This is a genomic window from Paenibacillus stellifer (genome assembly GCF_000758685.1).
GTDB classification, from domain to species: domain Bacteria; phylum Bacillota; class Bacilli; order Paenibacillales; family Paenibacillaceae; genus Paenibacillus_AQ; species Paenibacillus_AQ stellifer.
In genome coordinates this window covers 5180343-5295685 of record NZ_CP009286.1, presented here as the reverse complement: position 1 = coordinate 5295685, position 115343 = coordinate 5180343, and the positions used below count along the sequence as shown (strand labels likewise).

The 115343-nt window shown below is 51.5% G+C and carries 94 protein-coding genes and 3 pseudogenes (1 of these 97 only partly in view); 87 read left to right on the top strand and 10 right to left on the bottom strand.

What is annotated here, in order from left to right:
- The 24 genes from atpA to PSTEL_RS24155 form a co-directional block, all read left to right on the top strand.
- Positions 1–531, top strand: partial view of a F0F1 ATP synthase subunit alpha gene (gene atpA, locus PSTEL_RS24270; protein ID WP_038699348.1) — the final stretch only. The gene continues 981 nt to the left of window position 1, outside the view; only the last 531 of its 1512 coding nucleotides appear in the window; the start codon falls outside the window, past its left edge; its stop codon occupies positions 529–531.
- Positions 532–773: 242 nt separating this feature from the next.
- Positions 774–1655 (top strand): ATP synthase F1 subunit gamma, encoded by an 882-nt coding sequence (gene atpG, locus PSTEL_RS24265; RefSeq protein ID WP_038699346.1) that lies wholly within the window; start codon positions 774–776, stop codon positions 1653–1655.
- 127 nt (positions 1656–1782) lie between these two features.
- Positions 1783–3183, top strand: a complete 1401-nt coding sequence (gene atpD / locus PSTEL_RS24260) for a F0F1 ATP synthase subunit beta (protein ID WP_038699344.1) — start codon at positions 1783–1785, stop codon at positions 3181–3183.
- A 26-nt stretch (positions 3184–3209) separates the two neighbouring features.
- Positions 3210–3626, top strand: coding sequence for a F0F1 ATP synthase subunit epsilon (locus tag PSTEL_RS24255; protein WP_038699342.1), 417 nt, complete (start codon positions 3210–3212; stop codon positions 3624–3626).
- A gap of 275 nt (positions 3627–3901) precedes the next feature.
- Positions 3902–4159, top strand: a complete 258-nt coding sequence (locus PSTEL_RS24250; protein ID WP_038699340.1) for a DUF1146 family protein — start codon at positions 3902–3904, stop codon at positions 4157–4159.
- A 332-nt stretch (positions 4160–4491) separates the two neighbouring features.
- The gene (gene murA / locus PSTEL_RS24245) at positions 4492–5865 is read left to right on the top strand and encodes a UDP-N-acetylglucosamine 1-carboxyvinyltransferase (RefSeq protein ID WP_038699338.1); all 1374 of its coding nucleotides are present in this window, start codon (positions 4492–4494) and stop codon (positions 5863–5865) included.
- Between the two features lie 295 nt (positions 5866–6160).
- Positions 6161–7354, top strand: coding sequence for a stage II sporulation protein D (gene spoIID / locus PSTEL_RS24240; protein ID WP_038699337.1), 1194 nt, complete (start codon positions 6161–6163; stop codon positions 7352–7354).
- A gap of 60 nt (positions 7355–7414) precedes the next feature.
- Positions 7415–8158, top strand: a complete 744-nt coding sequence (locus tag PSTEL_RS24235) for a M23 family metallopeptidase (RefSeq protein ID WP_038699336.1) — start codon at positions 7415–7417, stop codon at positions 8156–8158.
- A 208-nt stretch (positions 8159–8366) separates the two neighbouring features.
- A complete protein-coding gene (spoIIID, locus tag PSTEL_RS24230) occupies positions 8367–8654 on the top strand; it encodes a sporulation transcriptional regulator SpoIIID (protein WP_038699334.1) in 288 nt (95 codons plus the stop codon).
- Positions 8655–8783: 129 nt separating this feature from the next.
- Complete coding sequence (gene mreB, locus PSTEL_RS24225; protein WP_038699332.1) at positions 8784–9782, top strand: rod shape-determining protein; 999 nt, start codon at positions 8784–8786, stop codon at positions 9780–9782.
- Between the two features lie 70 nt (positions 9783–9852).
- Positions 9853–10734 (top strand): flagellar hook-basal body protein, encoded by an 882-nt coding sequence (locus PSTEL_RS24220; protein ID WP_038699331.1) that lies wholly within the window; start codon positions 9853–9855, stop codon positions 10732–10734.
- Between the two features lie 15 nt (positions 10735–10749).
- Positions 10750–11574 (top strand): flagellar hook-basal body protein, encoded by an 825-nt coding sequence (locus tag PSTEL_RS24215; protein ID WP_038699330.1) that lies wholly within the window; start codon positions 10750–10752, stop codon positions 11572–11574.
- Positions 11575–11619: 45 nt separating this feature from the next.
- Positions 11620–11838, top strand: a complete 219-nt coding sequence (locus tag PSTEL_RS24210) for a DNA-directed RNA polymerase subunit beta (protein ID WP_425415250.1) — start codon at positions 11620–11622, stop codon at positions 11836–11838.
- A 285-nt stretch (positions 11839–12123) separates the two neighbouring features.
- On the top strand, positions 12124–12546 hold the full coding sequence (gene fabZ / locus PSTEL_RS24205) for a 3-hydroxyacyl-ACP dehydratase FabZ (protein ID WP_038699328.1): 423 nt from the start codon (positions 12124–12126) through the stop codon (positions 12544–12546).
- Between the two features lie 141 nt (positions 12547–12687).
- Positions 12688–14412, top strand: a complete 1725-nt coding sequence (locus tag PSTEL_RS24200; protein WP_038699326.1) for a phospho-sugar mutase — start codon at positions 12688–12690, stop codon at positions 14410–14412.
- 179 nt (positions 14413–14591) lie between these two features.
- On the top strand, positions 14592–16658 hold the full coding sequence (locus PSTEL_RS24195; RefSeq protein WP_038699324.1) for a DUF5693 family protein: 2067 nt from the start codon (positions 14592–14594) through the stop codon (positions 16656–16658).
- Positions 16634–17782, top strand: a complete 1149-nt coding sequence (gene csaB / locus PSTEL_RS24190; RefSeq protein ID WP_038699322.1) for a polysaccharide pyruvyl transferase CsaB — start codon at positions 16634–16636, stop codon at positions 17780–17782. The genes PSTEL_RS24195 and csaB overlap by 25 nt, the downstream gene beginning before the upstream one ends.
- A gap of 63 nt (positions 17783–17845) precedes the next feature.
- The gene (locus PSTEL_RS24185) at positions 17846–18538 is read left to right on the top strand and encodes a WecB/TagA/CpsF family glycosyltransferase (protein WP_084065483.1); all 693 of its coding nucleotides are present in this window, start codon (positions 17846–17848) and stop codon (positions 18536–18538) included.
- A 122-nt stretch (positions 18539–18660) separates the two neighbouring features.
- On the top strand, positions 18661–19788 hold the full coding sequence (locus PSTEL_RS24180; protein WP_038699318.1) for a glycosyltransferase family 4 protein: 1128 nt from the start codon (positions 18661–18663) through the stop codon (positions 19786–19788).
- 193 nt (positions 19789–19981) lie between these two features.
- Positions 19982–23605, top strand: a complete 3624-nt coding sequence (locus PSTEL_RS24175; protein WP_038699316.1) for an S-layer homology domain-containing protein — start codon at positions 19982–19984, stop codon at positions 23603–23605.
- 170 nt (positions 23606–23775) lie between these two features.
- Entirely contained in the window at positions 23776–24117 is a 342-nt protein-coding gene (locus PSTEL_RS24170) for a hypothetical protein (protein WP_038699314.1), read from the top strand.
- A gap of 599 nt (positions 24118–24716) precedes the next feature.
- Positions 24717–27464, top strand: coding sequence for an S-layer homology domain-containing protein (locus PSTEL_RS26540; protein WP_052098936.1), 2748 nt, complete (start codon positions 24717–24719; stop codon positions 27462–27464).
- A gap of 75 nt (positions 27465–27539) precedes the next feature.
- A complete protein-coding gene (locus PSTEL_RS24160; RefSeq protein WP_038699312.1) occupies positions 27540–28073 on the top strand; it encodes a hypothetical protein in 534 nt (177 codons plus the stop codon).
- 160 nt (positions 28074–28233) lie between these two features.
- Complete coding sequence (locus PSTEL_RS24155; RefSeq protein WP_038699310.1) at positions 28234–28503, top strand: alpha/beta-type small acid-soluble spore protein; 270 nt, start codon at positions 28234–28236, stop codon at positions 28501–28503.
- A 120-nt stretch (positions 28504–28623) separates the two neighbouring features.
- Here PSTEL_RS24155 and PSTEL_RS24150 read toward each other — a convergent pair whose 3' ends face one another.
- Entirely contained in the window at positions 28624–29817 is a 1194-nt protein-coding gene (locus PSTEL_RS24150) for a transposase (protein WP_038694187.1), read from the bottom strand.
- Positions 29818–30334: 517 nt separating this feature from the next.
- Between PSTEL_RS24150 and metK the strand changes: the two genes are divergently transcribed.
- The 43 genes from metK to argH all read left to right on the top strand — a co-directional run bounded on the left by metK (position 30335) and on the right by argH (position 77024).
- Positions 30335–31537, top strand: a complete 1203-nt coding sequence (gene metK, locus PSTEL_RS24145; protein ID WP_038699308.1) for a methionine adenosyltransferase — start codon at positions 30335–30337, stop codon at positions 31535–31537.
- 217 nt (positions 31538–31754) lie between these two features.
- Positions 31755–34487 carry a stalk domain-containing protein gene (locus PSTEL_RS24140; RefSeq protein ID WP_038699306.1) on the top strand — a complete coding sequence of 911 codons (2733 nt, stop codon included), beginning with the start codon at positions 31755–31757 and terminating at the stop codon, positions 34485–34487.
- 57 nt (positions 34488–34544) lie between these two features.
- On the top strand, positions 34545–35705 hold the full coding sequence (locus tag PSTEL_RS24135) for a sensor histidine kinase (RefSeq protein WP_038701604.1): 1161 nt from the start codon (positions 34545–34547) through the stop codon (positions 35703–35705).
- Between the two features lie 4 nt (positions 35706–35709).
- Positions 35710–36432, top strand: a complete 723-nt coding sequence (locus tag PSTEL_RS24130) for a response regulator (RefSeq protein WP_038699304.1) — start codon at positions 35710–35712, stop codon at positions 36430–36432.
- Positions 36433–36510: 78 nt separating this feature from the next.
- Positions 36511–36942, top strand: coding sequence for a glycosyltransferase family 2 protein (locus PSTEL_RS26535; protein ID WP_052098933.1), 432 nt, complete (start codon positions 36511–36513; stop codon positions 36940–36942).
- Positions 36943–37051: 109 nt separating this feature from the next.
- Positions 37052–39013, top strand: a complete 1962-nt coding sequence (locus PSTEL_RS24120; RefSeq protein WP_038699302.1) for a DNA/RNA helicase — start codon at positions 37052–37054, stop codon at positions 39011–39013.
- A gap of 255 nt (positions 39014–39268) precedes the next feature.
- On the top strand, positions 39269–39808 hold the full coding sequence (locus PSTEL_RS24115; protein WP_169744627.1) for a ComF family protein: 540 nt from the start codon (positions 39269–39271) through the stop codon (positions 39806–39808).
- A 158-nt stretch (positions 39809–39966) separates the two neighbouring features.
- Positions 39967–40374: a TIGR03826 family flagellar region protein gene (locus PSTEL_RS24110; RefSeq protein ID WP_038699298.1), complete on the top strand. Its 408-nt coding sequence runs from the start codon at positions 39967–39969 to the stop codon at positions 40372–40374.
- A gap of 123 nt (positions 40375–40497) precedes the next feature.
- Positions 40498–40779: a flagellar biosynthesis anti-sigma factor FlgM gene (flgM, locus tag PSTEL_RS24105; RefSeq protein ID WP_038699296.1), complete on the top strand. Its 282-nt coding sequence runs from the start codon at positions 40498–40500 to the stop codon at positions 40777–40779.
- A gap of 13 nt (positions 40780–40792) precedes the next feature.
- A complete protein-coding gene (locus tag PSTEL_RS24100; protein WP_038699294.1) occupies positions 40793–41293 on the top strand; it encodes a flagellar protein FlgN in 501 nt (166 codons plus the stop codon).
- A 41-nt stretch (positions 41294–41334) separates the two neighbouring features.
- Positions 41335–42909 carry a flagellar hook-associated protein FlgK gene (gene flgK, locus PSTEL_RS24095; RefSeq protein WP_038699292.1) on the top strand — a complete coding sequence of 525 codons (1575 nt, stop codon included), beginning with the start codon at positions 41335–41337 and terminating at the stop codon, positions 42907–42909.
- Positions 42910–42928: 19 nt separating this feature from the next.
- Positions 42929–43816 carry a flagellar hook-associated protein FlgL gene (gene flgL / locus PSTEL_RS24090; RefSeq protein ID WP_038699290.1) on the top strand — a complete coding sequence of 296 codons (888 nt, stop codon included), beginning with the start codon at positions 42929–42931 and terminating at the stop codon, positions 43814–43816.
- Positions 43817–43861: 45 nt separating this feature from the next.
- A complete protein-coding gene (locus tag PSTEL_RS24085) occupies positions 43862–44257 on the top strand; it encodes a DUF6470 family protein (protein WP_038699288.1) in 396 nt (131 codons plus the stop codon).
- Positions 44254–44700 (top strand): flagellar assembly protein FliW, encoded by a 447-nt coding sequence (gene fliW, locus PSTEL_RS24080; RefSeq protein WP_038699286.1) that lies wholly within the window; start codon positions 44254–44256, stop codon positions 44698–44700. Before PSTEL_RS24085 ends, fliW begins: the two co-directional genes overlap by 4 nt.
- Positions 44681–44923 (top strand): carbon storage regulator CsrA, encoded by a 243-nt coding sequence (gene csrA, locus PSTEL_RS24075; protein ID WP_038699284.1) that lies wholly within the window; start codon positions 44681–44683, stop codon positions 44921–44923. The genes fliW and csrA overlap by 20 nt, the downstream gene beginning before the upstream one ends.
- A gap of 27 nt (positions 44924–44950) precedes the next feature.
- On the top strand, positions 44951–45319 hold the full coding sequence (locus tag PSTEL_RS26530) for a flagellar protein FlaG (RefSeq protein ID WP_052098929.1): 369 nt from the start codon (positions 44951–44953) through the stop codon (positions 45317–45319).
- Positions 45320–45348: 29 nt separating this feature from the next.
- Positions 45349–46782 carry a flagellar filament capping protein FliD gene (gene fliD, locus PSTEL_RS24065; protein WP_038699282.1) on the top strand — a complete coding sequence of 478 codons (1434 nt, stop codon included), beginning with the start codon at positions 45349–45351 and terminating at the stop codon, positions 46780–46782.
- A gap of 21 nt (positions 46783–46803) precedes the next feature.
- Positions 46804–47193, top strand: coding sequence for a flagellar export chaperone FliS (fliS, locus tag PSTEL_RS24060; RefSeq protein ID WP_052098926.1), 390 nt, complete (start codon positions 46804–46806; stop codon positions 47191–47193).
- Entirely contained in the window at positions 47186–47587 is a 402-nt protein-coding gene (locus tag PSTEL_RS24055; protein ID WP_169744626.1) for a hypothetical protein, read from the top strand. The genes fliS and PSTEL_RS24055 overlap by 8 nt, the downstream gene beginning before the upstream one ends.
- Before the next feature lie 114 nt (positions 47588–47701).
- Positions 47702–48520, top strand: a complete 819-nt coding sequence (locus PSTEL_RS24050) for a flagellin N-terminal helical domain-containing protein (RefSeq protein WP_038699276.1) — start codon at positions 47702–47704, stop codon at positions 48518–48520.
- A 275-nt stretch (positions 48521–48795) separates the two neighbouring features.
- On the top strand, positions 48796–49374 hold the full coding sequence (locus PSTEL_RS24045) for a DUF8042 domain-containing protein (protein WP_038699274.1): 579 nt from the start codon (positions 48796–48798) through the stop codon (positions 49372–49374).
- A gap of 9 nt (positions 49375–49383) precedes the next feature.
- A complete protein-coding gene (locus PSTEL_RS24040) occupies positions 49384–51285 on the top strand; it encodes a motility associated factor glycosyltransferase family protein (RefSeq protein WP_038699272.1) in 1902 nt (633 codons plus the stop codon).
- Complete coding sequence (locus tag PSTEL_RS24035; protein ID WP_038699270.1) at positions 51269–52282, top strand: UDP-N-acetylglucosamine 4,6-dehydratase family protein; 1014 nt, start codon at positions 51269–51271, stop codon at positions 52280–52282. The genes PSTEL_RS24040 and PSTEL_RS24035 overlap by 17 nt, the downstream gene beginning before the upstream one ends.
- 29 nt (positions 52283–52311) lie before the next feature.
- On the top strand, positions 52312–54303 hold the full coding sequence (locus PSTEL_RS24030) for a glycosyltransferase family protein (protein ID WP_038699268.1): 1992 nt from the start codon (positions 52312–52314) through the stop codon (positions 54301–54303).
- Positions 54304–54418: 115 nt separating this feature from the next.
- Positions 54419–55147, top strand: coding sequence for a cytidylyltransferase domain-containing protein (locus PSTEL_RS24025; protein ID WP_038699266.1), 729 nt, complete (start codon positions 54419–54421; stop codon positions 55145–55147).
- Between the two features lie 69 nt (positions 55148–55216).
- Positions 55217–55636, top strand: coding sequence for a GNAT family N-acetyltransferase (locus PSTEL_RS24020; RefSeq protein WP_169744625.1), 420 nt, complete (start codon positions 55217–55219; stop codon positions 55634–55636).
- Positions 55637–55691: 55 nt separating this feature from the next.
- Positions 55692–56753, top strand: coding sequence for a UDP-2,4-diacetamido-2,4,6-trideoxy-beta-L-altropyranose hydrolase (gene pseG, locus PSTEL_RS24015; RefSeq protein ID WP_052098924.1), 1062 nt, complete (start codon positions 55692–55694; stop codon positions 56751–56753).
- Positions 56754–56756: 3 nt separating this feature from the next.
- Positions 56757–57803, top strand: a complete 1047-nt coding sequence (gene pseI / locus PSTEL_RS24010) for a pseudaminic acid synthase (RefSeq protein WP_038699262.1) — start codon at positions 56757–56759, stop codon at positions 57801–57803.
- Between the two features lie 10 nt (positions 57804–57813).
- A complete protein-coding gene (locus PSTEL_RS24005) occupies positions 57814–58761 on the top strand; it encodes a dTDP-glucose 4,6-dehydratase (protein ID WP_038701598.1) in 948 nt (315 codons plus the stop codon).
- Positions 58762–58791: 30 nt separating this feature from the next.
- Positions 58792–59979: a UDP-4-amino-4,6-dideoxy-N-acetyl-beta-L-altrosamine transaminase gene (gene pseC / locus PSTEL_RS24000; protein WP_038699260.1), complete on the top strand. Its 1188-nt coding sequence runs from the start codon at positions 58792–58794 to the stop codon at positions 59977–59979.
- Between the two features lie 261 nt (positions 59980–60240).
- A complete protein-coding gene (locus PSTEL_RS23995) occupies positions 60241–60438 on the top strand; it encodes a cold shock domain-containing protein (RefSeq protein ID WP_038699258.1) in 198 nt (65 codons plus the stop codon).
- A 317-nt stretch (positions 60439–60755) separates the two neighbouring features.
- Complete coding sequence (gene hpf / locus PSTEL_RS23990; protein WP_038699256.1) at positions 60756–61307, top strand: ribosome hibernation-promoting factor, HPF/YfiA family; 552 nt, start codon at positions 60756–60758, stop codon at positions 61305–61307.
- A 520-nt stretch (positions 61308–61827) separates the two neighbouring features.
- Entirely contained in the window at positions 61828–62952 is a 1125-nt protein-coding gene (locus PSTEL_RS23985) for an RNA-guided endonuclease InsQ/TnpB family protein (protein WP_038699254.1), read from the top strand.
- 159 nt (positions 62953–63111) lie between these two features.
- Positions 63112–65619 (top strand): preprotein translocase subunit SecA, encoded by a 2508-nt coding sequence (gene secA / locus PSTEL_RS23980; protein ID WP_038699252.1) that lies wholly within the window; start codon positions 63112–63114, stop codon positions 65617–65619.
- 99 nt (positions 65620–65718) lie between these two features.
- Positions 65719–66832 (top strand): peptide chain release factor 2 gene (gene prfB / locus PSTEL_RS23975; RefSeq protein ID WP_156995952.1). Its coding sequence is split into 2 segments (ribosomal slippage): positions 65719–65790 and positions 65792–66832, totalling 1113 coding nucleotides; the frame shifts between segments, so codons are not numbered across the junction.
- Positions 66833–66835: 3 nt separating this feature from the next.
- Positions 66836–67720, top strand: a complete 885-nt coding sequence (locus tag PSTEL_RS23970; protein ID WP_038699250.1) for a YitT family protein — start codon at positions 66836–66838, stop codon at positions 67718–67720.
- Positions 67721–68074: 354 nt separating this feature from the next.
- On the top strand, positions 68075–69130 hold the full coding sequence (argC, locus tag PSTEL_RS23965) for an N-acetyl-gamma-glutamyl-phosphate reductase (RefSeq protein ID WP_038699248.1): 1056 nt from the start codon (positions 68075–68077) through the stop codon (positions 69128–69130).
- A 20-nt stretch (positions 69131–69150) separates the two neighbouring features.
- Positions 69151–70377 (top strand): bifunctional glutamate N-acetyltransferase/amino-acid acetyltransferase ArgJ, encoded by a 1227-nt coding sequence (gene argJ / locus PSTEL_RS23960; protein ID WP_038699246.1) that lies wholly within the window; start codon positions 69151–69153, stop codon positions 70375–70377.
- 70 nt (positions 70378–70447) lie between these two features.
- Positions 70448–71287 (top strand): acetylglutamate kinase, encoded by an 840-nt coding sequence (gene argB, locus PSTEL_RS23955; protein ID WP_156995951.1) that lies wholly within the window; start codon positions 70448–70450, stop codon positions 71285–71287.
- Positions 71288–71621: 334 nt separating this feature from the next.
- The gene (locus tag PSTEL_RS23950; protein WP_038699242.1) at positions 71622–72923 is read left to right on the top strand and encodes an aspartate aminotransferase family protein; all 1302 of its coding nucleotides are present in this window, start codon (positions 71622–71624) and stop codon (positions 72921–72923) included.
- 115 nt (positions 72924–73038) lie between these two features.
- The gene (gene argF / locus PSTEL_RS23945; protein ID WP_038699240.1) at positions 73039–73977 is read left to right on the top strand and encodes an ornithine carbamoyltransferase; all 939 of its coding nucleotides are present in this window, start codon (positions 73039–73041) and stop codon (positions 73975–73977) included.
- A gap of 129 nt (positions 73978–74106) precedes the next feature.
- A complete protein-coding gene (locus PSTEL_RS23940; protein ID WP_038699238.1) occupies positions 74107–75342 on the top strand; it encodes an argininosuccinate synthase in 1236 nt (411 codons plus the stop codon).
- 266 nt (positions 75343–75608) lie between these two features.
- A complete protein-coding gene (argH, locus tag PSTEL_RS23935) occupies positions 75609–77024 on the top strand; it encodes an argininosuccinate lyase (protein WP_038699236.1) in 1416 nt (471 codons plus the stop codon).
- Positions 77025–77236: 212 nt separating this feature from the next.
- Here the strand turns inward: argH and PSTEL_RS23930 are convergent, their stop codons facing one another.
- Positions 77237–78022 carry an alpha/beta hydrolase gene (locus PSTEL_RS23930; RefSeq protein ID WP_038699234.1) on the bottom strand — a complete coding sequence of 262 codons (786 nt, stop codon included), beginning with the start codon at positions 78020–78022 and terminating at the stop codon, positions 77237–77239.
- Positions 78023–78184: 162 nt separating this feature from the next.
- Between PSTEL_RS23930 and PSTEL_RS23925 the strand changes: the two genes are divergently transcribed.
- The 3 genes from PSTEL_RS23925 to PSTEL_RS23915 are packed head-to-tail and all read left to right on the top strand — an operon-like array spanning position 78185 to position 81119.
- Entirely contained in the window at positions 78185–78730 is a 546-nt protein-coding gene (locus PSTEL_RS23925; protein ID WP_038699232.1) for a prepilin-type N-terminal cleavage/methylation domain-containing protein, read from the top strand.
- Positions 78714–79238, top strand: coding sequence for a PulJ/GspJ family protein (locus PSTEL_RS26525; protein WP_052098922.1), 525 nt, complete (start codon positions 78714–78716; stop codon positions 79236–79238). Before PSTEL_RS23925 ends, PSTEL_RS26525 begins: the two co-directional genes overlap by 17 nt.
- Before the next feature lie 12 nt (positions 79239–79250).
- Complete coding sequence (locus tag PSTEL_RS23915; RefSeq protein WP_038699230.1) at positions 79251–81119, top strand: hypothetical protein; 1869 nt, start codon at positions 79251–79253, stop codon at positions 81117–81119.
- Positions 81120–81394: 275 nt separating this feature from the next.
- Here PSTEL_RS23915 and PSTEL_RS23910 read toward each other — a convergent pair whose 3' ends face one another.
- On the bottom strand, positions 81395–86110 hold the full coding sequence (locus tag PSTEL_RS23910; RefSeq protein ID WP_038699228.1) for a choice-of-anchor A family protein: 4716 nt from the start codon (positions 86108–86110) through the stop codon (positions 81395–81397).
- Between the two features lie 373 nt (positions 86111–86483).
- On the opposite strand from PSTEL_RS23910, the gene PSTEL_RS23905 reads away from it, so the two are divergent.
- From PSTEL_RS23905 to pilO, 8 genes are all read left to right on the top strand, one after another.
- Positions 86484–88148, top strand: a complete 1665-nt coding sequence (locus PSTEL_RS23905; RefSeq protein WP_038699226.1) for a GspE/PulE family protein — start codon at positions 86484–86486, stop codon at positions 88146–88148.
- Between the two features lie 16 nt (positions 88149–88164).
- Positions 88165–89226 (top strand): type IV pilus twitching motility protein PilT, encoded by a 1062-nt coding sequence (locus tag PSTEL_RS23900; protein WP_425415249.1) that lies wholly within the window; start codon positions 88165–88167, stop codon positions 89224–89226.
- Entirely contained in the window at positions 89213–90421 is a 1209-nt protein-coding gene (locus PSTEL_RS23895) for a type II secretion system F family protein (RefSeq protein ID WP_038699224.1), read from the top strand. Before PSTEL_RS23900 ends, PSTEL_RS23895 begins: the two co-directional genes overlap by 14 nt.
- A gap of 226 nt (positions 90422–90647) precedes the next feature.
- Positions 90648–91943 (top strand): IS110 family RNA-guided transposase, encoded by a 1296-nt coding sequence (locus PSTEL_RS23890; protein WP_038692930.1) that lies wholly within the window; start codon positions 90648–90650, stop codon positions 91941–91943.
- A 399-nt stretch (positions 91944–92342) separates the two neighbouring features.
- Entirely contained in the window at positions 92343–92813 is a 471-nt protein-coding gene (locus PSTEL_RS23885; RefSeq protein ID WP_038699222.1) for a prepilin-type N-terminal cleavage/methylation domain-containing protein, read from the top strand.
- Positions 92814–93063: 250 nt separating this feature from the next.
- Positions 93064–93813, top strand: a complete 750-nt coding sequence (locus tag PSTEL_RS23880) for a prepilin peptidase (RefSeq protein WP_038699220.1) — start codon at positions 93064–93066, stop codon at positions 93811–93813.
- Between the two features lie 16 nt (positions 93814–93829).
- Positions 93830–95479, top strand: a complete 1650-nt coding sequence (gene pilM, locus PSTEL_RS26520) for a pilus assembly protein PilM (RefSeq protein ID WP_052098921.1) — start codon at positions 93830–93832, stop codon at positions 95477–95479.
- Entirely contained in the window at positions 95463–96119 is a 657-nt protein-coding gene (gene pilO / locus PSTEL_RS23870; RefSeq protein WP_038699218.1) for a type IV pilus inner membrane component PilO, read from the top strand. Before pilM ends, pilO begins: the two co-directional genes overlap by 17 nt.
- 165 nt (positions 96120–96284) lie before the next feature.
- Here pilO and PSTEL_RS23865 read toward each other — a convergent pair whose 3' ends face one another.
- The 3 genes from PSTEL_RS23865 to PSTEL_RS23855 form a co-directional block, all read right to left on the bottom strand.
- Positions 96285–97163: a carbohydrate ABC transporter permease gene (locus PSTEL_RS23865; protein ID WP_038699216.1), complete on the bottom strand. Its 879-nt coding sequence runs from the start codon at positions 97161–97163 to the stop codon at positions 96285–96287.
- A gap of 91 nt (positions 97164–97254) precedes the next feature.
- Positions 97255–98139 (bottom strand): carbohydrate ABC transporter permease, encoded by an 885-nt coding sequence (locus tag PSTEL_RS23860; protein WP_218917569.1) that lies wholly within the window; start codon positions 98137–98139, stop codon positions 97255–97257.
- A gap of 86 nt (positions 98140–98225) precedes the next feature.
- Positions 98226–99530 (bottom strand): ABC transporter substrate-binding protein, encoded by a 1305-nt coding sequence (locus tag PSTEL_RS23855; protein ID WP_038699214.1) that lies wholly within the window; start codon positions 99528–99530, stop codon positions 98226–98228.
- 536 nt (positions 99531–100066) lie between these two features.
- Here PSTEL_RS23855 and PSTEL_RS23850 point away from each other — a divergent pair.
- On the top strand, positions 100067–101950 hold the full coding sequence (locus tag PSTEL_RS23850) for an S-layer homology domain-containing protein (RefSeq protein ID WP_038699212.1): 1884 nt from the start codon (positions 100067–100069) through the stop codon (positions 101948–101950).
- 45 nt (positions 101951–101995) lie between these two features.
- Positions 101996–104539 carry a hypothetical protein gene (locus PSTEL_RS23845; RefSeq protein ID WP_052098920.1) on the top strand — a complete coding sequence of 848 codons (2544 nt, stop codon included), beginning with the start codon at positions 101996–101998 and terminating at the stop codon, positions 104537–104539.
- 129 nt (positions 104540–104668) lie between these two features.
- On the opposite strand, the gene PSTEL_RS23840 is transcribed toward PSTEL_RS23845, so the two are convergent.
- The gene (locus PSTEL_RS23840; RefSeq protein ID WP_038699210.1) at positions 104669–105382 is read right to left on the bottom strand and encodes a GntR family transcriptional regulator; all 714 of its coding nucleotides are present in this window, start codon (positions 105380–105382) and stop codon (positions 104669–104671) included.
- Positions 105383–105690: 308 nt separating this feature from the next.
- Here PSTEL_RS23840 and PSTEL_RS23835 point away from each other — a divergent pair, with 308 nt between their 5' ends.
- From PSTEL_RS23835 to PSTEL_RS27280, 3 genes and pseudogenes are all read left to right on the top strand, one after another.
- The gene (locus PSTEL_RS23835) at positions 105691–106671 is read left to right on the top strand and encodes an N-acetylglucosamine kinase (protein ID WP_038699208.1); all 981 of its coding nucleotides are present in this window, start codon (positions 105691–105693) and stop codon (positions 106669–106671) included.
- Positions 106668–108005 carry a 6-phospho-beta-glucosidase gene (locus tag PSTEL_RS23830; RefSeq protein WP_038699206.1) on the top strand — a complete coding sequence of 446 codons (1338 nt, stop codon included), beginning with the start codon at positions 106668–106670 and terminating at the stop codon, positions 108003–108005. Before PSTEL_RS23835 ends, PSTEL_RS23830 begins: the two co-directional genes overlap by 4 nt.
- 402 nt (positions 108006–108407) lie before the next feature.
- A pseudogene (locus PSTEL_RS27280) lies at positions 108408–108515 on the top strand (helix-turn-helix domain-containing protein); the annotation flags it as partial.
- A 125-nt stretch (positions 108516–108640) separates the two neighbouring features.
- Here PSTEL_RS27280 and PSTEL_RS23825 read toward each other — a convergent pair.
- A complete protein-coding gene (locus PSTEL_RS23825) occupies positions 108641–109834 on the bottom strand; it encodes a transposase (protein ID WP_038694187.1) in 1194 nt (397 codons plus the stop codon).
- A 132-nt stretch (positions 109835–109966) separates the two neighbouring features.
- On the opposite strand from PSTEL_RS23825, the pseudogene tnpB reads away from it, so the two are divergent.
- Both tnpB and PSTEL_RS27780 read left to right on the top strand, forming a co-directional pair.
- Positions 109967–110941 (top strand): annotated as a pseudogene (tnpB, locus tag PSTEL_RS27275) (IS200/IS605 family element RNA-guided endonuclease TnpB); the annotation flags it as partial.
- 246 nt (positions 110942–111187) lie between these two features.
- Positions 111188–111376: pseudogene (locus tag PSTEL_RS27780) on the top strand (DL-endopeptidase inhibitor IseA family protein); the annotation flags it as partial.
- Positions 111377–111397: 21 nt separating this feature from the next.
- Here the strand turns inward: PSTEL_RS27780 and PSTEL_RS23815 are convergent.
- Both PSTEL_RS23815 and PSTEL_RS23810 read right to left on the bottom strand, forming a co-directional pair.
- Positions 111398–111817, bottom strand: a complete 420-nt coding sequence (locus PSTEL_RS23815; protein ID WP_038699202.1) for a CBS domain-containing protein — start codon at positions 111815–111817, stop codon at positions 111398–111400.
- A 160-nt stretch (positions 111818–111977) separates the two neighbouring features.
- Positions 111978–113411, bottom strand: a complete 1434-nt coding sequence (locus tag PSTEL_RS23810) for a VanW family protein (protein ID WP_038699200.1) — start codon at positions 113409–113411, stop codon at positions 111978–111980.
- Positions 113412–113716: 305 nt separating this feature from the next.
- On the opposite strand from PSTEL_RS23810, the gene ftsE reads away from it, so the two are divergent.
- Together ftsE and ftsX are read left to right on the top strand one after the other, a co-directional pair.
- On the top strand, positions 113717–114403 hold the full coding sequence (gene ftsE / locus PSTEL_RS23805; protein ID WP_038699198.1) for a cell division ATP-binding protein FtsE: 687 nt from the start codon (positions 113717–113719) through the stop codon (positions 114401–114403).
- Complete coding sequence (ftsX, locus tag PSTEL_RS23800) at positions 114393–115307, top strand: permease-like cell division protein FtsX (protein ID WP_038699196.1); 915 nt, start codon at positions 114393–114395, stop codon at positions 115305–115307. Before ftsE ends, ftsX begins: the two co-directional genes overlap by 11 nt.
- Positions 115308–115343: the final 36 nt, after the last annotated feature.

Genomic DNA, 115343 nt, shown 5'->3' with positions numbered 1-115343 from the left:
GCATACATCCCGACCAATGTAATTTCCATCACGGACGGCCAGATCTTCCTGGAATCCGATCTCTTCTACTCCGGTCAGCGTCCGGCTATCAACGTCGGTATCTCCGTATCCCGCGTAGGCGGCTCCGCGCAGATCAAGGCCATGAAGAAGGTTGCCGGTTCGCTCCGTCTGGACCTTGCCCAGTACCGCGAGCTGCAGGCTTTTGCCCAGTTCGGTTCCGATCTGGATAAATCCACCCAAGCCCGTCTGAACCGCGGCGCGCGGATGATGGAAATCCTGAAGCAGGGTGTCAACCAGCCTCTGTCCGTCGAACATCAGGTTATCAGCTTGTACACGGCAGTTAAGGGTTTCCTGGATGATATTCCGGTTAAGGACGTTAAACGCTTCGAAAGAGAATTCCTCTCCTACATGGACAGCAATGTGCCGCAAGTGGCCGCTTCCATTACGGAAACGAAGGACCTGACTGCTGATAACGAGAATGCCCTCAAGGCCGCGATCGAACAGTTCAAAAAGAGCTTCGCCACCAGCTGATTCAAGTCTGGTGCGAATGACATAAAAGCTGGAAGCCGGGCCGACTGACCGTCTGTCCGGTGGTGTGGCGAGGCCGACCGTTTCGGCCTCAGCCCAAAAGCTACAAACATATGCTTACGAAGTCAGCTTTGGCCCGCCAAAGTACAGATTATGCTTACGATGCCATTTGGCTTCGCCAAAGGCACAGATTACGCTTACGAAGTCAGCTTTGGCTTCGCCAAAGCTTATAGGTGGTGAAAATCATGGCAAGAAGCATGCGTGATATCAAGCGTCAAATCAAAAGCGTCCAGAATACGAGACAAATCACCAAAGCGATGGAAATGGTCGCCGCCTCCAAGCTGAGAAAAGCGCAGGAGAAAGCGGAAGCAGCCCGCCCCTATTCGCAGAAGCTGAAAGAAGTCGTGTCGAATATCGCGGCTGGAACGAACGGTGTCAAGCATCCGATGCTGGTGAGCCGTCCTGTTAAAAAGACCGGCTATATTGTAGTCACTTCGGACCGCGGTCTCGCAGGGGGTTACAACGCCAACATTTTGCGGAAAGTGACGACTCTGATCCAGGAACGCCATAAATCGGCTGATGAGTACGGGATTTTCGTCATCGGACGCAAGGGCCGCGACCATCTCAAACGCCGGAACTATCCGATCGTCGAGGAAGTCACCGAGCTTTCCGATACGCCTTCCTTCGCCGACATCAAGTCGATCGCCTATTCGGCGGTTGGCCAATTCGAGCAGGGGCAATTCGACGAAATCTACATCTGCTATAATGTGTTCGTAAATCCGATCAGCCAAGTTCCGACAGTGGAACGTCTGCTTCCTATGGACAGCGTAGGCGAGGCGGCGAAAGACAGCCAGACGCACGAGCTGAAGGCAGGCTATGAATATGAGCCTTCGCCTGAAGGCGTGCTGGAAGTGCTGCTTCCGAAATATGCAGAGACGCTGATCTACAGCGCAATTCTGGACGGCAAGGCGAGTGAGCTTGGCGCGAAGATGACCGCGATGGGCAGCGCGACCAAGAATGCATCGAAGATGATCGGCAATCTGACGTTGACCTACAACCGTGCCCGCCAAGCAGCGATTACCCAGGAAATAACCGAAATCGTTGCCGGTGCGAACGCGCAGTCTTAAGACAGACCGGCAAGGCGTTGCCGCTTAAGGGTTATGACTTTTTCCACAGACGGAAGCCCTCCTCTTTCAGAGGAAGACGAAACCGTTTCTTTTATTGAGGTAACAGTTTTCAAGGAGGGAAACATAGATGAACGTAGGACGCGTAGTAAGCATTATGGGTCCGGTTGTCGACATTGAGTTTCAGCGCGGACAGCTGCCTGAAATTTTCAATGCAGTCAAAATCGGAGCCAGCGCAGAGCATGGACGCGATAAAGAGCTGACCCTGGAAGTGTCCAATCATCTGGGCGATAATCTGGTTCGCTGTATCGCCATGTCCTCCACGGACGGACTGGTCCGCGGTGTGGATGCGATAGATCAAGGAGCTCCGATTTCCGTTCCCGTTGGCGATATTACACTCGGCCGGGTATTTAACGTACTGGGCGATGCGATTGATAACGGTGAACCAATCGTTGAAGCGCAGAAGAATCCAATCCACCGCACAGCTCCGACCTTTGACGAGCTGTCGACGCAAGCTGAAATCCTGGAGACCGGCATCAAGGTTATCGACCTGCTCGCACCTTACGCCAAGGGCGGTAAGATCGGCCTGTTCGGCGGTGCCGGCGTAGGCAAGACCGTAACGATCCAGGAATTGATCAACAATATCGCCCAGGAACATGGCGGTATTTCCGTATTCGCGGGTGTTGGCGAACGTACCCGTGAAGGGAATGACCTTTACGGTGAAATGACCGAATCCGGCGTTATCAAGAAGACGGCGATGGTGTTCGGACAGATGAACGAACCGCCAGGTGCGCGTCTGCGCGTAGCGCTGACGGGTCTGACCATGGCGGAATACTTCCGCGATGTGGAAGGCCGCGATACGCTGCTCTTCATCGACAACATCTTCCGCTTCACGCAAGCGGGCTCCGAAGTATCCGCTCTGCTCGGCCGCATGCCGTCCGCGGTAGGTTACCAGCCTACGCTGGCAACGGAAATGGGTCAGCTGCAAGAACGGATCACTTCCACCAAGAAAGGCTCGGTAACTTCGATCCAGGCGATTTACGTGCCGGCGGATGACTATACCGACCCGGCTCCGGCGACGGCGTTCGCTCACTTGGATGCGACGACCAACCTGGAACGTAAAATCTCTGAAAAAGGCATTTTCCCGGCCGTTGACCCGCTGGCATCCAGCTCGCGTATTCTGGCGCCGGAAATTGTCGGAGAAGAGCACTACAATGTAGCTCAGGGCGTGAAGCAGCTGCTTCAGCGCTACACCGAGCTTCAGGATATTATCGCCATCCTCGGTATGGATGAGCTGAGCGAGGAAGATAAGCTGATCGTGGCCCGTGCCCGCAAAGTGGAACGCTTCCTGTCGCAGCCTTTCCACGTTGCCGAACAGTTTACTGGCTTCAAGGGCGCTTACGTGCCGATCAAGGAAACAGTTCGCAGCTTCAAAGAAATTCTAGAAGGCAAGCACGACGATCTTCCGGAAGCCGCGTTCCTGTTCGTAGGTACAATCGAGCAAGCGGTGGAGAAGGCCAAAACGCTGTAACCTGAAGGGTTGAGGAGGATTTCGAAGTGAACACTTTTATGTTGGAAATTGTCACGCCGGATCACCTCGTATACGCCAAGCAGGTATACAGCTTGACCGTACGGGGAGCAGAAGGCGATCTGGGCATTCTGCCCGGGCATGTTCCGCTTGTGACTCCGCTTCAGGTAGCGCCGATGACCATCAAATCGGATGCCGGCGTGACCACGGTCGCCGTTCACGGCGGGTTCATTGAAGTGCATAAGGATAAAGTGACCGTACTGGCGGAAAGCGCCGAGCTTCCCAGCGATATCGATCTCGAGCGCGCCGAGGCTGCCAAGGAGCGCGCCCAGCGCCGCCTGCAGGTTCGAGGCAAGCAGGACGAAATTGATCACCGCCGGGCTGAACTTGCGCTGCAGCGCGCGGTTACACGGATTAAGGTGTCCACCAGTAAAGGACAGCAATAAATGTAAAGAGCAGATCGGACTATGTCCGGCCTGCTCTTTTTTTTACATGTCAAATGTGTTCGTTATAAGAAATTTCTCGTTCGCAATATGACCTCAACAAATGTCAAAGCTCTAACAAACGGTGTCATTTTGTAACTTCCTGGAGGACAGCGGATATGATAGCGTTTTATTGGAGATTTTAACGAAAAAAATTGTAAAAGGACTGGATTCTTTTCCACTACGCAAGTATGATATAAGAGTCGATTTCCAAGGGCGATACCGTCTGGGGGGTTAGGATGGATAATCTCGTAAATGCAGATTTAACCGGCTCGATCGGAATCAGCGGTCTGCTGTCACTGGCCGTTTCGCTGATATGTGTTGCGATATCATGGTGGGCTCTGCAGAACTTTAAGCTGGAGTTATTCATAAGATATCCCAAGAGTCCGCAAGGACGGCTGCTGCATCTGCTGCTAGCTATTGTGCTGGGGCATTTTGTAGCGGGCTTTCTGCTGGATTATCTGGGATACAGCGCCCAAATCCGCCATATGTTTTGACGGAAGACGGTTCGGTTATTAATGTCGTAGACCGAATTCGCCAAGAACTGCCGCATAATAACATTTTTTTTAGACAAAACTTAAATTAACAGAAGTCCCAAGGATCAACACCTGAAGGTGTCCTTTATGGCATCGCACATGTGTCGCGCATCGCGTATATTGTGAAACAGAAGGATTTTTCAGGTCAAATCCGGGATCAGACAGCGGAAATCGATGCGAGAAAGCCGAATTGATTATTACCTTAACTTTTTACCTTCAAAAATTAAACAAGCAAGGATATGAAGAATGACATGCAGGTCAGTGAAAATAATGGACGCGGAGGGAACCCAAAAATGAGCAAATTTATCGTCCGCGGTGGCAACCGATTGACCGGGAGCGTTAAAGTAAGCGGCGCTAAAAATTCCGTACTACCGATCATAGCCGCCTCTCTGTTGGCAGAAGAAGGAGAAAGCGTCATTGTCGACGCACCTCCGCTGGATGATGTAATGACGATCAGCAAAGTACTGGAATCTCTGGGGGCGGGAGTTACATATCATGACGATATTATCCAGGTAGATGCCCGAACGATCTCTACCTGCGAGGCGCCATACGAGTGGGTGCGCAAGATGCGTGCTTCTTTTCTTGTCATGGGACCTCTTCTGTCCCGTATGGGCCGTACGAGAATTTCTCTGCCCGGCGGCTGCGCGATCGGTACGCGTCCAATCGACCAGCATTTGAAGGGCTTTGAAGCGCTCGGAGCCGAGATAAATTTGGGTCAGGGCTACATTGAAGCCAAGAGCAACGGGCGTCTGCGCGGAGCGAAGATCTACCTGGACGTCGCCAGCGTGGGCGCAACGGAGAATATTATGATGGCCGCTTCTCTGGCAGAAGGCGTAACGACAATCGAGAATGCCGCCAAAGAGCCTGAGATCGTGGATCTGGCCAATTACCTGAATAGCATGGGAGCTGTTGTACGCGGTGCCGGAACGGGAGTGATCCGGATTGAAGGCGTAGAGCGTCTGCATGGAGTTAAGCATCATGTGATTCCGGACCGGATCGAAGCCGGGACCTATATGGCGGCAGCCGCCATTACAGGCGGCGATGTGTTCGTTGAGGGCGCAATCGCCGATCATCTCGGACCTGTCATTGCCAAAATGGAGGAAATGGGCGTCACCATTATCCCGAGCGATAACGGCATCCGCGTCATCAGCGACAAGCCGCTGAAGGCTGTAGATGTGAAGACTCTGCCATACCCGGGCTTTCCGACAGATATGCAGTCGCAGATGATGGCGCTTCTGCTCCGCTCGGAGGGAACGAGCGTCGTTACGGAGACGGTCTTTGAGAACCGTTTCATGCATGTCGAAGAGTTCCAGCATATGAATGCCGAGATCAAAGTCGAGGGCCGCACGGCAATTGTCACCGGAAACGCCCGTCTCGTCGGAGCCAAGGTGTGCGCAACAGATCTGCGCGCCGGTGCCGCCCTGATTCTTGCCGGTCTCGTGGCCGATGGTACGACGGAGGTAAGCGGAACCCATCATATCGACCGGGGTTATGTCCATCTGGCGGAGAAGCTGTCGGGTCTTGGCGCTGACATCTGGCGCGTATCGCTGGAAGACAGCCTTCCGGAAGCCGCAAAGGAAGAGACGGCCAAAGCCGAGCCTTCCCGGGCCGCATCGCTGAAGGAAGAAGCGCCGGGACGTTTCCAGATACAGCCGAGCTGGGTGTAAGCTGGAGCTGATTCAATTCAGGCGTATGAGAGCTCATTCGGCCGATCTTCAATCGGTCTAATATACTAACCGTTAGTAACCGAAATTATTCTATTTACGGAAGTCCGGCTTCGGCCGGGCTTCTTTTTCATGTTCTTAGTTTCTCAAAGAGATTATAGATCCGGCATCTTAAAATCCCCTGAAATACTCCGCTGCCGGGGGCTGGAAACTCCGTCTTTCTTTCAATCTGCCGTTCTAGCAATGTGGCGGGGCTCATATCCTATCTTGAGCACAGAGAACAAGGGAGGCGGAAGAAATGAAAGATTTCCGGTCCTGGTCCCTTCGGGCCGCCCGGAAGCTCCGGCGGCGCAGGCTTCGCCTCGGCCGGCGCCGCCAGGGCACGCGGCGCCGAAGCCGGCTTGCGGCCGCCGCCTGGCTGGCCGCGCCGCTGCTTGCCGGGCTGCTGCTGCCGCTCGCCGTGGTGCATTTGCACCACGGCACGGCGCCCGCAGGGCCCGGCGGCCCGAAGCCCGCCGCCTCGGCCGCGGCGGGACCTTCAGCTGCGCTTGAGGCCGCGCAGCCGATGGTGTCCGTGTATTTGTCCGCCACCGGACAAATCGAGAGACTGCCGCTGGAGGACTACGTCACCGGCGTTGTGGCGGCCGAAATGCCGTCCAGCTTTGAGCTTGAAGCGCTCAAAGCGCAGGCCGTCGCGGCCCGCACCTTCATCGTGCGCCGGCTGCTGGCCGGCGACCATAGCGGCGTTCCCGAAGGAGCCGCCGATGTGATGGATACGGTCGCCCATCAGGCCTACCTGTCATCGGCCGAGCTGGAACGCCGGTTCACGAAGGCTGGCCGGCCGGGCGACCTGGCCAAGCTCCGCCGCGCGACGGTGGAGACGCGCGGCGTCGTGATGACCTATCAGGGTGCGCCGATCACGGCATCCTTCTTCTCTTCCAGCGGAGGGTACACCGAGAACTCCGAGGATTACTGGAAGAATGCCGTTCCGTATTTGCGCAGCGTAGCGAGCCCCTGGGACCGCGAGGTGAACCCGCAGCTTGCGGCGACCGCCACCTTCAGCCCGGCGGAGCTGCGGGAGAAGCTGGGTGTGAACGGTCAACTGCAAGGTGCAAGCGAAGCCGCTATGGTAGAACAGGGCGCGGGGCTGAGACCGGTGCCGCTCGCGGCTGGGCAGGGAGACTCCGGAATGCCCGTTATAATGGTTCTGTCGGTGACCGCAGGACACCGGGTGAAAGAGATTTCGATAGACGGCAAGATCTTCACCGGCCGGGAGATCCGGGAGAAGCTCGGGCTCCGTTCCAGCCAGTTCACCTGGACGATCAAGAACGGGAACATTGCCATTACAACTTACGGCAGCGGCCACGGTGTCGGAATGAGCCAGTGGGGAGCTGACGGCATGGCCAAAGAAGGCGCCACGGCGACCCGGATTCTCAAACACTACTACAGCGGTATTTCGTTCGCGCAAGTCTCAACTCTTTTGAAAAAATAAAGTGAAAGAAACGTATAAAAGCAGATACCCCGGTAACACTGGTTACTGAGGTGATAGCAAATGAATGAACAAAACAAAAATCAACCATCCCATGAAGATTCTCTCAAAACCAATTCGGGAGAAACGAGCCACAAGCCTTCTTCATGGAACAGACTGTTCAGAAAACGCTGGGTATTTCCCGCAGTCTACACGGCAGCAGCGGCAATCATACTAACGTTGGTGTGGGTCTATCAGGATGCCGGCCATAAGCCGCTTTCGACAGACACTGCAGCCGTTGTTACGGATGATGTCAGCGGGGGAGTTCAGAAGGCTGCTCAAGGTGACGCCAAGGATCCGAATGCGCTGGAGGTAACTGCAACAGCCGAAAGTCTGGCATGGCCGGTAGCCGATCCCGCAAGTGTGGAGATTGTGAAGCCGTACTATGACGAGAAGGGCACGGAGCAGAATCACATCGAGGCCATGGTGCAGAGCGGCGATACGTTCACGCCCAATACCGGCATCGACCTGGCCCGCCAGGACAACAAGACGTTTGACGTGAAGGCTGCTGTCAGCGGTGAAGTTACCCGGGTGGAAGATGTTCCGACGCTCGGCACTGTGATCGAAGTCGATCAGGGCAATCTGAAGACGGTCTATCAAAGCCTTGGAGATGCCAAGGTGAAGCAGGGCGACCAGGTGAAGCAGGGCGATACACTTGCAAGCGCTGGCCGCAACGAGGTGGAGAAGGATCTGGGCAACCACGTTCATTTCGAAGTATACCAAGACAGCAAGCTTGTGAATCCATCTGATCTGCTTCCGCAAAAATAACGATGAACCGCCTAGCGGCGGGACCTACGGTCCCTCCGCTTTTTTTATCCATACTTAGGACATCCTTCCCATCCTTTAACAGTGTTCTGGTACGGTTGTCCCGGAAATAAAATGGTGATTCCCCGGCCCGTCCTCCCGGTAAACCGCGAATATATAGGCCCGCCCCTCATATAATGTACCAAACTATCCACAGTTGGGAGGCGGGAGCGTGCATGATTACATCAAGGAACGTACCATAAAGATCGGACGCTGCATCGTGGAAACCAGGCATACGGTCCGGACGATAGCCAAAGAATTCGGCGTTTCCAAGAGCACGGTGCATAAAGATTTGACCGAGCGGCTGCCGGAGATCAATCCTGATCTTGCCGATCAGGTAAAACACATTTTGGAGTATCACAAATCGATTCGCCATCTTCGGGGGGGAGAGGCTACAAAAATCAAATATAAAAAAAACACCGGAAAGAAACGGGAGGTAGCAGTTGCGGCGAAACCCTGACATCATGCGGATTTTAAGGTGATTTTAAGGCAAAATTGCATTGTATTTACCCCCTAAAGTATGGTAGTTTTAAAGTTGGTATCAAACCGTTGATTTGATCTAAAATAATACTTTGGGGGCTCTTTTATTATGCTTAGCAAGGACATCGGAATCGATCTCGGCACTGCCAATGTGCTTATTCATGTTAAAGGAAAGGGAGTCGTTCTCGATGAGCCTTCAGTAGTAACGCTGGAAAGCGATACGAAAAAGGTCCTTGCAGTAGGAGAGCAGGCCAGACGCATGGTCGGCCGTACCCCTGGCAACATCTCAACCATTCGTCCGCTCCGGGACGGCGTTATCGCCGATTTTGAGATCACGGAGACGATGCTGAAGTACTTCATCGACCGCGTCGGGGGACGGAGCTGGTATTCGCGTCCGCGCATTTTGATCTGCGCACCTACGAATATCACCTCTGTTGAGCAGAAGTCCATCCGGGAAGCGGCCGAACGCAGCGGAGCCAAGGAAGTCTTCATGGAAGAGGAGCCGAAAGCCGCCGCAATCGGAGCGGGCATGGATATTTATCAGCCGAGTGGAAATATGGTCGTCGACATCGGCGGCGGAACGACGGATGTTGCTGTGCTCTCCATGGGCGACGTCGTTACCGCCTCCTCCATTAAAATCGCGGGGGACAAGTTTGACGAGGCCATTTTAAAATATATCAAATCGAAATATAAGCTGCTGATCGGCGAGCGCACGGCGGAAGACATCAAGCTGAATATCGGCAATGTCCGTCCCGGCGGAACGCAGGCCGAGATGGATATCCGCGGCCGCGATATGGTAAGCGGTCTGCCCCAGACGCTGACCATCAGTTCGGCCGAGGTGCAGGAGGCGCTGTGGGATCCGGTATCGTCCATCGTGGTTGCCGCGAAGACCGTGTTGGAACGGACGCCACCGGAGCTTTCGGCAGATATTATTGACCGTGGCGTTGTGCTGACCGGGGGCGGAGCACTGCTGACCGGACTGGACGAGCTGCTTGCCGAAGAGCTTCATGTTCCGGTATGGGTGGCGGAAGATCCGATGCACTGTGTGGTGAAGGGCACGGGAATTATGCTCGATCATTTGGATAGAGTTGTTAAGAAAAAGTTCTAAACCGCCGATATAAAGGTAAAGGTTTGAAATCGGAAGTTCGTTTTAGGCCTAAGGAAGGAGACACGCCTTTATGATCAGAGGTTTATACACGGCAGCCGCCGGAATGGTGACAGAGCAGCGCCGTCATGATACGGCTACCCAGAATATCGCCAACATGAACACAACCGGATACAAGCAGGTCGAAAGTTTGAACCATTCGTTTCCGGAGGTGCTTATCTCCGCAATGCAGAACGGAACGACGAAGTCGATCGGCAAGCTGAACACGGGTGTTTTTGCGGAGCAGTCCATGTCGAAGTTTCTTCAGGGCGATCTGGTCAACACGACCAAGACGACGGATTTTGCATTGTCCAGCGATCTTAGTGTCACCGATCCCGCTACCGGACAGAACATCGTATTCGATCAATCAGGCAAATATATAAATGCGCAGGGCCAGGTCACTTACCAGCCTCAGGCATTCTTTACGGTTCAGGATACAGACGGCAATGAGTTGTACACACGCAATGGCTCCTTCACGGTTGATTCCACTGGCAACCTCTTAAGCTCGGCAGGCTACAAGGTACTTGGCGCGAACGGCCAGCCGGTCAATGTCGGCGCTCTCCGTTCAGTGGACGACCTTCGCGTAGATGACGCGGGACGAGTCGTGAATGCAGCGACGGGAACCGATACCGGCATCCGCCTGGGCGTCAGCATCGTAACTAATCCGCAAAATCTGGTGCGTGACGGCAACGGAGTGTTCCACGCAGACGATCCGGCCACGGCGGGCATCCGCTATGCGGCGGCTGGAGACAATGTTCAAGTGCGCCAGGGCTACATTGAGGGCTCGAATGTCGATGTCACGCAGGTTACTGTGGATCTGAATGCGGCCTATCGGGCCTATGAAGCGAATCAGAAGGTGGTTCAATTCTACGACAGCACACTGGACAAGGCCGTCAACAGCGTCGGCAGAGTATAGGGGGAAGATTAACCGATGAATAACTCGACAATCGGCGCAGCCGTAACAATGGCCACCCTTCAGCAGCGTCTGGATTTGATTGCGGACAACATCGCGAATATGAACACGGCGGGGTACAAGAGCAAGGAAGGCTCCTTCGAGGATGTGCTGACCCGTGTGCAGCAGCAGTCCAAGGATTACGATTTGGAAGGCCGCAGCACGCCTCTCGGATATGACCTGGGCTTCGGCGTGCGGATTCCCCAAATTACAACAAGCTGGGAACAGGGCGCGATGCTGGAGACCGGCAAGCCCAGCGATCTGGCGATTCAGGGAGGCGGCCTGTTCGCGGTACAGGTGAATGGAGTTACGACATATACGCGGCAAGGCGATTTTCATTTTACGCCGGACAGTGCCAATCCGGACAAAATGGCCCTAGTGGATAATACCGGAAATCCGGTGCTGGATTCGACAGGGAATCCGTTATCCGTGCAGAAGGATTCCAGCGTGGCGTTTGATGAGAGCGGCAATGTGTGGTTGAAGAAAGGCGAGAACGAACCGGCGACGCTGGCGGGAAAATTGATGCTGGTCGAGCCGAAGAACGAAAATATGCTGCAGGCGGTAGACGGAGGCCGGTTCGTCCTGGCGGGCGGAGTTACGGCTGGACAAGCCTTCGTTCAGCGTCAGGCCGGGGAGGCCGGCGGACCCGCGATCCGGACCGGCTGGCTTGAACAGTCCAATGTCGATCTGAACAAGGAAATAACTGATATGATGCAGGTTCAGCGTGCTTATCAGCTTGCCGCCCGGGCCCTTAGTTCAAGTGATGCGATGCTCGGACTGGCCAATAGTATGAGCAAGCTATAATAAGAGCAAGTAGGTGAGGCAATGAGCCGCCAGGGAGACGAGCGGTTGAAAGAAGAAGGACAATTGACTGAGGATAAGATGCCGGCCAGACGCAAACGGTCAAAATGGACTATAATTCAATGGTTTGTGATCCCTCTGCTGCTTCTGCTGGCTCTAGGCGGCGGCATGGCCGCCGGTTATGTGATTCTCGGCAAAAAAGAACTCAGCGATGTGTTCCAATGGAGCACATGGAAGCATGTATACGATTTGGTGTTTGCGCCTTGACATACGTTTTGAGCCTAAATAAGCATATGGAACTCCCTTGTACAAGGGAGTTTTCTTTTTTATACTGGAATATGTATAATGATGGGGAGCTTGGGATGGCAAAAGGGCCCTCACTGCTTAATAAGCAGGAAGACCCCTTATCTTAACCTCCACTTCTGCAGCAGGTGAAGGATAACTATAATTCTTGCCCGGAGCTTTACTATTTATGCGTTCCGGCGAAGAATTAGGTGCTGCGCATGTTGAAGGCAGTAAGCCTTCGCATAGGTCCGGAAGGAGAATCGTATCATGCTGGATGTCAATCAGATTCAGGAAATTATCCCACATCGTCCCCCGTTTCTGCTGGTGGACAAGATCATTGAAATCGAGATGGGCGTGCGTGCTGTCGGCATTAAAAATGTCACCGTTAACGAGCCTTTCTTCGCAGGGCATTTTCCGGGATATCCCGTGATGCCTGGCGTTCTGATTACGGAAGCTCTGGCACAGGTGGGAGCGGTGGCGATTCTGGGTGTTGAAGCCAACCGGGGGAAGATCGGATTCCTGGCAGGGCTCGACGGTTTCCGGTTTCGCGGACAGGTCAGACCCGGAGACACACTCCGGCTTGAGGTTGAGATTACCCGCCTTAAGGGCAGCATCGGCAAAGGAAAAGCAGTTGCCAAAGTGGAAGACAAGGTTGTGGCCGAAGGCGAAATCATGTTTGCCTTATCCTGAACATTCATTGCCGCGGGATGAACCCTTACAAATGAGTGATTTAGGCGACGTTTGCAAGATGGCATTTTCATGCTCTGCTGATGTTGTGAAAATGGCATTCGCGTCTTATTTAAATCAATCTTACGAAGGAGAGATTTACCTATGACCCAATTGAGTCCAAAAGCTGCGGAGACGCTGGAACGCTGGCTGCAGGATCCGTCCGTTGATGAGTCGACCAAGCAAGAACTGCGCGCTCTAAGCAATGATCCCAAAGAATTGGAAGAACGCTTTTACCGTGACCTGGAATTCGGTACCGGCGGTCTGCGCGGCGTTATCGGTGCAGGCAGCAACCGGATGAACCGTTATACCATCGCCAGAGCAACGCAGGGCTTCGCCAATTTCATTCTGGAAACACATAAAGGAGAAGGACTTCCTTCCATTGTCATCGCACATGACTCCCGCCGCTTCTCACCGGAGTTCGCGCTTGAGACCGCGCTTGTGCTTGCCGGCAACGGAATCAAGGCTTATCTCTACCCATCGCTCCGTTCGACCCCCCAATTGTCCTTCAGTGTCCGTCATTTGAGCGCATCGGGCGGGGTTGTCATTACGGCGAGCCACAATCCGCCTGAATACAATGGCTACAAAGTCTATAACGGCCATGGCGGCCAGCTCGTTCCGGATGAAGCGGAGAAGGTGATCTCTTACATATTTAACATCGATTCCTTCAATGCCGTTAAGCGCACCACTCGCGAAGAGGCGGAAGCAGCCGGTCTGCTGGAATGGCTGGGCGAGAAAGAAGATGAGGCCTTTACGGATACGGTAGCAGCAGTCAGTGTCGGACGTGCCGATATCGCCGCAGGACTTGGCAGCAACTTCAAAATCGTCTATACGCCGCTGCATGGAACAGGCAATCTGCCGGTTCGGAGCGTGCTGACGAAAGTCGGATTCACCGAAGTTCACGTCGTGCCGGAGCAGGAACAGCCGGATTCGGAATTCTCCACGGTTAAGTCTCCGAACCCGGAAGAGCGGGAAGCTTTTACGCTGGCTATAAAGCTGGGCGAGGAGCTCGGAGCTGATCTGCTGATCGGTACGGACCCTGACGCGGACCGCATGGGCGCTGTTGTACGGGATAATGAAGGCAAATTTGTTGTTCTGTCCGGCAACCAGTCCGGAGCTCTCATGATCCACTACTATCTGAGCCGTCTGCAGGAACAAGGCAAGCTGCCGAGCAACGGTGCGGTCGTCAAGACCATCGTGACCAGTGAAATGGGCGCAGCCGTTGCCTCCCATTATGGCGCTACCATATTCAACACGCTGACAGGCTTCAAATATATCGGCGAGAAGATGACGCAATTCGAAGCTTCGGGCGAATACACATATCTCTTCGGCTATGAGGAAAGCTATGGATACCTCGCCGGCAACTATGCCCGGGACAAGGATGCCGTTCTGGCCTCCATGCTGATCGCCGAGGCGGGCGCTTATTACAAAGCTCAAGGCAAGACACTGTACGAAGTGCTTCAGGAGCTGTATGAACAGTTCGGATACTTCCTGGAGAGCCTGGAATCCCGTACGCTGAAAGGCAAGGACGGGGTTGCCCAGATCCAGGGTATTATGAGCGACTGGCGGCAGAATCCGCCGAAGGAAATCGCCGGCGCTTCCGTCAGCGAGGTGCTCGATTACTCGGTCGGCCTGAATGGGCTTCCGAAAGAAAATGTGCTGAAATATTTGCTGTCTGACGGATCATGGTTCTGCCTGCGTCCTTCGGGAACAGAACCGAAGATCAAGGTTTACTTTGCCGTTCGAGGAGAGTCGCTGGATGACGCCAAGTCGAAGGTAGCCGCTCTCACTCAAGAGGTTATGGGGCGGGTAGACGGCAGTTCTAAGTAAAATTAGGAACCGGATAATGATAAAAAGGGAAACGGCTCCCCGGTCTTGGGATCGGGTGCATAGCCGTTTCTTTTTTCGGGGTCCTCTGGAGGTCGTTCACATGGGTGTGCGGATGGAATGCCGCTCCCGAGGGACTAGCCTTTACAGCGGATTCGTCAAGGAATGAGGAGGAAATGTTGGTGCAACAGAAATGGCAGCGTTGGAATGTAGGCGCTAGAAAGTGGCTCTGGCTCCTGGTTCTGATCGGGTTGCTTGGAGCACATCCGGTAGTGGGCGATCGCCTGCAGACGGAGAAGTCGTCCAAGACCGTTGAGTTCGTATTTGATTACCGGGATTTGGTGGAAGCGGCCAGTTACCGTGCCAATCCGCAGGATTATATCTCCGATCAATTGAACCGGTTGAAAGATGCGGGTATAGGCAGTATGGCTGTGTACGAAAGCACGCTGGATGATTACCGGAGAGCCCGGAGAGTGATGTATTGGGGTGCGCAAGATATTGCGAACTTGACGGATAGCGTCATCCCGGAAAATGAGAATTATACGTACGTTCTGTTCACTAGCCGGGAGAACTACGATCAGCTCTCGCCTACGATCCGGGATACCTTTAACGGGCTGGGAATTACGACAGAGAATTGGAATTTCCGTGGACAGCAGGGCCTGATTATCCGGACACCTCTGGAAGATGCGCTGCTGAAGCCTTTGGCACCGGATGAAGCGACGCTGGACATGCTGAAAGCCAAGGGCTTCAGCATTGTGCCGAGACTGGTTGACTCCCTGCCATATAATGAAGAAAAAATGAACGAACTGATGGACCGTTTCAAAGCGCTCGGCGTTACCCGTGTGTTGTTCGAAGGTGATTCGGTTAAGGGCTTCAACGATGATGAGGACAAGCAGAGTCTGTCTTCATTCGCCAAGCTGCTGAAGGATCACGGAATCGGCGTGGCAACCATCGAGAATTTGAAACAGCAGCAGAAAGGATTCAACAAGCTTGCCTATATGCTGGATTATAACGTCGTCCGTCTGTATTCGCTGAGCGAAAAAGATTCGACGCTGAAGCCGGAGACGATTGTGGACCGGTTTGCGCTGGCAACCAAGGACCGGAATATCCGCATGCTCTATCTTAATACAGCTCCGACCCGAAATACGGCCAAAGCTGAAGTACAGGATTCGATCGATAACCTGATTACCAGCCTCACCGGACCTGACGGAGCGATCAGCAAGATCAAGAGCAACGGCTTTACAATAGGTACGGCTACCGCTTTTGATGTGGCGGATTCCTCTTATCAGCGTTATGCGAAGCTTGTCGCCGTTATCGGCGCCGTAGCGATGATTGCTCTTATGATTTCCTATTTCATTCCTTGGCTGACGCTGCCGGCCTGGATCGTCGGTCTTCTCGGAAGCGCGGGCCTGCTTCTGCTGAAGCCGGTGTTGTTCGAGCAGGCGCTTGCTCTCGCAGTGGCAATAAGCGCTCCGACCGTGGCTGTTGTCATGGCGGTCCGCAAGCTCAACGCATCGGGCCCGCCGCTGGCCAGTGAGTCGCAGGGCGGTACCGAACGAAGAGACCGCACTGTGGCCTTTGCCGCAGCGAGCCCGCAGCGGCGTCTGCTGCAGAGCCTGTTTCTCTATGTGAAGACTGCGGTGATTTCACTCAGTGCGGTGCCGTTTGTGATCGCGCTTCTGAACAACATCACCTACGCTCTTGTGCTCAACCAGTTCCGCGGCGTAAGCCTTCTTCATATTGCGCCAATCGGGCTGGTGGCGATTTATGTCCTGCTCTACCGAGGCGAGTTCACCCTGAACAAGACGGGCAAGCTGCTTCGGACGCCGATTACGCTCGCGATGGTTATTGCGGCCGCCGTGCTTGGCATTGTGGGCCTGTACTACTTGAGTCGGACCGGCAACAGCGGTACGGCGAGCTCCTATGAACTGGCCTTCCGGAACTTCATGGAGAATACCTTCGGCGTGCGTCCGCGAAGCAAGGAATTTTTGCTTGCCCACCCGATGATGGTGCTTGGAGCTTTCCTGGCGCTTAAATACCGGAAGGCTAATTACTTGATGATTGTGGCGGTTATCGGCCAGTTGTCGATGATCGATACCTTTGCCCATATTCATTCGCCTGTTCTGATCTCGCTTGTTCGCGGGTTGCTCGGTCTTGGTCTTGGAGCAATTCTGGGTGTGATTGCGGTATTTGTGTGGCAAATCGCGGAAGGATGTTGGAAACGATGGTCGCCTCTCCAAAAAAGATAGTCTTATCCGGATACTACGGCTTCCGCAACAGCGGGGATGAAGCGGTGCTTCAATCGATCCTGAATGCGCTGGAACGCCAATCCGAAGCGGCTGGAGTTCCGGTTGAACCGATTGTGCTGTCTATCGATCCGGCATGGACTTCATCGACATACGGCGTGCGGGCTGTTCACCGGATGAAGCTGTCCGAAGTGCGGAAGGCGATCGCGGAGAGCGATGGGTTGATCAGCGGCGGCGGGAGCCTGCTGCAGGATGTGACAAGTCCCAAATCCGTTCCTTATTATCTCGGTGTAATCAAGCTCGCCCAATGGATGAAGAAGCCGACGTTCGTGTATGCCCAGGGCGTCGGTCCCGTTCAGCGCAAGCTGTTTCATTCCTTGATTAAATCAGTCTTCCAAAAATGCTCGTACATCTCCGTACGCGATGAGCAGTCCAGAGATTTACTCTTGTCCATGGGAATCAAAAGGCCAGCGATAGAAGTTGTGCCGGATCCGGTTATGGGCCTTTCTGCTCCAAAGACCGGTGTGGAAGAAGCGCCCGGATTCGGGCGTGCGGAAACTTCCGGGAAGTCTGAGCTTCCTGTTATCGGCGTTTCGGTGCGGTTCTGGGAGAAGGACCGGAAGGAGCTGGATGCCATTGCCGAAGGGCTTCGGCAGGTGTGTGCGGCGCTTCCGGTACATGTGCGGTTTCTGCCGTTTCATCTCCCTGCCGATGCCGAAGCTTCCCAGTATTGCATGGACAAGATAGGCGATGTTCAAGGTAGCGGCAGCACTGTCAGCATGTGTGCGGGAACGGAGCATCCTTACGAAATGCTTCGGGAGGTTGAAGCCTGCCAGGCGCTGCTCGGCATGCGGCTGCACAGTCTGATCTATGCAGCAGGGCAGCGCGTACCGCTGCTTGGGGTGTCCTATGATCCGAAGATTGATCATTTTCTCAGCCGCATTGATTCCGTTCCCGCAGGACGTACAGGATCGCTTGACAGCGGCGCGGTCTCGGAGCAGCTGCTTCAGCTTCTGCGGGACGGAGAGTCCTGGCGCCGGCAGAGGGAACCGCTGATCGTCTCCCTCGTTAGGGAGGCTGAGGCTCCTGCCCGGCACATTATAGATGATTTCAGGCATAAAGGGTGATTGAAAGTGAAGGTCTCGGGTAAAGTGCCTACGGTAACGATTTTTGGAATACCGGTATCCAAAATGGATATGAAGGAAACCGTTAACTATTTAATAGAAGTAATTCGTTCCAGAACGCCTCATCAGGTCATTACGGCCAACCCGATCATGGTTATGGCCGCGCTGGACAGCCCAGCTTACATGGACATCATGTCTTCGGCTGAGCTTGTCGTTCCAGACGGAACCGGGGTTGTATGGGCAGCCCAGCGAGGCGGGAATCCTGTTAAGGAACGGGTTCCCGGATATGATCTGCTGCACGAGCTGATGAGAGTGGGGCAAACTTATGGCTGGCGCGTGTATCTGCTGGGATCTACTCCCGAGGTGATTCGGGAAACCGCGAGCCGGTTACAGAAGCAATATCCGGGAATCGTTATTGCGGGCTACCGGGACGGCTTCTTTGGAGCATCAGAGGATGAGAGCGTCATCGGCAGCATCCTGGAGACAAAGCCGGATCTGCTGTTCGTCGCAAGGGGAGCGGATACGCAGGAGCCCTGGATCGCCAAGTATAAATCGCAGCTTGGGATTCCGGTTATGATGGGGGTAGGCGGAAGCTTCGACGTCATCTCCGGGAAGAGCAAAAGGGCTCCCGTTGTCTTCCAGAAGCTGCGTCTGGAATGGTTCTATCGGCTTCTGAAAGAACCTACCCGCTATAAAAGAATGCTTGCGCTGCCGAAATTCGCAGTAAAAGTGGTGCGTGAGAAAGATAGCGTGACCTAATGTCAGTGTTATCAGGAAATTCCCCATACAATCAACAAAAATCGCCTGAATTCGGACTTGGAATTTGTTTTTGGATGAGAGTATAATTCAATGCGGTAGAGAAATGGGGGTTGACTAAACGTATGCTAATTATATACATCGCCGGATTTATCGTCTGCATGGGGCTTGCGCTGTGCTTGACGCCGCTGGTCAAGAGACTTGCTCTTGCCATTGGCGCCACGGATGTGCCGAATGCCCGCAAGGTGCACACGAAGATTATGCCGCGCCTTGGAGGCCTGGGTATTTTTCTGGCGTTTGTGTTAGGACTTCTTGCCATATCGCCGTTTATTTCGTATGAATTTTCCACCCGCGATATGAACTTCATCAAAGCACTGCTCAGCGGCGGCGGTCTCATTGTGCTGCTCGGCGCGCTGGACGACAAGTTTGAACTGTCGGCTAAGGTGAAGCTGCTGGGACAGATCGCCGCAGCATGTATCGTGGTGTTCGGGTTCCATATCACTGTGGACTTCGTCAATATACCTTTTAACAATTCCTACTCCTCGCTGGAGAGCTGGATCGCCATTCCGCTTACGATTTTCTGGATTGTCGGTGTGACGAACGCCGTTAATCTGATCGACGGGTTGGACGGGCTTGCAGCCGGAGTATCCGGTATCGCGATTGCAACAATCGCCACAATGGCCTTTTTGATGGGAAATGTCATGGTTGCGCTAATTTGTCTGCTCCTGCTGGGCAGTATTGTTGGCTTCCTATTCTTTAACTTCCATCCGGCCAAGATTTTCATGGGGGACACGGGTTCTCTGTTCCTCGGCTTCTGCTTGGGCATGCTCGCTTTGCTCGGCTTCAAGCAGATCGCGGTCGTTTCCTTTATCACTCCGCTGCTGATTATCGGCGTGCCGCTGTCGGACACCTTTTTCGCGATCGTGCGCCGCAAGCTGCAGAAGAAGCCGATTTTTGCTCCGGACAAAGGACATCTGCATCATTGTCTTCGCGAGCTGGGCTTCAGCCACCGTCAAACGGTATTGATCATTTACGGAATCGCCGCTTTCTTCGGTGTTCTGGCTGTTATTCAGTCCTCGTCGGCTATGTATGAAGCAAACTGGGTAACCTTTGTCGTGATCTGTGTGATGCTGTTCTTCCTGCAGATCGGCGCGGAGGTCATTGGTTTGGTTGGACAGACGAAGAAGCCTTTGCTGAACTTGCTGTCTCGTGTCTTCATGAAAGTAAGCCCTGAGAAAGGGTCCAAGTCCTGATTTTTAAATTGTGAACTGCTGAGAACAGAATTTATAGTAGACAAGCCCCATTCCTTTTGGAATGGGTTTTTTGTGTTTTGTTAAAAATTTGCTAATTATTGCGGGGGCATCAGCCGATATATAGAAAAGGAAGCAACATAACACCCAATTATCCATTTTAGATCAAATAATAAAGCAGTAGGAGGTTTCACAAGTGAAGAACAGATTCAAGTCGATCGGCAGTTTCATTCTGGCAGCTGTAATCCTGCTGTCGACTCTCTCGGCATCGGGGGCTGTACAGGCTGCAGGGCAATACTTTTCGTTTACCAAATTCAGTACAGACCAGAACTCACCGACATCTGTCAACACAAGCACCGTTGATGTCGAAGGGACCTTTAATGGCGTGTCTGCCGACAGTATCTACTATAAAGTGGATGGTTTAATTAATGGTACCGCGGTAGCCGGTGCGAACGGCACCGATGTCAAGCCAACGATTACGAACGAGAAGTATTTTACATTTACCAACGTCCAACTGACTCAGGGTCTTAACCGGATTACGGTCTATGGTACGACTTCCGATGGAAGCATGGTCAGCAGCGAGGCCTATGTCAATTTCTCCAACGTGCCTGCGATTTATAACATCGCTCTGCCGGATGGTACTTTGCTTAACGAAAGTGCGCCTACATTGGTAAATACACAAGGGCTGACAGTGATGCTGGAAGCGCCGAATGCCACTGAGGTTATGCTCAATTCCTCGAAGATGTATGGCGGCGGCAGCGCAACCTTTGTCATCGCTGATTACAAGTTGAACCCCGGATATAATAAGCTGACATTCGTGGCGACAACAGATGGCGGAACCCGGACATACTCTGTAACCCGCGAGGTCATTTATGCTGCTGCAGGAAGCGGGACTCCGTTCAACACCAAGATTGGCACAACAGCCGTGGATACGGGAACAGTCATCTCTTCGGCTTCGGGCGTGCTTAACGGCTCCATCATCTTCCCGGTACCAGAAACGGCGGTTTCCAACCTGACCGCACTTACTTTCACGATCAAGAACACAGACACCGGTGTAGTAGTTGTTTCGAATGAGGCGGCGACGGTGAGTGCTCCGACTACCACTGGTAATTTTATTAAATTTGGTTATACGGGCACGACGAATTTGAATTTGACTGACAATGGAAATTACACCATTTATTTTAATGGAAGCTATGACAGCAAAAGCATCTCTTCCGTTGACTTTAAATTCCGTAATAGTTCGACGCCATATATTACGGATGTTCAACAAGTGTATAGCCCCTCTGTTTCTGGTACGAGCGTATCTTATACCTCTGCAGGAACATTCAGTGATAATACCAGCTTGTTCCAGCTTCCACTGTGGCTGCTTGTTAAAACAAGCGATGCTACCGCAGGGACCTTAAGCAGTGTAGTGCTGACTACAGTTCCAGACGGCAGTTCGACAGCCAGCCCAGTGCTTGCTTCAACGGCATATACGAGTAATGATGGCGGTTATCGGGTATTCAAGATCACCAGCCTGCCAACCGGCAAACAGACGCTTCATATTACGGTGGGCAGCGGAGCCAATACAGACAGCCGCTACATTCCGATTAACTATGTATCGGCGCCTTACATTGAGATCAGCAATCTGTACAATAATCAGGTATTTACCAGCGCGAGTGATTTCACAGCGGTCCAGGGTAAGCTTATTAATTTCTTGCCGTCGGACATTAATTCGTTGAAAATTTCGATTAATGGTTCCACGACGGTTCTGCCTGTGGATGCAGCGACGAATACATTTAATTTTTCCACGGCCAGTAATGCTCTCTATTCTTTGGTGGAGGGAGCAAATAAAATTACGATCACAGGTACGGCCAATGGAGTCCCTGTAACGTCCAGCGTTAACGTATATTTATTCTCGAGCAACTTGCCTAAGCTGATTGATGTTACTCCGCTCCCTGTCAATCAGACAAGTGATCCTGATCAATTGTTTGTCGAGACGGGCAAGCTTCAATACACAACGAATCAAAAGAACGCGGATATCCAGTTCACGACAGGCAACTCCGACGAGGTTGTTGTTAGTGTTGATGGATCACAGATCCTGAAAGCAGCCTGGACTGGTACGGTCTGGAGCGTGTCATGGACTACGACAACACCAGGTACGTTATTGACCCCTTCAGCTCGGGACGGTGTGTTCACGCTGAAGTCGCAGGCTCTGCCGACTACGGGACTTCGGACCTTCGTTATTTCGGCGCGGCTCTCAACTTCGACAGTCTCACAGGCTCTACAGATTACCCGTGAGGTGCCGCCATACAAACTACTATCGCCTAAGCTTCCGAACGAAAGTGTTATTAAGCAGAACTTCGTGGATGTAAGCATTCAGGCTGAAGGTGCAGACAGCGTCGTTATTGGCAAGACTGCACTGGTGAAGGGTAAAGAGGATATTTTCCGGACCGAGCTTAAGGGCTTGAAGAAGGGCGTTAATACAATCAAATTTACAATCACCAATGGCACACAGAAGACAAATGGTTCATTCAGCATCACCTATTCGGATGAAGTACTGCAGGGAGCTCAGCTTAAGACGACGCTGAATTCCTCTGGCAAGCTGACCGCTTTCCAGAATTCGGTTGTCATTAACTTCCCGAAAGGCACCATGCTGCGGGATGCCTCGCCTACACCGGGAAGCACCAATACCCGCCAAATTAATCTGTTCAATGATCAGTATATTTTGCTCGGCATTGCCGATAAGCAGGACGGCCGTACGGTCAAGCAGTATAATCGCGTGGGTGAAACTGAGGTTAGTGGCGCAACTCTCGTTTATCAGGATGGACAGATCACGGCTGTTGACGCCAACTCGTTGGCAACCACATATCTGACACCTAAGGTGCACTATGGTTATGCATCTAATCTCTACTGGATCGATCCAGGTTATTTTGTATCGAGCGCTTCATTGAACGATTACAACACAGTCGTGTCTTCTCATCCCTACAAAGCAGGCAACGAATTCTATTCCGGGCATAAAGGAAGATGGATGGAGCCTACTCAGCAGGGGACCATTACCTTGAAGTATGATTCGGCGATAGCCAACGCCGCGGCTACCAATCTGTCAGTGTGGAAAAGTGTAGACGGAACCTGGTACAACATGGGCGGCACCGTCAATACGGGCAGTAAGACAATCACCGCCAAATTTGATGGGTTCGGTTATTACACCGTTATGAGCTTGCGGTACAGCTACGATGATATTGTCGCTCACCCTACATTGAAGAATGAACTGGAAACCGTTCTGGCAAAAGGGATTATGAATCCTAAAGACAATAATGAGTTTGGCGTTTACGACAACATGACGCGCGGTGAATTTGCCACGATGCTGGTGAAGATTATGGGCATTCAACTGGACTATGAAGCCGATCAGACAAAAATGACGTTCGCGGATGTTCCGATCAGCAGTAATGTTCTTTGGGATTACCGTTACATCGAAACGGCAGTTCGTAAAGGGTTGATCAAAGGAACCGCACCTCGTGTGTTCTCTCCAAATAATGCACTCACCCGAGAGGATGCAGCGGTTATGATCGCCAGAGCGATGAATCTGAAACTGGGTACGGTCAGCAAAGACTTGGCCACGCTGCAAAAAACGTTTACCGATAGCGGCTCTATTGTATCCCAATATTCGGTTCCGTCTATTTTAGCGGTGTACAAAGCCGGAGTTATTCCAGGAATCGCCAATAAGCTTGTTGCAGGCCAGAAAAAAGCAACCTACCGCTTCGATCCGCAGGCTAAATTTACGCGGGCAGACGGAGCGGGAATGGCTTACCGAATGATGGTTAAAATGAAAAAGCTGTAATTCATGGTTATAACGCTTGGATGCAAGCTGCAACGGAAGCCTCGCTCCTGACCCGGAGTGAGGCTTCCTTGTATGTTTCCAATTACATTTCTTTGAAATCTGCATCGCTTTACGTTACAATGGCATAAGTAGGCGTTAGAATACACTCAAAGCTAGAAGGAGAACGCAAGATGAAACCGATTTTATCCAAAGCTCAGATCGATTATATGAAAGCCAAGAATAAGTTTGAGAATACAGCAAAAGTGATGGAGAAAGAAATCGCCGCCAAACGGGCGCTTCAGGAGATTACCCAGGAGGTTATGGAGGAACTTGTTCAGACTACCGGGTTTCATGATGCGTATAACGAGCTTATACTGGCCGAGAATGCTCTGATCGACTGGTCCCACACCACAATCAAGCATGAGAAGACATACAAGGAGAACAAGGCGGCAATCGATGCTCTCTATAATAATGTGAATTCAAGTCCTGAGAAGCGGCAGGAGCTTATTCAGCTCTCCATGAAAATCCGATAATAGCTGTCTGCAGTGTTGCTGGACAGAATTCATATATACTAACAACAGCTCTATTCCACATTCATACTGCGGAACAAGGGCTTTTTTTTGTGTCTGCTGTTAGAATAGTTCTCCCGCTCAATTGCGTTCAGCTAAAATTCAGAAAGTCCCGCTATTCTGACAGAGGTATATAATAGAGAATTTCTTCGTTTAAGCATGCCGAATACGGTTTATAAACTTAACAAATATTGCATGTAACGCAATCCGGGAAATCATGCTATACTGGTTTCCGGAGTCAGCCATGTTTTGATTATATTACCGAAATTGGACGCAGGGGCCCATGGGTCACCTCTCCAAAAAAAAATTAAAAGAGGCGCAACTTTTAAGAAACTGAAGCGTCTAAGATGTAGGGTCACAACAAAGCACGCTGAATAAATACCCATATTTATCGGTTGGAAAAATTAGCTTTACGTGACTTAAGGCACATTGTATAATACTAAGGTAGAATTAGGAATCTAGTATTGTCATGCCTTGAATGCATTTACCAGTTTCTGTGATACCCGTCACAGACATTATTTATACTTAATTTGCTCAACTCGGGAAAGGGGGTGCATCGGCTAATGAGTGACATGAGCTACCCAACTAAACAAGAACCACAGTTCATGAATGTTCAAGGAGGAGAAAAAAAGGTTATGAAGAAAATTTTGTCCGTAGCACTGTCTACAGCAATGGCATTCTCGATGTTTGCCTCTGTAGCATTCGGTGAAACAGCAGCAACACCGCAAGATAAATTTAACGCTCTGAAAGATAAGGGCATCCTGAACGGATATCCGGACGGCCAGGCTCACCTTGAGAAGGATCTGACTCGCGCTGAGTTCGCTAAGATCGTTACCAAGCTGTTCAACCTGACTGAAGTAACTAACAAGCTGTCCTACAAAGATAAAGGATACAACGCCAAGAACTGGGCTGTTCCTTACATCGAAGCCGTTACTGCAGCTAACCTGATGCAGGGTAAAGATACTGTTAAAGGTATCTTTGACTACAACGGTAAAGTAACAGTTGAAGAAGTAGCAACCGTTCTGGTTCGCGCTCTGAAACTGGAAACTCCTGCAACTACCGACAACAATGCATCTACTTGGGCTAAAGGTTACGCACAAGCAGTAATCGATAAAGGCCTGATCGCAGCAAGCACCAACTTCAAGGGCAATGCTACTCGTTCCCTGGTTGTTGAAACTGCTTATGCAATCGCAACTCAATCGGTTGCTCCGGCTGTAACTTCTGCTGAAGCTAATAGCCCGACTGAAGTTCTTGTAACTTTCGCTAACGGCAAATCGACAACTGTTACACTGACAACCGCTCTGGTTGAAGGCGTAGAAACAACGATTCCTGCCTTTACGTTCGAAGGCTACACTTACAACAACGTTAAAGTAACACTGGCAGCTCCTAAGGTTGTCTCCGTTACAACTCCAAACGCTAAGCAGCTGGTTGTTAAATTCAACCGTGCAATCGATGCCTCTACGTTGATTTCCAACGACAAGGTTAAGGCTGGCGTAATTCAAGCAGTTTACCTCAACGGAGCACCTGCTGTAACCGTTGATGGCGCTTATGTTACCCTGAATGCAGGCGGTAATGAAGCAACGATCACTCTGCCTGGTCTGGAATACCTGAAGGGTCAATACACTGTTGTTGTAACTGACGCAGTTAAGACGACTACAGGAACTAAGTTCCCAGCATTCACTAGCCTGATCACAGTTGCTGATACTACGGCTCCTACTGTAGCTAGCGTTTCTGCCGTAGCTAAGACAACAACTACTTCCGTGACTGTTAAATTCAGCGAGCCGGTTAAATCGGCTGGTATCATCGCTTATGTTAACGGCGTAGCTTCTGCTGCAACGGTAGCATCCGATACTTATGATACTTTCACACTGACGACGGGAACACTGAACAGCGGAGCTACTTATGATGTATCCCTGCTGAACGTGACTGACTTCGCCGGCAACGTAGCTAACCCGAACCCGATCAAGACGACTGTAACGGTAACTTCCGATACGGCTGCTCCGACGATCGTAAGCATCACTCCGGTTAGTGACAAGTATGTTGACGTTAAGTTCAACAAGAAAGTAAACTACGAGTCCTTCGTTGCTAACGTTCGTCTGCTGGATGCATATGGCGACAGTAAGGGAACATTCAGCGTCGTAACGACTTCCAACAAGGATACGATCAGACTGCAAGTTCCTGCAGGCTTCTCGCTTCCGTCTTCCGGAACGTTCACTGGATCCATCGTATTTGGCGCTTCCGTTAAGGATACGCTGGGTAATACTTTGGGAACAGCTCTGACTCAACCGATCACAATCACTAAGGATACAACTGCTCCGACTGTTGCTAGCGCAGTATACACTAGCGGCAAGGGTCTGGTTGTAACGTTCTCTGAAGATGTAACTAGCTTGACTGGCGCTCCTACGCTGATCAGCGAATCTACTGGTCAAATCGTATCCACTAATTACACTGGTGCGGTTGTAGACGGTGCTACCGTTACTTATCCGAACGTTACTGGCCTGAGCGGCAACTACACTCTGCGTCTGCCAGCAGCTCTGGTAACAGACATCTCCCTGTCTGCCAATAAGCTGTCTGCAACAGCTGTGACTGTATCTGTAGCAACTACCTCGACTACTGACTACACAAGACCGGTAGTAACAGGAATCACTTACACCGACAGCACTTCCGCTGACGATGTGGTTGTAACTGTAACTGCAACTGACGAAACTGGTCTGAACGTTGCAACTCTTAAGGATCTGAACAGCTATACTCTGGGTGCAAAAGCACTGCCGAGCGGATCCTATATCTACCTGACTAGCTCCACTGGTACCAGCACTGCTCCGACTGCTGCAACAGTGAAGGTCATTATCCCTAAATCCGCTATCAGCGAAACTAAGGCTTATGACTTCGCAGCTGTAGGTATTGCCGATACAGCTGGCAACGGTGTACTGGCTAAGGTACAGTCCATCACGCTGACTGACCGCGTAGCTCCTACACTGACTTCGGCTGCGGTATCCACTGGTGATTCTACTGTACTGGTTCTCGGATTCTCCGAAACAGTTAAGAATGTAGATGCAGCTGACTTCTCGTTCACGATCAACGGTGTTGCCACTACGGCTACCGGATCTCTGTACACAGTTAAGAATGTTACTGCAGGCGCCGGTAACGACGCAGGCAAGTACTATGTAACATTCGCGAAGGCTGACGGTACTCTTCTGGACCTGAATGCTAACAACATCAACACCCTGAACGTTAAGGTTGTTGATAATGCAACAATCGTTGACAACGCTGGTAACAGCATCACAACTGGCACATCGGTTGATGCCAAGTAAGCTTCCTAACCGAAGCAAGAATAGCCTCTTCGGAGGCTATTCTTTTTTTATATCCACTCTTCAAGGAGGAGCTTCATGAAGCCTTATGTGAAAGTATCAATCGCCGCCGGTCTTCTTGTGACTGCCATTTGGGGAGGTTCCATTATCAGCAATACAGCTCAAGGTGCTGATGTGGGGAATCAGCCAGGTACCGCTGATGATCCTGTAGTCACGAAAAGCTATGTTGATCAGCAGATCCAAAAGGCGCTTCAAGGTGGTGCAGTTGTCTCAACTCCGTCCGCTACCCAAACCCCTACAGCAACGGTTTCACCTGCTGCCCCGACCTCAACTTCGAGTACAACTAGCTCGATTGTTGACGTTAAACCCGGGCAGACCCTGATTGCTTCAGCAGGCGCCGAATTTATTGTGCGGGCAGGTAAGGCTGTAATAGTATCACAGGATGCCAATGGGGTTGCCGACTTGACCGATGGTCTGGATTTGACGGATGGACAAGCTGCCCCGCAGAACCATTTATTATCTTTTCCAAGAGATGGACGCGGAATTACCGTACAATCCGGTCAAACCCTTGGTTTAGTGGTCATGGTCCGCGGAGGTTACACACTGAAGTAATAGTAGTTTTGGCTTCTTTATTGAGGTTTATACAGGATGCCGTACAGTTCTTCGCTTTCAAGGTGCGGCAATCCAGAACGTGCAGATTTTTCAGTGAGTCAAGTTGACTAGGCGAGAGCACAATACTCCTGTAATCATCATTTTGCAGGAGGTATGCGATATGGCACGCGGAAATCGAAAGGTAGTACCGGAAAGTAAAGAAATGCTGAAGCGCATGCAATTTGAAATCGCCTCTGAATTTGGTTTGTACGGAGCTGTTTCCACAGCGGGAGCCGACACGGAATTTGCGTCCGAGCTTGGGGTGACAGGAGCTTCGGGTATCATGCAAACGCCGTATTTAGGACAGCTGACTTCCCGGGAAAATGGCTCTGTTGGGGGAGAAATTACAAAGCGGCTTGTTGCGCAGGCCGAACAGGTCCTTTTTAAATGAGCATTTTGCATAATTCATATTTTGATTTAAAGTCAAAGTTAGGTTACAACGAAATCTCAGTGTTGTGAGAGTGGAGTGAAAAATAGACAGACGGACAGAATTTCAATGAATCGGAAGTTTTTAAGCGGCGTTCTGTACTCGTTGCTTCGCAATGGCAAGCGCAGAGGCAAGTAACACAATCGCATTTAAATATTGGTGAGTTGTCACTTTTTGAATCCCCCAGACGTGAAGCTGGTCTGCAGTTAAATAGGTCTTCATTCGAGAATTGCAGCGTTCTACACTGGTTCGTTTATTGTAAAGTTCCTTCCAGCCTCGGCTTTCCCGATGCGGTAGCGCATAACGCCGGAGATCCGTTTGACTGTTGATTTTAACCACCATTCCATAATTGGAGGACGAACAAGCGGCCATGCCCAAAGGACAATCCACTTGACCTGTCGCATGTGGACAACGGAATTTTAAATGCACCTTTTCCTGTCCCCAATACGTCATGGGAAATCCCATCGAACAACAGGGCGTGCCTTTGCGGGTAATCCCCGCTGGCGGTTCCTTTTCATTCCGTGGATTCAGCGGAATAATGGCTTGCGCCTTGACGTTCCGGGCGGCCTCGTAGTTTTTTATTTGGTCGTAGCCCGCATCCAGCATGAAGAATTTCACTTTAGATTTCGCAGCGACAGTCGTCATGAGTGCAGGCCCTTCGTCTCCGTCGTTCACATGGGCAGAGGTCACCTTGAGCGCCATGGGAAGTTCACTTTTGGCATCGACGGCCAGATGCAACTTATAGCCAAACCACTTGACTTTGTTGCCAAAGGTGTCAAACTTGGCACCCCAGTTGGCATTGCCGGTGAGTTCACTTTTTCGCTTGGGTTCCTTTTTCTCGTAAGCGTGAATAGCGGCGCTGTCGATAGCGACATGAGTTCCGTCGATGATTCCAGCTTCTTGGCACTGAGTCACAAGATCCTCAAACAACTGCTTGGCAAGGCCTTTGCCAGTCAACTCGGCAAAGACTCGACTTAATGTAGAAATCGAAGGAGCGGGGATATCCAGTCGAAGCCCACATTGGTAACGGAAACGGAGGTCAAACTTTAGTCTGCGCGCTAGGCCGGTGAACGTATCGATATTCTCTAAAGGAGCTGCGAGTAGCGCGCGAAGAATGCCTTGACGACAGTGTCCGTCTGCTCCTCGGGGTGAGGGATTTCTCAATTCTCTTGCGTAAGGTCGCAGGTCCAAAGCGCTGAAAAAGATGGGCAATCGCTCTTTCGATTCGATTTTTTGAAGCTCTTCAAAGGAAAATAGACTTTCTTGGAGAATATACATAGTGACTTCACTCCCTTGGGTTTTCTCGTTTGGTCACTTGAAAACTTCTCCAAGTTGGGGTGAAGTCCTTTTTTATGCTCAAAATTGCTTTGTGTAACAAGGGCTTAGATTAATGCAAAATGCTCAAATAAATAAACAAGCAAGCAACTAACAAGTAATTCACAATTGGAACGGCGGACTACCTTCATAAGAGGCGGTTCAGCCGTTTTCTTCTTGTTTGATTGGTTTTCCTTAGATTGACACCCTAAGTCAAATACGATAAGATGACTTTTGAGGAAAACCGACCTTTTCCATAAGGAAAAGGTTGATTTTTTGAAGTGAAATAACATCTTATGTCTTAAGTTCAGACTAATGTTCCCGCTTGATGCTCGTTGTCTAAAGGACGTCCTAGGCGATTACCCTTGGGCGAGGTTGCTTATTGTAAAGTCTTGATTTAATGTAAATAATTATGTGACAATGATCGTAATAGGAGAACTGGAGCATTCAGTTTCTACCTATTATATAGGAGGTTGAATTCATGCCTGTTAAAGGACGTCATTTATTTACTTCTGAATCCGTAACGGAAGGACATCCGGATAAGATCTGTGATCAAATTTCGGATGCGGTATTAGATGCATTTCTTACTAACGATCCTTATGCCCGCGTAGCTTGTGAAGTTTCGGTTGCGACCGGACTTGTTCTCGTTATTGGCGAGATCAGCACGAAATCCGAATATGTGGATATCCCCTCCATTGTTCGCAGCACGGTTAAGGAGATTGGTTATGTACGTGCCAAGTATGGCTTTGACTATAATACCTGCGCCGTACTGACCTCTTTAAATGAACAGTCGGCCGATATTGCACAAGGCGTCAACGCAGCTTTGGAGAATCGCGATCCTTCCCAGGTTGCGGAAGAAACCGCTAATATCGGTGCGGGTGACCAAGGTTTGATGTTCGGTTTTGCTACGAATGAAACGCCTGAGTTAATGCCGCTTCCGATTGCTCTGTCTCACCGTATTGCCCGCCGTCTGTCCGAGGTGCGGAAGAATGGTACATTGGATTATTTGAGACCTGATGGTAAGACGCAGGTTACGATTGAATACCAGGATGATAAGCCGGTTCGCGTGGATACGATCGTCGTCTCGACGCAGCATGCGGAGGAAATTACCCTGGAACAGATTCAGGCTGATATCAAGCAGCATGTCATTCTGCCGGTAGTACCAGAAGAACTGCTGGATTCGGAGACCAAATATTTCATTAATCCGACGGGCCGGTTTGTTATTGGTGGACCGCAGGGTGATGCCGGTCTGACGGGCCGTAAAATTATCGTCGATACATATGGCGGATACGCCCGTCATGGCGGCGGAGCATTTTCCGGTAAGGATCCGACTAAGGTAGACCGTTCCGCAGCCTATGCCGCCCGTTATGTGGCCAAAAACCTGGTTGCTGCCGGACTGGCTGATAAATGCGAAATTCAATTGGCTTATGCCATCGGAGTGGCCAATCCGGTCTCCATCAATGTCGATACATATGGTACCGGCAAAATTGGCGAAGAGAAGCTGGTTGAGCTTGTTCGCCGCAACTTTGATCTTCGTCCTGCCGGAATCATCTCGATGCTGGATCTGCGCAGACCGATTTACAAGCAGACCGCTGCTTACGGCCACTTTGGTCGTACCGATTTGGATCTGCCGTGGGAACGTGTGGATAAAGCGGACATTCTGAGAGAGCAGGCAGGCCTGTAATCGGTAAAATATTCTAACCAAATACCTTTCGTAGAGTAAAGCTCTCTAGCGGGCTGTTCTTTACGAAAGGTTTTTTTATGTCCATTTCCTATAAGACGACCAAAAAAACGTTAATTTTTCGTAACTTTTTCATACTTAAACAGTCTATTAATTGTGAAAGGAAGTTTGGGACAAAGAATCAGAGAGGGAACAATGGAGATGGGAGAGTAAATCTGGAATGAAGAGTAATGGGTCGTGGAATCAATCACAACAGAAATCGACTAAACTCGTTAAACACGCAGTTGCTAAAAAATGGATCGTAGCCTCGCTTGCAGGTGTGATCTGGATTATGCCGGTGATCGGAGAAGGGCTGCCGCTGATAAGCCTTAACACGACTTCGATAGCCGAAGCTGCAACTTCGTTCTCGGCGACGAAAATCAGTGAGGACATTATCACTTCCGGTGCGACCAAGCTGAAGTATAAATACTCCGTGACCCGTTCAGGCAGCAAGGCGACCGGTCTGGCCGATGTCATCCGTGTCGACTTGAACAACCCTTATGTATCGATTGATGTGATGACGGGGAAGAACGGCAAACTGACCACACGCCAGAGCACAGGCGGCATGGCTAAGGAGACTGAGGCGGTCGCAGCCGTGAATGGTGATTATTTTAACACTTCAGGGGAAGGGGCACCAATTGGCGGCGAAGTATCCGGAGGGACGCTTGTGTCAACGCCTTCACAGCTGGATGGTCTGTATGCATTTGCCCTGACGGCGGACCGCAAGCCGATGATCGACGAGTTCTCATTTGAAGGAACCGTAACGGCTGAGGACGGCTCTCAGCTGGCGCTGGCGGGTGTTAACAAGGGGGCGTACAATCCGGAAGGCGGAACCTCCACATATAGCCATGTCAACGCGGCATATATATATACCGATGCCTGGACGGCAGCAGACCGCCCGAAGAATGCTTCTATGGCAACCCCAACTGAAGTGCTGGTGGAGAATGGCGTGATCACGCAGATTTCGCAGGGAGCGGCACTGCCCATGGCAGTTCCGGCAGGGGCGTATATTTTGCGTACACATGGTACTGCAGCGCAATTCGTAGCTTCTCATCTGGCAGTTGGGCAGAAGCTGACAACCGCGTATTCGCTGCGTTCAGAGACAACCGGTCAAGCGATTGATCCGGGGACGCTGCAAATGATGATCGGCGGGCATACGATACTGGTCAGTAACGGCAAGGCGACGTCCTTCTCCCGTTCGGTCAGCAGTATTGGCGGTTATCGGGCAAGAACGGCGCTAGGGTACTCGCAGGATGGACGTTACGTCTATATTATCGCGGTAGAAAAAAATGACGACAGCTCCGGCATGTCCTTGACCGAGCTGCAGTCCTTCATGACAAGTATCGGCGTGTACAAGGGGCTTAACCTGGATGGCGGGGGTTCGACTACCATGGTAGACCGGCCGCTTGCCGAGACCCAGACCGTACTCTCATTCGATACCGAATACGGTACGGAACAGCGCAGCGTAGTCAATGGACTTGGGGTGTATACCAACGCTCCGCAGGGACAGGTAAAGGGGATAAAAATCAGCGGCAGCAGCGTTCTGCTGATTGGGCAAAGTGCTACGTATTCCTTGAAGGGCTATGACACGTACTACAATCCGATCGATTTATCTACGGGGAACACTTCATGGAAATCAAGTAACGGAAGCGTGTCTGTCAGCGGCGGCGTGGCTTCGGCGGTCAAGGCCGGAACGGCAACGCTCACTGCGGCCAGCGGCTCCGCCAGCGCCACAACGAAGGTAACCGTGCTCGGTGGCGATGATCTAAGCAGTCTGCAGCCGGGAACAGCCACAGGTGCGCTAAAAGCGGGAACAACCCTTTCAGTGCCGGTTACAGCGGTCTCAAGAAGCGGTGCTTCGATAAGCGTTCCGGCCTCCTCTCTGAAATGGGAGTTTGTAGGGTTCCAGGGCAGCGTTCAGGATGGGAAGTTAACCATCAATTCGGTCAATCCGGGAGTCACGACAGGCTATGCTATCGCGCGTTATGACGGCTTCACTACGGCCGTGGTTCTGACAACAGCCGCTGCGACGGCCTGGGAGGACTTTGAGAACGTTAGTTATCCGGTAGCCTTTACGACTAACGCACAGGGCGTTCAGGGGACGGCTCAGATCACGGCGGGCACGGGCGATCATGCCGGCTCTAAGGTACTGTCACTCAGCTACGACATGACGGCTGGAAGCGGCAAAATGTATGCATATGCCCAGCTTAACGGAACGACGGGACGCACGGTGCCTGCGGCAGCCACGACTATGTCGGTGGATGTCTTGGGTGATAAGAGCCTGAACTGGCTCCGCGCCGAATTCACGGACGCAGGCGGTTCCACGGTCTACGTGGACCTTGCCAAGACGATCGACTGGACGGGGTGGAAGACAATTAACGTCGATCTCTCGGGTTACGGCATCAAGTTCCCAGCCGTTCTCAAAAGAGTATACGTTGTTAACGTGGAAGAGGGCCAGGATGAGCGCGCCAAGACCGGCACTGTAGCCTTTGATAATATTTCCTTCGTTATGCCTTCCCTTTCCAGCGAGGTAGGCCTGCCGACGGGAACGGCCAGTATGACGATTGGCCAAAAATCACTGACCGTCAACGGTGTGAAGAAAACGATCGATTCGGCGCCTTTGAATCAGAATGGAACGACTTATGTACCGATTAAATATGTGCTCGACGCGTTCGGCGGCAGCGCTACCTGGAATTCCGTTACGAAGAATATTATGGTGCTTCGCGGCTCCAAAGCGCTGGAACTTACGGTGAACAAGAAGGAGTTCATACTGAACGGAAAGCGTCAGAGTGCAGAAGTAGCGCCTATTCTCCTACAAGGAAGGACTTTAGTCCCGCTTCGCCTGGTTTCGGAACAGCTTGGATTAACTGTAAAATGGGAACAGAAAACGAAGACCGTAACGATCGAATCATGATATGTTAATATAAAGTTATTTTCATTAAATGATTCGAGAGAAATGGGGCTATTGTCCGTGGATTTCCAGACCGATGCGATTGACCGTGTGATCAAAAATACGATCGATGTAATGGAAGACAGCAAGTATCAAATTTATGAGATTTTGCAAGCTGCCCGCGAGGAGCTTGCAAATCTCACAAATGAACTGCACCGGGTAAGGCAGGAAACGGATGAGACCTTGCAGAAGGTAGATAAGCTGGAAATTGATTACCGTCGTTCGCGCATCAGGTTGACTGAAGTGAGCCGTGATTTTGTTCGTTATACAGAACAGGATATCCGGATTGCCTATGAAAAGGCGACAGAGCTTCAGCTCGAGCTAATGATCACAAGAGAACGGGAGCTCAACCTGCGAAACCGGCGAGATGAGCTGTATAAGCGGGTGCGCAGCGTAGAAAGCTCGGTGGAACGGGCGGAGACGATCGGTTCCCAGATGAGTGTGGTCCTGAAATATTTGTCCGGCGAGCTTGGCCATGTGACGAGAATTGTTGAATCGGCCAAGAACCGGCAGATGATCGGACTCAAAATCATTCTGGCCCAGGAAGAGGAACGAAAACGGATCGCCAGGGAAATCCATGACGGACCCGCGCAGATGCTGGCCAATCTCGTCCTGCGGACGGAAATTGTTGAAAGAATGCTGGTGAAGCAGGAATTTGGACTGGTGCAGAGCGAAGTAGTAGATTTAAAGGGGCAGGTTCGCTCCAGTCTCGAAGAGATGCGGAAGGTAATATTTGATCTGCGTCCGATGGCTCTGGATGACCTGGGACTAATCCCCACTCTCCGAAAATATGTCCATGATTATGAGGAGAAAACGAAGATCCGTACTTCCTTCGAAACCCGGGGCAAAGAGCATCGTCTGTCGTCCGCAATGGAAGCAGCGGTCTACCGGCTCGTGCAGGAGGCGCTGTCCAATGTAGCCAAACATGCTTTTGCCAGCTATGTGTTAGTGGAAATTACATATCAGGCACAATTGATTAAAATTGTCGTGAAGGATAATGGAATAGGATTTAACGTTCAGAAGATGAAGAATGAGCAGATCAACCGGGAGAGCTTCGGACTGGTTGGCATGCGGGAGCGCGTGGAGCTCCTGGAAGGCAGAATGGAAATCGAATCTGCCGAGAATCAGGGAACATCAATTATCATCCATATTCCAACGAACGTGGACAAGGGGAAGGAGTAATCAAATGGAGAACCAAATTTCCGGCAAAACGCCTATTAAAGTGCTGTTGGCAGATGATCATCAACTGTTCAGGGAAGGTCTCAAACGGATATTGAATATGGAGGACGATATTGAGGTTATCGGCGAATGCGGCGACGGCATCCAGGTGCTGGAATTCTGCAACCAGAACAAGCCGGATATCGTGCTGATGGATATCAATATGCCGATTGAGAACGGCGTGGAGGCTACGGAGAAGCTGCGGGAAATGTTCCCCGAAGTCAAAGTCATCATCCTGTCTATCCACGATGACGAAAGCTATGTATTTGAAACGCTCCGCAAGGGTGCTAACGGCTATCTGCTTAAGGATATGGAAGCGGAGTCGCTGATCAACGCTATCCGTTCCGTCTGTGAGGGGCATGCTTTTATACATCCTAAGGTGACAGGCAAGCTGATCAACCAACTGCGGCGCATGACTTACCTGAACGAAGCTGGAGCAATCGCCGAAACTTCCGTGAAGGAAGCGGGCGTCAAATTTGTAGCGGGCGACAACAATCCGCTGACCCGCCGGGAAGCGGAAGTGCTGCGGCTGATGGCCGAGGGAAAGAGCAACAAGATGATTGGGGAATACCTGTTCATCAGCGAGAAGACGGTTAAGAACCATGTCAGCAGTATTCTGCAAAAAATGGAGGTCGACGACCGCACGCAAGCGGTAATCAACTCCATCAAGTACGGTTGGGTAACCCTGTAACAGGGCGAAGACAACCTGGGAAGCACCTCTCGCGATCCGCCGGCATATCATGGTGGTATCAAAGGGAGGTGCATCTCCATGATAACCCAGTTAATCTGGATTGGAGCCGTATATGCATCCGCGGTTGTAATGGTTCATTCGCTCAAGCTTCTGAAAGAGCGGGGAACGCCCGAGAAAGCGGGGAAATGGATGCACTACATCCTGATCGCCCGCAATCATGAATCCGTTATTGAAGGCGTGATCCGGGCGATGACGCTGCAGTCCTTCCTAACCGGCAAGCGCTTGCGCGTAACCTTTCTTCTGGATGAAGGCTCTAGTGATGGAACTCTGCGGATTGTCTCGGGCTTGCAGAGCAGCGGATGTTCTTTGGATCTGCAGATGCGGAAGGAAGCGGAGAATCCGCTTGAGCTCGCGTCTGCCGGTGAGGCGGCGGCTCGAACTGTAATTGACCTGCGGCATGAAGATCCGGTTCATCCATTCTCGTATTCACGGAGACCGGGAAGCTTATGATCTACTCATGAATTATAATGGAAGCAAAGTACGGTCAAAGTGAAGCACACTTTCCCAGAGCGGGAGAGTGTGCTTTTTTTGATCTAGAAAGGAAATCAGGAGGAAAACGATGAAAGTTGCGGTATATGCGGTACAGCACAATCACAAATGGAGTATAACGGTCTCCCTTGATCTGCGAATAGACCGGTTGTGGTGGACCGGACAAGCTGGCGGGGAGGGAGGGCTTCCTCCAGTTCCGGAGCAATGGGTCCTGCTCTCGGCGGAAATTCCGCTCGGATGGGCGGCGCTGCTTCGGGACAGCTTTTGCGAAGCTCCGGAAATGGCGGGGTGGAGAGAGCCGGAATGGAGGCGTTATGCCGCGAAACGGCTGGAACGGGAGATGAGGGAAGAATGGAAAACGAGGGGGGATCGGAGCAAGAGACAAGATCGGGACAAGAGACTGCTAGGAGTGGGTATCCTTGGCAGTGCCGAGACGGAGCTTGGCAGAAGGGTTCATTCTGATGAGCTTCCTCCAGTAACGAGGCTGCGGGAGCATGCCGATACGCTGGCAGACGCCTTAACCGGCCGTTCCCTCCTGGAAGCCGAAGTGGAGTCGCTGCTGGCCGAGCGCTGCCCTGAAATGCTGGGCCACTGGCGAAGTGCCGCTCAGTTGGCGCATCTGGAGGGCCGCCTCCTGCTCGAGGCGGCGGTGGGCCCGGCGCCGGCTGAGCGCGCCGGAGGCCACCGCATGGCGCGGGGGCCGCTGGCCCGCGCCTGGAACACGCTGCGGCGCCAGCCCGCCGCAGCCGCGCTCCCGCGCTGCCGGCGCTGCGGCAGCGAAGCCACGGGCCGCACGGCTTGCGCCGCGTGCGGCCTTGCCGGCTGCGCCTACTGCGAGGCCTGCCTCGCGCTGGGGCGCAGCCGGTCCTGCGCGCTGCTGCTGCGCAGCGCGCATCTTCCGGCCGTGCCATGCACGGCCGATCCGGGCACCGGCGGGCTGGCGCGCCGGTGGGGGCTGAGCGCGGCGCAGGTCGAGGCTGCCGGAGCCGCGCTCAGGTTCCTGGCGGAGCCGCGGGACGGCTCCGCGGGCAGGCGCCCAGGCGGATTTCTGCTCTGGGCGGTCACGGGAGCGGGAAAGACGGAAATGATGTTCCCGCTCCTTGAAGCCGTGCTCGCCGCCGGAGGACGAACGCTGATTGCCACACCCAGGCGCGATGTCGTGCTGGAGCTGGCTCCCAGGCTGGCCCGCGCCTTTCCGGCGGCAAGCATCAGCGTACTGTACGGCGGCAGCCCGGACCGGTGGACGCCTGGCGCGATTACGCTGGCGACCACCCATCAGCTGCTCCGCTTTCATCGGGGATTCGATCTGGTCATAATTGATGAGATCGATGCCTTTCCCTATCACGGAGACCCTATGCTTGCCTTCACCGCTGAAGAGGCCTGCAAGCCCGGCGGTGCCTTTGTGTATTTGTCGGCTACGCCGCCCGCCGCGCTGCGGAGCGAAATTAGGCGGGGGCGGCTGGCCCATGCCAGAGTGCCGGCAAGATTTCACGGGCATCCGCTTCCCGTGCCCGCAAGGCTTGGCATGCCATCAGTTGCCGATTGCCTGAAACGTGGAAGGCTGCCGGCTGCGCTTGTCAGATCACTACGGGTATCGCTCGAGCGGGAAGCCCAGGTGTTTGTATTCATCACCCGAATTGCGCAGATCGAGGGGCTGCTGCGGCTGCTCCGAAGGTCACTGCCGGGTATCCTTATGGAGGGGACATCGTCGCAGGACCCGGAACGGGCGGGCAAGGTCGCGGCTTTTCGCAGCCGTGGATTTGCGCTGCTTGTGACAACCACGATCCTGGAGCGGGGCGTGACGGTGCCCCGCAGCGATGTGTTCGTACTGGACGCCGATAATCGGCTGTTCGATGAAGCCTCGCTGGTTCAGATGGCCGGCCGCGCAGGTCGCTCTCTAGAGGACCCGCATGGCCGCGTCGTCTTCGCCTCGCCGGTCTGGAACCGGGCTCAGCGAAGCGCCCGGGCCCAGATCCGGACGATGAACACGATCGCCCGCCGCAAGGGTTATCTGCGCAAGGAGGAGATTTGAGTGATGTCATTGGATAATCGCTTGCCAAAGGGATTTGGCTTCTTTCATCGCCTGTTATCGCCTTCCGGAAGAGCCTGTCTGGTCTGCGGCAGAGAACGGCGCCTTTCCGTCCGACTTCCCGGCATATGCAGCGTCTGTGAACAGTCGGTTCCCTGGATTATAAAGCCCCGCTGCCGCAAATGCGGCCGGCCGGTGGGTTGTCCCGACTGCGCCAGGGGCTATGACGCTTCAGCGTTATTGCTAAATAGAAGCGCGGTGGCTTACAGCAGTGAAATGAGGAGCTGGATTGGTGAGTTCAAATACCGCGGCGATGAAAGATATGGCGAGCTACTGGGAGCGATGCTGGACCATGCATATGAGATGCTGAAGTCGGAACTGGAATCCAGAAGGGGCACGAAGTGGAAGGCGGATTTGCTCATACCCGTACCCGTAAGCGAAGCTAGGCTCTTGGAGCGCGGCTTCAACCAGGCGGGCAGATTAGCGGAAGTTTTATCGTTGCGGCGCAAAATCCCTGTAATGGAACTGCTGGGCCGGACCCGTCATACCGGCAAGCAGAGTTTTAAAGGAAGGGCCGAAAGAATCAAGGCGATGAAGGAGGCTTTTATCTTCAATAACAAGAAGGGGGAGGCTTTTGCTCATCAGCTGCGTGAACGGGAAGTGTCCCGTATTGTCATTATCGATGATATTTATACAACGGGCAGTACTATACACTCATGTGCTGAAGTGATCCAGCGAACGGCCGAGGCGTACGACGGCCATATTGAGATCTGCAGCTTAACCTGGGCACGCTCATGAAGAGTTTGCATCACTGTCACATCAGTTGGAAAAGGCCAGCCAAAATATACATAAGAGTGGAGACATAGACATATGGACTATTCCAATCCAATCATGTAATCTAGGAAGATGAGGTATGTTTTGTAAGCACAGATATTAAGAAAGGGGCGGCTGGAATTATGAACCTTGATAATTGTCCTCGGTGCGGCCGGCTATATGTCAAAAATGTTATGGAGTTGTGCCAGCCTTGTATCAAAGAACTTGAACAACAATACGAAGCTTGTGTCAAATACATTCGTGAACATAAAAATACGGATATCCAGGAGCTGTCCGATGCTACGGAAGTATCCATCAAGGAAATTACCCGCTTTATCAAAGAGGGCCGGATTTCCATCGCCAACGCTCCAAATATGATGTACCCTTGTGAGGTGTGCGGCCGGCTGATCCGGGAAAGCCATATGTGCGACGACTGCCGGACCCGGCTGAGAAAAGGATTTACAGAGGCTCCAAAGAAGGAAGAAGCTCCCACTACCCCCAAGAAGAAGGGGACGACTTATTTCACAGTAGAAGACCGTCATCATTCATAAACACGTTCATAATAGACAAAATTAATGGCACAGCTATTAATATTGCCCCGACCCTACCCGATAAACTTATTAAAGAGGTTATCGGTTTTTTTATTATTTGATTGAAAGGTGGAATGGATAACGATGAAAATTAACGATACCAACAGAGTCAACGGTATAAATCCTTATCAGAAGACAGTCGAGACGAACGCCGCTAACAGCGTTAAGAAGTCGCAGAAGAAAGATGAGGTCTCCATTTCTGCAGAAGCCCTTGAGATGCTGCGTGCACAGCAGTCGGGAGATGTTGAAAAGACGAAAAAGATTGAGGAACTGAAAAAACTTGTTTCTTCCGGAACATATAATGTAGATGCCCGGGACCTGGCCGATAAACTGCTTCCTTACTTCAAGAACATCCAACAAGACTAGGGGAGTATAAACGATGTCCCTTCGAAAACTGGTTGAATCGCTGGAATTATTAAATGAACTCAATGAGAAACTGCTCCAGCTAGCCGAACAAAAGAAAGAGGCCCTTATTAAAGGGAACTTTGATGAATTGCTGCGTACGACAACCGGGGAATCCTCTTTGATCAAGAGCATCAGGAACCAGGAAAAGGTTCAGCAGGAGATGGCGCATGAATTCATGAGAGAAAAGGGGATTAAATCCCGTCTAAGCCTTACGATCTCGGAAATATCCCGGCTTGTCTTTGACCCAGAAGAGAAAGCTTCTCTCTTGGATGTGCAGAAGAAGCTTGTCGAGAACTTAGGGAAGCTGAAGCGCCTGAATGAGTTGAACCAGACGCTGGTTGCTCAATCCTTAAGCTTCATTGATTTTTCCCTTAACCTCTATATCGAAGAAGATGATTCGACCTATTCACGGCCGGATCAGATTAATACAGCCCGAACTGCCAAACGCAACGGTGTTTTTGATACCCGCGCTTAATGTTATAGATAGAGCTCGAACAATGAAGGAGTTGCATTCTCATGACATCTACATTCCATGGTCTCGAAACCAGTAAAAGAGCATTGTTGGTGAACACCGTAAGCATGCAGACGATGGGTCATAATATTGCAAATGCCAATACGGAAGGATACACAAGGCAAAGAGTCAATATCTCGGCTGCAAGTCCGATTTGGCAAATGGGCATGACCAAGAGTCAGGCTGCAGGCCAATTGGGGACGGGCGTTGAGTATGACAGCATTACAAGAGTTAGAGACAGCTATCTGGATCTTCAGTATCGCCGGGAGAATCAGGCGCTCGGTTCTTACGACGTATTGAATACGACGATGACCTCAATTCAGAACATCGTCAACGAACCCTCGGATACCGGACTCAGCAGCGTGATGGACGATTTCTGGAATTCATGGGAGACGCTTAACCGCGACCCTTCGCTTCTGAGTGCACGTGTATCCGTTGTGGGAGCGGCGCAGAATCTTTCGGACACCCTCAAGCATATTGGCGAGTCTCTCAATAATGTTACAACTGACACAAATGCCAATATCGGGAAGAAAGTGACCGAAGCCAATGATTTGATCAATAACATTGCCAAACTGAACGACATTATCCGCAGAAATGAGAGCTTGGGCGACAACGCCAACGACTATCGCGACCAAAGAGATTTGCTGATTGACAAGCTGTCCACTATTGTGGATGTTTCGGTAACGGAGAGCGCGGATGGCATGGTCAGCATTACTTCCGCCGGTGTGAATGTTGTTGATGGCCTTAACGTAACGGAACTGACCGCCGCCAATGCCCAGACTGCTACTGGCGGACAGCTCAATGGGTATGTGAAGTCGCTTCAGGAAGTCGATACTATACGCAATCAGCTGAACGGCATGGTCCAAACGCTTGTAACCGGACAGGTCAAGGTTACGCTTGATAATGGATATATGACCTCCAAGGATATGACGGCGCTTAATGACGTAACATTGTCCGACGGCACGACAATCCTGGCGGGAAATACTATTCCGGCGGGTTCCACTGTCACCTCTTCGATGACGGTGATGGTAAACGGCTTCAACGGGCTTCACGAGCTGGGATACTCATTGTCCGATCCGGCGACCGCCGGAACTCCTTTCTTTGTTGCATCGGATGGCGGCGACTTCACCATTGATAACCTCGCGGTGAACCCCGATATCGTCAGCAACACGGACAAGATTGCTTCCTCTTCCAAGTACGAGACGGTAGGCGGAGTCAATAAGACGATCCGGGGCAACAGCGATATCGCAAGCGCGATTGTTGGCCTTCGGGATGCTGTCTTCCAATTCCCTGCCAACTTGACCTCCTTGTCTCAAGGAACGACAGACGATTACTTCCGGGCCCTTACGGGAGATTTGGGACTTCGTGCACAGAATGTTGAGCGGAATTTCAATAATGAGACGAACTTGACCTCGGCTTTGGAGACAAGACGCCAATCCGTGAGCGGGGTGTCCATGGACGAGGAATTATCGGATATGATTCGCTTTCAACAGGCTTACAACGCATCTGCCCGAGTGATGACGGCTGTTGATGAGATGCTCGACAAAATCATTAACGGCATGGGAACTGTAGGCCGCTAAGATTAGGAGGATATGAATAATGCGTGTAACAGGGGCTATGCAGAATATGCAGCTTGTCAACAATCTGCAGAGGATTAACGAAGGCATGACCAAGGCGCAGAATCAATTGGCAACCGGGCAAAAGATCACGAAGCCCAGCGACGACCCGATCGGCGTCGGTTATCAGATGCGGTACGACACGGATCTTGCCCGTAGCGATGAATTTCTGAACAATGCCCAGACCGGGTCGGAGATCCTGAAGACTATGGACGCACTTATGCAGCAGGCATCCGATGTTATGAAGCGTGCGCGTACACTTACGCTGCAAGCGGCGAACGGCACCTATGATGCCGAGCAGCGCAAGGTCATCTCTGCGGAGATCAAACAGCTGAAAGAGCAACTGGTGACGATCGGAAACAGCACCTACAACGGCCGATATTTATTCAACGGACAGAAGACGGATCAAGCCCCATATACCGTAGCAGGTGCGGCGGGAGAATCAACGGATCCCGGTACGTTCAGTCTTTATGTCAGTCCTGCCGTTAAGGTGCCGGTAAGTCTTACCGGTGAGGATATATTCGGCAAGGCGGGAACGGATAATGCGTTTAAGGTTCTGGATGATCTGGCCACTGCTCTGGATTCCAATGATACGACTGCTATCAGTGCCAGCCTTGGAAAGATTGATACTGTCGCTGACGGCTTTTCCCTTGGATGGGCGGAGATCGGAGCACGCATGAACCGTTTCGAATTAATGGAGAACCGTATAACGAGTGAGCAGACCAATTTGAAGGAAATGCGGGCAAATGTAGCAGATGTGGATGTGCCAACGGTAATTACGGATTTGAAGATGAAGGAAGTCGTTCTTCAGTCGGCGTTGTCAACCGGGGCGAGAATAATGCAGACGTCTTTACTAGATTTTTTGAGATAAAAATGACTTGATTTGATTCCTTCCGGATGAAATGGAGGTGGCGGCATGAGGTCGACAGGCATCGATTCTAGTGCTTGGGGAAAATATATTCCGGCTGAACTCACCGTTCGCCTTCGACCGGCAGAGCTCACAACGGACTGGACCAGCGTGTACAACGATCTGGACTTGAAACGGCCGCAGTCGCTCATGAAAGATCTGGAACAGGAGGCCCGAAGCCAGGGCTTGGAGAATATTGCGATCAAGGCTCAGGAAGGTGACCGTATGGCTAATCTGGCCGCCGGCGAAAAAAATGTGTTTGGCGCAATCGCCCATTCCCGATATATGAGGAGCGGCCAGAAGGAGGTCACTGTCGAAGCCTTGCCGAGCCAAGGCGTGTACATTGATTTTCGCATCTATCCACCGGAAATCCATGTGGATCCGAAAGGAGTTCTCCCCAGATGAGACAGATCAACAGCAAGACATACGGCACTCTGGAGCTGGATGACAGTCAGATTTATAAATTCGAGGCGGGCATCCCTGGTGTTTCCAATATTAGCGAGTACGCGTTCCTCCCTATGGAGGGAACCCCCTTTTTTCTTCTGCATGCGCTTGAGGAAGAGGTCAGTTTTTTTCTGCTCCCCGTTCAGGAAGCCGTGGTGGACTACAGCTTTCAGATTACGGATGATATTATTGAACTTCTGGCCTTGAATTCACCTGATGATGTAGGGGTCATGGTGGTTGTCAATATTCAGGAAGAAGGGCTTTACGTCAACCTGCTGGCACCCGTTCTGCTATCTCCTTATTCTCATAAGGGATGCCAGTATATTATCAAAGATCAGAAACTGCCTGTCCGTTATCCGCTGAACCCGGAAGGAGGACGACTTAATGTTGGTGCTGAGACGTAAGATCGGTGAATCCGTGGTAATCGGCAACAATATTCAGGTCCAAATTTTGGGCATCGAAGGTGATCAGATCAAGCTAGGTTTTGTTGCTCCGAAAGACGTTCAGGTGTTGCGACAGGAGCTGTATCAGGAAATAGTTGCTGAGAATATGGCAGCTAAGGAACAAACAGGACAACTACAGCAAGAACAAATCCTTAACCTGCTGAAAAATTATAGATCTACTTAATTTGAATGTAGGTGGGGGATGGTGTAAGTGGAGATAAGCAAGTTTAATTCATTTCAAACGGACAAAATGAGAACAGTCAGTACCGTGGCTCACATCAAGGCGACTTCTTCTACTACAGATCATCAGGAACCTAACCAAAAATCGCAGTTACGGAGCGAGCAGACAAAGGAAGAACAGGCGAAATTCGAAGAACAGATTAAGAAACTGAATGAATCCATTGCCAGCTCTGGCAAAGAGCTTCGTTTCAAATACAATGACGAAGCCGAGCAGCTCTATGTTGAGGTACTGGATCAACAGACGCAGGAGGTGCTGACAAGCCTACCCCCGGAATTTCTAATTGATCTGTCGGTAAAAATGAAAGAACTGGTCGGAATGTTTTTTGATGAAAAAATTTAAATTTCAAGATGTAAGGAGGAGATTTACGAATGTCGACAAGCATAACAGGACTGGCATCCGGATTTGATTCCGCGGCATATATAGAAGCGATTATGAAACAAGAGAAGGTCCCGCTGACCAATCTGCAGACCAAAAAAGACAATACAACAGCTTACAAGAACTTCTTCACAGCGTTAAATACAAAAATGGCCACCCTGAAAGATGCGGCAACTGCCCTTTCGGATTTGAGTACTTTTACCAAAAACTCGGCAACCAGTTCGGATACGACCAAGCTGGCAGTTACAGCCGGAGATAGTGCAGTTGCAGGGACTTACTCGGTGAATGTGACCTCATTAGCAACACAACAGGTTTCAGGGAGCTCCGCTGTAAAAATTGTAGACGATCAGGGAACAAAAATTAAGTTTGATTCAGCACTGACCGGCGCTGAACTTATTATTAGTGATGGAACCAGCATTGATCTTACGGAATTTGACAATCAAGATCTGAACATGGATACGGCTCTTAGTAAAATCGCGGCGAAAATCAATCAAACCTCAAGCGGTGTTACGGCTTCTATAGTTCAAACTTCGAGCACCGAACAAAGGCTTGTCTTGACTTCAAAAAGTACAGGTGAAGCCAGCAGCTTTGCTATTACAGAGACTGGATCATTCTGGGGATTTCCTGCTACCCCTCAGCAGGAGGCTACCGATGCCGTCTTTACTGTTAATGGGATTGAAGTTCATAGCAGTACAAATGAAGTGAATGACGCCATTCCTGGTGTTACGTTAACTCTAACTAATACGGGATCTTCGACAGTAAAGGTAGCTCAGGATACAGATAGCATCATCAGTAAGATCAATACTTTTGTTTCGGCCTACAATGATATCGTGACGACGATTCGGAATAACACCACTAAATCCACAAAAAATGACGATGGTTCTCTTTCACTTACATTGCAAGGTGATCCAATGCTTCGTGATTTGATGAGTCAATTGAATGATTGGATGAATACACCTATTGGAACAACTAAAGGATTAAATCTGCTCTCGGACATTGGGCTTGAAATTGATAAGGGAGTTACCAGTGCCTCTTTAATGACCGGAAAAATCACTTTTGACTCTGACGCCTTTAAGGCCAAAATGCTGGAAGATCCTGCAGGGGTGCAAAAATTGCTGGGAGGAACGATCACAACAACCACCGGAGGGGGGACAACGACCTCAACTGGAATGGGTGGCTTATTCAAGAATAATTTGCAGTCCTGGAATAACAGTGTGGATGGATTGATTACCTCCAAAATCAAAGGCTATGATTCGGAGATCACTTATCTTAGTGAATCCATACAAAACATGAGCGATCGTCTGGATCAACGAGAAGAGTCGTTGAAGAAGCAGTATGCCAATCTCGAAGTCGTGATGTCCAGCTTAAACAATCAGAAAAGCTATGTATCGAGTATTCTGGCCAGCTTCACGAAATCTTCAGACTAACGAAACAGGGGGCTGATCCCTTTGGCATCACCCAATCTTACGGGCTATCAAGCCTATCAGAAGAATAAATATCAAACCGCTTCGCCACACCGCCTAACGTTAATGCTCTATAATGGAGCCATACAGTTCGCCGGTAAAGCTCGGGAAGCGATGCTTGCGAATAACATTTCGGATACGAACCTCTATCTGCAGAAATCACAGGATATCATCTATGAGCTGCTATCTTCCTTAAATATAAAAGAAGGTGGGGAGCTTGCAGCCAATCTTAAGAATTTATATTTCTATATGATCGACCGATTGATAGAGAGCAATATTCAGAAGAAGAGTTCCGGGATCGATGAAGTTGTGAGTATGCTTGAGGAATTAAAATCTGCTTGGGAACAGATCGGAAAGGGTGGTACCCTTGGCTAATCATAATAAGGGGGGTGCACCAGATAGCCATTTGGAGGCAGTTCTCATAGGGATGCTTGAGTGCTCAAAGAGACAATTGGAGCTTGCAACATTGGACAGGGAGAGGGAGGATTTCCTCTCCCTGTTTGACCGTACGGTCCAGGAATGGAATGCATTCACACAACAACTGGAGGAAATCCAGATAGGAGTCGGCATTACTGAATCGGAGAATATAGCATCCCTGTTGAGAGAGATTGCTTCCAGTATAGACTCGACAACATTGAATATAGAAAATTCCAGTGCCCATGTTGGCACCAATCTTAAGCAGACTAGGTCTCAGCGCAAGCTGATGAATGCGTATTATGGGATGGCAAATACGGATCAGGTCCCATTATACTTTGATGAAAAAAAATAGTACAAATTCCTCTCGAAAAAGATAAAAAACACTAAACTAAATCACTAATCCACCGATATATATAGTAGGCCACAAGGACGTGGCAAATCAACCAAATCACGGAGGATGATTACGATGGGTATGTTTATTAACACTAACGTTGGCGCGATTAACGCTAACCGCAATCTCAGCTTCAACAACACACAAATGAGCAAGACGATGGAAAAGCTGTCTTCCGGCTACCGTATCAACCGCGCTGCTGACGACGCTGCCGGCTTGGCAATTTCCGAAAAAATGATTTACCAAATCAACGGCTTGAACCAGGCTCAACGCAACGCTCAAGACGGAATCTCGCTCCTGCAAACGGCTGAAGGTGATCTGACTGAAGTTCACTCCATGCTGCAACGTATGAACACGCTGGCTAACCAAGCGGCTAATGGTACGTACCAAGATACTGACCGTGACAACCTGCAAGCTGAGGTAGATCAACTTGTAAAAGAAATTGACCGCATTACACTTAATTCCAACTTTAACGGTGTGAAGCTGCTGAACGGAACCACTGCAAGCGTGAATTTCCAAATCGGAGTAACATCCGGCGAACAACTTCAAGTAACATTGAGTTCCATGCTGGCTAGTTCTATTGGTATTGATGCTTTGGATATTTCGACTTCCGCAGCAGCAGCAGCAGCATTATCCACAATTAAAACTGCAATCGAGCAAGTTTCGACAACTCGTGCCAACCTTGGTGCATACCAAAACCGTCTGGAGCACACCATTAACAGCTTGGGTGTAACTTCCGAAAACCTGTCGGCGGCTAATTCCCGCATTAAGGACGCTGATATGGCTACTGAGATGACGGCATTCACCAAGAACCAAATTCTGGTTCAAGCAGGCACTGCAATGCTGGCACAAGCCAACTCTGCGCCTCAGGCTGTACTTAAACTCTTGGGATAATTAACGCTTAGAATGAGTTCTACAAGACAAGTCCTAAAAGACGAACAAACGAAGACCCAGTACCAGAAATGGTACTGGGTCTTCGTTTGTCTACCGATTCCCATAACAGTCGATTATACAATGCTCTCTAGTGGAGTTGCTCTATAGGTCTGGAATAGTTAGAACATAGCATCTATGATATAGTCAAACTAAAAAGAGGAATTCTACAATATTCAGTAACATTGCTAATTGGCCGATATATTATTTATAAGAACATGTAAAGGTGAGGATATGATATGAGAGTAATGATCGATCAGCAAGAGACGAGAGAGATTGAATCGAACTATCAATCATTGGATGAGTGGTGGAAGATGGCGACTGCGCAAGTTGCTCAACGGCAGCGCTTGATTTACTGTGTCCAAGTTAATGATAAGACAATATTTGACGGATATGAACAGTTCATGATTGCGAATTTGGATGAGTTAGAAGCAATAAATGTAACAACACTCTCTAAAGCTGAAAGTATACAACAGACTGAAGAAGAATTGGATGAGTACTTGGACCGTTTCCTTCCTGCTTCGATTGATGTAGCGCGGAGTTTTTATGGGGATTTAACTGAGAAACACTGGAGTCAGTTCTCAAGCTTCATACAAGGTTTAGACTGGATTTTCAAAGCCTTAGAATTTGAATCGGAACTGCTGAAGCAAGAGGGGAGAGATTTACCAGAGTACTTGGCGATCGTCAATACACTGGAAGTAATAGTGAGAGAACTTGACAGCAGTCTGCAGGTTCAGAATTTTGTAGCGGTAGGAGACTTGATTCAATACGAAATCATTCCATTGTTGCAGAACTTCCGTTCACGTCATAGGGACTAGGAGAGAATTATGAGCTTTCTAACTAAAAATAAAAGGTTCATTCAAAAAAACTACCCTAGTTTAATCTCACTTATTGAAGATGATGACATAAATGATCCGATGTGTACCATAACGGAAACTAAGAATAATGAAACCAATATGGTTGTGACCGTAGACAGACAGGAATACTTTCTGCATAGCAAGTATAATGCGACAGCGGAAGCCAGAAACTGGATTTCTACACTTCAAAGCGAGGTTACATCATCTGGACATGTTCTGCTGTTCGGAATCGGCTTAGGCTATTTTTTGGAGGCGCTGCTGGAGTTGTCCGAGGTTGTTCAGGTTTATGTTTGTGAACCAAGCATAATCGTTTTTAATCAGATGATTAGAACTCGTGATATAAGCAAGATGTTTTCAGATTCTAGAATTAAACTGGTAGCGGTAGGAGAAAATCCGCTTTTCTTGAAGCAGATAGCCAATCAAATCTCGACTTACTTGGTATCGAACAGATTAGTTACAGCTATACCCCCTATATACAAAAGACTGTTTATGCAAACTTTTGAGGATTTATCAAATGATCTCAAGGATTCGATGATTGACCAAATTGGAAATCTCCAGACTTATACTACATTTCAAAATTTGTGGATAACAAATGTATTAAAGAACATGCGTCACACTATTATATCGTCGTCTGTCAATTTGCTTGAGAATGCATGGGAAGGGAGCAAGGCGATTGTTGTAGGATCCGGCCCTTCTTTGCAAGAGGACATCTCATATCTGAAACAGTTGAAAGATAAGTGCCTGATTATTGCCGCTGGTTCAAGCATACAGGCCTTGCAATATAATGGGATTCAGCCGCATTTAGTGGTCTCTATGGACGGAGGGGAGCCTAACCTTCGCGTCTTTGAGAATATCGATACTAGTCAAGTGCCGTTGTTATTTATCCCGCAAATTAATTCAGATATTTTGGAGATCTACAAAGGTGAAATGGTGTTCGCGCTGTTTACTCGTGACTTAATTAGCAATTATTTGTGGTCAAATCATTCGATTCCGAAATTCTTGAATACGTCTACTGTAACAGGAACCGCAATCCAAGCCGCAAGATATATGGGAGCTACAGAGATAATACTAATGGGGCAGGATTTGTCTTATCCACAAAACCAGTTTTATACCCCAGGGGTTGCGCATATTCCTGTGGAATTACAAAAAAAACAATTAGATGAAGCTGCAAATCTGTTCGTACCCAATGTTGATGGCGGAGAAAACCCGACAACACTAAAAATGCATATAACTCTGAGAGATTTGGAAGTTTTGATAAAACTGGAAATGATAAATGGCTTATCCTTCACTAATGCTTCTAGGAGGGGAGCACATATTGAAGGAACAGAGTACAGGGCTTTGGATGATCTGATTACTGAATTACTTGAATTGCCAAGCAGAGATTTTAACGTTGCAGTGCGGATTGAATCACCTACAAAGGACAACCAAGTGAAATTACTGGAACAGATGAAAACCAAACTGGACTATATTTTAAAGCAAAGCAAAACTGTGGAACAGAAGCTTAAGGTTATGTTGGAGACGGTCGAGATAATGAAGAAGAATAGTTCTGCGCGAAATAGAGCTAAAGTTAATAAAAATCTAAACAAAGTGGATGAATTATGGAAATGGATCACCAATAGAGAGACCTTTACCGTGTTTTTTGCTTTCACACGAGGTCATCATATGAATATTTATAAGAGATATATACCTATGATAGTTGAAACACAAGATCCCTTGAAAAAGGCGGAATTAATATCAGAACACTTGGGTAATTTGTTGGCCAGACTTAAGGAGTTTCTGCCGGAGCTGCAAGAATTGCTGAAGAATACACTGGATCATCTGGACATTTTATCTACAGAGATCAGAGGTGATACGAATGAACGGTTGGTTTAGTGGGAAGAAGGTTTTACTGGTCGGCGGAACGGGCACCATTGGTCAAAGCTTGCTCCGGCATATTTTGGCAGATCATCCGGAAGTGGTCCGCATTTTTAGTAGAGATGAGTATAAGCAATTTCAATTGCAGCAAGAGTATAAGGAATTCACTAACATTCGTTTTCTCATTGGAGATGTTCGTGATTATGCGAGAGTGGAAAGAGCAATGCAGGATATCGACTACGTCTTCCATACAGCAGCCATGAAGCATGTCCCAGCATGCGAATACAATCCTTTTGAAGCGGTTCAAACCAATATTATCGGGACACAGAATGTAATTCAGGCTGCGCTTGCTTGTAATGCTAAAAAGGTCGTTTTTACGAGTACAGATAAAGCAATTTCTCCCACAAATACGTATGGTGCCTCGAAGTTGATGGCTGAAAGGCTCTTCACAGCGGCTCAATATCAAGCTGGTTCGAAGAAAACCATATTTGCAGCGGTCCGTTTTGGCAATGTTATGGGTTCCAGAGGGTCGGTCATTCCTTTATTCAAATGGCAAATTGAGCATAAGCGTAAAATCACAGTAACATGCAAAGAGATGACCAGATTTATGATGACGCTGCAAGAAGCAACGGAATTAACTATGAAAGCCATGGAATTGGCTCAAGGCGGAGAGACATTTGTTTTAAAAATGCCCGTCATTAAACTGAATGATTTGGCCGATGTGGTTATTCAAAGTTCATCTCATGTATTAAATATTAGCCCTGAGGATATTGAAGTTGAGAGTATTGGGCTTCGTCCTGGTGAGAAGATGTATGAAGAGCTTATGACAGAAGAAGAGTCGGTACACGCTTTGGAAACGAAAGAGATGTACATTATTCTCAACCCTTTTTTGGAGCCCAAAGATTACATTAATGCTAAACCGGCAGAAACAAAGGGATATAGCTCGCATGAAGTGCAGCCAATTAATCGGAAGGAGCTTCAAGAGTTATTACATCGGGATCATCTGTTAAGTTAGAGAGATTCTTTCCGGAAAAGAGGGATCGTTTGAAAATCGCTGTAATTAAAGGGAACGGGATTATTGCGCCTCATGTTATGGATGGATTCATTAGCGGATTTCAGCAGTTGAATCATGATGTAACTGTGATTCACGTGAATTCGGGATTTGGACAAAAGCAAACTAGAGAATTGATTGATTTTCAACCAGATTTTTGCGTCTCATACGGATTTGTCGGATGTATAATGGATACCGACGGACAATATTTGCTGAGAAAAATGGGGCTCCCTCTGATCTGCTTGCACTATGATAATATATTTTTTTCCTTATCTGCTCAACTGTCTGCTGAAATAACGGAGCATGAAGCTTTTTATCACCATTTTATTTGGGATAGGTTGATTCTTGGTATTTTTGAAAGCAGCGGTTATAAAAATGCATACCCTATTATGCTAGCGACCGATCCTGAAATATTCAAGCCGATCCCTGAACTCCCTGTTATGGAATCTGCCATCGCTTTTGTCGGGACGATAAAAGATATTGCAAATCGATCCGTCAGTCAGGATCACAGAATTAATGATTTTGTCGAGGACATTATTGCTTCGAAGCTGCGGAATATTGATGTTCCGGTACTGAAGTTATGTCTGGCAGCGTTTGAGGAAGAAAAATATAGTTTCATACGAAATTTATTTACCGTTAAGCCTGAGGTGTTCTGGGCGCAGGTTTATTATCCGATTCATGCCAAAGGCAGTGTAGTAATGCGGAAACATGTTCTGGATTCTATTGGTGGTGTGGATATTCATATTTATGGAGCAAGTCCATGGTCCAAACCAGCTGTTCACTTCCATAATCCAGTACCCTATACTGAACTAACCAGAGTATATCAGAGCTACCCGCTGAATCTGAATGTCTCATCGCTCCAATTGGAAAGTTCCGTGAATAATCGAGTATTTGATGGTTTTGCTTCTCAAGCTTTTGTATTAAGCGATTATAAAGAAGATATGAAATTGATCTTTCCGGACCATTGGGAGTTCGTCAGTTTTAGGAATTTGGAGGAAATGGCTGTCAAGGGAGATTATTATCTCACTCATCCACAGGAGCGCAAGGAAATTGTTCAAGATCTGTATCAAGAAGTCATTCAAAAACACACGTATAAGCACAGAGCGGAGGAGATTATCAATTGCATTTCCTCTGCTATTGAGGAGCATTCAACTAATATGATGCAAGATTCTCAAAATATTGAGAAATATAAGCAGAAAGCGGAAGTTTGCCCGGTTTGTGGAGGGACTGAGTTTGATCCGCTATACTCCATCCTTGGTCATGACAATTTTCTCACAGAGCATTACCGTTGTTTGGATTGCTGTACGGTATTTATGAATCCTATGCCCACAGAAGAATACTTGGATGATTTTTATAATAGAACCTATTACTCCAAGAACCACCGGGAAAAGATGGGGTGGGACTCGAAGCTAGACAATATCAATGTTGCAATACTCAACGCTAATGAAAACAGAATGGATTTAGTTGAGAACTATTTGAGTGCTTCGTTGCGCTATCCTAAGGGTAAATTGCTGGATATTGGCTGCTCTACTGGACATTTTCTAAATGAAGCCAAGCTTCGATATTGGGATGTTAAGGGCATTGAAATTTCGGATCAAGCTGCGCAAGTAGCTAGAACTAAATATGGACTTGATATCACTACAGGTACGATTTCTGCTGGTATGTTTGACGAAGGATATTTCGATGTGGTAACAGCATGGGATGTGATTGAGCATATACCTGATCCCAAGGACTTTATTACAAATGTAAAATATATCCTAAAATCAGGCGGTTTATTAGTCCTTAATACACCCAATATCAGTTCGACTGCAAGCTATTTTGAACAAGAGAAGTGGCGGCATTTGGATCCGCCGTTACATGTAGTACTATATGATCATATTTCAATGGGCGTATTATTGAAAATGTTTGGGTTCGAGATTTTGAAGATCAGTTCAGGTAAAGAGTATTTGGGGCAGATGCAAGTGGTAGCTAAGAAAATGATCTAAAGACTTTCAGTAAAGCAATATTAATTGGCAGATTATTGGAAATTGTAATCGAGTCCAGGTTTGATAGGTATTCCTCCTGTCTTATAAAGGTTTTGAATGCATTGGAGGTGAGGAATTGAAAACAGTAGCCATTATACAAGCACGTATGAGTTCAACTAGACTTCCCGGTAAAGTGATGAAGACACTAGTAGATCGAACAGTACTCGGACATGTGATTACAAGGAGTCTTGCGATTGATTCCGTAGACGAGGTCATAGTTGCAACAACTAATCGTGAAGAAGATAAGTCGATTGAGGATGAGGCTTTGAAATACGGTGTCTACTGTTATAGAGGCAGCCTAGACGATGTGTTGGAGCGCTATTATAGAGCGGCTGTAATATCTCAGGCTGATGTTGTTGTGCGGATTACCTCAGACTGTCCCTTGCTGGATCCTCAGATTTCCGACGCAGTTATTAAGCATTTTTTACAGAATAGCTATGATTATTCCAGTAGTAGCCTGAGTGGTACTTTTCCAAGAGGTATGGATACGGAGGTGTTCAGTTTTAAGGCATTGAAGGCAGCTTTTGAAAGTGCCACATTAGAGTATGAACATGAGCATGTGACCCCGTATCTATATCAGCATCCTGGGGAATTTCGGATTCATCATTATTCCAATGAAATTGACTGTTCGCAGTACCGTTTAACTCTCGATACGCCGGAAGATTGGGAATTAATTTCTCGTGTTTATCACGAGCTGTATCAGGGCCGCATTTTTTATTGGGACGATGTTCAACGTCTGTTCTGGGAGAAGCCGGAGTTGGCGTTGATCAACGCCAACGTTGTGCAAAAGAAACTAGGTGAGTAGAAGCAACAAGTTATTATGAGGATAATGTAAATATGATTATTTGGGGTGAAAACTGTGCAGTTTAGGGCTGTGACTTATGAAGATGCTCGGTTTTTGTTTGAACTTCGAAATCAACCAAGTGTGAGAGATTATTCATTTCATAGTGACCTAATTCAATGGGAAGATCATAAAGGTTGGCTAGAAAAGGCATTGGAAAATAACAACCTTAGGATTTTTATTATACTTAATGATTGTAATGAACTTGTAGGTATGTTTCGTTTGGAGCAAAAGGAACCGTCACTAGTTATTATTAGTATTGCCATAGACGAATTACAGCGTGGGAAGGGGTTTGGATTTATGGCAATTAAGGAATCAATTGTGATTTGTAAGCAGCTCTTTGGTGCCGTCACGTTAAGAGCTTATATCAAGTCGGAGAACGTTATTTCATTCAAAGCCTTTCATAAGGCTGGCTTTCAGAAAAATGAATTATTTATGGACTATCATTGCTAGAGGTAATAATTGATTCAAAGTTTAAAACAAATGACTAGTATGAAGGTAGGGCAATATGAACACTGTTGCAATACGAACCGATGCATCGGCGCTTATTGGAATCGGACATGTGATGCGTTGTCTGACACTTATGCAAAAATTACGTTCTACCACATCTGTACATGTGGTTTTTATCTGTAATTCTGATCTTCCTGAAGCCCTGAATAAGAAGATCCAAGGACTCGGTTTTGAGCTAAAATTGGTCAGTTCCCGAATTGACGGGGTAGTAGATGATCGCTTGGATGCCATGCAGACCGCTGAACTTTTAGTTGGACTTTCTGTGGATTGGTTGGTTGTGGATCATTATGGGCTTGATGCTCGTTGGGAGAGAAGTCTTAAAGCCTATGTACGTAAAATCTTTGTTATTGATGATTTAGCTAACAGGCTTCATGAGTGCAATGCAATCCTGGATCAAAATTTGTACTCTAATATGGATACACGTTATAACCCATTGTTGAATGAGGGATGCCGGCTGTTTTTGGGACCCTCTTTTTTATTGCTGCGGGATGAGTTCTATTCTTATTACAAGAATCACAAACATTCAGGAACCGTTCAACAAATACTAGTTAATTTTGGTGGCAGTGACCCAACAGGGGAGATCGGTAAGCTGCTAGAGGGAATTAAAATTGCAGGTGGCGAAATAAACAAGCTTCATTTCCACATTGTGGCAGGACCGGCTAATGAAAAACGTGAATTGATCCGACAATCTACTATAGATACTACAAATGTTACTTATTACGAACAGGTTAATATGGCCGAAATTCTATCACAAGTTGACCTAGCTGTTGGAGCCGGAGGAATTACGATGTGGGAGCGTTGTTTTATGGGGGTTCCTTCAGCCGTAATTACTGTAGCAGACAATCAAATAGAGCCAACAAAGGAAGCCGAACGGCTCGGACTGATTTGGAATCTGGGAGAAAGCAGTTCAACGGATAGATATACCGTAATAGACTTTTTGCATAGTATTTCGTCAAATTTTGAAGAAGTGTGCACCAAAAGCGATAATGCACTTCTTTATATGCGTCAGCTTCGAGATAACATCAATCATCCTATAGTCGAATTTATGAAGGAGGAATAGTCGTTGGAATTTCAAATTAGCGGTCGCCCGATCGGAAAGCAACATAAACCATTCATTATTGCTGAAATGTCTGGAAACCATAATCAATCTTTAGATCGAGCATTGCAAATCGTAGAGGCAGCAGCGGCATCGGGAGTGGACGCTCTAAAACTTCAAACCTATACGGCTGATACCATGACCTTGGATATTCATGAAGGCGATTTTTATATCGAGGACCCTAACAGTTTGTGGAAGGGCAATTCTCTATATAATCTTTATCAGGAGGCTTATACACCATGGGAATGGCATAAGCCTATTTTTGACCGATGTGCGGAATTGGGAATAATCGCATTCAGCACGCCGTTCGATGAGACAGCTGTAGATTTTTTAGAATCCTTAAATGCACCGGCATATAAAATCGCATCCTTTGAGAACACAGATATTCAGCTTATCCGTAAAGCAGCTGCTACAGGAAAACCGCTTATCATTTCGACCGGTATGGCTTCGATAGCCGAACTGGATGAGACGGTTCGAGAAGCGAGACGAGCTGGTTGTGAACATTTGGTTCTGCTCAAGTGTACAAGCACTTATCCAGCCACGCCTGAAAACACGAATATTCTAACCTTGCCACATTTGGAACAACTGTTTCAATGTCCAGTAGGGATGTCGGACCATACTATGGGGATCGGCGTTTCGGTAGCTAGTGTGGCGCTTGGGGCAACGGTTATCGAGAAGCATTTTACTCTTCGTCGATCTGATGGAGGAGTGGATTCTGCTTTCTCTATGGAGCCGGAAGAAATGAAGGCCCTTGTGTTAGAAACGGAACGGGCGCGGCAGTCGCTTGGACAAATTACCTATGGAGTGACCGAGCGGGAACGTGAATCTCTGAAGCTTCGGAGATCATTGTATATCTCGAAGGATTTGAAGCCAGGGGATATTTTATCCCGTGACAATATTAAAGCAATCCGGCCAGGCATGGGCCTGCCAACTAAATACTTAGATCAATTATTGGGACGAGTTATAACGAAAGAAGTTAAAAAGGGTACACCGTTGACTTGGGAGGTTATATAAAATGAAATCCATGAACATCCTGCTCACTGGCGGAGCCGGTTTTATCGGTCGCTGGGTCGCCAAGCGCCTATTGGACGAGGGCCATCAATTATGGATTTTGGACGATTTGTCGAATGGACGGGAGTCGAATCTTGCCGAATTTCAGGGTAATCCCAATTTTAAAGCTTTTATTAAAGGAACCATTCTGGACGAAGAGTTGTTATCCAACTTGTTCGAAGAGAACCGCTTCTCGATCTGCTATCATCTTGGGGCCTCGATAAATGTACAAGATTCCATTGACGACCCAAGAACGACTTTTAACAATGATACAGTAGGAACATTCTATATATTAGAGCAGTGCAGAAAATACAATACGAAAGTGGTCTTTATGAGCACCTGCATGGTCTATGACCGCTGCACGGACGAATCGGGAATCAGCGAGCTTCACCCGACTAAGCCGGCTTCACCTTATGCAGGAGCTAAAGTTGCCGCAGAGAATATGGTGCTGTCCTATTATCATGCGTATGGACTGCCAACGGTTGTTATCCGACCGTTCAACACGTACGGGCCGTTTCAGAAGACGGGTGGTGAAGGTGGAGTAGTTGCGATTTTTCTGAAGAATGATCTGGACGGGAAAATGCTGAATATTTATGGGGAAGGCACACAGACACGTGATTTGTTGTACGTTGAGGACTGTGCACGCTTCGTGGTTGCGGCTGGATTCAACAGTGCTGTGGACGGCGAGATCGTGAATGCTGGATTGGGAGAAGACATCAGTGTGAACGAACTGGCGCTGCTGATTGTTGGATCCTCGGAGCGGATTAAGCATGTGCCGCATATCCACCCGCAGAGCGAAATTCAAAAACTGCTATGCAACTCCACCAAGGCAGAGGAACTGCTTGGCTGGAAGCCGGAAGTGACACTGCGGCAGGGAATTGAGAAGACCAGGGAATGGATTCGACAGGGTGGACTGAGCTGACAGAAATTGCGGGAGAGGAGAGAGACTGTAATGACGGTAGAGAATGATGAACTTAAACCTATAAGATCGACACTTCTACCCTATGGTCAGCAGTGGTTGGATGAAGCTGATATTAACGCAGTGATTGATGTATTGAAGAGCGATTTTATCACTCAGGGTCCGTCTATCCAGCGATTTGAATCCAAGGTAGCAGAATATGCCGGAGCCAAATTTGGAGTTGCCTTTGCAAACGGAACTGCTGCGCTTCATGGCGCCTGTTTCGCAGCCGGCATTGGTCAAGGCGATGAAGTAATTACGACGCCACTTACTTTTCTGGCTAGCAGCAACTGTGTGTTGTATCAAGGTGGGACGCCAGTATTTGCCGATATCGATCCTCTGACATATAATATTGATCCGGCTCAGATTTTGCCCAAGATTACCAGTCGCACAAAAGCAATCATTCCTGTCGACTTTTCAGGACAGCCGGCAGAAATAGACAAAATTCGATCTATTGCGAAGGATCATCATTTAGTGGTAATCGAGGATGCTGCACACTCGCTGGGTGCTGAGTACAATGGACGTAAAATTGGCGCATGGGCGGATATGACGATGTTTAGCTTTCATCCTGTGAAACATGTCACAACTGGTGAAGGTGGAATGATTGTTACCGATAATGAAGAGTACTATCGCAAATTGCTTCAATTCCGAAGTCATGGAATGACCCGGGAACCTTCAGAGCTTATTAAAAACGACGGCCCATGGTACTATGAGATGCATTCACTAGGCTATAACTATCGAATGACGGATTTGCAGGCAGCTCTTGGCGTTTCGCAGATGGACAAGCTGGATGATTTTGTGGCCCGCCGGAGAGAGATCGCCGCTATATATAATGACGAGTTCAAGGATTTACCGGGTCTTGTCCTTCCACATCAGCATCCTAACGCCAACTCCAGCTGGCATTTATATGTTCTCCGCTGGTTACCGGAGTATTTTACAGCTTCTCGCAAAGTGATTTTCGAGAAATTCAGAGAGATGAATATTGGGGTCAACATTCACTATTACCCGGTTTATTTGCAACCTTATTATCAATCACTAGGTTATGAAGCGGGGATTTGTCCGGAAGCAGAGCATTACTATGAGACATCTATAACATTGCCGCTTTTCCCTAAGATGCGTGAAAAAGATATCGATGATGTGTGTACAACCGTTAAATTAATCTTTGATTACTACCGGAATTAGCTTAGATCAGAAGCATTTATAAAAATAACGAGCCAATGTTTCACCTCCTTCCTTCGCGGGTAATCGTAAGTAACTGCGCTAACACTGATACCTTCACTTTTCAGGGGATACGAAACTGCGGCTGACAAACGAATTGGTAAATTCCATTTTTTTGAAGGTAAACATTTTCTATTCCAATTGACAATGGAGAAGTTACGGTGGTATAGTCAGACTTGTGAGCGAGACTCACGTTCATTTGATAATGAAGGGAATGTTCAAGCAATGGAAGGTAAAGTTAAATGGTTTAACGCAGAAAAAGGCTACGGGTTCATCGAAACTGCAGAAGGCGGCGACGTATTCGTTCACTTCTCCGCGATCCAATCCGAAGGCTTCAAAACGCTGGAAGAAGGACAATCCGTTGAGTTTGACATCGTGGAAGGCGCACGCGGACCACAAGCAGCTAACGTAATCAAATTATAATCATCCGGCTTAGCCGACCTACATATACGGTAGATGGTTAGCAAATTGAGACGACGCTAGCAATAAAGATCCTGGAATTTCCGGGATCTTTTTTTGATGTGATCAGGAAGTGTTCGTCCAAGATTGAGCATTCTGAAAATGAAGAAAAACAACCGCAAAAGAGGGATTTCGCAACATCCTCGGCAAGATTTCGACCGGAGTTTAGCTGATGTCCACATGCTGGATCAATTTGCACATGAAAGCGGATTTACACAATTTTAAACTTTTTACACGGCGCTTACGTTATGGTAAAATGAAGGTGCAAAGGAGGAGTGCCCATGCAATTCAGCATTCGAGGTCAACAAATTGAAGTGACCGACGCTTTGAGAGAGTATGTTGATAAGAAGCTCAGCAGACTTGAGAAGTATTTCGATGCACCCCCTACCCAGGAAGGTTTCGTAACGCTTAGCGTCATACGGGGTCTTCATACGGTGGAAGTCACGATCCCGCTTGCAGGCGTCACGCTTCGTGCGGAAGTTCGCAGCGATGATATGTACGCTTCCATTGACGGTGTAGTGGACAAGCTGGAGCGACAAATCCGCAAGCACAAAACCAAGCTCAACCGCAAATTCCGCCAGGAAGGCAGTCTGAAGACACTCTTTGTGGAAGGTGGTTCGGGCAGCAATGTAGCTGTAGAAGAACAGGATGATGAATTGGAGGTTGTGCGCAACAAGCGATTCACTCTGAAGCCGATGGATGTGGAAGAAGCCATACTTCAGATGAATATGGTGGGACATAATTTCTTTGTGTTCTCCAATATCGATACCTCCGAAGTAAGCGTTGTGTACAAACGGAATGACGGCAAGTACGGCTTGATCGAACAGGATTAAATGGAGTAAGTAAGCTTCTCTAATAAAAAAATGATCCCGAGCCCTTATTCGTGTGAAGCGAATAGGGCTCTTGTGCGTATATATATAGATACGGGGGATTTTTGCTTATATTGCGGCTTCCCTTACAAACTGTTACAATTTATGAAGCAGCGGAATCGACGGTGTTTTGCGGCCCTTTCAACGTTGGGAGGATACGCTTTAGATTCCACCATCTGTGTTGCATGAAAGGGGTTAAGGCAACAAATAAAAAACCATAAAACCTTATATGGGCTTAGTTTTTCATGTACTGCGTTATCATGTCCATACACCCTGTAAGCAAGGTGGGATTTAAGTTAAAGTGGTACAATAGCAGACAATATGCAGCAAAGATTGAATAGCCGTACGAACGCTGTACAATCGGGGGAATAGACAATTTTGGCCTTCTCAAGTCTTTTCGTAGGGGTTTCTAAGTCTTACTCCCAACAACAACTTGACTTATTCTTAAGCTTATGTAAGCTAGATAACAAGGAGTTGATGGAGGATGATTTTAGCGAGAAAAGTCAGACTTCACCCAACTGAGGAGCAGGAAGCACAACTATGGAAGTCGGCGGGAACCGCCAGATGGGCTTACAACTGGACGCTGATCAGGCAGAAGGTGAACTACGAGAATGGCGGGAAGTTTCTATCTGATAACGATCTGCGTAAAGAAATTACCATTCTCAAGAAGTCTGACGGGTTTAACTGGTTATCTGAGGTATCGAATAACGTAGCCAAACAAGCGGTGAAAGATGCCTGCGAAGCATTTAAAAGGTTCTTCAAAGGGCAGAGCAGGTTCCCCAGGTTCAAGACGAGAAAGAGATCAACACCGAGTTTCTATAATGATAATCTGAAACTGAAGGTAAAGGAAGGCAAGTTCGTTCTCATTGAGAAGGTCGGTTGGATGAAGACATCCGAGCAAATTCCAATCGGCGTCAAATACATTAATCCTCATGTCACTTATGACGGGCGGTATTGGTATGTGTCTGTCGGAATTAAGGAGGACATCCGAAAGGAAGAGTTAACGGACCACGTAATCGGGATTGATTTGGGCATTAATTACTTGGCGGTAACGTCAGCGGGACAAGTCTTTCCGAACATCAACAAGACAGTGCGAGTGCGAAAGATCGAGAAGCGCCTTCAAAGGTTGCAGAGAAGGGCTTCTCGCAAATACGAGATGAATAAGGAGGGAAACCGTTTTGTCAAAACAGGCAACACTATAAAAATCGAAAATATGGTACGACACCTGCATAGACGACTTCGGAACATCCGTTTGAATTACCTGCATCAGACAACTACCGCAATCGCGAAGACCAAGCCTTGCGTTATTGTCATGGAGGATTTGAACATTAATGGGATGCTCAGAAATCGTTATTTGGCTAAAGCAATTGCGAACCAGTCCTTTCATGAATTCATCCGGCAAATGAAGTATAAGTGTGAAAAGCACGGGATTCAATTCATGCAGGCCCACCGTTTCTTCCCGTCATCGAAGAGATGCTCTTTCTGTGGAGAGATTAAGTCGGATTTGAAAATATCCGATCGAATCTACTCCTGCGGATGCGGGCGCGAAATCGACCGGGATTTAAATGCGGCGATCAATTTAGCCAACTATGGAACATTAGCAGGATGAAATAACACAAACCTGTTAATATGTAGGGTTCGTTGTACCCGAATTGACGCCTGTGGAGTGTTGTACCAAACGAAAGTAGCCTTTGGCCAAATCGGACACGATGAAGCAGGAACTAAACAAAGCTTATCGATTTTTATAGGTTTTTGGCAACGGTTAACCATGCTAGGACTTGTTAAAAAAATATTCGGCGACACGAATGAACGCGATGTCAAACGTCTGATGAAGACGGTCGAAATTATTAATGGAATGGAACCGGAATTCGAGGCACTCTCCGACGAGGCGCTGAAGGCGAAGACCGAAGAGTTCCGGGCTCGTATCGAGAAAGGCGAGACGATGGAAGAGCTTCTTCCAGAAGCCTTTGCAACGGTGCGTGAAGCCTCCAAGCGTACGCTTGGAATGCGGCACTTTGATGTGCAACTGATTGGCGGGATGGCGCTGCATGAGGGCAAGATCGCGGAGATGAAGACCGGTGAAGGTAAGACGCTGGTTGGAACGCTTCCGGTATACCTGAATGCTCTGCTTGGCAAAGGCGTTCACGTTGTTACAGTCAATGATTATCTGGCCCAGCGCGACAGCGCGCAAATGGGACAAATCTATAATTTCCTGGGCATGACGGTCGGGGTTAACCTGAACGGCATGGACCATGCGGATAAACAGTCAGCTTATGCCTGCGACATTACGTACGGCACGAACAATGAATTTGGCTTCGACTACCTGCGCGATAACATGGTGCTGTATAAAGAGCAGATGGTACAGCGTCCGCTCTATTTCTGCATTATTGACGAAGTTGACTCCATTCTGATCGACGAAGCCCGGACACCGCTTATTATTTCCGGACAAGCCGAGAAGTCGACGGAGCTCTATTACGCTGCTGACCGCTTCGTGAAGAAGCTGCAGGCGGAAGAGCACTACACGGTAGATATCAAGGTGAAATCGGTCGCCCTTACCGAAAAAGGCGTTGCGCTCGCCGAGAAAGCCTTCGGCATCGAGAATCTGTATGACCACAGCCATGTCACGCTGAACCATCATATCGTACAAGCTCTGAAGGCGAATGTTATTATGCGCCGCGACGTTGATTACGTCGTTACGGATGAAGAGGTTGTTATCGTCGATGAGTTCACAGGCCGTCTCATGGCCGGCCGCCGATACAGCGACGGTCTGCATCAGGCGATTGAAGCCAAGGAAGAAATCCAGGTGCAGAACGAGAGCATGACGCTCGCCACCATTACGTTCCAGAACTACTTCCGTATGTACCGCAAGCTGGCTGGCATGACCGGTACGGCGAAGACGGAGGAAGAGGAATTCAAGAAGATTTATGGACTGGAAGTTCTCCAGGTTCCGACGAATAAGCCGAACTGCCGGGCGGACATGCCTGATATCGTCTACAAGAGCGAGAAAGGCAAGTTCAACGCCGTGGTTGAAGAAATCGTGGAGCGCCATAAGAAGAACCAGCCGGTGCTGGTCGGTACGGTCTCCATCGAGAACTCCGAGCTGGTCTCGGAAATGCTGAAGCGCAAAGGCGTGAAGCACCAGGTGCTGAATGCGAAGCATCACGCAGCGGAAGCTGAAATTATTTCCCACGCCGGTCAGCCGGGCACGGTGACCATTGCGACCAACATGGCGGGACGCGGTACCGACATTATCCTCGGTGAAGGCGTAGCCGAGGTTGGCGGCCTGCATATCATCGGCACCGAGCGCCATGAATCGCGCCGGATCGATAACCAGCTGCGCGGACGTGCGGGACGTCAAGGCGACCCGGGTTCCACACAGTTCTATCTGTCGCTGGGCGACGAGCTGATGAAGCGTTTTGGCGCTGACAATGTGCTGAATATGATGGAACGACTTGGCTTTGAAGAAGATCAGCCGATCGAGAGCCGGATGATTACCCGCGCTGTAGAATCGGCGCAGAAGCGGGTCGAAGGCAATAACTTCGACATCCGCAAAGTCGTCCTGCAGTATGACGACGTCATGAACCAGCAGCGCGAAATTATCTACAAGCAGCGCCGCGAAATTCTGGAGTCCGAGAACATCAAGGACGTTGTTGTGGAAATGATCAAGCCAGTAATCGAACGGGTTGTGCAGGCTCACTGCAGCGACGATATCCCCGAGAACTGGGAGATTCAGGAAGTAGCCGATTATGTCAATAGCAAGCTGCTTGACGAAGGCGTATTGACCCGTGACGATCTGTGGGGCAAGGAAGCGGAAGAGATTGTGGAATTTATCTTCGAGAAGGTGCTGGAGAAATACTCCGCCCGCGAAGAACGTCTCGGTTCGGAGCTTGTCCGTGAGTTCGAGAAGGTTATCGTACTGCGCGCCGTTGACAGCAAGTGGATGGACCATATCGATGCCATGGATCAGCTTCGCCAGGGTATCCACCTTCGTGCTTACGGCGGAACGGATCCGCTCCGCGAATATCAGTTCGAAGGCTTCGAGATGTTCAATGCCATGACGGCAAGCATTCAGGAAGAAGTGGCGACCTATATTATGAAGGCTCACATCGAGACCAATCAGCAGCGCCAGTCGGTTGTGGAGGAGAACAAAATCTCCACGAACGGCGAGCCTGCCGAGAAGCGTCCCGTAGCCGTGGGCGCCACAGTCGGCCGGAATGATCCTTGTCCTTGCGGCAGCGGCAAGAAGTTCAAGAACTGCCACGGGCAGAACGCTTAAGTCTTAAGTGACCGGATTGACAAGAACGGCTGGGCCGGGGGGATTCCCGTTAGCGGCTCAGCCGTTTTCTGATAATTATAGGAAAGGGTGCAGTGATCAATGATTGATGCAAGTGTGAAGCAGGATCTGCGCGAAATCGGCAAGAAATTAACCAACCTTAGGGGGTCTCTTTGACTTAGACCTCAAGCAGGAAATGATCGCAAACTTTGAGGAGAAAATGGCGGCTCCCGACTTCTGGGATGACAACGAGAAAGCCCAGAGTGTCATTGCCGAGATGAACGCCGTGAAATCCGGCGTGGATGAATATCAGAAGCTGCAGCAGGAATACGATGATGCCGTGCTGATGGCCGAGCTGGCTGACGAGGAAGGCGACGACGAACTCGCCGCCGAGGTGGGCGGCAGTGTCCGCGCCCTTGTGGGCAAGCTGGAGGAATTCGAGCTGCAGTTGCTGTTGAATCAGCCATACGACAAGTTGAACGCCATTCTGGAGCTGCATCCGGGCGCGGGCGGAACCGAATCCCAGGATTGGGGCCAAATGCTGCTCCGCATGTATACCCGCTGGGCGGAGAAGCGCGGCTTCAAGGTGGAGGTGCTGGATTATCTCCCTGGCGACGAAGCGGGGATCAAGAGTGTGACGCTGCTGATCAAAGGCTTCAATGCCTACGGCTACCTGAAGGCGGAAAAAGGCGTGCATCGTCTGGTCCGTATTTCCCCGTTCGACGCTTCGGGAAGACGTCATACGTCCTTTGTCTCCTGCGATGTTGTGCCGGAGATTAATGAAGATATTGATATCGAGATTCGTACCGAGGATCTGAAGGTGGACACCTACCGCGCGACGGGCGCCGGCGGTCAGCATATCAACACCACGGACTCGGCGGTCCGGATTACTCACATTCCGACTGGCGTCGTCGTGACCTGCCAGAATGAACGCTCGCAGATCAAGAACCGCGAACGCGCGATGACGATGCTCCGCTCCAAGCTCTACGAGCGTAAACTCGAAGAGCAGCAGCGCGAGCTGGACGAGATCCGCGGCGAGCAGTCCGATATCGCCTGGGGCAGTCAGATTCGCTCGTATGTCTTCCATCCGTACAGCATGGTTAAGGATCACCGGACTTCCGTAGAGACCGGTAACGTCGGGGCGGTCATGGACGGCGATCTGGATGCTTTTATCGACGGCTATCTGCGCGGCCAGATCAAGACTGAGGCTGAATAAGGGATGTCTTCAATAAATTCACGAAATAAGCCGCCGCTTATTCCACTGAACGGACCGATCCGCCATCTGGTGGATACGGTCCTGATTGTTGTCGGTTCGCTGATTACGTCACTCGCCTTTAATCTGTTCATGCTGCCCAACCGGATTGCCTCCGGCGGCGTATCAGGATTGTCCGTCTTGGCGCAGGCCTGGTTCGGGGCCGAGCCTGCTTTTACCCAGTGGGCTTTGAACATTCCGCTGTTCTTCCTGGGCGTGTTCATGCTGGGCCGCCAGTATGGACTGCGGTCGCTGCTGGGCAGCTTTGTGCTGCCGCTGTTCATTTACCTGACCAAGGACGGTCCTGTGCCGACCCACAACCCGCTGCTGGCATCCATCTACGGCGGCATCGGAGTGGGCTTGGGTTTGGGCTTGGTTTTTCGGGGCCGGGGCTCGACCGGGGGCCTGTCCATTTTGGCCCAGGTGATTCAGAAGCTGACGGGTTTCAGTTTCTCGCTGTCGGTGGTGCTGCTGGACGGAACGGTAATCACATTGGCTGCCTTCGTACTGGGCATGGAGCAGGCGCTGTACGCACTGATCGGCCTGTTCGTCACAGGGAAGGTCATCGATGCGCTTGAGGTCGGCTTCAGCTATACCAAGGTCGCCTATATCATTTCCGATCATACGGACGCGATCACGGAAGCGATTCTGCATGATCTGGACCGGGGGCTGACGAAGCTGGACGCCAAGGGCGGATACACGGGAGACAGCCGGACCGTGCTGATGGTAGCCGTCGGACAGAATGAAACGACCCGGCTGAAGGCCATCGTCCGGTCGGTGGACCCGGGCGCCTTTGTTATTATCAGTGATGCCCATGAAGTGCTGGGCGAAGGATTTAAACGAGAAGCGTAGCTGATCCGTAGAGGAGAAGCTGCGCTTCTTTTTTCGTAAAAAAGGAGGAAGAATAAGCTGTCGTGCAGGCCTATAAACAAAGTCGTCAGGCATCAGAACCTTATGAAGCAGAATAGCATAGGGTGCGGAGTATCCGTGCATGAACTGATTATGCTTCAAAGGCAAAGCCTGGCTTGGCGAGCAAACTGAGGCCGGAAGACGCCTGAGGGATAATGTTACATAACCTGTTGTATTTATATTAATGAGGACGTATAATAATACATATTTCAATGGACGGCATGCAAAAGCCATCGGCGGATAAGGAACATTATCCGATATAATAGGGAAGAGAAAAACGGCAGGGAGGAACCAGAGATGACGGTGGAAGGCAAGGTGAGAGCGGCGATCGTGGGATCGACCGGCTACGGGGGAGTAGAACTGATCAGGCTGCTTCAGGGGCATCCGAAGGTGGAGATTACATCGGTGATTTCCTCATCATCGGCAGGGGCGCCGATTGAAGAAGGCTTCCCGCATTTGACTGGCGTGTTTACGCGGAATCTGGACGGTGTGGATGCCAGGGAAATGAAGGAGAGGGCCGACGTCGTATTCACGGCAACCCCATCGGGCGTCAGCGCCAAGCTCGTTCCGGAGCTGCTGGAGGCGGGGCTTAAGGTAGTAGATTTGTCGGGGGATTTCCGGCTGAAGGACGGTGCGGAGTATGAGCGCTGGTACAAACATCCGGCTCCGCAGGATGAAGTGCTGCAGCAGGCCGTCTACGGACTGTGCGAGGTATTCGGCGACCGCGCGGCCGGCGTTGATTTCATCTCGAATCCGGGCTGCTACCCAACGGCGACGCTGCTCGGTCTGATCCCGGCGCTTCAAGCAGGATGGATCAAGCCGGAGAGCATCATTGTTGATGCCAAATCCGGTGTATCGGGAGCTGGACGCGGAGTAAATCTCGGTGTGCATTACGCGGAAATTAATGAGAATTTTAAAGCCTATAAGGTTAACAAGCATCAGCATATCCCGGAAATCGAGCAGACGCTGACGGAGATTGCCGGAGAGCCGGTGATCGTCACCTTCACTACGCATCTGGTTCCGATGACGCGGGGCATTATGGCCACTAGTTATGCCAGCTTGAACGATACGTACAGCGAACAGGATTTCATCGAGCTATACCGCAATTATTATAAGGGTAGATCTTTTGTGCGTGTGCGCAGCGCCGGTATTCTGCCGGCAACCAAAGAGGTCAGCGGCTCCAACTACTGCGATATCGGCTTTGCGGTTGATCCCCGAACCGGACGGGTCACCATTTTCTCGGTGATCGACAATCTGGTAAAGGGTGCGGCGGGCCAGGCGATTCAGAATCTAAATCTTATGATGGGATGGGAGGAAACCCTTGGGCTCGGCTACACGCCAGTGTATCCGTAACGCTAAAAGGTAAATCAGACATGAGCGAGAAGCTGTACACCGTCGTCGAAGGCGGAAGCATTACGACACCGGCCGGATTCGTATCCGGAGGTCTGCACTGCGGCTTGAAAAAGACCGACCGCAACGATCTTGCGGCCATTCTATGCGAGGTTCCGGCCACAGCCGCGGCGGTATATACGACGAACCTGTTCCAGGCGGCGCCGCTTAAAGTGACGCGGGAAAGCCTTGGCAACGGTGTCCTGCGTGCCGTTGTCGTGAACAGCGGCAACGCCAACGCCTGCACAGGCGCACAGGGCGAAGCCGATGCCTATGAGATGCGGGCTGCAGCTGCCAGGCATCTGGGCGTAAGCGAGGATGATGTGGCGGTAGCTTCGACCGGAGTCATCGGCGAGCTGCTGAAGATGGACTGCGTGCGCAGCGGCTTGGCTTCCCTTCCGGAGAAGCTGGACGGCGGAGCATCGGGAGCCGAGGAGTTCTGCCAGGCGATTCTGACGACAGACCTCGTGAAGAAAGAGTGCTGCGTCAAGGTTAATGTCGGCGGCAAAGAGGTTCTGATCGCCGGCGCGGCCAAAGGCTCCGGCATGATCCACCCGAACATGGCGACCATGCTCGGCTTCATGACGACGGACGCCGCCGTCGGCCAGGAAGAACTGCTGACGCTGCTGCGCCAGGCGACGGATACAACGTTCAACATGATTACCGTGGACGGCGACACGAGTACGAATGATATGCTGGTGGCGATGGCGAGCGGTCTGGCTGGCAACGAGACGCTGGGCCGGCAGCATCCGGACTGGGAAGCCTTCGCAGCGGCTTTCACGCATGTGTGCCGCCATCTGGCGCAGGCGATCGCCCGCGACGGAGAAGGCGCGAACCATTTGATTGAGGTCGTGGTGAGCGGGGCTGAGGATGTAGCGGCGGCCCGTGCGATTGCCAAGACGGTCGTCGGCTCCAGTCTGGTCAAATCCGCCGTCTTCGGCGCAGATGCGAACTGGGGGCGGATTATCGCCGCCGTCGGCCGTGCTGGCGTTCCGGTGTCGGTGGAACGGGTTGACATCTCGCTGGGCGAGATTGAGGTGTTGTCCCAGTCTAGACCGGTGGCTTTTGACGAGGAAAAGGCTCTTGCTTACCTGCAGGGCGACACCGTTCTGATTACGGTGAACCTGGGAGACGGTGACGGCTCGGCTACAGCCTGGGGCTGCGATCTGACGTACGATTATGTGCGGATCAATGCGGCTTACCGGACTTGAGGCGAAGGATGTCAATTCAGCGGCTGCCCTCGCGTTTGTGGCGGGATGGGCGGCCGAATAAGGAAGGATAATGACACTCATGACGCAGAGCGAGACTTTGGATACAAGTGGCGCAGACAATGGCAACATGTTCGTGATGAAGTGCGGCGGCAGCACGCTGACTGCGCTGCCCGATTCGTTCTTTGACGATCTCAGGCAGCTTCAGGAGGATGGCGTGAGGCCGGTGATCGTCCACGGCGGGGGTCCGGCGATATCGGAGAATCTGAAGAAGCTCGGAATTGAGAGCAGCTTCGTTAACGGCCTGCGGGTCACGACCGAAGAAGTGCTCGACGTTGTGGAGATGACGCTGTCGGGCAGCATCAACAAGGCAATTGTCCGGCGGATTCAGAGCAGCGGCGGCAAGTCAATCGGCCTGTCCGGCGTGGACGGCAACCTGATCGAAGCGGCTCCGGTATCCAACAGCGATGAGGTAGGGCTGGTCGGCAACGTGACCGGTGTCAAGGCCGAGATCATTGCCGGCATTCAGGCGCTAGGTTATATCCCCGTTATCGCGCCGCTTGGAATCGATGGCAACGGACAGCGGTATAACATTAACGCCGACACGGCAGCGGGGGCGGTAGCTTCCTTCATGCAGTCGCCGCAGATGATTGTGGTGACCGACGTCCCCGGCATTCTGACTACGCTGGAGGATGGAAGCAAGCAGGTGCTGCCTTCCGTGACGGTCGAGCAAATCGGGCAGATGATTGAGACGGGCGAGATCTACGGAGGCATGATTCCTAAGGTGAAGGCGGCCATCGACTGCATCCAAGGCAGCGTCTCCGAGGTGGTCATCGTGGACGGCAAAGAGCCGGGTGTGCTGGGCAGAGTGCTGGCCGGAGAGACAATCGGTACTCGAATTATCCGGAAGTAAGGATTTTAGTCGGAAACAGAGAAATTATCCGGGAGCAAGGCTCGAAGGCAAGATTGGGAAGCCTGAGGGCAAGATTGGGAGACTGGGGCGGAGGATGCCAGCTATTTCATCCTAATGAAGTTACGGGAGTCTTGGCAGCATCTATACCGTCTCTTTCATCAAGTGAGTGAAGTATTAAGTGTGTGAAGTATCAAGGGCATGAAGTTGTACAAGAGGCATGATGCTAATAAAGAGCATTGGGTTCATCGGGTAGATCTTTGGAATGCTAGAGTGAGTATCGTCAAAAAATTCGGCGGCCGCCTAAGGGGCGGCGTGCGGGGGAGAGTGAAGGATCATGAGCAAGCTTACGCATATGGATCAGCCTGATTTCGTGCAAAAGCATATTGCAGACACCGGAACACAGGCAGGCGCTACTGGTAAGACGGAGGAAGCGGTCAAGACTGCGGGCTCCGGCAAGCTGGAGCATGTATTTCCATCGTACGGCAGATACGACATCAGTCTGGTCAAAGGCAAGGGCAGCTGGGTGTGGGACGACAAAGGCAATAAATATCTCGATTTCACCTGCGGCCTGGCGGTAACGAGCCTCGGACATGCGCCGGAGAAGGTCGGCGAGAAGCTGAAACAGCAGATCGATACGCTGTGGCATGTATCCAACCTGTTCCACATTCCGGGCCAGGACCGCGTAGCGGAGCTGCTGACGGCCAACACTTGCGCCGACCAGGTATTCTTCTGCAACAGCGGCGCGGAATCGAACGAGGCCGCGATCAAGCTGGCCCGCCGCTATCATCAGAAGGTCAAGGGAACAGGACGTTATGAAGTCATTACGTTCCAGCAGTCCTTTCACGGACGCACGCTGGCTACGCTGACGGCTACGGGACAGCAGAAGGTCAAGGACGGCTTCCTGCCGCTGCCGGAAGGCTTCGTGACGGTTCCGCTGCATGATCTTCCGGCCCTTGAAGCGGCCATCGGCGAGCATACAGCCGCCATCATGCTAGAAATGGTGCTGGCCGAAGGCGGCATTCTGGAAGTGCAGCCGGATTTCCTGAACAGCGTGGTCGAGCTGTGCAAACGCCACGGCCTGTTGCTCATCGTGGACGAGGTGCAGACCGGCATGGGCCGTACCGGCAAGCTGTTCGCGCATCAGCACTACGGTATCGAGCCGGACATCTTCACCGTTGCCAAAGGCATCGCCAGCGGCTTCCCGGCCGGCCTTATGCTGGCCAAGGGCTATCTGCGCGAAGCGTTCCCGCCGGGAAGCCATGCTTCGACGTTCGGCGGTACGCCGCTTGCGACGGCGGCGATGAGCGCCACCATCGAGACGATGCTGGAGGATAACCTGCCGCAGCGCGCGGCCGAATCCGGCGAGTACCTGAAGGCGCAGCTGAAAGAGAAGCTGGCGGATTGCCCGTTCGTCCTCGACATCCGCGGCAAAGGGCTGCTCATCGGCATCGAATGCAAAGAAGCTGTCGGCGACATCGTGCTGGCCGGACAGAAGCGCGGCCTGCTGTTCGTGACGGCGGGAACGCATGTAATCCGCCTGCTTCCGAACCTGTATGTAAGCCGGGAGGAAATCGACCAGGCTGTGGACATCCTGTCCGATCTCATTCATACTTATGCCAAGGAGCATCAGGCTTAAAGACGTCTGCAATGACGGATAACATAACGGCACCCCGCAATTCGCAAACTAGGGGTGACCATGGACTTCCCGGCCTGCCGGGAAGTCCGCGAATGCGACAAGGAGGAACAGATTCATGGTTCAGATTTCGCTCAAAGGGCGGGACCTTCTGGAGCTGGACGACTACACCACGGAAGAAATCCAGTATCTGATCGATCTGGCGATCGAGCTCAAGCGCAAGCAGAAGAGCGGAGAGGTCTACCAGCCGCTGAAAGGCAAGACGATCGGACTTATTTTTGAGAAATCCTCAACCCGCACCCGGGTATCCTTCGAGGTTGGCATGTACCAGCTGGGCGGACACGCCCTGTTCCTCAGCCGGAACGATATTCAGCTGGGACGCGGGGAGACGGTTGCCGATACGGCACAGGTTATGTCGCGGTATCTCGACGGCATCATGATCCGCACCTTCGGCCACGACAAGGTAGAGGATCTGGCGCGCTACGCTTCGGTTCCGGTCATCAATGGACTGAGCGATCTCGCGCATCCGTGCCAGGTGCTGGCGGATCTTCAGACGGTCTATGAACACAAAGGCAAGCTGAAAGGGCTGAAAATGGCCTTTGTCGGCGACGGCAACAATATGGCGCATTCCCTGCTGATCGGCGGAGCGAAGGTGGGCATGCATGTCTCCATCGCAGGACCGGAAGGCTATGAGCCGGACGCCGCTGTTGTCGCCAAGGCGCGGGAAATCGCGCAGGAGACGGGTTCCGAAATCGTCATTACCCGCAGTCCGGAGGAAGCGGTCAAGGATGCCGATGTCATCTACACGGATGTATGGGCGAGCATGGGCTTCGAGGAAGAGCAGAAGGCGCGCGAAGCGGCGTTCAAGGACTATCAGGTGAACGGCGAGCTCGTCGCGCTTGCGAAGAGCGACTTCATCTTCCTGCACTGCCTGCCGGCCCATCGCGGCGAAGAGGTGACGGAAGACGTGATCGACGGACCGAATTCCTTTATTTTTGACGAGGCGGAGAACCGGCTGCATGCGCAGAAAGCGCTGATGGCCGCCCTGATGGGCTAGATAGAGGCTTAAGACGGGCGCACGTTGGCGCTAGTTTGCTCGCTTCACCGCTTCGGGATGACAGGCCGCCGGGCCTTCATCCTTTTCGCATGATCAACCCTTTATATCGGAAAGGAAGTTAGCTATCCCATGGCAAAAGAAAAAATCGTGCTCGCCTATTCCGGCGGCCTGGATACCTCGGTCATTCTGAAATGGCTGAAAGAAACGTATGACGCGGAAATTATCGCTTTTACGGCCGATATCGGCCAGAAGGAAGAGCTTGACGGTCTGGAGGAAAAAGCGCTCGCCACAGGCGCGTCGAAAGTCTACATCGACGACCTGCGCGACGAGTTCGCCAAGGACTTCATCTACCCGATGTTCCAGGCCGGCGCCCTGTATGAAGGACAATACCTGCTCGGCACGAGTATCGCCCGCCCGCTGATCGCGAAGCGGATGGTCGATATCGCCATCGCCGAAGGCGCGACCGCCATTGCGCATGGCGCGACCGGCAAGGGCAACGACCAGGTGCGCTTCGAGCTCGGTGCTGCCGGCCTTGCTCCGAACATCAAGGTTATCGCGCCTTGGCGTCTGGAAGAGTTCCGCAACCGGTTCCCTGGACGCGCGGAAATGATCGCTTATGCAGAAGCGAACGGCATTCCGGTACAGGCTTCGGCGGCGAAGCCGTATTCCATGGACCGCAATCTGCTGCATATCAGCTATGAGAGCGGCGTGCTGGAGGACCCGTGGTTCGACGCCAGCGCTCCGGAGAACAAGGAAATGTTCCTGCTGACGAACGCGCCGGAAGACGCACCGGACGAAGCGGAGTATCTGGAGCTTGAATTCCTGAAAGGTGACTGTGTAGCGCTGAACGGCGAGACGCTGAATCCGCTTCAGGTGATGGAGAAGCTGAACGAGCTGGGCGGCAAGCATGGCATCGGCCGGGTCGACATGGTGGAGAACCGCTTCGTCGGCATGAAGAGCCGCGGCGTATACGAGACGCCGGGGGGCACGATCCTGTTCACCGCTCACCGCAAAATGGAATCCATCACGATGGACCGCGAAGTCATGAACGTACGCGACAGCCTGATTACGCGTTACAGCACGCTGGTCTATAACGGCTTCTGGTTCGCGCCGGAACGCAAAGCGATCCAGGCGCTTGTTACCGAGAGCCAGCAGAACGTAACCGGCACGGTTCGTCTGAAGCTGTACAAGGGCAACATTATCGCTGCGGGCGTCAAGAGCCCGGTCAGCCTGTACAACCCGAACATCGCGACGATGGAAGCCGACCCGACGCAGGCTTACGATCAGGGCGACGCGACCGGATTCATCCGTCTCAACGCGCTGCGCCTGAAAGTATCGGCCGGCGTGGCCGAATCGGCGAAGTAAGCGCTCGGTAGTGGCCTGCGGCGGCTTCGCGGTCCGGGTCCTCCGATGAGGGAAGCATCGGCGGCCGGGACCGGAGCGCGCGGGGTTCATTCACCTCGGCGGCGTGATGGTGCTATAATGGCGTCATGACGACTTCACGTTGGCGGTATGATGAAATGAAACACACCCGGACCGGGGACGGCTTTTGCGCCTCACGAGCCCGGGTTTTTCCATGAAATACAGGGATGGAATGGACAAGCATTTTTTTTACAAGGAGGAAGACAGCGGTGAGCAAGCTTTGGGGCGGACGTTTTACCAAAGGGACGAACAAGCTGGTGGAAGAATACACGGCTTCCATCGGGTTTGACAAGGCGCTGGCGGAAGAAGACGTGCAGGGCAGTCTGGCCCATGTGACGATGCTGGGCAAATGCGGAATTCTGCCGCAGGAAGACGTGGAGACGATCAAGCAGGGGCTTCAGAAGGTGCTGGAGAAGGTGCGTGCCGGAGAAGTGGAGTTCTCCGTCTCGGATGAAGACATCCATATGAATATCGAGAAGCATCTGATCCAGGAAATCGGGCCGGTCGGCGGCAAGCTGCATACGGGTCGCAGCCGCAACGACCAGGTGGCAACGGATATGCATCTCTATCTGCGGAACCGGGTCGTGGAGCTGGTTGATCTGCTGCACAATGTTCAGGAGGCACTGATCGGGCAGGCGAAGGACAATGTGGAGACGATCGTGCCGGGCTATACGCATCTGCAGCGGGCGCAGCCGATTCTGTTCGCGCATCATCTGCTGGCTTATGTATCGATGTTCCGCCGGGATGCGGAGCGGCTGACCGACAGCTACAAGCGCATCAACGTACTGCCGCTGGGCGCCGGGGCGCTGGCGGGAACGACGTTCCCGATCGACCGGCATTTTGTGGCGGAGCAGCTCGGCTTCGACAGCGTGTACGAGAACAGCCTGGACGCTGTCAGCGACCGCGATTTTATCGTCGAGTTCCTGGCGAGCGCCTCGCTGATCATGACGCATCTGTCGCGCCTGAGCGAGGAGCTGGTGCTGTGGAGCAGCACGGAATTCAGCTTCGTGGAGCTGGACGACGCGTTCTGCACCGGCAGCAGCATCATGCCGCAGAAGAAGAACCCCGATGTGCCGGAGCTTGTGCGGGGCAAGACGGGCCGCGTCTACGGCAACCTTATGGGCCTGCTGACCGTGCTGAAGTCCCTTCCGCTTGCCTACAACAAGGATATGCAGGAAGATAAGGAAGGCATGTTCGACACGGTGGCGACGCTCACCGGCGCGCTGCAGCTGTTCGCTCCGATGATCGCCACGATGAAGGTGAACAAGGGACGGATGCGGGAAGCGGTGAACACCGACTTCTCCAACGCCACGGATATTGCGGACTTCCTGGTTGGCAAGGGGCTGCCGTTCCGTCAGGCGCATGAAGTCATCGGCAAAACGGTGCTCTACTGCATCAACGAAGGCAAATTCCTGCTGGATCTGACGCTGGATGAATTCAAGCAGTTCTCGCCGCTCTTCGACGAGCAGATCTATGCCGTGCTTCAGCCGGAGGCGGTGGTGAATGCCCGCAACGTATACGGCGGTACGGCGACCGTACAGGTGCAGGCTGCGATTACACGCGCAGAGGAGAGCCTGAAGGAAGCGAAGCTGTGGGTGGAGGCGCGTGCGGCGGAAGCCAAGTAGCATAAGTCAATCATATGAGCCGATCACGCAAGCTCGAGAACATCAGTGAACCCGGATCATGAGTATAAAAAGAACAGCTGCTCCCTTTGCGGAACAGCTGTTTTTGTATGTTCAGCTTTGCTGTTTTTGGCCTATCGTCGTATTCTGCCTAATGCCGTATCCAGCTTTTGCTGTTTCACTCCAATGTTGTGTTCAGTCGGCCAAAAACCTGATTATTTCAGCGGCAGCCACTTCAGCACATCCTGAATTTTGGCGTCCCAGTAGCCCCATTCATGGGTTCCCGGCCCTTCCTCATATGTAAGCGAGAGGGATGTCGCCTTGCAGGCTTCGCGAAACCGCTGATTGTCCGCGTACAGGAAATCCTCCGTGCCGCAGCACTGGTACAGCAGCGGCTTAGGACCGCTTGCGGCATCGACTTTGGTCAGCAGCGACAGCAGATCCTCGTCGGTTCCCGCGATGTCTTCGGTTCCGAAGATCATTTCATACTCCTTCGACTTGACGCTTGGGTCTTCCTCGTTTATATAGTTGTGCGCCATATCGAGCGCTCCCGAGAGACTGGCTGCGGCGGCGTAAGCGTCCGGTCTCCGCAGACCCAGCTTCATGGCGCCGTAACCGCCCATGGACAGTCCCGCCACGAAATTATCCTCGCGCTTGGGCGACAGCGGGAAGAAGGAACGGGCCAGCGCCGGCAGCTCTTCGCTGATGAAGCTCCAGTAGCGGCCGCCCCAGGCCATGTCCGTATAGAAGCTGCGGTGCACGCTCGGCATAACTACCGCCAGCCCCATATCGGCGACATAACGTTCGATCGAGGTGCGGCGAAGCCAGATGGAATCGTCATCCGATAACCCGTGCAGGAGATACAGCGTTGGGTGGAGAGCGCTTTCACGTACAGTGTTGCTCATTCCGATTTGAGTCGTGGTCTGCTGGGGCAAAATCACGGTCATGGATGTGCTCAATCCCAGCGTGTCTGAATAAAAGCGGCATTCGATTAAAGCCATAATCAAAATCCTCCCTTCAGTGCAAATCATACCACAAACTTTTGCCGATATATAAGTAGAATTAGAGATTGTAGACTTCCATATCTGGGATTTATAATAGAAGATATAGTCCAAAAGACATACAAGTGTGAATATGGACATGCTTTCGGGAGGCAGAGAGGGATGCGGTTTGGCCTAAAAGAGGAGAAGGGCTTCACGCTGATAGAAGTGCTGGCGGCGATTGTCATTTTGGCGATCGTGTCTCTTGTGCTGACCTCTTATTTTATCAACGCCATGTCCTATTCGAAATCGAACCAGAACAAGACGATAATGGTCAATCTGGCGCGGAACGCGCTTTTTTATATGCAGAAGCAGGACTTTGACGGTGTGAAAAAGATTTACTTGGATCAAGCCGCGAACGGAGCAGCGTCAGGGGCCAATGCCATAACGGCAGATACGCCGTCTTCGGGCTTTACAGGTTCTCTGGCGAGCGTGCTGCATCCTACGGTGAACGGCATTGCGTATCAGATCAGGGTTGTGTACCAGCCGGAAATTTGGGATGAGCAGCCGCAGCCGTCGTCTCCGGGCGGGACCGCGGACATCGACCAGACCTCATCCCGGGCCTATCTGCTTCCGGTCAAGGTGCAGGTGCGGCGCGAGGACGCGGGCGGTCAGCCGGACTATAACGTTGAGGTGGAGGGATATATCACGGATGAAAGAATTCGCTAAGCGCCTCTCCTCCCGTCAAGAGGGATTCACCCTGATCGAGCTGATCGCCTCGCTCACGATTTTTGCCATGATTGCGGGTCTGATCTCCGGTGTGACCATGTTCGGCTTCCGCAGCTATCACAAGATCACGGTTCAAAATGAGCTGCGGGACGAAGCCGATCTGATTATGTCTTCGATTATTACGAAGCTGTATACGTACGGACCCGAACGGGTTCAGAACACCGCCGGCGGCATTGAGCTTCAGAGAAGCGATGCCCCGCCGGAGACGATTGTCGTCAGCGGCAGCGAGATCGTCATATCGGGCAGCGGGACCGGTTCGGGCACAGCCTCGCCGATCGCCGTAAATTCCGAGCTTGGGGATTCGGTGATCACCGCCTCCACGGCGGACGGGCGATCCTGTACGGTTGGCGCGCTGTGCGAATCGGGAACCATTCAGATCAAGCTGGTGCTGAAGTATGAGGGAAGCGAAGAGAACAAGCTGGAGCTTAACAGCCAATTTGGATTTTAGGGGGAGCGGCACATGTCGAGTCGCAGAAGAGCCGGCAGCGGCAGCCGAGTTGCAAGGGGGCCGAGGGAACTGAGAAAACTGAGGGAACGTTTCGCCTCGCAGCATGGCTCGGCGCTCGTGCTCGTCATGTTCATTGTCCTGCTGCTTACGATTCTGGGAGTGGGCGTGCTGAGCGCGACCTTGAGCGGAGCGCAGCGGACCGAGACGCGGGAGAATGATGTGCAGAGCCTGCATCTCGCGCAGAAGAAGATTGATGAAGTGATCGCCTATATTACGGCTGATTTGAACCGCCGGCTGGAGAGCGGCTCCGATATTCCGCAAGAAGAGCTGGACGGGCAGATTCATACGTTTCTGGCGGGGCTTCAGAATAAAACGGCCGATTTTGCATCCAATACGAGCCTTCAAGGCGGCGCCAACGAGATCACCGGCATTACGCTGGACGATTCCGCATCCACAGGCAGCCAGTACGTCGTCGTGATCCGGGCCAATGCGAACGTGAACGGCGTCTCGCGCACCCTGGAGCAGCGGGTGGAAATTACAACTTTCCCTGACTTCCTCAATTATTCGCTCGGATCGGAAGGAAACGTGATTCTGAACGGGGCTCCGTACACCCAGGGCAACGTATATGCTGGAAATCAGCTTAAGCTCAGTCCCATCGCTCAATACAAGCATGCCGGCGCCGATCTGACCGAGAGCTCGCTCTACCCCTTGATTGACGGTGAAGCCCATGTGCAGTCGCTGGACTCATTGCGGTACTGGAGCGGGGCGGATTACAGCACAGTGCCGATCAATGATGAAGACCAGTATAACCGGGTGGATGAGCGGGTGAAGAAGACCTACGAGAACTCGCTTGTTAAGAAAAAGAACACTTTCGTGCAGATCGATGTCGAGGACTCGTTCCTGGACAAGGTGGCCGAGGCATCCGGTTCATCCGGCAACAAGGCGGCTTTGGCGAGTACGTATTACGGAGCCGAAGGCCCGAAGAGCGGGGAGAGTGCGATCAGCCGGGGCAGCCGGCTGGCCCAATCGTTTATTCGGGAGGATGGCTCGGGGGCAATCGGCTCGCAGACCGTGCCGGTCTTAAGAATGCCGGAGAGAGCGGATTTTAACGGGTATACGGATGACAGCTTGACTGAGGAAGAATTGGCCGTGAAGAGAGAGCAGCTGTACAACGAAGCCGTGCAGGCCTTCAAATCACAGCTGGCCCATTTGAACAGCAGCGCGATCTATAACGGCGATCTGAACCTTGACGGCGTAACCTTGAATGAGATCACCGACACCGCCAAGGCCGGCGGCAGCCAGACGGAAGCAACTTCGCATTGGCTAATTGTCAACGGCAATCTGAACATCGATAACTACAGCTCGGCAGCGCCGATTACGGTGCAGGCGAATCTGCTGGTGGTAGGCAACCTGAATATTAAAGGAGATGTCCGGTTCGACTCCACCCTCTACACGCTCGGAAGCACAAATATCGTGAACGCCAGCATTACCGGGAAGGACAACAAGGAACTTGTCGTGATTTCCAAGGGGGCCGTGCTAGTGAATCGGGTGGATGAATTCAAGGATCAGGATAAAGTAACGGAGCTGCGGGCGTTCTTCTATACCGACAGCACCGCCGAGCTGTACGGCGTCGGTTCCGTCTTCTCGATTGACGGCGGCTTCTTCGCCAAAGGTGATCTTACGATCAATGCGGTGGTAGGCAAAGTATCGGCCGTACCCGGCCAATATGCTTTCAGCTTCGAGAATCAAGATCAGACCGAACCAGCCGCCTCCCGGTTCCAGGTCCGCTACAACGAGCAGGTCTTCGAGGACCAGAAGGTGGGCCTGCCCCGGGTGAAGATGATCAGCATCCACGCCGGACCGGTTGAGTTGAAGCCTTAAACGGACCTTTAGAGGTTATAGGCAGGGGCCGTCCCCAAGACGGCCCCTGGTTTGTGTTAGGAGCTTCAGCTTAGGTTTGAATTTTAAAAGGCGCCGAGACGAATGCGGCTCTGATACCAGGCGTCCTCGCATATACCAACTCAAAAGCGGCAGTTCAAGAAAGGTGACTTTGAACTGCCGCTTTTGCTTGCTTATTGAGGAATAGATGCTCTTTCAACTTAAGAAGACTTGCTGACGGGGCAAATCTTGATTAGGCTATGCTTCTGCTTGTGCTTCTAGTAGCGGTTCTCTCCGGTATCTTCCGGCGCCGTCACTTTGATTGTATAGGTGGCGGTCACGGTATTGCCGCTTACGGTCTGGTAAGAAACCTGGATCTGCTCCGATCCCTTCCGCAGACCTGTTACCGTTCCCGACTGCGTCAGCGAGACGGCCGGGCTGCTTCCTCTGCCAAGAATGCTCCAGTGCAGTCTCGGAACGAGATTCTGCGGAACATCTCCATAAGGAATGGTATGCAGATTAGGCAGCAGTTCAAGCTTATCGCCAACGGCGATCACGCCGGAGGCCGGGTAGAACTGCAGGTCAGGCTCTTTCAGCACTTTCACGGTAAAGGCGCTGCTTGTGGTCCCGGCGGCTGTGACAATTATGCCGATGCCGTCCGTCACGCCGGTTCCCTTGAATGATACGGTTGCGCTTGAGGTGGTCAGCGAAGCCACCGTGTTGCCCTGGCTATCGACAAATCCGCCGTAAGCGAGATCGCCGCTGTTCACCAGGCTCCAGGCGTACTGCTCATGGGATGCCGTAACCGGATCGGGGACTGCGGTTAAAGCAGTGCTGTTGTTCAGGTACACATTGGGCGTTCCTTGAATGACCAGACCGTTCAGACCGACGTTAATCGTCTTCGTTGCCGTGACCCCGGAGGGGTTCGCGTCTGTCTTGACGGTTACCTGTACCGTGTAGGTGCCGGACTGGGTTGCCTGGAAGACGGCTGTGCTGCCGTCCGGGACGCTCTTCGTTATACTGCCGGTTGCGCTGTTTCCGCCCTGGACCGACCATTCATAGCCGGTGACCGTTTCCTGTATTGTATTGTAGACGGCCTGCAAGGAAATGGATTCTCCAACCTTGGCGATGCCCGGGCCTTGAATGGACAAATTTGGCGAGATTACATGGATATGCGCGGTAGCAGAGACATTACTGCCATCCCTGACCGTTACCGTAACGGTCGTCTCGCCGGCGGTTATGCCTTTCACTACACCCGTATTGGGATCGACTGAAGCAATACCGGGATTGGCAGATGTCCAGGCCACATTCTTGTTATTGGCGTCATCCGGCGTAATCACCGGGAACAGCTTCACCTCGCTGCCGACTCGGACATCCGCGTCGGACAGCGTAATGGCCGACACCTTGACAATCGCTTCGAAAGCCAGCGGACTGAAGTACAAGGTCTTCGTCTCTCTAACTGCGGGCGAAGCTGAAGGAGTTGCCGATGCCGGAGGCGGCGAGGCCGTCGCAGCGGGTGTAGGAGTAGCCGACGGTGTGTCCGGCAGACTGCCGGAGAACGGCGATCCGGTGAACGAATGTCCGCCGCTGCCTTCCGTGATGGAGCCTCCGATAACCGATCCTTCGAACGATCCTGTGAACGATATATTGGCCAAAGGCGCCAATATGGTTCCATACACGATGCCGTAGCTTTGGATCGAAAGGCTGGTCGCCTGATAATAGTTATACAGGACATTGGCCGTGGATACCCCGTTCAAATTAATGCTGCCGTTGATCAGCTTGTCGTCCGTTCCTGCGATATTCAGCAGCACCGTCGAGCCTGACGGAACATTGAAGGTGATGCTGTGCAGTTCCCTGGCTGCATCGGCGTTGATCTCAAAGACATTCAGGTCGGTCTTGGTGCCTGTCAGTACCACGGATCCGTTCGGATCATAGTAAGTGTCGGCCGTCTTGGACAGACTCGCCAGACCGGCGGAACGGGATTTCAGTGCGCTTCCGATGCTGTTGAAATTCATATAATTGGCATTCTGACGTGTCTGGCCCAGTAGATAACTCGGAGCCGAAACGGTTCCTCCATAATAGGCCGTGCCGTTCAGAGAACCGCCATTCATGCTTAAGCTTAAGTTCCCGCCCGCCACTACGGTGGCTCCGGCCGGATTGCTGCCCAGGGAGCCTCCAAGGCTGAAGGAGCCGATCGAAATATTCCCGCCCGCCGCCATGCGATAATTGTTGCTGAACCCGCTGTTCACGAAGTTGATCTGATTCAGCATGAATACTGAATAATCGCTCGCAATACCCAGCGCGTTGACGGAAGCCGAGGAGCCCGGGAAGCTCGCCGCCGGTGTGGGAGAGGCAGAAGGCGAAGGCGTCGGCGCGGCCGCCGCACCCGCTGTAGCGTGAATATCCTCAAAGGTGATTTTGGAGTTATCCATCAAATAGGACTGCTTGACCTTCGGAACGACGCTCACGCTGAACGTAATCGGGTCCGCCGGATTGGGAACGTACATTTTAACGCCATTGACTTCAGACATCTTGTACTGGATATCCCCCAGGCTTCCGGACAAGGTATAGCCCTGCTGGAGCGATCCCGTCCGCGTGAAGCCGGTGCTGGCGCCGTTGACCGACAGACCGCTGACTTCCAGATTGGCCGGGAAGGTCTCCTCGTATTTCACATTCGAAATCACCAGCGATTCGATGCCTTGATCTCCCGTTTCAACGGACAAATACGGAACCGGGTCCGGGGTTACCGTATATTGAACCGTAACCGGCTTGTCACGCTCTACCGTACTGGAGGAGAGCGTGCGGCCGATCGTCAGATTGGAGTCGATCCGGGTAATCGGGACATGAACCGTCTTGAGAGATGCGGCGCCCTGCTTATCTTTGGCTGTGATCTCAATGGTCAACTGGCCGCCTCTTGGCAGCGGGTTATCGAAGGTGAAGCTGACTGTATCCCCCGACAGGACAGCTTTATTCTGCACGGAATATCCCTGAAGAGGCGTGTCGCCCACTTTGAACTGAAGGCTGGTCGTCAGCTCCTTGTCCTTCAGATCATAGTCCTGAACGGTATAGCTGACCATAATTTTATCTTGGTACGAAGGCTTCTCCAGATTGTCCGTCGGCGTCTTGACGGTGATCTCGGGCGCGTGGTTGGCCCCCGCAAAAGCGCGATACATGGTGTTCACGAACAGCTTCTGTTCCCAGTCGGGGAAGTTTGTATTGCTGTGGCCCGTTCCGGAGAACGTGATGGTGCCCACGGAATACGTATAGAAATGATTATACGTGTCGTCTGTATCGCGCTGCGGCATATTGGCATCGCTCTTGATGTTGTACCACGGAATAACATCGGCCCGCTCCAGGTCGAGCGGGAAGAACTGGTCATGTGTGCGCGCCACCTGATAGCGGGTGTTGTCGCTCTTGAGCGGCACCGTGCTGAGGTTGAACGGGTACTGGGTAAGCAGCCCGGAATTAACCGGCACGACCGTGATTGCGCTGTTGACCGCCTCGCCGCCCAAGTAGGTGCGAGGCATCGACTGGCCCACCAGGTCATGGAAATAATAACTCCAGTAGTTGTAATTGGTGGTTCCGTCCGAATTTTTGCTCCCGGCATAAGGAGCGGACGGATCTTCGAAGATCGTATCATGGGTAAGCATAAGGCTCTGCTTGGTCTGTACCGCAAAAGCTTTGACCGCTTGGGCGGCCTTCTCCGAAATCATCGGCGTCGTAATGCGGTCATACATATCCTGAAAGCCGAAGATGATCATATCGTACACGCCGTTCAGACCGCTGGTAGGATCGGCTGCACTGGCATGACCCTCGATATAGCTGTTGAAGGCTTTCATGTCCATCGTGGAGATGACCAGCTGGTAATCGGCCGACGACAAATTGTTGGCGGACAAATACTGCTGGGTCAGATAGGTCTGATCCATATTGCCCGAAGCCGTCAAGGTGCTGCCGGTTTTGCCGGCAGGCATAACCTGAAGAACCTTGATGACCGGCTTGATGCCTTTATATAGGATAGAGTCGCTGTCAGAAGATTTGAGGCCCGTCGAGGGATCGGATGCCTCAAGCTTCCAGTACAGCGGTCCCGAGAAGGTCTGTGGCAGCTTGTAGGTTAGTGTGCCGCTCTGCGATTTCATGTCCAGCGCGGCCACCACGTCATTTTCGGTCATGACTGCCGAGGAATCGATATTCATATACAGCTTTACCCGCACCGGCTGATTGGCCAGATTGGCCGAGACGTTGCCGAGCCGGATCGAGAAACTCAGCGTGTCGCCGGAAGAATAGGTGTGTCTGGGATCGGAACTGTAGCTGATTAGGTCCGAACGGTTGGTGATGGTCAGCTGCGGACGGCAGGTCAATCCGGCAAGATAAGGAGTGGAGCGGTTGATGATCTTCTGGATAAACGTATCGAGATCGGCCCCCTTCAGGAACACCACATTGGATTTGGCGCCGGTTGCTGTCCGGTACGGATTGAAGGCCGCATACAGCTTGCCTTGTTTGGCTGCGGTATTCTGATTGGTAAACGTCTCGTCCCGAAGAAAGACATAAAGGCCTTTATCAATAAAATAACTTTTGATTTCCTGGACTTTCAGATTGGTAATATCATTCTGGACGGCGAGGGTGTTGTGCGCGGCGCTGCGTTTGTCCGACGAGTAGCTGGAGAGACTGTCGACCAGCGTCTTGCTGTAATCGCCTTTGGCGATGTATACCGCGTCGTATTTGCCGTCCCAGTTGTCGCGGAGCGAGACGAACTTCTTCATGGTTACCGTATCGACGGTAATATTGGCCTGCCCTTTGAGGGAGGCCAGCTCGCTTCCGTCCGTACCCAGAGTAGAACTGGTAGGATCAGTAATCTCCAGAATACGGATGGGATGGGTGTCATTGTCTGTTGCTTCGACATCCGGCATGAAGACCCAGATTGCCGCGACAAGCACGATTGCCACCGCCGCAATGCCTCCGAATATGAACAGCTTTCTCCGATTGGCTAATCGCATCTCCATCTCTCCCCGAACATTTAGATAAATATAGATAGTAGATTGATTTAAGGGTGAAAAAGTCATTCCGATCATTATAAAGAACGTCCATTTGCAACAGAATCTATTCTATGCTCTATATCATTCTAGGATAAATTTCACTGTCAGGCAATAATTTCATAAGTAAAATGTCCCTGAAAAACAAGACTATGGAACTATAAGCTGTAATCTGTTATGTTTTATAGTAAGGAATCGGAGATTTGCGCATACATAGGCTTACATCGGTATTTCCGTCTTGATAATGTAGCTCTGCGTTCGTAATAAAGTTGCTACATTTTGAGCGATTTATGTCCGATAAACCATTTATACCACATGGCATGGAGATGATTCGGGGTTGGCGATCGTGAAGAAGAGACTTGGAGACTTGCTGGTAGAGAACGGGATTATCTCGCAGGAGCAGCTTCAGGAAGCGCTGGTCGAGCAGCGAAAAACCAAGCGGAAGCTGGGCGACCTGCTCATTTCGCAAGGCTATATTACCGAGCAGCAACTGATCGAGGTGCTGGAATTCCAGTTGGGCATTCCGCATGTCAGCCTGTTCAAATATCAGATCGACCCGGCCATTACGCAGATCATTCCCGAGAGCCTGGCGAAGCGGTATCAGGTGCTGCCTTTTATGAAAGAAGGCGGGAAACTGATGGTGGCTATGGCGGACCCGCTGGATTATTTCGCGATCGAGGATTTGCGGATGAGCACGGGCTTCCGGATCGAGCCGGCCATCTCCACGAGAGACGAGCTGCAGCGCGCCATTGCACGGCATTACGGCATGCGCGATTCGATGAACCAGATGCTGGTCGAGCTGCCTACGCAGGAAGAGATTGAAGAGACGGAAATTACCGACGAAGATTCGCCGATCGTCCGGCTGGTCAACCAGATGATTCAGCAGGCCGTACAGCTCCGGGCTTCGGATATTCATGTAGACCCCGGCGAGAACAATCTTGCCATAAGGTACCGCATCGACGGAACGCTCCGCACCGAGCGGCTCATTCCGAAGCAGATGCAGGGCTTCATTACAGCAAGGCTGAAGATTATGGCCCGCCTCAATATCGCCGAACGCCGGCTGCCGCAGGACGGGCGGATCAAGATGCAGTTTGACTATAGAATGGTTGATATTCGCGTATCCTCCCTGCCGACGATGCATGGGGAGAAAATTGTGCTGCGGCTGCTGGACCTCAGCACGGGCGTCAAGTCCGTCGATACGCTGGGCTTCAGCGAGAACAACGCCGCCGCCTTCAAGGAGATGATCGACCGGCCTTACGGCATTCTGCTGATCACGGGGCCGACGGGAAGCGGAAAGACGACGACGCTGTACTCCGCACTGAACCATCTGAACGAGGAGAGCGTTAATATCATCACCGTCGAGGACCCGGTGGAGTATCAGCTGGAGGGCATCAATCAGGTGCATGTGAATCCGGCGATTGGACTGACCTTCGCGGCCGGGCTGCGCTCCATCCTCCGGCAGGACCCCAACATCGTCATGGTCGGGGAAATCCGCGACACGGAGACGGCGGAAATCGCGGTAAGAGCTTCGCTGACCGGACATCTTGTCCTGTCCACACTGCATACGAACGATGCTGTGAGCAGCATTACCCGTCTTCGCGACATGGGAGTCGAGCCTTACTTGATCGCCTCGTCGCTGATCGGCGTCGTTACCCAGCGGCTGGTGCGCAAAATCTGCACCGACTGCCGGGAGACCTACACGCCTTCCACGCAGGAGAGCATTATGCTGGAGCGGTACGGATTGCGGACGGAAGTGCTGCATCGGGGCCGGGGCTGCGGCAGCTGCAACTCGACGGGCTACCGGGGCCGGTTCGCCATCCACGAAGTACTCAAGATCGATGACCGTCTTCGCCAGATGGTTGCGGACTCCGCTTCCGTCGAGGAGCTGCGGACCGCCGCCAGTGAGCGCGGACTTGTTCAATTGATGGAAGACGGGCTGCTTAAGGTTTCGCAAGGCTTGACTACACTCCAGGAAGTGCTCCGGGAGACGGTCGCTCATTAAGGAAGGGGGAGAGAAAGTGCCGATACCGACAAGTTCCATTGTGCAGCTGCTGCATATGGCCTACTCCTCCAGAGCATCAGACCTGCATATTTCCACAGGTTCTCCGCCTGTGCTTCGCATTGACGGGGCGCTTCATAACACGGAAGGCGGAATCGTAGGGCCGGCCGAAGCGGAGCAGATGGCGCTGGACCTGCTTGGACCGGAACGGGAGCAGGAATTCCGCGCAGCGGGCGAGCTCGACTTCTCCTATCCGCTGGAGGGCGGCGTGCGATTTCGCGTTAATGTGTACCGCCAGCGAGGGGGAGTCAGCATTGCGGCCCGCAGCATCCCGGCGGAAATTCCGACGCTGGAGAGGCTGGCGCTGCCGCCGGTTCTCTCGTCGCTCGCCATGAAGCCGCAGGGACTGATCCTTGTGACGGGACCGACGGGCAGCGGCAAATCCTCGACGCTCGCGGCGATGCTGAACCATATCAACCGCAGCGAGCGGAAGCATATTGTCACGCTGGAGGACCCGATTGAGTTCCTGCACCGCCACGGAACCTGCATTGTTGACCAGCGCGAGGTCGGCAGCGACACCGCAAGCTTCGCAAGCGGCCTTCGGGCAGCGCTCCGCCAGGACCCGGATGTCATACTCGTCGGAGAAATGCGCGATCTGGAGACGATCTCGGCTGCAGTTACGGCGGCGGAGACGGGCCATCTTGTCATGGCGACGCTGCATACCTCCGATGCGCCGCAGACGATTGACCGGATTATCGATGCTTTTCCGGGCCATCAGCAGAATCAGATCCGGCTGCAGCTGGCTTCGGTGCTGCTGGCGGTCGTATCCCAGCGGCTGTTCCCCCGGGCCGAAGGCAAGGGGCGGCTGTGCGCAACGGAGATTCTGGTGAACACGCCTGCGGTCGGCAGCCTGATCCGGAGCGAGAAGACGCATCAGATCAAGAATGTTATGCAGACCAGCCGGTCGCTCGGCATGCACACGCTGGATATGAGCATTCGCGAATATTTGGCCCAGGGGCTGATTCAGCCGGCGGCGGCCAAGGCTTATTTGGCGGAGGTGAGAGTCGATGCCGCAATTTGAGTACCTGGTCCGGACATCCGGCGGGAGGCAGCTGAAGGGTAAGCTGACCGCGCAGGACAAGCCGTCCGCGATGGAGGAGCTTCGCAAACGCGGACTCACCGTCTTCTCGCTGAATGAGCAGAAGAACTCCATTCTGTCGATGGAGATTTATATCGGCAATCCCGTCAAGACGATTCATTTCATCATATACTGCCGGCAGTTCGCGACTCTGATCCGGGCGGGCGTCTCCATTGTCGATGCGACCCGCATTCTGGCGGAGCAGACGGACAGCAAGCCGCTGGCTAAAGCGCTGCAGGACGTCAACGCCAGCCTGCTGCGCGGGATCGCGTTCTCCCAGGCGGTGCAGGATCATAAGAAAATATTCCCTCCGCTCTTTGTCAGCATGATCCGCGCGGGCGAGGAATCGGGCGATCTGGAGGGAACGCTGGAGCGGCTCGCGATGTATTTCGAGAAGCAGCATACGACGACCGAGAAGATCAAGTCGGCGCTGACCTATCCCATTACCGTAGCCGTCATGGCCGTGGCTTCCGTCATCTATCTCCTGTGGGCGATTGTGCCGCAGTTCGTCACGATGTTCGAATCCATGAACGCCGAGCTTCCGGCCATTACGAAGATGGTGCTCGCGCTCAGCAAGAGCATACAGGGGCAGTGGTATTTCTGGTTGCTCGGGATCATTCTCATAATCGCGGCCTTTATGATTGCCAAACGCACGGAGAAAGGGTCATACGCCCTCGATTACGCCAAGCTGAAAGTTCCGGTGTTCGGCAAGCTGAACCAGAAGGGCTCGATCGCACAGTTCACGCGCACCTTCTCCTCGCTGTATGCCAGCTCGGTTCCGATTTTGCAGTCGCTGGCCATCGTCGATGAAATCGCGGGCAACAAGGTCATCGGCAAATACATCCGCAGCGCAGGCGATTCGCTTAGACAGGGCAAGCCGTTGTCCGAGCCGCTGAAGAAGGCCTGGGTCTTCCCGCCGCTCGTCACGCAGATGATCGCCATCGGCGAGGAGACCGGCTCGCTCGACCAGATGCTGGCCAAGGTAGCGGATTTCTACGAGATGGACGTCGAGAACACCGTTGACCGGCTGAAGGCGCTGCTGGAGCCATTATTGATTGCTTTCCTGGCGGGCATTGTGGGTGTGATTGTAGCGGCCATTATGCTGCCGATGTTTAGCCTGTACAGCAATATGGGGTAAAAGGAAGACTTTGAGAGGGGTGACGCCGGGCGGAAGAAGCTGTCTTTCGTGCTGACGATAGAGAGAAAATTAGCAGTTCTAGTTCCCGGACGTCATCTGCTTATCAAAACATTTTAGGAGCCATTCCTGTAATGAATTAATCTGAGGTTTGAATGAAAAAAGCGCCTTCTGTATACTGGGAAACGTTCCGACCAAAGAACAATTTCAGCATAGGAGGCACTCTATCATGAAGTATAAACAATCGAAGAAACAGAATCAACGAATCACCCGAATTTCCGAAAATACCCTCGTGGTCGGCGCAGATATCGCCAAAGATACCCATGTGGCTCGCGCCATAGACTTTCGAGGGATCGAACTGGGTAAGGATTGTGTGTTCTCTAATACCCGTGCCGGACTCGAGCAACTGGTTCAGTGGATGAAGGAGCTTCAGCAGGAGCATGCCAAGAGTGACGTCCTCTTCGGTATTGAGCCCACCGGACACTACTGGTTTACGCTGGCGGAATATTTAGGGCGGCAGGGCATTCCTTTGGTCATTGTGAATCCGCATCACGTACACAAAAGCAAAGAACTGGAAGACAATTCACCCACGAAAAATGACTATAAAGATGCCAAGGTCATTGCCGATTTGGTGCGAAACGGGAAGTACAGCGAGCCCAAACTGCCAACGAGCGTTTACGCCGACCTGCGGATTCTCATGAATCTTCGGGAGAAGATCATGGTGAACTTCGGGCAGGTGCAAAGACGGGTGCAGAACTGGCTGGACCGCTTTTTTCCGGAGTACACGCAGGTCTTCAAAGACTGGGAAGGCAAGGCATCACGCATTACGCTTAGCGAGTTTCCAACGCCAGGAGAAATCGTAGAGATGGGCACAGAGGCCATTGTCCAGCGGTGGAAAAAAGACGTAAAACGAGCCGTAGGGGCGAAACGAGCGCTGCACCTCATGGAAACGGCGAGGCGTTCCATCGGGCTTACGGAAGGACTTCCCGGAGCGAAAGTGGAGATCAAGACGCTTCTGGAGCAGTATGAGATGTTCGCCAGACAACTCGAAGAGATTCTGGCCGAGGTGGAACGTCTCCTTGCTCAAATTCCGGGAACGAAAGAGATGCTTACCGTTCCGGGCGTAGCCGTAGTTACGTTGGCAGGGTTTCTCGCCGAAGTCGGGGATCTGAGCGGTTACGAGCATGGACAGCAGATTATTCGGCTCGCCGGACTAAACCTCAAGGAGAACAGTTCGGGAAAGAAAAAGGGCAAATCCAGTATTACTAAACGTGGACGCGCACGCCTAAGGGCGCTGCTGTTCCGGGCGGTGATGCCCATGGTGGCAAAGAACGCCGAGTTTAAGGCACTGCACCAGTATTTCACCAAGCGAAGTCAAAATCCGCTCAAGAAAAAGCAATCCCTTGTAGCCTTGTGTGGGAAGCTCATTCGCGTGCTTCATACGCTCGGAACCAAGCAGGTTCCGTACAACGCAAACGACGTGTTAGGGCCGGTGCGTCAGGCTCAGTTACAGATGGCAGCTTAAGCCAAACCGAATTCATGTTTACCGCCGGACCGGAATGAGCCAAGACAACGGAAGCACGGAGCAGCCGTAGGAATTATTCCATAAGGGCAACGACCCTGTAAAGGAGCAAGAAACGGCGTCCACCTTTTGAGAGGCAGAACGAAGGAATGTAAGGGCTAAGACCCAGCGTGACATGGGAGGGTAAGCCGTCAAAAGAAGGTGTGGATATCCAAGGTGCGATCAGAGGAATTATCTAAGGGTTGGAAATAATCCCCCGACCTCTATTCCCGCCACCGGCTCCTCCAGAAAATAATGTCATCCTTACATGACTTCTCCATCTCTCGATCTGTCAATGAGTGAAAATCCGAGAAAGAGTGAGTAAACAAGAGATTTTATTAATTTATAGTGGGAGGAAATCAAATGTTGGCAAATGCAATTAAAAAGAGATTGAGCAAGGAAGAGAATCAGAAGGGGTTTACTCTGATTGAGTTGTTGGCGGTTATCGTGATCTTGGGGATTATCGCGGTTATTGCGATTCCGTTGATTGGGAATATAATCTCCAATACAAAATCCGACTCTGACGTAGCTACTGCTCGACAGATTTATGATGCAGCGCGTCTCTATATTACTAGCACTGATGGAGACTTTACTGATCGGACGATTACGGTTAATGATGCTGATGCTGATAATTCTAATGATTTAGTGCATGCAGGATATTTGGACTCAAATCTTGTTTTACCAAGTACAAAAGGAGCAATTACTGGTGGGACTGTTACTTTTAATCCAAGTGGACAATTGAGTGGCTTTTCTTTAACAGTCGATGGAATGAGTTCGGCCAAAACATTTTCTCCAGCTGAAGTAATAGCTGCCAAACCTGCAAGTACTAAGTAATATACATCTTTGGCTTCTAGGAATCGGACCATTCCGATTCCTTTTTTAAACAACACTCATCTACCAGGATGAGAAGCAACGCAGGAAATTTGGAACTGGAGGAGCGGCAGCGACCGCCTTTGTGAGCGGATTTCAACCTTGAACTCTACTAAGATAAGAAATCCGCGAACAACAGCGGCCGGAAGTCCAAAGTTCCGAAGTTGCTCTACCATCCTGGCCTACTCCCTCAGGAACAGGAAACAAACAAGCCATGACAATAATACTTGCCGTTTACATGACGCTGCTCGGACTGATTCTGGGCTCCTTCTATAATGTCGTCGCGCTGCGGGTGCCGGCCGGGGAATCGCTGCTTCATCCGCCGTCGCACTGCACCGGCTGCGGGACGCGCCTGAAGGCGAGGGACCTGATTCCGGTGTTCAGCTGGCTGGTCAGCGGAGGCAAATGCCGCCACTGCGGCGCGAGCGTATCCCCGCTCTATCCGCTGGGCGAGCTTGCAACGGGACTGCTGTTCTTGTGGTCCTATCTGGAGTTCGGCCTGACCGTCCAGGGAATAACGGCGCTTGCGCTGTCCAGTCTGGCCGTCATCGTAACGGTGGCTGATCTGAAATATATGCTGATCCCGGATAAGGTGCTGCTCTTTTTTTTGCCGGTGCTGACTGTGCTCACACTGCTGCACTCGGAAGGGCCGGTCTGGGTGCATCTGCTGGGCGCGGTTGTCGGGGCGGCGCTGATTCTCCCCTTCGCCTGGTTCGGCGGAATGGGCGTAGGCGATTTCAAGCTGTTCGCGCTGCTGGGGCTGGTGATCGGTATCCCGGGCGTGCTGCTTGCTTTCTTTGCCGCTTGTCTGCTGGGTACGCTGGCAGGCGGATCGCTTCAACTGCTCGGAATCGTGAAGCGCGGGCAGCCGGTTCCGTTCGGTCCATGGCTGGCAGCTGGCGCGCTGATCGCATTCGGCTACGGCTCACAGATTATCGGCGGGTATCTCTCGCTTATCCGTTAGGAGGATTATGGCGCACATGCTTGGATTTATGTACCCCGCGGCCGGTCTTGCGATTGAGCAGACGGGAATCCGCTTCATCAGCTTAAAGAACAGAAAGTCATGGGAAGTCCGCAAGAAGCGGTATCTCCCTCTGCCGCCGGGCCTGATCGTGGAGAACCAGGTGGCGGATAGCGCCGCGCTGCTGGAACGAGTCAAGTCGTGGGTGAAATCGGAGGGACTTCGGGGCAGCAGGGTTGCCCTGTCGATCCCGCCTTCACAGATTATTATCCGTAAAATGAGCATTCCGAGCACCAACCCCAAGCAGGTTGATCAATTGGTGAAGCTTGAGGTGGAGACGGGGCTGCATCTGCCTTTTGAAAATCCCGTGTACGATTATGTCACGACCGATGTGGACGAGGAGAACAGCCATCTTCTGGTGTTTGCGGCGCCTCGCAAGCCGATTCAGGACTATATCGATGTGCTGGAAAGCGCGGGATTGCGAATCAGCAGTGTGGAGATCGCGGCGACGGCGCTTGCCCGAAGTCTGACGCTTGGACAGCAGGCCGTGTTCGAGGAGACCATGCTGATCAGCATGGAACATGCGGTGCTGGATGTCTATATGTTCCGCAGCGGCAATCCGGTGTTCATCCGGACGATTAATCAGATTGATCTGAATGGCGGCTACACGTCTGAATTGTCCGAATCCGAACCTGACATCGATCCGGCATTTTCTGAAGAGGCCGCAGCGGCGTCCGAAGTCTCCGGAGATGCGCTGTCACCCGGTCACATGGTGGAGATTACCGCCGAAATCTCGCGCATGCTGAACTTCTATCAGTACAGCCTGCATGACGGAAGCACCCGGATCAGGAATGTGCTGATTGCAGGCTCTCGAAGCGTCCGCCGCCAGCTCTATGAGGAACTGAAGCAGTCGCTGACCGAGCTGGAGATTTCGATGATCGGTTTTGACCATCTGTCCGATGGCGCCGTGCCCGATCCGGAGCTTAACGATTACCGGGTGGCTGCGGGCGCAGCGCTGCGGGGCAGAGGGCCTTTGAATATCAATCTGCTCCCCCGGGAGGACCGGGAAGCGGCTCTGTTCCCCTATTTGGCTACGGCTCTGGCCGGACTATGGCTGGTGGGGGCGATCTTGACCGGCATTTTTTATGCGACGGACAAGGGGAGCATATCGGACAATGAGCAGCAGATACAGGGCGCGCAGGACCGCTCCATCATGCTCCAGTCCGAGCTGGCCAAGCTGAACGGGACTTCCGGTCCGCTGAACCGGCAAGCGGCGATCAAGGAAATTCTGAAGTACAAGATGAACATTGTATCTGTGCTGAAGGAGCTGGCCGATGGACTGCCGGCGGGCAGCGCGCTGCGCACCGTCAACTATTCATACCGGACATCCATCGATCTGAGCGTTAGAGTTTCCAGCATGGAAGAAGCCTCTATGTATCTGGCGAAATTGCGGACAATGTCCTTTACGGTGGACGCTGTCATTCAGAAGCTTACGGAAGGCGATACGGCAGCCGGGACTTCCGGGACCGCCTCATCATCCGCCGGCGTCTACACTGCGGTGTACCGGGTGAATATGGCAGAGGCATCATCCGCCGCAGCCGCTGCGGCAGCGGGTTCGGGCGGCAGCACAGAGAGCGGAGGAGGGGATGGCAGTGGAACAAATCAATAAATACCGGTCGCCGATTATTTTGGGAATGCTGATTTTATTTTTGCTGCTGTTGGCCTTGTACATGCTCGGCATACAGCCCGCCAACCGGAAGCTTGGCGAACAGGAGACGGAGCTCTCCCAACTGAACGACCAGAACGCGCTCCTGGAGAAGAAGATCGATGAACGAAAGAGCGATGCTTCCAGGGATACGGAGCAGGCGGAGCTTCTCGCGCAGCTTCCCCAAGGCGACAACAGTGAGCAGCTGATTCTGGATCTGCGGGCGATCGGGACCCTCACCGGCACCCGGCTCAAGGACGTCAGCTTCACGGTCGGCGACAAGAATCCGATTCAGGAGATGACGGGGTCCAGCACCGCCGCCTTCCCGACAGTCAAACAGCTCAATATGACAGCCGTGGTGGAGGGCGACTATACCGGCATATACAACTGGATGCAGGCGCTCCAGAGTCTGCCCCGGATTGTCAATGTCGACTCCTTCTCCTTTCAGCGGTCGGCAGACAGCGGCGGTGCCCAGAAGCTCCCGGGCGTTATCACCGCCAACATCTCGTTCACAGCCTATTTCGAACAGGCTGACAGCTCGGCGGACAGCTCCAAATCACTGGCGGAGCAGGATTCCGGACAGACAGCTTTTGCGGGTCAATAATCTCTTGCCGCCTTTTGGTGATACATGAATTCCGGTCCACGTGGACCGGGATTTTTTTGTCCTCCCTCGGAGAGAAGCGTTTTCGCCTGGGCATCTGACGAGTATTGAGCAGTGTTCGGCATTTTTTGCAAAACAGGGGAGGACTTAACTCATTCATCCGGTCTACTATTTCAATGCGCCCTCGGTCAAACCCGTGACGATGAAACGATGAAAGGAGATGTAGACCACAATCATCGGGAGGGTAATCAGCGCCAGCGCCGAGAACAACAGCTTGTAATCAGTCATGTAGCGGCTGGAAAAAGCCAGCAGACCGACCGGAATCGTCTTCAGCGCGTCTTGTTGGATGTAGAGCATCGCCAGCAGCAGCTCGTTCCAGGCATTCAACGCCGAAAAAATACCCACCGTGGCCATACTCGGAATCAGCAGCGGAACGATGATCTTCCGGTACATCAGGAAGTCGCCGCAGCCGTCCATCCGGGCGGCCTCCATCAATTCCTTTGGCACTGAATCCAGATAGGCTTTCAGCAGGAACACGGCGAGAGGAAGACCGGTTCCAATATACGGCACGATCAGTCCCAGATACGTATCTTTCAAACTTAGCCGCTCGAAAATATAGCTCTGCGCAATAAAAAAGGACTGAAGCGGCATAAACAATCCAAGGAGAAACAGCGTCATCAGAAGGCCGCTTCCCCGAAAGCGCAGCTTGCTGAAGGCGAATGCCGCCAGGCTGGCGAACAGCAGGATGCAGACAACTGTAGCCGAAGTGACAATCACACTGTTCTTGGCATAGGTGCTCATATTGCCGATATTCCATGCCTCCGACCAATTTCTGAACCGGATTTGCTCCGGCAGCCCGAAGGGGGACGAGAAGATATCCCGATTTTCCCGGAAGGAGGAGAGAACGAGCCAGATAATCGGATAAAAATAAATACATGATATCGCGATCATGAACAGGTAATACAAAATGCCGGATAGCTTCCTGCGGCGGGCCGCTTTTTCACCGCTATGGACGGTTTTATTGACATTCAGCGCAGTTGTCGTCATGCAACAGCACCTCACTTTCTAAGATAAAAGAGTTAAAAGCTGTGCGCCTGTCATGGGGCTATTGGATACGGATACCGCCAGACGTTTCATCTTAATATTCCAGAACGTCGGAGTCTTTCTTGGTCAGCTTGCCGGCAACGAGGCCGATAATGGCGATGACAAGCGTCATGATGACGGCCAGCGCGGAGCCATAGCCGATGCTCATATGGGTGAAGACGACTTTGACGAGATAGGTCGTGACAATTTCCGTTGAATTATATGGCCCGCCATTCGTCATAACGTAGAACAAATCGAAGGATTGAAATCCGGTAAGCACACATAGCATGATGCCGGTCTCCACCAGATTGCGGATCATTGGCACTTTGATTTTGAAGAAGATTTGCCATTCGGTTGCGCCGTCGAGATAGGCCGATTCATAAATCTCTTTGGAAATCCGCTGAATGCCTGAATAAAAAATAGTCATATAAAAACCCGCATACACCCAACCGGAGACGATGCAGATGGCATAAAGCGCCGTATCGGGATTTCCCAGCCAGACGCGGGTCCAGCTTTCCAGACCAATCTTCGTCAGAAAAGAGTTAATCAATCCGAAGTCGGAGTTGTACACGAATTTCCATAAATAAGACACGACAATCATTGGCAGCATCATGGGTGTGAAGATGGCAAGCCGGAAAAAACCGCTGCCCTTGCGTCCCATCGTAATCAATCCGGCAAGGCCGAGTCCGACCAGAACTTCAACAAATACAGTGGCGGCGATATAGATAAGGGTATGTCCGTAAGAACGGAGGTAAATCCGGTCCTGAAATGCCCGGGCATAGTTGTCGAGGCCAATGAAATGCATGGCGCCGATGCCGTTCCAATCAAAGAAGCTGAAGGCGAAGGTCATGATGATGGGTACAAGCACAGTAAACGCAAACAACAGGATGGCCGGAGAGACGAACAGGTAGGGAGAGAGCTTATTGCTATGGCCGGACATCGGTCCACCTCCAGGGAATGAATAAGGGAGCCGCCGCGCCAGGGTGGACTTGGCGGCCCCAATCTTTCATACAGTAATGGTTGGCTTCATTTATTTTTGAGCGGAGTAATGGTGGTTTCCAATTCGGCCAGCGCATCTTCAGGCGATTTTGCTCCCCCGATGACCTCAGAGGTAGCCGTATTCAGCGCATTTGCCACCTCGATGGAGTATCCGGTGTCGGGCGGCGACACAAGTACAGGGGCATTCTCCATCAAATCGTTCAAGCTGAGCGAAAGCTCGGGAGTTGAGTCTCTGTCGATGCCGTCTTTGGTGATCGGAACGGCGCCGGCGGCGGAGAGTTTCTTGGATGATTCGGCGGAACTGTAGAGCTTCATGAACTCGATGGCCTCGTTGATAAGCTTGGAATTTTTGTTGACGACCATCCCGTTAAGCACGCCGATGATGCTGTTCTGGTTGCCTTTGCCATCTGCAAAGGATGGAGTATTGAAATAGCCTAGCTCCAGGTCAGGCGCTTCCTCGATTGCGGTTGGGACAATCCAGCTTCCGATGGGGTGCATGGCGCTCTTGCCATTCAGGAATAACATGTCCGCTTCGCTGTCTCCCAAGGCGTTGACGTTGTCGTTGATGTATCCTTTATTCCACAGCTCTTGAACATAGCCGTATGCTTTGACGAAATCAGGTGAATTGAACGGCTGCTTCAACTGCAGTGCCTCGCTGTAGGCGTCCTCGCCAACGACCCGTGAAAGAATATGTCCAACCCAGTTGCCCGCCGTCCACAAATCCGAGTTGCCGATCATGATCGGTGTAATGCCGGCCTGTTTGATTTTCTCGCACACCTCAAGGAACTGATCCCAGGTTGTCGGCGGTTCAAGGCCAAGATCACTGAAGATTTTCTTATTATAAAAAATCACGTTGGTTACATCGCCCGCCGTCGGAATCATATAGGTCTTGCCGTCGAAGCTCATTCCGTTGAAGCTTCCATCCGCGAACATGTCCTTCAGTCCGGAGCTTTGGAGCTGTTCGGTAATATCTGCGGCGTAGCCATCGTTCACCCGCGTTTGCAGCCGCTGTCCGGCCCATTCGAAGTACAAATCGGGGGCATTTTTGCCGCTTAGCAGATTGGGAAGGCCAATCGTTTGATAAGTGTCATCATCCTGATAATTGAATTCGACTTTGATGCCCTCATGCTGGCTCTCGAATTCCTTGCCAATCTCTTCCCAAACTTTAATCAACGCCTCGCCCGGAGACCCCATTGCAATACGAAGGGTTTGCGTTTTCTTGCTGTCGCCGCTGCTGTTGCCTGCACTGTCATCTTTGGCGGCGGAGCCGGAACATCCCGCTATGGCCGTAGTCAACGCAACGGCAATCAGTCCACTCATCCACTTCTTCATTCAATAACCACTCCTTTGGATCAAATCGGTTTATAGGGTGAAGATTACACACCGCTAATGTTAAAATAGCTAACACACAAAGAGGGGATTTGTGATTTTCCAATCAGATAGTTTGTAATTTGTAGTAACAATATAATTTGTATTATTGATGATAGCACCCCGTATGTCAATCTATTTTTCGTGACATTTTTCTTGTGAATCATAGAATTTCAGCTAAGGAAATTCGTTTGAATTCAATCCGATTATCCTATATATAACGGTAAAAATCGAAGGAAAACAAAGAAATTGGGATATTTTTCAAATGTAATCTTCTATAAAAAATCACTCGTTGGTTCTGGAATATAGCTATTGACAACTTATTATGATTAAAAATAGAATGTGTGTAAATGTTACTACAATAACATCGAAAACATTACATGGGGGTGACAAGAAGTCGTACAAGCTTAATACACAACAAGGTTGAATTATCGGAATGGAAGAGCAGGTCAGGCTGTATTGCTTGAGAAAAAAGACCGGAATGATAAGGAGGAGCGCATATGAGTTTCAAATGGAAACAGGCATTTGCCGCGATTGCCTTAACGTCAACGATGGCATTTGCGTACGCTGCCGATGTATCCGCAGAGACAACAGAAACGATTCCCGCCTGGGCTTCGGAGGAGATTGAATCCTGGAAAAACCTTGGACTGCTGAAGGGGGATCAGGAAGGCCGTATTCTACCGAATGACGGGATCAAGAAAACGGAGTTTGTCGCATTAATCAATCGTATTTTTAACTTCAACGAGATAAGCGGGCAGACCTTCGATGATGTACCGTCTGCGGCTTGGTATGCCCCTGAAATCGGTAAAGCCGTGGCGGCGGGCGCCATTATCGGCAGCGGCGACGGCAAGATTAACCCGCTCGAAACTTTAACCCGGGAAAAAGCGGCGCTCATTCTCAGCCGAGTGTTCCAGATAACGGCAACTGAACCGGTCAGCGCTTCGTTCTCCGACGACTCTTCCATTTCCGTTTGGGCTAAAGAGGCCATATACGCCATGAAGAAAGCGGGTTATGTGGCCGGAACGCCTTCGGGTGCTTTTCTGCCGCAGAAGTCTCTCACTCGTGCCGAAGCGGTAAAGATGATCAATAACGCCATGGGCGCACTCGTATCCGACGGCGCCGATCACGCCAATATGGCTGGAGGCAATTTGATTGTCAACACGGCGGGTGCCACGTTGTCTAATTTGAATCTCACCGGCAGCTTGTACATTACACCGGGGGTAGGAGAAGGGGATCTCAATCTCGTCAATGCCCGGATCGGCGGCGTCGTATATGTCAACGGCGGCGGCACACACAGCATTACACTGACCGACAGCGCCGTTAATCACATGCAGATCAATAAACCGAAGGCTCCTGTAAGGGTTGTGTTCAAAGGATCTGCGTCTGCGAATGCCATAGATGTTTCTTCCGAGAGCGTGATTGTCAATGAGTCGGAGAATGCCATCGGCAGTCTTCATTTATTGACGAACGGCGGGAAAGCTGTTTCGCTGTACGGGAATGTGAAGCAGCTGAATATGAACGGCAAATCCAGCTTCACGCTTGAGAGCGGCCGAGTCGATGGGCTTAACGTGTCCAAGGAAGCCGGGGGATCGAAAATCCAGTTGGCCAAGGATACAACCGTGGGGTCGATCCTCTTCGATGCCGCCACAACGGTAACGGGAACAGGCAAAATCCAAACGGCGATCATCAACTCACCGGGTGTCTCCCTTCCTTCCATGCCGGACAAGCTGATTATGAACGTCGATACCGTAATCATCAATGGACAAACGATAGACCGCCTCGGCAACGTGGTGACATCATCGTCAACGGGTACGGGAGGAACAGCTGTAACGGACCCTTCCACCGGAGAACCGGTAACTGAAAATCCGGTGACCGAAGAACCTGAACCTCAAAATCCGGTAACCGAAGAACCTGAACCCGAGAAGCCTGTGACAGAGGAACCCGTCAAGGATAAAGCTACCGAGCTTTACAGCTATGCTAACGCGCTTAGCTCCTTCGCATCTACGGGAGCGGAAGGCACCGTTAAGCAGTATCTCGCCTTCCTGCAAGACCCTTCATACACCCCTTCAATCGCCAATTCGGATATTGATATGCCCGATCTGGTTAACGCCATCACCTTGGTTAACTATCAGTTTACGGTCAAGCCATCCCTGTTCGCCTCCCTGCGTGGAGTCAATACCTCCGTCCTCAATGACGCCCGCACGTATTTGTGGATCGGGACGGATAATGGCGTAACCCGTATACAGCTCTCGACGAATGAAATGAAGTCGTACACGACGGCAGATCGGCAATTGACGGATGACAAGGTACTGCTGCTGATTTCGGATGGAGGCGCGGGCGTATTTGCCGTTACGACAACCGGTGTATCCCATATTTATCAGTAGGGATTGCGCAATAAATCCGAATCAGGAACAGGAAAGGGGATATATATGATGAAGAAACACGGCAAGCTGATAACAGGCGCAATGATGGCCGCTATGCTGTTTGTACTGCCGACAACACCCGCCTGGGCGGCAAAGCTGCCTGGCGCTCAATATTCTGCTGTTCAACTCAAGGCCGTACAGACGAAGGAAGTGACGTATTACAAGACAGGGTCCGCCTCCATCCCTAGCATCGAGTGGACTACGGATACCAGCGTCTTGAAATTTCTGCCGCTCTCGGTGCTCGGTGATGTTACAAGCGTGGTTCTGGACGAAGGCGGAGTCTACTGGATTGGGACGGAGAACGGGCTGCAACGGGTCAATTTCAGTGCGGAGGATACAAAGGATATTGTGCAGTATATGGCGGGTCCAAGGTATCTCTATGGTGGAGATGACAACGTGACCGCTCTTGCCAGCGATGGCGAGGGAGGCATCTGGGCGCGCACGGCAAGCGGCGTGACCCATATTGCCATGCCGGAAAAAACACTGCATGAGAAATCGTTTGTCTATGAGGATTTGGTACAGTCGATTCTTGACCGGCGCGGCATGGTCCACGACACCAACTTCACCTTTACCGAAACGGACAGCTCGTTTGATGCGGTGAACTACAATTCTCTGACAGGAAAGTTCTCTTCGACCCCTTCAACGAGCGATAACGACGGCCTGTGGACAACGATGTACGCCATGGGTGAAGTATTCCGGTACAAAGCCTTGCAAGAAGAATACGGCGCAAGCCCGGCAGCGGATCAGGCGGCAGAAATCGCCGAAGCGAAAGCGGCGGCGCTCAGAGCAACCAAGGCCGTCCTGTTGCTTGACTATGTATCCGGCCGCGGCAATGGCTTTCCGGCCCGTTCCTATATGCTGACCAGCGAAGCCGGGGCGGCTACCGTAGGCAACTCGGTGTACGGCTACCAGTCACAGAACGGCTTTTGGTTCCAAAATTTCGTTGGACCGGGCATGGTCAATCCCAATGGCATTATTCCTAGTATGCAGCGTAATGACGGCGTAGAGCCGATTGGTTATTCAATGGTCCGGGTGACCAAGGATGCGGAGAGCAAGAAGGGCTCCACACTGTTCCCGAGCGGCGGGACGGATGTAATGAACTACAATGGGCTTGGACTCAGCCAAGAAGCGATTGATGAGCTTAACAAGACGCGGCCTGAAGGACAGAAGCTGGGAACGGACATCAAGACCAAAGTGGCGACAACGGTAACCGGTGCGGTATATCAGGTGCTGCCCGTTATCACGGCGGCTACGAACAACAAAGATGCGAAGGAAGATAAAACGACGGGAGAAAGCAACAAGCCTTTGTTCCAACTGACAGCTCCTGTGTATGAGCAGATACCGGAATTCTTTAACGATTTGTTCCCGGCCAGCGCAATTGTGGACGGCCACATCGACATGAATCAGATTGTGTACAAGGCAGATACCTCGTCGGATGAAGTAGACGGCCATTACGCCATGTTCTATACGGCTTACAAGTATTTGATAGGCGACAGCACAGATCCCGAGTTGCTGGAGCTGAAGTCTCTGATCGAAGAGACGACTCACCGTATGACGGAGCTGATACTCAAAGATGACCACTACTACATCGAAGACGCCACAGGCAAATCGACGCAGTGGTCCAGATGGTTCTCCAAATATTTCAATGACAGCTTAGGCACGATGGAGCAGCAGGTTGCGTGGCAGTCCAATGTCGGCGTAGATGAGAACGGCGACGATGCCTTGTCCTACGGTTATGAAGACGGTCCGCTTAATGCGCTGGAGGTGATGTCCGCGCTCAAGGTCGCGAGCTATATTACCGCCAAGAGCTACCCGGCCGATTCGATGAAATACGATCTGGCATATGAACAAGCTTACAATGGAAGCTATAGTAAGGACGAGCCTTACGTGAATGGACAAGGTTATATGGATATGGCCAAGGAATACATTGAGCGGAGGCTGGTACGTCAGGCGACCAATGCTTACGACGACAACGATAATCAAGTGGTAACGGAAGCCAATGTAGGCGACAGCACCAATACCAATGCGACGCTGCATAATGACTGGACCCAATATATTAATTACTCGGATGAAGAGCTAGGCTGGTTCCCGGTGTTTGTGCTGATTACACTGGAAGAGGACGAGAGCAAGCACGCCCAAATTGTCGAAGCTTATGATCAATGGTATTCCAATGAAGTAAGGGAAGAGAATCCGTTCTACACCTTCCTGTATCAATTGGCGCATCCGGACAAGACAGATGTCGATTTGGAGGCGGCAGTCCGGTTCCTGTATCGGTTCCCCGAATATCAGATCCAGTTCCCGGTTCAATGGAATCGGCAGGACGTATTCTATATTGAGCCTGGCGACCGTGACGATTACAAGCAGACCAATTACGCTCTTGCCCCTGATGAAAGACGCATTATTAAAAATAACTCAAATCCGTTCGAGAGCGACAATCAGACCACAGGGGCGAACCCAAGCTATAATTACAAGTCGGGCAACATAGAAGCCGGCTCGGTCTTCACACTGCCATACTGGATGGGCCGGTATTTCGAGATTATCAAAGAATAAGCGAAGAGAGGAGGATATTCATCCTCCTCTCCGCTATCATGAGCCGGGGGCATGCATTCGGCACGCCCCCCTCTTTTTTTTAAGCTCCGAAGATGATCGGCGAAACTGCGCCACGACCATCGTCCCTTTTTAGAAATGTCTTTCAATCGTATAACTTGGAAAATCTCCGCGGAATACGCCGAAGCTGTATTCAAGCGGGGTGTTGTCCGCCAAATAAGTGAAGGTCTTGACCTGAAGGCAAGGAGAGCCCTCCTTGACGCCGAGCAGCTTGCTCGCCGTCTTGTCCGCAAGAACCGGCTTCAACTGCTCTACGGACCGATGGGCTTTCAAATTGTACCGGCTCTCCAGAAAGTCGAACAAAGAGCCGTCGGTATATTCACTGGCCAGACCGGGAGCAAGACTCCACGGGATATAGGTGGTCTCATAGAGAAGCGGCTCGTTGTCGGCGTATCGCACCCGCAGCAGCTCATTGATGGGAGCCTTTAGCGGAACCTGCAAAAATTCGTTTAACGGCATTTCGGCAGGGATTACTTTGGATTCAATCACTTTGCCGGTGGGTTCTTTGCCGCTCATCAGCACGTCCTCCGCAAAGCTTCGTGTCTGCACCAGGTGAAGCTCCTTGCGTTTGACGAACGTGCCCTTTCCTTGATGTCGCTCCAGAATATCTTGAACCTCAAGCTCGCTGAGCGCGAGGCGGATCGTTGTGCGGCTGGCGGAGAACATTTTGCAGAGATCGGCTTCGGTCGGAAGCTTCTCACCGACTGCGTAAACGCCGGATTGAATCTGTTTTAGCAATTGTTCTTTGATATTAAAGTATAGGGAATTAGTTGTTCTTTTTGTCATTACAAAGTTCCTCCGTTACCGAATTTGTTATATTATATCATGGAAGAAGAACCGGATAAACCGGGTTTGACAGAGGAGTAAATAAAAAAATTACTGTTTATATTTCCAAAAAATACAACTATAACTTGAGGAAAGCCTAATAAACTATCCTAAATAGTTGGTTTACTGTTATATTTTATGGGCAATTTAGCCCTTTGAGCAAGGTCGACCGGATTTGGGAGTTTATTGCGACAAAGTTTAAGGTATCCGTGGCAATAGGATGAGCCAGGAAGAAACGATAGGGAGCTTTGTTAACAGGAGTTGAAACCATGTATATTGCAGGTGTGGACGGCGGAGGGAGCAAGACGCTCGTCATCGTTGCCGATGAGCAAGGAACCATTCTGGGGTCCGGCCGGTCGGGCTGCGGCAACCATCAAATGATTGGAGCGGCCGCCGCGGTGGCCAATATTAGAAATGCGCTGATGGAAGCCCTTGTTCAAGCCGGCATTGCCGAAGCCGATTTGGATTTTGTGCAATTCGGCCTTGCGGGTGCGGACCGTCCTATTGATCTGGAGCAGCTCTCTCCGGAAATTGACCGGCAGTTGTCTTTGCGCAAATGGAATGTGGTCTGCGATACGATGGAGGGACTGCGTATCGGAAGCCCGGATAATGTCGGTGTAGTGCTGGTGTGCGGAAGCAACACCAATGCGGCAGGCCGTAACCGGCAGGGAACAGTTATCCAGGTCGGAGGGTTCGATTCCCTGTTCGGCGACCGGGCAGGCGGTTATTATTTGGCCGCACAGGCATTGGGCAGAGCGGTCCGCTCCTGGGAGGGAAGAGAGCCTTATAGCATCCTGGTGGAACGAATCCCCCAGGCGCTCGGTTTTGGGAGCTTCGAAGCTATGCTTAACCAGTTTCTCGACGAAGATAGGCAGACAGCGCCGCTTGAGCTGTCGCTGATTGTTCATGAGGCGTCCGAGTCCGGCGACTGGCTTTCCCGCGAGCTTCTCGTGGAGATGGGAAGAGAGCTTGGACTGTCGGCGGCGACCGTAATCCGTAAACTTGGCGGATTCAAGGGTGAAGTTGTGCCGATAGTCTTAACGGGCAGCATTCTCCAGTCAGGCAGAAATTCACTGCTGCTGGAGGCATTAAGCAAGGAAGTAAAGGCGGAGAACCCGATTAGTACGCTTGTTATTCCTGAAATGGCTCCCGTATTCGGGGCGGTAATGCTGGCAATGGACCATGTTGATATTCCGGTAACGGAGCAAATGATCCGAAATTTCGAGAGATACGGAGGAGATCGCAAATGAAGAAGAGACAATTGAAAATAGCCGTAATCGGAGGAGGGTCTTCCTATACACCGGAGCTTATCGACGGTTTGATACGTTATCATGATATGTTTCCGGTCGCCGACCTGTATCTGGTGGACATTGAAGCAGGGGCGGAAAAACTGAAGGTTGTGGGCGATCTTGCCCAGCGGATGATCGATGCAAGCGGCAAGCCGATCAAGCTGCATTTGACGCTGGACCGCCGGGAGGCGATCCGCGGCGCTGATTTTGTAACGACTCAGATTCGTGTCGGAATGCTGGATGCGCGCTCAAGAGACGAGAAGATTCCGCTCGCCCATCATTTGATTGGCCAGGAAACGACCGGAGCCGGCGGCTTCGCCAAAGCGCTGCGCACGATCCCCGTCATTCTGGACATTTGCAAGGATATCGAGGAACTGGCTCCGGATGCGTTCATGATTAATTTTACCAATCCGGCCGGACTGGTTACCGAGGCCGTCTCCAAGTACTCTCGCGTGAAATCCGTCGGGCTCTGCAATCTGCCCATCAGCACCAAGATGCAAATTGCTGAACTCTACGGTGTGCCGCAGACGGAAATGTACATTGAGATCGTTGGAATCAATCATTTGCACTGGACCACCCGGGTTATGATCGACGGAAAGGAAATGACCGGCGATTTTCTCGACAAGCTATCCGGCGCCAAAGGAATATCTATGGCTAACATCCCCGATTTGGAATGGGATGCGGAATTTATTCAATCGCTGGGCGCGTTGCCCTGCGCCTACCATCGTTATTATTATATGAAGGAAGAGATGCTGCGCGAAATCATGGAGCATTATGAAGCTACAGGCAAGACCCGGGCGGATGAAGTGAAGGAAGTGGAGGCAGAGCTATTCGAACTATACAAGCAGCCGGCGCTGACTTCGAAGCCGCCTCAATTGGAGAAACGCGGAGGGGCCTATTATTCCGAAGCGGCTGTGCAATTGATGAAATCCATCTATAACGATACCGGCGATATTCAGACCGTCAACGTGCGCAACCAGGGCATTATCCCTTGTCTTCCCGACAATGTGGCCATTGAGGTTAACTGTGTCATCAAGTCCGACGGCCCGCATGCCTTGTCGCTCAGCCATCCGCTGCCTCCGCAGATTAGAGGATTGCTGCAAGTGGTGAAGGCCTACGAAGAGCTTACCGTAGAGGCGGCTGTCCACGGGGATTACGCCGCCGCTTTGCAGGCGCTGACCATTCATCCCTTGGTGGGCGACGAACAGACAGCCAAGGCGCTGTTGAATGACCTTCTGGAGCAGAACTCCGGCTTCTTGCCGCAATTCCAGGTTCGAAGCGGTCAGACTTTATGACAGCCTTATATTCAGCTGACTCGAGGCGCACCCGCAGGCAATGAAGCCATTGCCATTTGCCATCACAGATGATTACAAATGAACCGGCCGTCTTGGACCTGATCTTCTGGTCCAAGACGGCCGGTTGTTTAATCCTCTCGTAATTACAAAAGTTACGAAGTGTTTTTTCACCAGTTTTTTATCTATTTCGGCGATTGTAGTAACACTGACTGTTTCTTGATTCGTTCTATATAGAAGCGTTTTCCCCTGACATTTGGCGGGTATTGATAGCTTGAGGGCTGTTTAGCTAAAAAACCGAGAAGACTCCTTCCTCAATAGGGAGGAGATGAATCGGCGTTTTTGCACCTAAAGCGAACATATGTGCTATAATGGGAATATCCTACCGAAAGGAGTCCCCGTGGCATGTTAGTACATAAGGCTTACAAATATCGCATCTATCCGAACCCGAAACAACGTCAACTCATCCATCAAATGTTTGGCTGTTGCCGCTTTGTCTTCAATCATTTCTTAGTCGAGCATTTTGCATAATTCATATTTTGATTTAAAGTCAAAGTTAGGTTACAACGAAATCTCAGTGTTGTGAGAGTGGAGTGAAAAATAGACAGACGGACAGAATTTCAATGAATCGGAAGTTTTTAAGCGGCGTTCTGTACTCGTTGCTTCGCAATGGCAAGCGCAGAGGCAAGTAACACAATCGCATTTAAATATTGGTGAGTTGTCACTTTTTGAATCCCCCAGACGTGAAGCTGGTCTGCAGTTAAATAGGTCTTCATTCGAGAATTGCAGCGTTCTACACTGGTTCGTTTATTGTAAAGTTCCTTCCAGCCTCGGCTTTCCCGATGCGGTAGCGCATAACGCCGGAGATCCGTTTGACTGTTGATTTTAACCACCATTCCATAATTGGAGGACGAACAAGCGGCCATACCCAAAGGACAATCCACTTGACCTGTCGCATGTGGACAACGGAATTTTAAATGCACCTTTTCCTGTCCCCAATACGTCATGGGAAATCCCATCGAACAACAGGGCGTGCCTTTGCGGGTAATCCCCGCTGGCGGTTCCTTTTCATTCCGTGGATTCAGCGGAATAATGGCTTGCGCCTTGACGTTCCGGGCGGCCTCGTAGTTTTTTATTTGGTCGTAGCCCGCATCCAGCATGAAGAATTTCACTTTAGATTTCGCAGCGACAGTCGTCATGAGTGCAGGCCCTTCGTCTCCGTCGTTCACATGGGCAGAGGTCACCTTGAGCGCCATGGGAAGTTCACTTTTGGCATCGACGGCCAGATGCAACTTATAGCCAAACCACTTGACTTTGTTGCCAAAGGTGTCAAACTTGGCACCCCAGTTGGCATTGCCGGTGAGTTCACTTTTTCGCTTGGGTTCCTTTTTCTCGTAAGCGTGAATAGCGGCGCTGTCGATAGCGACATGAGTTCCGTCGATGATTCCAGCTTCTTGGCACTGAGTCACAAGATCCTCAAACAACTGCTTGGCAAGGCCTTTGCCAGTCAACTCGGCAAAGACTCGACTTAATGTAGAAATCGAAGGAGCGGGGATATCCAGTCGAAGCCCACATTGGTAACGGAAACGGAGGTCAAACTTTAGTCTGCGCGCTAGGCCGGTGAACGTATCGATATTCTCTAAAGGAGCTGCGAGTAGCGCGCGAAGAATGCCTTGACGACAGTGTCCGTCTGCTCCTCGGGGTGAGGGATTTCTCAATTCTCTTGCGTAAGGTCGCAGGTCCAAAGCGCTGAAAAAGATGGGCAATCGCTCTTTCGATTCGATTTTTTGAAGCTCTTCAAAGGAAAATAGACTTTCTTGGAGAATATACATAGTGACTTCACTCCCTTGGGTTTTCTCGTTTGGTCACTTGAAAACTTCTCCAAGTTGGGGTGAAGTCCTTTTTTATGCTCAAAATTGCTTTGTGTAACAAGGGCTTAGATTAATGCAAAATGCTCAGTCAAATGGAGCGAAACCTATGCGGCAACCGGTAAAGGGTTGTCCTATAACGCCTGTGCCACGCAGCTTCCTGCACTCAAACAGCAATTTGAATGGCTAAAATCGGTAGATAGCATTGCTCTGCAATCGGCGGTGCGAAACGTGGCAGACAGCTTTGAACGTTTCTTCAAGAAACAAAATCAGGCCCCACGCTTCAAAAGCCGCAAGCATCCTGTGCAAAGCTACACCACCAAATACACCAATGACAACATTGCGTTTAGCGGAAATCGATTGAAGCTTCCGAAGCTTAGCTGGCTTCGCTTTGCCAACTCCAGAGCGTGTGAAGGTCGCATTCTTTCGGCTACCCTGCGGCGAAATGCGGCAGGCAAGTATTTTGTATCCATCCTTTGCGAAGTGGAAATGAACCCTCTGCCACAGACCGATAAGGAGGTCGGCATTGACCTTGGACTCAAGGAATTTGCAGTCTGCTCGGATGGGGGGCGGGTTGCCAATCCTAAAGTGTTTCGCAAATATGAGCAAAAACTTGCATTTTGGCAACGCCGCATGGCTCGCCGTAACCAAGGGGGCTCCAATTGGCAGAAAGCCAAACAGAAGGTTGCCCAAATCCATGAAAAGATCGTGGGCAGCCGCCATGATTTTTTGCATCAACTCACCACGAAGCTGATTCGTGAAAATCAAACGATCAGCATCGAAAATCTGAGAGTGGCGAACATGCTCAAAAATCACCGGCTGGCCAAATCCATCGCCGATGCGTCGTGGGGTGAATTTGCCCGTCAGCTTGCGTATAAAGCGGAATGGTATGGGCGAACGGTGAAGGTAGTGGATACATTCGCTCCAACGAGCCAAAGGTGTCATGTATGCGGCACGATCCATCCCGAAGTAAAGAAATTATCTGTGCGAGAATGGACATGTCTATCATGCCATACCCATCATGATCGAGATGAAAATGCCGCACATAACATCAAAAGCCTTGGTGTTTAAACATCAAGACCACCGTTCCTTAAATATTTGGCTAAGGCATCATAAAACGGTGGGAATAGACCCGTACAGATGTTCCTTTGGAAAACTGCGGGAACCGCAGGGATCGCTTGGTATACGATTTTTCATGAGAAAATATCGATATAAATTCCCTTCAGTAGAAGGGATTACCCAAGAATCCCCCACTTCAAGTGTTAGCTAAGTGGGGGAACGTTCAAGAGAAGAACGGAAGAATCGCAGGTCAACGGCGATCTCGGCAATCTGCTGCTGTTCGAGGACGCCACAGCCCTAATGGTATCGAAGGATGCCTTGACGGCGGTCTTTGTATTGACGGTACCTTATCCCGATAATACGCAGGATGCGGAGAAGGTCACTGTTAAGCTGAAGAAGGTAAACGGGTACTGGAGAATCGATATGTCCCCGGATACCTTGTTCTAATAAAAGGGGAGGAAGAGGAGATTAGCTCAGAAGAGTTCTCAGATCGGCGGGGGTGAGAGTTCCGGCCAGCTTGCCGTTTCGGGTGATGAGAATGGAATCGTTCTGCTGCGCGGGATGGCGCTCCAGCAGCCGGGCCATAATCTCGGACGGATCGGACTCGATGTCCGCCGTCAGCAGATGAGTCTGTGCCTGTCCCAGCGCGGATTCGCGGTAAAATGAGTCGGCCCCGCTGCGGCCGGTCGCCCGCAGAAAGAACGGTTCGCTCATCAAGAGACCGACAGGGCGGTCGCCTTCATCGCAAATGACTATGCATTTGGACTCGGGATGCTCGAACATCAGGCGGATGGCCTCGCGGCATGTCTGCTGCTCCCGTAGGACCGGAGCCGATCTGAGCAGGGACGAGACACCGCGTGAGGGGGAGGCGGCTTGGGTGATTATCATGCTGGTTCATCCTTTCGTTAATGGATTGAGATGCCTGGATCACTCAGCAAGTATAGCCTCTCATTGTAAAATCCGCCCGCCCCATCCGTAAACGCCGCTTAAAATCTTCCGGAATGAAATGGAAATTTCATCAGGCTTATCCCCGAACGGCACCCGGCTATCATTCATTGCTCCGGATGCCGTCCTCCACCAGCGGGCGTTCGCTGTCCTGCGCTCCGGAAGAGTTCGCGCCGCCCGGACCTACAGCAACGATAGCCTGCTGCGGGCGGTAGGTGTCCCGTGACACCCGGACCCGCTCAACCGCTTCGCCCCCTACGAATTTGGTCCGGTAAGTCTCGACAATATAGCCGGTCCGGCCCTTCCGCAGCGTCCGGGACGCGCCTGGAGGGAGGGAAGAGTCGGTCACCGTCCGGCGTCCAGGAGCCAGGATCTCCACGGTTCGCGATTCCACGGAGTACGACACATTAGATGGAAAGGTTCCGAACAGCTTCACAGTCAGCGAACGTCCGCTGACGGCGGCTCTGATAAGCAGATAATGCCCGGTTGTGTTGCGGAACCGGAAATTGATGGACCCGCGCGAGAACGTGGCGTCCTGGCCCTTGGGCAAATAGTTGACCGGGAGAGAGTGATTGCGGCGCTCCACAATTTCAAGGCCCGTGCGCAGTACGGTATTGTACAGCGTGCTGGACACCTGGCAGATGCCGCCGCCGACGCCCGGCTGGAGCGTGCCGTTCACGATCACGGGCGCTTCACGGAAGCCGTACTCGTTCTCCGCTTTCTCGATCGCTCTGTCGTAGTCGAAGACAGCGCCGGGCGGGAGAAGCGTATCGTTCACCGCCTTGGCGGCCGATTCCACGTTATAGCTTCGTCCCGGTCCGCTGGAACCGAGCGAGGTGCTGAATTGCATAATTTTTCGCGTCACTCCCTGATCCTGCAGCGACTGCAGCGTCACGTCCGGCTGCGCCGTGCGGAGCGGCAGATCCGCAGCAAGTCCGGCAGTTTTCAGCGTATCCAGCCGGCTGAAATCCTTCGGAATGACACCCGAAAGCGTAAGCCCGGCGTGCGTCCAATCGATCCGGAGCGAAGTCCGGCCCGGTGTATACACAATCCGGTCATCCGCCGTAATCCGGCGGGTGGCGTCAACCGGATCTCCGAACGTGGAGCTTTCCCAGCCCGCATTCAGCCTGCTCCTCAGCGCTGTGTCCGTCCACCCGGCAGTCAGCGCCCAGTTTTTTTCGAACGAATAACGAGCTTTGGCGCGCTCACATACCCCGCCTTCCGATAACCGGTCCAATCCATTCAGAAACGATTTCGCCTGATAGGACACTCCAGCCTCTTTCAGGGTCAGGGTCAGGCTGGGTCCCTCCGTTTCACCGATCCGCAGAGTGAGTGGAACCGCCTCCAGCTCAGAGAGCTTTCGGTCAAGCTCACTCCGCACAGCCGCGATGTTCATTCTCCCGATGTCCCATCCAGCGAGCAGAGTCCCTTTCGGAACAGTCGCCTGCCCCGCATACAGCGCCACCCCTCCGTAGGCCAGCGCAGCCGCCAGAAGCAGAGCGCTCACGAATATCATAACGGCATGCACTTTTTTCATCGATATCCCCCTTGCCTTGCCTGTTTACAAAAAAAAGACAGCCCCAATCCGTATTCAGACGCGGAAAGCGCTCCAAAAGGGTTACACATCCGCTGCGCTCTGCCGATAAAGGGTAGTGAAAGGCGGATCGGCCCTCTACAAGCATATGCGCCCCTTCCTGAACTCCTTCATAAAACTTTCGGGTACTCAAGCAGTTACGGATTTGTTACAATAGATACGTTGCGGAATTATTGCTGTTTATGGAAATCCGCTGGAAATATTGTCGCAAGCCGCGGCGGATAATGTCAGAACCGGGAAGTGATCAGATGATCGAAATGCAGGATGTTTGGAAGACGTACCCTAACGGGACTCACGCACTTCAAGGAGTATCGGTCAAAATCGACCGCAACGAATTCGTATATATCGTCGGTCCGTCCGGAGCCGGCAAATCGACGTTCATGAAATTGATCTATAGAGAGGAAACGCCGACCAAGGGGCAAATCTCCGTGGGCGGATTCAATATCGGTAAGCTGAAGCCGCGCAAAATCCCTTATGTCCGCCGCAACATCGGCGTCGTGTTTCAGGATTTCCGGCTGCTGCCGAAGCTGACGGCCTTCGAGAACGTCGCCTTCGCAATGGAGGTCATCGAAGCGCCGAAGAAGCAGATCAAGAAACGGGTCAATGAGGTGCTCGACCTCGTGGGACTGCGCAACAAAGCAAACCGTGAGCCTTCCCAGCTCTCCGGCGGGGAGCAGCAGCGCATTGCCATTGCCCGGGCCATTGTGAACAATCCGTCGGTTATTGTGGCGGACGAGCCCACAGGCAACCTGGACCCCGAGACGTCATGGGGGATTATGCAGCTGCTGGACGAGATCAATTTTCGCGGCACGACGATCGTGATGGCGACCCATAACCGCGATATTGTCAACAAGATGCGCAAGCGGGTGCTGGCCATCGAGCACGGGCAGATTGTCAGAGACCAGCTGAGAGGGGAGTACGGGTATGAGTTTTAAAACCTTCTTGCGTCATGTGCGGGAAGGCTTCAAGAACGTATTCCGCAACGGGTGGATGTCGGTGGCTTCCATCACGTCCATTGTGGTTTCGCTGCTTGTGCTGGGTGTCTTCATCCTTCTTGTACTAAATGTCAATTCACTCGCGGACAAGGCGGACAGCCAGGTCCAGATCACCGTACATCTGACGCTGGAGACGACTCAGGCGCTCCGCGATACGCTCCAGAACGAAATCGGCAGCATGCCCGAGGTCAGCAAGATCGAGTTCATCTCCAAGGAGCAGGGGCTCGAGGATCTGCGCAAGGATTTGGGGCCTGATGCCGACAGCATTCTGGAGGGCTTCGACAAAGATAACAACCCGCTGAACGACGCCTTCCGGGTGGAGGTTGTGGAGCCGACGACCGTGCCTTTTGTGGCGAAGAAGATCGAGGCCCTCAACGACACCCATCCCGAGAAGCCGATCTATAAAGTGAAGTACGGACAAGGCGCCATCGAGACCCTGTTCAAAGTTACGAGAACCATCCGCAACATCGGATTCGTGTTCGTGGCGGGACTGGCGGTCGTGTCCATGTTCCTTATTTCCAATACGATCCGGGTCACCATCCTGGCCCGCCGCAAGGAAATCGGCATTATGAAGCTCGTTGGGGCTACCAACGCTTTTATCAGGTGGCCGTTCTTCGTGGAGGGCGCGCTGATCGGACTGATCGGCTCGCTGATTACCGTAGGCATTCTCTATGCCGGATACTCCGGCTTGAACTCGTCAGTTGCGGGCGACCCGCTGATGGGCTGGAACCTCATTCCTTTCGAGAAGATCTGGGTGCTGCTGAGCGGACTGCTTGTCGGTCTCGGCGTGCTGATCGGCATTTGGGGAAGCGTCGTATCCATCCGCAAGTCGCTGAAGGTATAAGGATTATTAGAAATGTTACTTTTGAATAAAAGGACG

Bases quoted from the DNA above. Each gene is read 5' to 3' on its own strand.
- atpG (WP_038699346.1), top strand. From the start codon at position 774: ATGGCAAGAAGCATGCGTGATATCAAGCGTCAAATCAAAAGCGTCCAG.
- atpD (WP_038699344.1), top strand. From the start codon at position 1,783: ATGAACGTAGGACGCGTAGTAAGCATTATGGGTCCGGTTGTCGACATT.
- PSTEL_RS24250 (WP_038699340.1), top strand. From the start codon at position 3,902: ATGGATAATCTCGTAAATGCAGATTTAACCGGCTCGATCGGAATCAGC.
- murA (WP_038699338.1), top strand. From the start codon at position 4,492: ATGAGCAAATTTATCGTCCGCGGTGGCAACCGATTGACCGGGAGCGTT.
- spoIID (WP_038699337.1), top strand. From the start codon at position 6,161: ATGAAAGATTTCCGGTCCTGGTCCCTTCGGGCCGCCCGGAAGCTCCGG.
- PSTEL_RS24235 (WP_038699336.1), top strand. From the start codon at position 7,415: ATGAATGAACAAAACAAAAATCAACCATCCCATGAAGATTCTCTCAAA.
- mreB (WP_038699332.1), top strand. From the start codon at position 8,784: ATGCTTAGCAAGGACATCGGAATCGATCTCGGCACTGCCAATGTGCTT.
- PSTEL_RS24220 (WP_038699331.1), top strand. From the start codon at position 9,853: ATGATCAGAGGTTTATACACGGCAGCCGCCGGAATGGTGACAGAGCAG.
- PSTEL_RS24215 (WP_038699330.1), top strand. From the start codon at position 10,750: ATGAATAACTCGACAATCGGCGCAGCCGTAACAATGGCCACCCTTCAG.
- fabZ (WP_038699328.1), top strand. From the start codon at position 12,124: ATGCTGGATGTCAATCAGATTCAGGAAATTATCCCACATCGTCCCCCG.
- PSTEL_RS24200 (WP_038699326.1), top strand. From the start codon at position 12,688: ATGACCCAATTGAGTCCAAAAGCTGCGGAGACGCTGGAACGCTGGCTG.
- csaB (WP_038699322.1), top strand. From the start codon at position 16,634: ATGGTCGCCTCTCCAAAAAAGATAGTCTTATCCGGATACTACGGCTTC.
- PSTEL_RS24185 (WP_084065483.1), top strand. From the start codon at position 17,846: ATGGATATGAAGGAAACCGTTAACTATTTAATAGAAGTAATTCGTTCC.
- PSTEL_RS24180 (WP_038699318.1), top strand. From the start codon at position 18,661: ATGCTAATTATATACATCGCCGGATTTATCGTCTGCATGGGGCTTGCG.
- PSTEL_RS24170 (WP_038699314.1), top strand. From the start codon at position 23,776: ATGAAACCGATTTTATCCAAAGCTCAGATCGATTATATGAAAGCCAAG.
- PSTEL_RS26540 (WP_052098936.1), top strand. From the start codon at position 24,717: ATGAGTGACATGAGCTACCCAACTAAACAAGAACCACAGTTCATGAAT.
- PSTEL_RS24160 (WP_038699312.1), top strand. From the start codon at position 27,540: ATGAAGCCTTATGTGAAAGTATCAATCGCCGCCGGTCTTCTTGTGACT.
- PSTEL_RS24155 (WP_038699310.1), top strand. From the start codon at position 28,234: ATGGCACGCGGAAATCGAAAGGTAGTACCGGAAAGTAAAGAAATGCTG.
- PSTEL_RS24150 (WP_038694187.1), bottom strand. From the start codon at position 29,817: ATGTATATTCTCCAAGAAAGTCTATTTTCCTTTGAAGAGCTTCAAAAA.
- metK (WP_038699308.1), top strand. From the start codon at position 30,335: ATGCCTGTTAAAGGACGTCATTTATTTACTTCTGAATCCGTAACGGAA.
- PSTEL_RS24140 (WP_038699306.1), top strand. From the start codon at position 31,755: ATGAAGAGTAATGGGTCGTGGAATCAATCACAACAGAAATCGACTAAA.
- PSTEL_RS24130 (WP_038699304.1), top strand. From the start codon at position 35,710: ATGGAGAACCAAATTTCCGGCAAAACGCCTATTAAAGTGCTGTTGGCA.
- PSTEL_RS26535 (WP_052098933.1), top strand. From the start codon at position 36,511: ATGATAACCCAGTTAATCTGGATTGGAGCCGTATATGCATCCGCGGTT.
- PSTEL_RS24120 (WP_038699302.1), top strand. From the start codon at position 37,052: ATGAAAGTTGCGGTATATGCGGTACAGCACAATCACAAATGGAGTATA.
- PSTEL_RS24110 (WP_038699298.1), top strand. From the start codon at position 39,967: ATGAACCTTGATAATTGTCCTCGGTGCGGCCGGCTATATGTCAAAAAT.
- flgM (WP_038699296.1), top strand. From the start codon at position 40,498: ATGAAAATTAACGATACCAACAGAGTCAACGGTATAAATCCTTATCAG.
- PSTEL_RS24100 (WP_038699294.1), top strand. From the start codon at position 40,793: ATGTCCCTTCGAAAACTGGTTGAATCGCTGGAATTATTAAATGAACTC.
- flgK (WP_038699292.1), top strand. From the start codon at position 41,335: ATGACATCTACATTCCATGGTCTCGAAACCAGTAAAAGAGCATTGTTG.
- flgL (WP_038699290.1), top strand. From the start codon at position 42,929: ATGCGTGTAACAGGGGCTATGCAGAATATGCAGCTTGTCAACAATCTG.
- PSTEL_RS24085 (WP_038699288.1), top strand. From the start codon at position 43,862: ATGAGGTCGACAGGCATCGATTCTAGTGCTTGGGGAAAATATATTCCG.
- fliW (WP_038699286.1), top strand. From the start codon at position 44,254: ATGAGACAGATCAACAGCAAGACATACGGCACTCTGGAGCTGGATGAC.
- csrA (WP_038699284.1), top strand. From the start codon at position 44,681: ATGTTGGTGCTGAGACGTAAGATCGGTGAATCCGTGGTAATCGGCAAC.
- fliD (WP_038699282.1), top strand. From the start codon at position 45,349: ATGTCGACAAGCATAACAGGACTGGCATCCGGATTTGATTCCGCGGCA.
- PSTEL_RS24050 (WP_038699276.1), top strand. From the start codon at position 47,702: ATGGGTATGTTTATTAACACTAACGTTGGCGCGATTAACGCTAACCGC.
- PSTEL_RS24045 (WP_038699274.1), top strand. From the start codon at position 48,796: ATGAGAGTAATGATCGATCAGCAAGAGACGAGAGAGATTGAATCGAAC.
- PSTEL_RS24040 (WP_038699272.1), top strand. From the start codon at position 49,384: ATGAGCTTTCTAACTAAAAATAAAAGGTTCATTCAAAAAAACTACCCT.
- PSTEL_RS24035 (WP_038699270.1), top strand. From the start codon at position 51,269: ATGAACGGTTGGTTTAGTGGGAAGAAGGTTTTACTGGTCGGCGGAACG.
- pseG (WP_052098924.1), top strand. From the start codon at position 55,692: ATGAACACTGTTGCAATACGAACCGATGCATCGGCGCTTATTGGAATC.
- PSTEL_RS24005 (WP_038701598.1), top strand. From the start codon at position 57,814: ATGAACATCCTGCTCACTGGCGGAGCCGGTTTTATCGGTCGCTGGGTC.
- pseC (WP_038699260.1), top strand. From the start codon at position 58,792: ATGACGGTAGAGAATGATGAACTTAAACCTATAAGATCGACACTTCTA.
- PSTEL_RS23995 (WP_038699258.1), top strand. From the start codon at position 60,241: ATGGAAGGTAAAGTTAAATGGTTTAACGCAGAAAAAGGCTACGGGTTC.
- hpf (WP_038699256.1), top strand. From the start codon at position 60,756: ATGCAATTCAGCATTCGAGGTCAACAAATTGAAGTGACCGACGCTTTG.
- PSTEL_RS23985 (WP_038699254.1), top strand. From the start codon at position 61,828: ATGATTTTAGCGAGAAAAGTCAGACTTCACCCAACTGAGGAGCAGGAA.
- secA (WP_038699252.1), top strand. From the start codon at position 63,112: ATGCTAGGACTTGTTAAAAAAATATTCGGCGACACGAATGAACGCGAT.
- PSTEL_RS23970 (WP_038699250.1), top strand. From the start codon at position 66,836: ATGTCTTCAATAAATTCACGAAATAAGCCGCCGCTTATTCCACTGAAC.
- argC (WP_038699248.1), top strand. From the start codon at position 68,075: ATGACGGTGGAAGGCAAGGTGAGAGCGGCGATCGTGGGATCGACCGGC.
- argJ (WP_038699246.1), top strand. From the start codon at position 69,151: ATGAGCGAGAAGCTGTACACCGTCGTCGAAGGCGGAAGCATTACGACA.
- argB (WP_156995951.1), top strand. From the start codon at position 70,448: ATGACACTCATGACGCAGAGCGAGACTTTGGATACAAGTGGCGCAGAC.
- PSTEL_RS23950 (WP_038699242.1), top strand. From the start codon at position 71,622: ATGAGCAAGCTTACGCATATGGATCAGCCTGATTTCGTGCAAAAGCAT.
- argF (WP_038699240.1), top strand. From the start codon at position 73,039: ATGGTTCAGATTTCGCTCAAAGGGCGGGACCTTCTGGAGCTGGACGAC.
- PSTEL_RS23940 (WP_038699238.1), top strand. From the start codon at position 74,107: ATGGCAAAAGAAAAAATCGTGCTCGCCTATTCCGGCGGCCTGGATACC.
- PSTEL_RS23930 (WP_038699234.1), bottom strand. From the start codon at position 78,022: ATGGCTTTAATCGAATGCCGCTTTTATTCAGACACGCTGGGATTGAGC.
- PSTEL_RS23925 (WP_038699232.1), top strand. From the start codon at position 78,185: ATGCGGTTTGGCCTAAAAGAGGAGAAGGGCTTCACGCTGATAGAAGTG.
- PSTEL_RS26525 (WP_052098922.1), top strand. From the start codon at position 78,714: ATGAAAGAATTCGCTAAGCGCCTCTCCTCCCGTCAAGAGGGATTCACC.
- PSTEL_RS23915 (WP_038699230.1), top strand. From the start codon at position 79,251: ATGTCGAGTCGCAGAAGAGCCGGCAGCGGCAGCCGAGTTGCAAGGGGG.
- PSTEL_RS23910 (WP_038699228.1), bottom strand. From the start codon at position 86,110: ATGCGATTAGCCAATCGGAGAAAGCTGTTCATATTCGGAGGCATTGCG.
- PSTEL_RS23895 (WP_038699224.1), top strand. From the start codon at position 89,213: ATGCCGCAATTTGAGTACCTGGTCCGGACATCCGGCGGGAGGCAGCTG.
- PSTEL_RS23890 (WP_038692930.1), top strand. From the start codon at position 90,648: ATGAAGTATAAACAATCGAAGAAACAGAATCAACGAATCACCCGAATT.
- PSTEL_RS23885 (WP_038699222.1), top strand. From the start codon at position 92,343: ATGTTGGCAAATGCAATTAAAAAGAGATTGAGCAAGGAAGAGAATCAG.
- PSTEL_RS23880 (WP_038699220.1), top strand. From the start codon at position 93,064: ATGACAATAATACTTGCCGTTTACATGACGCTGCTCGGACTGATTCTG.
- pilM (WP_052098921.1), top strand. From the start codon at position 93,830: ATGCTTGGATTTATGTACCCCGCGGCCGGTCTTGCGATTGAGCAGACG.
- PSTEL_RS23865 (WP_038699216.1), bottom strand. From the start codon at position 97,163: ATGACGACAACTGCGCTGAATGTCAATAAAACCGTCCATAGCGGTGAA.
- PSTEL_RS23860 (WP_218917569.1), bottom strand. From the start codon at position 98,139: ATGTCCGGCCATAGCAATAAGCTCTCTCCCTACCTGTTCGTCTCTCCG.
- PSTEL_RS23855 (WP_038699214.1), bottom strand. From the start codon at position 99,530: ATGAAGAAGTGGATGAGTGGACTGATTGCCGTTGCGTTGACTACGGCC.
- PSTEL_RS23850 (WP_038699212.1), top strand. From the start codon at position 100,067: ATGAGTTTCAAATGGAAACAGGCATTTGCCGCGATTGCCTTAACGTCA.
- PSTEL_RS23845 (WP_052098920.1), top strand. From the start codon at position 101,996: ATGATGAAGAAACACGGCAAGCTGATAACAGGCGCAATGATGGCCGCT.
- PSTEL_RS23840 (WP_038699210.1), bottom strand. From the start codon at position 105,382: ATGACAAAAAGAACAACTAATTCCCTATACTTTAATATCAAAGAACAA.
- PSTEL_RS23835 (WP_038699208.1), top strand. From the start codon at position 105,691: ATGTATATTGCAGGTGTGGACGGCGGAGGGAGCAAGACGCTCGTCATC.
- PSTEL_RS23830 (WP_038699206.1), top strand. From the start codon at position 106,668: ATGAAGAAGAGACAATTGAAAATAGCCGTAATCGGAGGAGGGTCTTCC.
- PSTEL_RS23825 (WP_038694187.1), bottom strand. From the start codon at position 109,834: ATGTATATTCTCCAAGAAAGTCTATTTTCCTTTGAAGAGCTTCAAAAA.
- PSTEL_RS23815 (WP_038699202.1), bottom strand. From the start codon at position 111,817: ATGATAATCACCCAAGCCGCCTCCCCCTCACGCGGTGTCTCGTCCCTG.
- PSTEL_RS23810 (WP_038699200.1), bottom strand. From the start codon at position 113,411: ATGAAAAAAGTGCATGCCGTTATGATATTCGTGAGCGCTCTGCTTCTG.
- ftsE (WP_038699198.1), top strand. From the start codon at position 113,717: ATGATCGAAATGCAGGATGTTTGGAAGACGTACCCTAACGGGACTCAC.
- ftsX (WP_038699196.1), top strand. From the start codon at position 114,393: ATGAGTTTTAAAACCTTCTTGCGTCATGTGCGGGAAGGCTTCAAGAAC.